This window comes from Ureibacillus sinduriensis BLB-1 = JCM 15800 (assembly GCF_000772955.1).
Classification (GTDB): Bacteria; Bacillota; Bacilli; order Bacillales_A; family Planococcaceae; genus Ureibacillus; species Ureibacillus sinduriensis.
Map to the genome: position 1 here is coordinate 576,713 of NZ_JPVO01000055.1, position 115,343 is coordinate 692,055.

Here is a 115,343-nt window from a genome sequence, read left to right on the forward strand (position 1 = left end):
GTTTGAACTTTCGAAAGATCGTTCCTTTTTTGATTCACTTGGCGATTGGATGGGGGATGTTTTATACGATGAACTCCCTGAAAAGGGGTTTGAATGCCGCGACGAACAAATCTTTATGGCCTATCAAATTGAACAGGCTTTAAAAGAAAAAAATGTTTTATTTGCTGAAGCAGGTGTAGGAACCGGAAAGACAATTGCCTATCTCTTGCCGGCCATTTCATATGCCCGTTATACAGGCCGTCCAGCACTTATTGCATGTGCAGATGAAACGTTAATCGATCAGCTCGTCAAAGAGGGCGGCGATATTTATAAATTGACGGAACATCTTGGCTTAACGATTGATGTTCGTTTAGCAAAATCAAGAAACCAATATTTATGTTTGAAACGCTTTGAAGAAACCGAAAAGGTAGTGACCGAGGAATGGATCGACGATATTGCGATGTCCATCCCTGATGGTGTCTATGCCCAAGGATCGATGCTCACAGTCAGTCCATATGGTGCTCGAAGCGATTATTCAGCTATAAGTGATGAAGATTGGCAAAGTGTGAATTACAATGCCATCATGCAATGCTCGGTTTGTGATATGCGTAACCGTTGTGGCCAAACACTGCACCGATCCCACTATCGCAGTTCCAATGACTTGATCATTTGTTCGCAAGATTTTTTGATGGAGCATTTGGCAACTAAAGAATCCCGCGAGCGGGAAGGGCAGTTGCCTTTGCTCCCTGAAGTATCCATGATCGTCCTGGATGAAGGGCATTTACTTGAATACGCAGCGCAAAATGCAATGACGGTAAAGGTCCAAAGCTATACGATTGTTAATTTATTGGAACGCTTGATGGTTGATGGTGTCCGTGAAAAAACATTGTATGCAATGGAAACATTACAGGACCACCATGAACTGTTCTTTGACCAACTACGTGATGATGTCGTCCCTTCAGAGGAAGACAGAAAAACGATCAAAAAATCTGAACGTCTTCTTGCCATCGGGAAACAGTTGATTGTCGATGTCGAGGGTTTGTTGGAAGAGTTTGTTTTTGAATCTGAATTATATATGATACCGGAATATGAATTAAATATGGCTGAAGAATTTTTGGAACAATATCAAGCTGCAATCCGCATATTTATTGCTCAAGGCGATGCAGTTGATTGGCTTGAGGAAACAGATGGCGAAGAAACATTGGTTATTATGCCTCGGTTGATTACCGACGTGTTGGAAGAAAAACTATTCTCTAAAAAGATACCAATTGTCTTCTCATCGGCTACTTTATCCGTAGGCAAAGATTTCTCTTATATTGCTTATAGTTTAGGAATTAAAAAATATCAATCATTCAGTGTGCCATCGCCTTTTGATTACGAAGAAGTGATGAAGGTGCACCTGCATGAATTGAAGCGAGATGAAAAAACTGCAGCTGCAGAGAAGTTGTTAAATGAAGGGCAGCAACAGACGTTAATCTTATTTAAATCCAAGCAATCCATGCTTCAATTTAAATCCAAATTATCCATGATGTCCAAACTAACAATGGCCTTTGAAGGGGATCGTGAGTTATCTGCGATTGTACGTGATTTCCAGGAAGGCAATGTGAAAACTCTATGTTCGTATCATTTATGGGAAGGATTAGATTTACCGGAAGAAGCGTTAACGCGTGTCATCATTTATGATTTACCGTTCCCTCCACAGGATCCTTTATTTGATGCAAAAAGAGCATTTTCTGAAAATCCATTTGAAGAAGTTGAGTTGCCATTTATGCAGTTAAGACTTCAACAAGGTATTGGAAGACTCATTCGAACTTCCAATGATTATGGGGATATTCATATCTTCCTAAATGAAAACGAGATTCAATATAAATCTGAGTTTGTTAATATATTGCCAGTTCAGCCAGTATAAAATTTGAAGCAAAAGTTCACTTTTGGACTTTTGCTTTTTATTTTTAGTAGTTTATCGGAAATTGCGCTAAAGTAGATCTTTAAAGGGCGAAGATGAACGACTGGCTATTAAGGATGCCTCTATTCCAATCAAACCTTATCCCAAAGCGTTCAAGAAGAACATGAGCTTCCGAGTAAAAAAGCCGCTCCCGCGAAAAAAGGGAGAGGCTTCAATTTTTCCCTAAATTACCATAATTTAAAGCCCTTAGAACCAGCAGGCGAATTATCAAGTATCTCAAAAATCGGGAAAGTATAAGCAATCAAAATTAAAGCAACCAAGATGACTCCCCAAACTTTAAAGTTCTCCAGGATTGCCGGTGTTTTACCGCTGCCCTCGGTTGCTTCTGCGACTGGGAACTCTTCCTCCCCTTTTGGGGCGAACCATAAAAGGTTAATGACTATACCGATAATGAACAAAATGGAAATGAATAAAATAGTGCCGCCAATTGCTTGTGCCAACTGGTAGGAAATCCATTCAGCAGCTTGCTCAGACCCTCCGTAGGTAGAGTATTCCGAGCGACGGGGTGCACCAAGCAATCCTGCGACATGCATAGCACCAGACATAATGAACATACCAACTCCCCATAGAATACCTGCTATATTTGCAAGGCTGTTCATTCTCCCGGTCAGTGTTCGGCCAGTTATATGAGGGATTAACCAGAATGCGGCACCAAAATAAGTCAAAACGACGGCAGTAGCAATTGTTAAATGGAAGTGACCAGTAACCCAAATCGTATTATGAATTAATTGATTCATCTGATAGGAAGCGTTGACAATCCCACCAGCTCCGCCCGGAATGAATGCCACCATACCGATGAACGGTACGAGGAAACGACTATCTTTCCAAGGTAATTGTTTGAACCAGCCTACAATACCTTTGCCACCTAGTTCACGTCCGCGCAATTCAAAAGTCGCAAACATGGAGAAGGCAGTCATAAGAGACGGAACAATGACAAAGAAAGTTAGTACTACTTGAAGGAATTTCCAAAATCCATCAATACCCGGTTCAGTTAGTTGGTGGTGAACACCGACAGGTATTGAGAATAACAGGAATAGCATAAATGAAAGTCTGGCCAATGAATCAGAGAAAAGCTTGCCCCCAATTACTTTAGGAACGACTACGTACCATATCATATAGGCAGGCAATAACCAGAAGTATACAAGTGCGTGACCAAAATACCAAAACAATGTACGGGATAACAACACATCAATACGGTCAACCAAGCCTAATGACCAGGGAAGCAATTGGAATAATACTTCGATTGCAACCCCTAATGAAGCAACAAACCACATCAGGTTATTCACTACAGCCATGAAGGCCAGAAGTGGTGAAGTGAGTCCTTTGTTTTGCTTGCGCCATTGTGCATAACGCATAATTTGAGCAATACCTTCAATCCAGGAGCCGACAACTACAAGAGCAAGACCGGCATAGAAGATCCAATGTGCTTGGAGCGGGGCGTAAAATGTATAAAGTACGGAAGCCTCGTTCAATAGCACCATTGAAGCTGCGGCAATTGTACCGATTGTCATAAGCCAGAACCCGATCCACCCCAATTTGCGTTGGGTACTTGAAAGGGCACCTGCTGTACGGCTCACTGCGGCTATTTGGAAGCCCATAATGAAATAAGTAGTAAGGATAAGTCCCAGTAATACACCGTGCACTGTTAAAACTTGGTAATATCCGATGCCGAAGGGCAATTCGAAGGCGCCAGAGCGTACAAATACTTGCAATAGACCGGCGAGACCACCGATCAAAAGAGCGGTGAACGCAACATAAATGTGTGCTAATGCCAATTTTGCATCTTTAGAATCGACTTTGATTAAGTTACCTTTTGTTTCATGCGAGTTTCCTTTTGGCAATAACGTTTTTTTACCAACTTCTTTATTTGCTGTTATCATCATCTTCCACCACCTTTAACGTAGAATACATCATCGCGTGTCCGACACCGCAATATTCATTACAAACGATCGTAAATTCACCGACTTTATCTACCGTTGTAACGAGTTCGGAAACATATCCGGGTTCCAGCATCATATTAATATTTGTCCCAGCAACCTCGAAGCCATGAATAACGTCTTTGGTTGTAGCTATGAACCGTACTTTTGAACCAACGGGAATTTTGATTTCCGGTGGATTGTAGCTGAATGCAGAAGCAACCAATACGACTTCATACTCCCAATCCTTACCTTCCACTTTATGGACACCTGGATTGTCAAATGGTGATATCTCATCCACTTTCTCATAGTCAATTGTCCATTTTGAATTATTTGGGTGTGCACCCGCATGAAAGGCGCTCACGCCAATGATTATTAGAAATGAAATGAGTGTAGTGGTACCAAATATCAACCACCATTTCTCATACTTGTGTATGTGCATGTATCTTACCTCCAAGTAAATATCTCGGTTTAATTAAAAACGCTCGATGAATAAGTTGAAGCAAATAGCCCAAATGACAATGATTATTATTCCGATGCCAAAAGTCGCAAGAAGCGTTCCTTTCAAATTATTGTCAGATGTTTTTTTGTTTGCCATGGTTCTCCCTCCTAAGTGAAGAAAAATATGAAGTTATTTACAAGACAAATCATATATAAATTGAAACGTTGATGATGTGATAAAAATCACACATCCTACGCTAAAATGTGAATTTAATGTGAAGGTATAAATTTGCTGTGTTTTCTAAATGATAAAGTTATGGATTGTGAAAAAGAAGAAATGACAAAGGGGATGCCTGGAAATAATGCTGGCTCCTTAAGTTAACTATGGTGCCAACATAGAATGAATTAAAGTATAGCCCTCGAGAGAAAAAAGCTCCAAACAAAAAATAATCATGTCAGCGAAGTTTGAAAAACACAAAAAAACACGCTAATCAATGCGTTAGCGCGTTACTGGGATAAATCGATAAGCCATTCTACTTTTGAAATATATGGGATTATGTATAGGTGATTATTCTTCATCTATCGTAAATAGAATTGTAAGGGTCCCGACTTCTTCGATAACTGCCGGAAGTTTGAAAGCTCTTTCAAATCCGAAAAGCTTTGTATTACCAACCATCACTGTTGGGGGAGTAATGTCTACACTCAATGCCTGTTGACCTACATGCGTACATAAGTTGCCGGCAAACATATTTCCTAACTCTCCAGTAAAGGATTCCAACATCTCTCCTTCAAGAGGCATGCCGAACATTTTTGCGCCAATGGCACTAAAGGAGGATGCTGTACTATCTATTATAATCCTTCCTTTGATGTCCCCAATCAATCCAATTAAAACGCCCATTTCCTGTTGAACGAACGGTTCTGTTAAAATGGAAGGGGATTGGATATCCATTTCCATTGGAAGAATGCTTTTTAATGAGTGGATTGATCCGTTTAGTATCGTTTGTATATGTTGTGAATTATTCATATAATCACCCCTTTTTCGACTTTTTTCCATATTACCACGTATATAGTACATTAGTACATGTAAAATAATGGCAATCTGTACCATTTTACCCTCTTCAATCACGCTTGTTGCTATCTTGAACCTGTATTATAATATATGAAAATGATTCTCATTATCTTAGGGGGAGTAAAATGATTTATCTATTTATTGGTATAACGATTGTCATTTATGTTTGCATGGGTGCGTATTTAGTGAAGAGAACGACAAAATTTTGAAAACAACATTCCTTTTCTGCTTCCAATCTTCCATGAAAGATGTTCTTTCAAAAAATCTTCCCTTATAAAATATAAAAACTTTCCCTTTCATTCTTTCTTTTTCTTCGATTTTATTATTTAATCATAATAGTATATAATTGTGACATTAATGAGGCAAAGGGGTATTTATTTGCATGAATTCTTTTGAAGGAAAAATAGAAGATTTACTGCAACAATCTTCGATACAATACATAATCTACCAAAACAATGAAGATCAAGAACGTCTGGATAAGCTACATTTATTCGCTAGAAAATTATTGCAAAAAGAATATGTGATCGGATTTGCAGGTCATTTCTCGGCAGGGAAGTCGAGCATGATTAATGCACTCTCCGGTGAAGATATCCTGGCTGCAAGTCCAATTCCCACAAGTGCCAATATCGTTAAAGTGCATAAGTCGGAAGAGGATTATGCAATCGTTTATATGCACCATGAAAAACCTGTTAAATTTGAAGCAGGATATGATTTTAAAACGGTGAAGGAATTAAGCAAAAATGGGGAGCTTGTATCCCAGATTGAAATTGGGCATAGCACATCTTCGCTTCCATTGGGTGTAACGGTAATGGATACACCTGGAGTCGACTCTACAGACGATGCGCATGCCATGTCAACTGAATCCGCGCTACATATAGCGGACATGGTTTTTTATACAATGGATTACAACCATGTACAATCTGAATTAAACTTCCAATTCACCAAGCAATTAATGAAATATAATCAGAATGTCTATTTGATTGTAAACCAGATTGATAAGCACAAGGATAATGAACTTTCTTTTGAGGAATTTAAACTATCTGTAAAGCAATCCTTTGCCGCATGGGGAGTTGAGCCGAAAGGAATCTTTTTCACTTCCTTAAGGGAATTTGACCACCCTCATAACGACTTTGATACAGTAAAGAAAATCGTCATGGATTCGATGAACGATTGGCAGGAACAGCTGGTATCAACAGCTGAAAATACACTACGCAAACTGCACAATGAACATCTTGATTATTTAGAAGAAGAAAAACAAACTTTACTAGCAGATTATGAAAATGTATTAAGTACGGATGAATGGGAAAATCGCCACGATTTAATAGAGCAATATGAGAAACTAAAGCTTCAAACTGAGCTGTTCTCCAGTGAAACGTGGAATGATACATTTAAGGATCGACGGAAAGAGCTATTAGATAATGCTGCCATTATTCCGGCGGATTTCCGGGAAAAATTGCGTGCCTACCTTGAAAGTACGCAAGAAGGCTTTAAAGTTGGCGGACTATTCTCAGCTAAAAAGAAAACAGAGGAAGAGAAAAAGCGCCGTATTGAAGAAGTATATGAGCAATATAAAGTCATTTTGCAATCTCAAATTATCGGGCATCTAAAAAGTCTGATGAAGCAATCCTTGAAAGAAGTAGGGGTTTTGACGGATGAAAGAGCTGCACAGATTGATGCACTCCAGTTTGATGTACCTTTTTCGACAATCGAAGGTCAAATTAAACAAGGTTCAATAGCTACTGGAGATGCTTTGTTAAATTTTGCAAATCGTGTGGCGGAAAGTACGAAGCGGTATTTCATCGAAGCAACGGATGAATGGAAAGACCAACAACAGGAAGTTCTGAAAGAAGCTTCACAAAATTTATCTTCTCCCGTCCAGGCAAAGATAAAAGTGCTGAAAGAAAAAGTGGATGCAATCCAATCCATCGAGCAATTAAATCAATTTAAAGCAATGGCTGAAAAAGAAATTGTTGCAGCGACAAAGGATACTCGTTCAGGAGCAAAACGGCAGTTCCAAAAATGGCATGATGATTACGAGCAAGCTCTTAAAGAAATTCGTCCTTTTGATTCTTCGATGTTAGTAAAAAAGGAGAACGAAGTTGAAGTGGCTTCCACAGAACTGCGGCAATCGGCAACTGACTCGCAAAAAGGCGAGGAAGTTATTGAGGCGGCTATCCGTACCGCAAATGCAGTTAAGAAAGTGGATGGATTCGAGGAAGTAGCCCAATTCTTGGAGAAAAAAGTAGAACGTCTGCAGCAAAAAGATTTTACAATTGCACTATTTGGAGCATTTAGTGCTGGAAAATCAAGTTTTTCCAATGCTTTGATGGGCTCCAAGGTGCTGCCAGTATCGCCTAACCCGACTACTGCTGCCATTAATAAAATCCGGCCTGTGACGAAAGATCATCTACATGAAACTGCAGATGTGCATTTAAAGACAGCGGATCAGTTATTGGAAGATATTAAGGATTCCTATGCGGAGATCGGAATTACAATTCAATCTTTACAAGAAGCATTTGAGCGTACGGAAGAGGGGCTGTCTGTACAGCTGAAAGACGAGCGATTAAATGTCCATAAATCCTTTATTCGTGCTTTCAGCCAAGGATTTAAAACCTATGAACCGAGCCTTGGGCAAACTCTACGTGTGGAGCGTGCCGAGTTCGAGCGCTTTGTGGCGGAAGAGAACCGTTCATGTTTTGTAGACAACATTGACTTTTACTATGATAGCCCGATTACAAGAATGGGTGTGACACTTGTAGATACACCGGGGGCCGACTCGATCAATGCCCGCCATACCGGGGTTGCTTTCGATTATATCCGGAATGCCGATGCAATTCTTTTTATCACTTATTATAATCATGCTTTTGCCAAGGCAGATCGGGAATTCTTGATTCAATTAGGGCGTGTGAAGGATGCTTTCGAACTGGATAAAATGTTCTTCATTGTAAACGCCATTGACTTAGCTTCAACACCGGATGAAGAAGAAGATGTTAAAAACTATGTGAAATCCGAATTGCAACGTTTCGGAATCCGTTTCCCGAAATTATTCGGTGTTTCAAGTTTGCTTGCGCTTCGTGAAAAAGTTGAAGGTGGTTCTCTCAATTCGGGTATGGCTCCATTTGAGCAATCCTTCCATCATTTCTTAAATGAAGAATTAGCCGCAATTGCAATACAGGCTTTGCATGAAGAAGTCGAGAAAACACAATCACGGTTGGCAGACTTAATTTCTCAAACAGAAGAGAATTTAAAACGAAAAGATGAACGGCTAAAAGAGCTCACTGAATTGGAACAGTATGTCAAGAAAACGTATGGCGATCCAACGGTCAACATGCTAAAGAGTGATATGAAGCAGGAATTGGATGAACTGCTTTACTATGTAATGCAGCGCGTCTACTATCGTTATCCTGATTTCTTTAGGGAAAGCTATAACCCGTCCACTTTCTCCTCCAAGCCAATTCAATCAGCTCTAGAACAGGCATTGAAGGAAACGGTTAGTGCGCTTCGATTTGACTTTGCGCAAGAGTTACGTGTGACAAATTTCCGTTTAGCACAGTTTATTCAAAAGAAAATCATCGAACGTTTTAAAGAGGAAGTACGTTCACTCAAAGAATTAAACCCAAGTTTCTCTTTCATTACAATTGAGCCAGAAGAACCGAATTTGTTGGACTTTAAAGGACCATTTGAGGATGAAAAGAAATATGCTTCCGTGAAATCATATTTTAAAAACACCAAATCATTCTTTGAGAAAAATGAAAAAGAGAATCTCAAAATGGCCTTGGAAGAATTAACTAGACCGGATGCACAACATTATGTCGATTTAGAAAAAGAAAAGATTACCGATTGGGCAAATAATCTTATTGAACAAGAATCGTTAAATTTAAATAACTATTTACTTAAACAGGCATTAAAGCAGATTGAAACCGAAAAAATGCTTCTTGAAGAGGTAAATCGTCTGGATATGTGGAAATCGATCTATCAAGATTTACAAAAATCGGAGGTAAGGTAAATGGGAAAAGTTTTCGTTTCTGCTCATGAAGTAAGGCCTGGCCGATATATTGATACACGCTTTCATTTACAGGATCGTTTATGGGGACAACAGGCATTTGAAGATGGGCATATTGAAGGCGCCCTTTATTGGGACTTGGAGCGGGATTTGTCTGATATGGCAAAGAATGAAGGCCGCCATGCAATGCCTTCAAAAAATCAGCTGCAACAATTATTCGAACGATCAGGCTTGAAGCAGGGTGATTTGATTTATATTTATGATCAAGGTGCTTCACCATTTGCTGCCCGTGCGTGGTGGATGCTAAAATATGCGAATTTCCCAAATGTCTATATTGTGAATGGCGGTTTTGAGGCATTAAGAGAAGCTGGCCATACCGTAACATCTGAGGAGGCGTATTTTGGACCGACAAAACTGGCGATACAATGGAATGAAGCTATCTACTCAAATCGGGCAGATGTGAAAAGAGTTGTTGATGGGGTCCGCAAGGCCGTATTATTGGATGCCCGTTCAGAAGAAAGGTACCGCGGGGAGTCCGAGCCTTTGGATAAAGTGGCTGGACATATACCAACGGCGAAAAACTTTGATTGGGAACAGTTAAAACAGAGGTCGGAGCTTTATGTGAATGACCAACTGATCGAAAAATTTGGCCGTGACGAAGAAATTGTCGTATATTGCGGTTCGGGTGTTACAGCTTCCCCTCTATACGCCATCCTGGCCCATTCAGGATATGAAAATTTGAAGCTTTATGTTGGAAGCTATAGCGACTGGATTACACAATATGAAGTAGAGACCGGGGAAAATAAATAACTTATTCTTGAAACGTATAATGTAAAATTTATACGTTTCTTTTTTATGTTCGGAAGGCATTTTACAATTTTTAATAGCTGAATGTGCAGATAGTCCGAAAATAATGAATCAATCTGTAACTTTTACAGAAGCAAATCGACTAATATTTCGAATAGAAAATACAAGGAGAGAGAAAATGAAAAAATATGCATCCATACTCATGGCTTCAGCCCTGATGAGCAGTGTATTTCTTCAGCCGGCTGTATTTGCTGAGCGTAGCGAAGATTCGGTAGTAGAAGAAAAACAACAAGATCATTTTATTAAAGTGACAGGAGAAATTGTTTCGATCCAACAAGAATCAAAAGGGAATTACTATGCAACAGTTAAAACAGATAAGGAGGAGTTCGGCTTTTATTTCGATAACCAGACTTTGGTTCTGGATAATGCCGGAAATAAGGTAGAACTTGCTAAAGGGCTTGAATTTATGGCTTTTGTAGATGCCCGAAAGCCAATGATTATGATTTATCCTCCAAGGTACTCGCCTGATGTCATCATTGTACAATCAAAAAATCCGGGCACTGTGGAGCTGCAGAGATTCAACAAGCAACTTTTGAATGAAAAAGGCGACTTAGTTATTCATGTAACAGACGAAACGAAAATCCATAATTTATCAGGAAAAAAAGTATCCAAGGATGCGATGGTAGATAAAGATGTTCTAATATTTTATGAAATTGTGTTGGAGAGTTACCCAGCGCAAACAGGGCCAAATAAGGTAGTAGTTTTGGAGAAGGAGAAATCCACAATAGATAAGGCAATTGATATCGCGAACAAGGATTCTTACGAAGTCGATGGCGTCACAATGGTACCGCTCAGAAGAGTGGCAGAACAGTTGGGTTACAAAGTTGAATCAAATGGAAAGGTAACCGTCATTTCTAAAGGCAATATGTCTTTCACCATTACGTTGGGTGTAAAGCATTACGGCTACAATAAAGCACTCCGTTATTTCGAAGTAGAACCGGCATTACTGGAAACAGGCAAAACTTATGTCCCGTATGAATTGTTGGAGCAGCTAATTGAATTAACCGAGATAAACTAAATCATTCCTAAATGCTACATACTTTTAAACGGGTATGTAGTTTTTTTTTTTTTGAAAAATTTGTGAAAAAATAATGCTTTTGTGAATAAATGAGCAAGAGACTTTGTGAAATGTTTCATATTACGCTCTGTAAAACAATACGTGTTTTTCTTCACAAATCGAAACTATTAATCAATAAGCAATTGAATAATAAAAACGTTTTCATATATTTTGTTGATATAATAAAATTTTCAAATTTCATCTCGCAATTAGCTTGTTATTATATAACTCAAATACAAAATACACCTCGTTTTTGCGCGTTATTAGCTACTTTAAGCGCGTTTTCTATATTGACTTTAATGCATTGAAGCGCTATGATACGAAAATATAATAGTTTTAAAAATAAAACAAACGGGGTGTGTAAAATGGATTTAATGAAAAAATCGATTGAAATGCATGAACAGTATAAGGGGAAACTGGAAATTAACTCGAAAGTCCCGGTAGTAGACTCATATGATTTGAGTTTGGCTTATTCGCCAGGAGTTGCCGCACCTTGTCTTGAGATTGAGAAAAATCGTTCACTCGTATACGACTATACCATTAAGGGCAATTTAGTTGCGGTTGTAACAGATGGGACGGCAGTACTGGGCTTAGGTGATATCGGGCCGGAAGCCGCACTCCCTGTAATGGAGGGAAAGGCTTTATTATTAAAACGATTTAGTGATGTAGATGCGGTTCCGATTTGTCTGGACACAAAAGATGTGGATGAAATCGTACGAACAGTTAAGCTCATCGCTCCAACATTCGGAGCCATCAATTTAGAAGATATTTCTGCACCACGTTGCTTCGAGATTGAAGAGCGATTACGAAAAGAGTGCAATATTCCTGTGTTTCATGACGATCAACACGGAACAGCTATTGTTGTAGGCGCGGGCTTGAAAAACGCTTTAAAAATCGTGAAAAAAAATAAGGAAGATTTAAAGATTGTCATAAATGGCGCTGGAGCAGCCGGGATTGCGATTCTTCGTATATTGCTCCATCAAGGCTATAAAAATATTGTCGTCTGTGATTCGACTGGCATCATCTATAGTGGCAGACCAAATGGAATGAATCCAATCAAAGAGAGTATTGCACATTTGACAAACCCAAGCAACTTATCAGGGAGCCTGGATGCAGCGCTAGTAGGGGCGGACGTGTTCATAGGGGTGTCTGTTGCAAACTTACTTACACAAAACCATATTCAATCGATGAATGACAATCCAATTGTGTTTGCACTTGCCAATCCGAATCCCGAAATCACTTATGAGAATGCAAAAAGCTGGGGGGTGCGGATTATTGGGACGGGCCGATCCGACTATCCGAACCAGGTGAATAATGTATTGGCTTTCCCAGGTATCTTTAAGGGCGCATTAGAAGTAAGGGCTACAGATATTAATGAAGAAATGAAACTGGCAGCAGTGGAAGCAATTGCATCTCTCGTGGCTGACGAAGAACTTTCGGAAGAATACATTATTCCAAAAGCGATGGATGAAAGGGTGGCATTGGCAGTAGCAAAAGCGGTAGGGGAGGCAGCCATTCAATCTGGTGTATCTGAATTATTCCCCGAGGTGCTTGAAGATGGCGTTGTCATCTCGTAATGTGAGAAGGTGACTTGCAATGAAATTCGATCGTTAGGCTGTTGTGGATTTATTCGCCTAATTGGATAGTTTAGTAGCAAGCAATACAATGGGTATGTATTAGCTTTGGAGCGCAAAAAGGTAGAAAGGAGGTGTCTCTAGCAAGACGAGACACCTCAGTTAATTTATGAATTATGCATTTTCAAGAGCAATTTCCTCTGAAAGTACTTCTAATTGGTCGATAAGAGAGCCGATATAAGCTATAGTATCCTTTAATGGCTTTTCTGTTGTAATATCAACACCAGCCATTTTAGCTAATTCAACCGGTGTTTTCGTTCCACCGGCTTTTAATACTTTAAGCCAGTCTTCCACAGCCGACTCGCCTTCGTTAAGAATGCGTTGGGAAACTTGTGTAGCAATCGTTAAACCTGCCGAATACGTATATGGGTATAAGCCCATGTAATAGTGAGGTTGACGCATCCAAGTTAACTCGGCACCCTCATTGATTTCGACCGAGTCACCCCAGAAATCTTCCAGAACTTCACGTTTCAACTTGTTTAAAATCGAAGCATTAACACTGCCTCCGTCATCAATGATTTCATAAACTTTACGTTGATAAGCGGCTTCGAGCAAGTGGGTTACAAAATTGTGATAGTAAGTACGTGCAACAATCGTTGAAATAACCCAGCGTTTGAAACGAGCATCATTCGAATTTGCTAAAAGATGGTTGGCCATCAGCATCTCATTCATGGTAGAAGGTGCTTCAATGAAATATAAAGATGGTCGGGAGTTAAAGATGTTTTGTTCTTTGTGAGTTAAATAGAAATGACCTGCATGGCCTAATTCATGGGCAAGAACAAATACTTCATTCATGCGGCTTGTCCAGGATATCAAAATATATGGGTGTTTTCCATAGGGACTCGAACAGAAAGCACCTGTTGATTTTCCTTCATTCTGTGCAAAATCAATCCAGCGTTCATCATAAGAACGGTCTATCATGTTTTGGTAATCTTCTCCCAAGATCGATAAACCATCGTTCATGTATTGACGGGATTGCTCAATGGAAATTTTCGGTTCGTATGTTGGGTCCAAGGAGATTTTTAAGTCAGCAAATGTCATTTTCTCCAAGCTATGTTCTTTTTGCAGCAGTTTTGCATAACGGCGCATATGAGGGGCCAATTCTGTTGTAATTAAATCTATTTGACGATTATAAAGGTCACGGTCTACTTCTTGATCAAACAGCAGGGAATCGAAAATTGTATCGTATCCACGTAAGTCGGCATCTGTTTTTTCAATTTTCAGGTGCGTATCATATGTTTTGGCTGTTGTATGCTGATAATCACGCAGTTTACTTGAAAATGCTTCAAAAGCTTTGCGGCGGATTTCTGGGTCGCTTTCGAGTTCCCAATCCCCCTCGAAGGAATTGTAACTGAGCGGGTAACTTTGCCCGTTTGCTTCAAAATTATCAAATTTCATATCTACTAATTTTGTCGTGTTGTATAGCTCATAAGGTGCGTCAAACGTTGTTCCGAATGCAGCCAGTGCTTTTTCTGCTTCCGGATGCAATTGATAAGGCTTTTTGCGAATGAGTTTGTCGATAAAACGCTCAAATTGTGGTGCCAGGCCTTTAGCCTCTGTTAAAACAGATTCTTCTAATAATAGTAGTTCACTAGTTATAAAAGAAAGCTGTGCACCAATTTTTGAATAGTGTTGGCCTACTTTTGCCGAACGCATTTGTGCGACATCATTAGTTTGATCTTCACTTAGTGAAAGGCTTGCATACGTACCAATTGGAACGAGTGCTTCATATAAATTTTGATAGGCAGCAATCACATTTACAGCATCTTGGGCGTTCGTTATTTTTCCTTTGAACTCGTTTTCAATCATATTTGCTTTTGCTAAAACAGTTTCAATAGCTTCTTCAAATAGCTGCTCTGTTTCAAAAAGGGGAGCTAAATCCCATGTTTCTTCTACTTTCACTTCGCTTCTTTTAAGCATTTCATTCCCTCCCGTAATTCCGATATACGAAATAAATTGTAACATATATAGGCTGAATTGGAAATCTATTGATAGAAAATTCTAAACTTTGTGGTTGGTATTCATAATTTGAGGAATATAGATTTATTTAGCTAGGAGAGAAGATAAAAGGAGAGCATAAGATGCCCTCCAAAAAAATTATCTATTGAACTGCTAAATTAGTAAACTCCTTCAGCAATCATGCCATCAGCAACTTTTACAAATCCTGCAATATTTGAGCCAACTACCAAATTTCCTTCACTGCCATATTTATGAGCGGCTTCCTTACTTACTGCATAAATAGATTTCATAATATCCCGTAGTTTCTCATCGACTTCTTCGAAAGTCCAATAGTTGCGTCCAGAGTTTTGCGCCATTTCTAAAGCGGAGGTTGCCACGCCACCAGCATTTGCCGCCTTTGCGGGCCCGAATAGGATACCATTTTCTAAAAAGACGTTAATTGCTTCCAGATTGGAAGGCATATTGGCGCCTTCAGCAACGACTTTTACTCCGTTCGCCGAAAGGGTACGTGCTGCATCCCCATCAATTTCATTTTGGGTAGCACAAGGTAATGCAATATCGCAAGGAATGGACCAGATGCCGCGGAAATCCTCCGTATAAATTGCATTTGGACGGTAATTTACATACGTTTTGATGCGTTCGCAATTCACTTCTTTAATTTCTTTGACTATGTTTAAATCAATACCATCAGGGTCGAAAATATAACCGTCCGAATCAGAACAAGCTACAACTTTAGCACCTAATTCCTGAGCCTTTTTTATGGCATAAATTGCAACATTTCCCGATCCGGAAACAACGACGGTTTTATTCAAAAAAGTTTCGCTTATATCCCTTAACATTTCCTCCACAAAATATACTAGCCCGTAGCCTGTTGCTTCCTTTCGGACCAGGGATCCACCGTAGCCAGGTGTTTTCCCTGTCAATACGCCTGCTTCATGAGCATTGCGGATACGTTTATATTGTCCGAATAGGAACCCAATCTCTCTTGCCCCTACGCCAATATCCCCGGCAGGAACATCGACATCCGGGCCGATATGGCGGTATAATTCTGTCATATACGCTTGACAAAATCGCATGATTTCTCCATTCGACTTTCCTTTCGGGTTGAAATCGGATCCACCCTTTGCTCCCCCGATTGGAAGGCCTGTTAGAGCGTTTTTAAAAATTTGTTCAAAGGCTAGAAATTTCATAATAGATTCATTAACGGACGGATGGAAACGCAATCCCCCTTTATAAGGACCTACTACATTATTGAATTGTACTCGGTAACCTCGATTTACCTGTACTTGGTTTTGGTCATCCTGCCAAGAAACACGGAAGGAAACAATTCTGTCAGGTTCTACAATTCGTGAAAGGATATTATGCTGGATGTATTCGGGGTGCTGTTCGAATACGGGTACCAACGATATAAATATTTCCTCAACAGCTTGTAAAAACTCAGGCTGGTGTGCGTTCTTTGCTATTAATTGCTCAAATACAGCATGAATGTAGCTTTCAGCTGGTGTCTTAGATCCCAAAGTATGTGTCGCCATTATGTCATCTCCTAAATTTGTTATTGAATGTATATTAGTATGATTTTTCAAACAATTCAATCAGTTTTTTTGTTACGTTTTCATGTTAGCTTAAAAAAATGAAGAAAAATACTTTTTTAGAATAATTAATTTGGATGTTTTTATGTAGGAGGAGAAGAATCATTTTACAATTATTAATCGATGCAGATGCGTGTCCGGTGATTGATTTGGCGCTATCTATATCATCTCGATATGAGATTAAAACCATCTTGTTTTGCGATACATCCCATCGGATAGAAAGAGAGAACGCAATAACAATTGTCGTTCCAAAGGGTGCAGATTCAGTAGATTTCAAGCTAGTCAACACGATAAAAAATCATGACATTGTCATTACTCAAGATTATGGATTGGCTGCGATGTGTTTAGCGAAAGGGGCATTTGTCGTAGATCAAAATGGAAGAGAAATGACATCGGACAATATTGACCAGTTGTTGGCATTTCGATATGAAAGTGCAAAAATTAGGCGATCGGGCGGCCGTACAAAAGGACCGAAAAAACGTACAGAAGAAAATAATATTTCCTTCGCAAATAAATTTCAACAAATTTGTGAACAAGCCATTTCGGCAAAATTAAAGGAGGGATGAAATAAGTGAAATTTGAAAAACAAAAACTAAGTAAACTTATTGAGAAATACGATTTATTAAGTGACATTAGTATGTCAAACCCAGTCCTTTGGTTGAATGATCATCCTATGAATCAGTCAACCGGAGAACAATTTAGTTTTAATGAAGTGATTGAAGCAAAAGAAAGGTTGCAACGTTTTGCACCTTACTTAAAGGCGGCCTTTCCTGAAACAGAAAATTTCGATGGCATTATTGAATCCGAAATTAAGGAAATACCATTCATGAAGAAATGGATGGAAGAAATTACTGGAGATGAATATCCCGGTAAACTCTTATTGAAATGTGATTATGCGCTGCCGATCTCGGGCTCAATAAAAGCTCGTGGGGGAATCCATGAAGTGCTGAAGGTTGCTGAGAAGCTCGCAATTGAAAATAAATTGATCAAAAGTAACGATGACTACATCAAATTTTGCGATGAGGCATTCCGTCAATTTTTTAACGGCTATAAAATTGCTGTCGGCTCCACAGGCAATCTTGGTTTAAGTATTGGTATTATGGGGGCGAAGCTGGGCTTTCAAGTTACCGTGCATATGTCCAGTGAAGCAAAAGAATGGAAAAAACGATTGCTTCGAGAAAAAGGTGTTGAAGTCATTGAATACTCCTCTGATTATAGTAAAGCGGTTGAAGAAGGAAGGAATCAGGCGGCTTTGTATCCAGGATGTCACTTTGTGGACGACGAAAATTCGAAGGACCTTTTTGCAGGATATGCAGTTGCAGCTTTACGACTGGAACAACAATTACGTGATGCGGACATAATCGTTGATGCTTCTCATCCCTTATTCGTCTATTTGCCGTGTGGGGTGGGGGGAGGTCCAGGTGGCGTCGCTTATGGATTGAAGAAAATCTATGGTGAACATATACACCTATTCTTCGGGGAACCAACCCAATCGCCATGTATGCTTCTTGGAATGATGACTGGCCTTCATGATGGCATTTCTGTAACGGATATAGGGTTAACAAATCAAACAGAAGCAGACGGATTAGCGGTAGGCAGGGCCTCGAAATTTGTCGGTAAATTGATGGAGCCAATTTTAAGTGGCTGTTATACAGTGGATGATTCTTTTTTGTTTAAAAGTCTAAAAGCGATGTGGGAATTGGAGCAAATTTTTATGGAGCCATCCGCCCATGCAGCCATTTTTGGCCCCATCTCACTTTTCAGTAAGGGCAAATCATATATGGAACAACATAAATTGCACATGGAAAATGCTACACATTTAATATGGTCAACAGGTGGTAATATGGTACCAGAAAAACAAAGACAACAATTTTTAAAAACAGATATCTGAGGAAAAAATTACTAGTCTTCGGTAGGAAATCAATTATATAATAGTAGAAAATTGATTTAATTCGTCTGGAGATAAAAAATGGGTACTGAGCTGCTGTTTTATAGACTATTAATCATCCTTGCAGGAATTTTGAGTTTATTCTTATCTCTTTTTTCATATTGGAAACTAAAAAATGCTCCTGGTGCCAGACAATATATGTTTGTTACATTTTTGTCGGCAATCTTTACTTTTTTGTATGCTCTTGAATTATCAGCAACAACACTGAGGGAAATTAAATTCTGGTTGGGGCTAGAGTATGTTGTGATGCCTTTCATACCTGCTTTTATATTATTGATGTGCCTGGACTATATCGGCATCAAACTTAGACAACGTTATTTTTTTATTCTTTTTAGCATCCCATTAGTAACAGCGTTTATGCATCATACAAACGAGCTTCATCATCTCTATTATACTTCGGTCGGACTATTAGAGAGTGCTCCTTTTCCAATCATTCAACTAGAGTACGGGCCTTTTTTCTATGTTCATTCTCTCTATCTATTCCTATGTCTTGCTATCAGTATTATCCTATTGTTATTGCAGTTGAAAAAATCGATCTTTCGGTTCCGGATTCAACTGTTGACAATGGTTGCAGGTTTATTTGTGCCGATTCTTGCCAATTCCTTTTATTTAAATGATCTGAGCCCTTACGGTATAGACTTGGGACCGGTATCTATGAGTATCTCTTTTATTCTTCATGGGGTAGCACTGTTTTCCTTTCAAATGTTCAGTGTTGTGCCTATTGCAAGGGAAAGGGTGTTTGACAACATGCTGGAAGGAGTTATCGTGTTAAATCACAAAGGAGTTATCATCGACTACAATCAGGCAATATATCGTATCCTGCCTTGGCTTAATGCTTCATCAATTGGCAAAGGAATAAATTCCGTACTATCCCATAGTGAAAGCTTGATTGAACTCATCTCGCATGGCAAGGAATGTGTATATGAGTGTGTCGAAGGAACTTTGACGGAACACTATCAGGTTCGCTTTTCAGAATTGGTAAACAAAAAGGGTTTCAAGATTGGCACGATCATCTCTTTTGTCAATATAACCGATAGGGTAGAGATGCAAAGAAGGCTTAGCGAGCTTGCGAATTATGATGGTCTAACAAAACTCTATAATAGAAGATATTTTATGGATCAAACGATAGCCGCACTGGAATCCCTCTTTGCACAAAAAGGTAATGCCGCGCTGATTATGTTTGATATTGATCATTTTAAAATGATTAATGACACCTACGGACATGTGGCAGGGGATATCGTCTTATGTGAGGTCGCAAATTTGGCAAAAAATAGTTTAGGCCCACAAGATTTAATTGCTCGTTATGGCGGAGAAGAGTTTATAATCTTATTGCGCGGAAGGACAATGGATGGGGCGGTTGAGTTGGCGGATTCGATTAGAAAAGAAATTTCGGAGAGTCTTATCCATCTTCATGATCATCGTATTCAGGTAACAGCGAGCTTCGGAATTTCACCAATAGAAGTGACAAGTTTAGACCAAACAGAGGCGTTTAAAGAAGCGCTGCGATATGCCGACCAGGCTCTTTATATGGCGAAAGATAATGGAAGAAACAATGTTCAAATCCATAAAGAACAGTTGCAAATGGCCTAGCTCACTGAGGCTAGTTATTGTAGAAAATATTGAAGAAGAGCCAGAAGAGGATACAGAAGAAGAGTTACCGGAAAAAACATTGGAAACAAATGAACCGATATTTGAAGAAAAATCGATGAAGCTGGTGATGAAGAATCAACACCAAATGAAGAGGTACCTTCAAATGAGGAATCAGTTGAGCAAAATAAACCGGTAAATGAGGTAGAAGAAGGTAGAGAGACTGTACCTTCTGAAGTGAAGAAAGTCTTGATGAAACCACGTCTATCCGAGATGTTGATGTATCTTCCATAACAGAAACTACTATCACTACTTATATTCCTAGTATAATAAAAACAGTAAGGAGCAATATATTTTCACGTTTAAATCGGGGTATTCCTTTTGGGAATTTTACAAATGCAAAGAAATGATCTCGTAGGAAACAAGAGAAAATCGAATAAATTCAGAAAAGGACGGAACGAATTTCAATCCTCAAAACAAACTAACTCTTGCTGAAATGGCTAAAATGTTATTGCGTCCTTACGCTTAACCGAATGGTAGTAAAGTTAAGTATTAGTTTTAAAGAAAAGGATATTCCATCAATTGGAATATCCCTTCTTTGCAAGAAAAAAATATAGACTCGCAAACAACTGCTGAAACAAAATACTTATATTTTAGCACTTTATTACCGAGTTGAATTCGTTGATGTCTCTTCTCTTCTTTTACTCGATAATTCTTTATTAATATATATAATCGTAAATATTAACACTAAGATAAAAGCAAGGAAACCTAGTGTTATAACTACTTTATTAAATCTTATTAAATCAAGTAAAAAACCTATTGAAACCATAGATATTTGTATTAATGTTCTATCTATCATAGACTTAAATGCAAAAAAACGTCCGTGAAACTCATTTGGAATAGTCTCTTGACTGAAAGTATTAGAAATAGGGTTAAATATTCCATAAGCAAATCCAAATAATCCGAAAGCAAGAATTGGTAATAATAATATATTAGAAAACGATAGTAAAAATAGTACTACAACAATTAAAAAGCTAGAGACTAATAAACAATAAATACGATTTATATTTTTTACTCTTTTACTTATAAATGTACTAGATAATATAAGTGAAATACCTTCAACAGCATATAAAATACCTTTTATTGAAGAGTTATTTTGTATAGAACTAATCTCAACTATAAATAAGTTAAATCCAGCAATAAATATTGTTGGTATTATAGATAAAAAAAGAATCATTTTTATATCGAATCTTTCAGAGATAACCAAAAACACTTCCCTAAATTCAACTTTTTTCTTTATCTTTCTTATAAAGCCATCATCTTTCATATCCAAAGAAAATGTTATTAGAAAAACAAATAAAAAAGCTCCAAATGATATAGCGTAAAGAGAGGAGAGTGATATAACGGTTAATAACAATCCACCAATAGTTGCTCCAAAAATCCTTGATAATGTTACGATATTAAGATTCAATGAATTAGCTATAATTAAATCTTTTTCCTCTGTGATTTCAACTATTATAGCTTGCAGTGCGGGTTCGAAAAATGAAGCTGAACAACTTACACCAATACTATAGGCCAACATCCACCAAACTGAATCTGTAGCTAAAGCAATGAACATAAAACCAACAGAAATCATTCTTAGAATTCCCACTGTTAATAAAATATTCTTTTTCGCCACACCATCAATTAATCTACCAGCATACGGAGCAATTAATACGCTAAAAACACTGCCTGAAACCAGAAAAATAGACTGTAAGAGGTGTGATTCAACATTTTTTTGTAAAAAATGAAGGTTTCCAATTAGCCCAATCCATAAAGCTAATTGAAATAGTAATTGACTAGTCAGTACTATAACTAGATTTTTGTTTTTGAGTAATTCCTTCTCAAATTTCATAATTCAATTCCTTTAAAAATCTTAAATCACGACCATATTCCAAAGAATCGTTTGATCTATAGCCAATTCCTGAAACACCCATTACAATTTCTTTGTTGGAATCTATTTTCAATTCCTCTTCAACATATTGATCATTTAAGTGACCTGAAAAAAAGGTACCTAATCCTAACCAATTTGCCACTAGAAAACAGGTTTGACTTAAATGGCCCATATCCATCATTAGAACTCTATAAGTTCTAGGACTTTGATATTTCCACATAGAACGTTCGATGCAAGCTGTATAAAAAAATAATACCGAAGCGCCTTTAACAAAGTTTTGACCTGCAGCCATATCAACAACTTTGTCGGTCATATCTTTTTTATGTATAACTTCAAGTTCGTGGTTTTCTACAGAATAGTGATAAAGCCCCTTTTCTAAACCTTCAACATTTAAGATTACTGGATATACTTCAATTGGGTGTCTACATCCTCCAGAAGGGCTCGTCTTAAAGATAATTTTGTCTATTCCAATTTCATATTTACAACTTTGTGCTCCATAAGTAAGATACAACATAGTGGATAAATCATTCAAAGAAATTGGTTTATCGTTAAAAGAGCGCACTGTTTGACGTCCCAATAACGTTTCTAAAAAGCCCTTCTTTTCCTTGTAGGAAGGAAGCGGCAACTTAATTTTTTCGCTATCATTAATATTTTTATATATATTTGGAGGTGTATCACTTTTTCTCTTACTACTCAAACGCTCATATTGTTCATCTTTATCTATATAATGATCTTTGTTTAAGAGCCGAGTATTATAGTGGAAATATTTACTCGAGGAACCCCAGGTATCCCAATGTTTTAGATTAACTTCTTGTTCATATTCTTTAGAATAATTTTCAATTAAAATTTTCGATTCTTTTAACTGGAAAAGGGCAACTTTTAAAAATTCTTCAGTAAAGGTTTCATTATGATTGAGTAAAGTGAAAATTTCATTTTCCTCTTTCCAAGTTGAAAACAAATTAAGAATAGGATAAATCGAGGAATCTATACTTCTTTGTTCGTGATGTATAAAGTCATCACAAACAAAATGTCCATCTTTCCAAAAAAATACTATATTACTGTTTATCTTTAACAACATTTATATTCTCCTAACTTATTAATATATGAAAAATGACCAATGGCTGGCATAATAAAATTATGCCAGCCATTTTAACTTTTTTAGTTTTGAGGAGATGTTTCACCATACTCTTCGTTAATGCGATTGTCATAGTCACTAGTAAATGGTTTGAAAATTGTCATGTATAACACCCCTATTGGTTTATATATACATTTTTACATTTATTTGTAAATTAGTAAACTATTTATTCTGAAAAATTTAAATATAAATACATTATACTACTATATCCTTTTATTTCCACTATATAGTACCTAAGTAAATTGTCTAGCAAGAACTTGATATGCTGCGGCCCGGCATCTCGATTCGGTCCGTCTCGGATATCGTCGCACTTTTAAAGGCAGCATGAAGGGGGAAGTGTATGTATTGCCATTCAAATAATTGTTTAAGAAAACTTTTGATGACAGAGATTTTTAGTGATAGGATAGATGGGTTGTAGGGACCATTTTTCGTCACATAATCCGAACGACTTTGTAGCCAATCCACGTATCGATCGATATGACGCTTCTGCAAGAACTTCAACACAGAAAATTCCTCATCTATATAGATTGGACGTGTATAATCAATCCCAATTTCCCCCAGCCCTTTCCCGATAATAAAAGAGATGCCCCAGACGAGTTTGGGGCATCTCTTTTTGCTGTTAGTCAGCCTGTATTTCTTCAACTGTCTTTTCGACCTCTTCGCGGGACATCTTTTCCTTGCCCTCTTTTAAAGATTTGAGTGTTTTATGTGCCAATGCAAGAGGAAGCCGGCAAAATAATAAAATGGATCGTTTATGAATATCCTTCATATAACGATCGGCTTTTTCTAGGTTCTCCTCCGCATACAGGAATAGATCATTTCGTGTCCATCCTTCAGGAACAAAACTTACACCTCGTTCACGGTAATCTTCTTCCTGATTGCGTAAAATATTGACTAATTGCAGTCCACGGCCATAGCCGATTGCAAGTTCTCTATCAGTTTTGACTCCGGCATTCCATTCCCAAAGCTCGGATAACATGACCCCTACTAATCCTGCTACATAGTATGTATATTCGTCCAAGTCTTCCTTTGTACGAACTTGGAAATCATTCTTTGCCCATTTCCCCATACCTTCTGCCATTTCACTAGTGGCATCTTTTACAATTTTTTCGGATCCGGCAGGAAGAAGATGAATCCAATCGGCAAGTCGCAATGTCACTTCAGTCAGATATTCCTGTACAGGTTTGATGATTTCAAAATACCTTTGTTCATTGAATTGTTTTTCCTTTAATAGTCCGCTTACTTCCATTAAAATCGTATGTTTTAATTCACTTGTGACATTAGGGTGTTCATTATCCTCAATTTCATCGATCGCCCGCATCATTAAATAGGCAGTTGCGACAGCTGTTTTTAATTCTTTTTGTAAAAATGTGATTGGAATATAAAACGTGCGGCTCGTTTCTTTCAATACTCTCATTGCATCTTTAAGGAGTTCTTTGTCAGACATTTTGAATTTTCCTTTCGTTCATAAAGTACATCAATCTAATGGTACATTAAATTTCTTGAAATGAACAATAGATAATCCGATATTTTGACAGGTAATAAGTATGACGTGCTGGAGATTCACTCTATATTCTATTATTTATGAATGATATAATGTGATTTGTGTCATATAAGTGCCATACTTTTTCTATTTCGTTACAATGAGGTTAATAGATTGTAAATATAAATTGCTATCGATGAATTTACATTGATTGCTTTGAGACTTCTTAGATTATACAAAAAACAGGTTGAATCCTGTTTGAACAGTTAAGGTGGAATGATGGTGCGTAAATATACTTACATATTTGTCGATGTGGAGGCTACATTGATACGTGGTAAACAAAATATTATTGAAATCGGAGCAATCAAATGGTTGCCGGATGGAACAATTGAAGAATTTTCGCAACTGACTCAACCATATAAATTTCGAAAACTAAATTTCCATATTCAAAAACTTACTGGAATTTCAACAGAACAATTATTATGCGCTCCTTCAATAAAAGAGGTAATGCCTGAGTTTATTAAATGGTGTGAGGGAAACACGATCTTTATTGCCTTTGGTGAGTTTGACCGCAAAGTGCTGGAAGACGAATTATCGCGCCATAAGATGGATTCAAGTTTCCTATATCCCTTTATCGATTTTCAGCAAAAATATATGATAGAAAACCAGCTGAAGGAGCAGCCAAGTCTTTCGAAATTATTAGAAGCATTTGAAATAACAACGACTATTCAACATCGGGCATTAGCTGACGCAATAAGTTTATTTAATATTTTTAAAGAAACCAACGGTGCTGAGTTGATTGAAAAACAGCAAACAAACGAATTTGGATTACTGCTTAGTGAGTTCAGGCAACAAGAAGAGGCGTATGATTTGTTGTTATCCTATATTGTTGGTACCATCTCCCCATCAGGGTCGGTAGAGATTGATTCGATTAGTACGATGAATAAACAACTGTCCTTTGACACCAAGGAAGAACAGCGGGAAATTGCTGAGGGTGTAACCGAGACGGTACAGAGAACGATCATTCATCCCAATGATGAAGTAGAGGAATTTTTAAATAATATTACATCCGATTTACATAATAAAGTACTAATTAGTCGAAGTGGATTAAAACAGCTGTCAAAGATAAATCGATTGCATCAAGTGGTTTTCCCTAAATTGGAAGTCATTACATTGCAACAAATCCTCTATTCCGAGGAAGCCGTCAATGAATTTTCTATAAATAGCCTCACAATCCCATTGTACGAAGAAAAACTCTATAGTTTGCTAAAAAAATATGAAACAAACATCGTGAATGAATTTGAAAAGAGACATCTCTTAACTAAGGAAGCCATCCATATCTAATGGCTATGCAAAAGAAAGCTCAGTGTTTCATTTGTATAGGTTTCCTTACTAATGATCCTCTGTGAATCTACCGAATTGTATTCTAGGATAAAATAATTGCACGATAAATCAAAGAAAGTTAAAGTTTATTGTGGGAAATGGATGGTATAACGATCAGAAGTGGGATATTCCCAATTGTACGTAAGTTGCAACAATCGGGTATTTACTAGTGAGTTCTACGATACATTCGGGATTTACTGCAAGTTAATGCGGGGTAAAAGGAGAACAGTTATGCAAAATGTAATAGGTATCGATGCAGGGGGAACTCTAACGAAAATTGCTTATACAAATGAGCAAGATGAGATGGAATTTGTCGTATTTCCTTCAAATGACTTCTCCCAAGTGAAGGCTTGGATTGAGAATCATCCACATATAGAAGAAATTGGATTGACAGGCGGCCGGACTAAACAGCTTTTAGATGTTTTAAGGACGATGAAATCGATCCAATATTTGGTTGAATTCGAAGCAACACTTAAAGGGGTAAAGTATTTACTGCACAAAAATGGCCATAAACTTGATAATGCCATTATTACAAACATAGGGACAGGTACTTCCATCCATCATATGGATGCGCAAAATCATGTTCGTGTAGGAGGAACAGGCGTCGGCGGAGGTACTTTAACCGGCCTTGCGACAATCATGACGGGTATTTCAGACTTTGCACAAATCACTTCAAATGCCGGCACGGGAAGCAGAGAGGGCATAGATTTATTTGTAAAAGATATATTCAAGGGTATGGAGCCCCCCATCGAAGGACACTTAACGGCAAGTAATTTTGGAAACGTTAACATATTGAAGAATGCTGAATACAAAACAAATGACCTATTGGCAACCATCCAAGGATTGGTTGGAGAGGTGATTACTACGCTGAGTATTCAATTTGCTGAAGAAAAGAAGTGTGAAAGCATTATCTATATTGGCTCAACTTTGACAAATAACGACCATTTGAGACAGGTTATTGCTAACTATACTATTTTGAAAAAACATAATCCGATTTTCCTGAAAGACTGTGGTTTCACAGGAGCAATTGGGGCTTTATTATATAAAGTGGAACTTTCTAAAACAACCGAATCCTAAAAAAACACTATGGAATGTCCAAAGGTTGAACTTTGAAGACATTCCTTTTCTTCGCTTATACATTTTGGTTCGATAGTGCATAACATAGAACAATCACAATCTTGCGTTCCATTTGAAAATAGCTGCTATTTACCCTTGAAAATAGCTTCTCTTGCAAGTGCATCCGCAGCTTTATTCTGGCTATCAGGAATCCATTTAATGAAAAACAGTTCCATTGTTTCGATTATTTGCAGTGCTTGTTCCAAGTATGGTTTATATTCTTCGTTTTTCACATATTGCTTCTCAATTGAAGCAACGACTATTTTTGAATCAGAGCGCATGGAGATAAGGGAAGAACCGATTTTTTTTACTTCCTCCAATGCACGGATCAAAGCGATGAACTCGGCAACATGATTATTTGTTTCACCAATAAACTCACTAATCTTAATATGTTGACCTTCACCTTTAATAAAAATACCAATTCCGCTTGGTCCCGGATTACCGGCACTTGCACCATCAATATAGACTTCTAGCAATAAGATCCCCACTTTTTCGAATGAATACTTTCATTTTAACCATATTATATCTTATTGAATAAAAAATAAGTAATTATTAGTGTAGTCACTTTGACAAATGAAAAATGTAAATAGTAAAATAGGAGAATGCTTGTGTAAAGGGGGAGTATCGTGAATAAAAATACAGTTATAAAAGATATAGATGAATTAACGGACATATATTGCAACGACTGTCCCATTAAAGGGGATTTACGCAAAAAACGAGGGAAATCGGGTGCACACAAATTTTGCATAGAACAATGTACTGTAGGGGAACAGTTACAGTTTTTAGGGCAAGAATTGCTTAAAATATATGAGAAACGATAAATTGTCCATCAGTGATTCATAAGCTGAAAACAATCCAGTGAAGATTATATAGATTATATTGAGATATTTAAAACCGCCTGGAGTAAATTAAAAGGCGGTTGTATTGTCTAATGAAGATATTTAAAATATGTTAATGCGATTTTGAAAATAATTAGGATATATATTGAGACGACTTTTTTATGGCGAGAATTTAAAGGTGATTTCTATTATTAGTTCCTTCAGAACACAATCTATTGGTATTTACAGCAAGGATAATCCTTTTAAACAATTGTATTAGTGCAAATCGAACAGCCTTTGGTATCAACCGACGCACTATTCCGCTGGAGTCGCCGCCTACACATAATTTATAAAAATGGCAAAAGGCTTTCAGAATGAAACCATTCTGAAAGCCTTTTGTCGACAATCTGAAACCTCTCATCGAAAGTCATGCGGGGTTTTTCGTGTTCATCATTATACTAGTACTGCATTGTATTCCAACAGTTCCTGGTAATACTTGTTTAAAGAAGAAGAGGAAACACCAAAGTTTTCAGCGATTTCTTTGATTGTGAAGGAAGCGCCGCTTAATAGATTTCGTTCTTGTGCAAATCGGATTGCACCGGCAGCAATCGCCGCTGGTTTTCTCGCTTTTGGCTTCTTCTCGACTAAATAGTCTTCCAGGGAAACGAGTAGTAGAGGGGCGTCGATTTCCTTCTCTTCCAGGAACTGTTTTGCAAGATCCACAACTTCTATCTCGAAGGAGGAATATTCTTCGCCACTATATCCAGAATCAACAAGGCCGACCCAAAAATCTAAATGATTGTTTTGTAAGTACTGCTCAACAGACTCGTTTGCTTCATCAAATTGAGCTGCGAAATTGCTGAATGCCTGCTTGTAATTTTCCGGGAAGAAAATCAATGTTGAAACTGCCAGAAACTGGTTGTCTACTTCAGAACCATCAGGGAGCAAGAAAGAAAAAACTTGCATACCTTCCGGAATGACTCGATTTGATTCCCGGCGAATAAAGAGTTCTTCTTTTGTCAAAGCATGGACGGCCTTAAAGTATTTTTCCTCGATGGCAACCACTTCACCGATAAACAAGAAAGGTTGATTCCAGCTATTTAATAATTCGACCATCTTAGGACGGATCATTTTTTTTATCGTCCGTTTGATATAATTTGTCCAAATATCCAAGCGTTTATGGAAGAAAAAATCGTCCAAAGCTACGGCTTCGATTAATTCGCGCTGTAAATGGGATTCCAGTTTTGGAGACCAGTCGCTTACTATATTGATATAATCTTTAATATCCTTTTTTTCGGGATAAACATTATAAAACGTTTGAAGAACATGTTCAATTTCATCTAAAAACACTTTTTCAGTTGTAATTTGCTGCTTTCCTTCACAACATTTTTTGTATTTTTTTCCGCTACCGCATAGGCAAGGGTCATTACGTCCTATCATGAACAACACTTCCTTTTCAATAATTCTAGTTGAATGTTTTAGCCACATTTCGATATTACTATCCAATTATAATAATACCGACTTTACTATCTGATGAAAAATAATAGTTTATTTAAAACTATTAGAAATATCGGACATATAGTTATTTATATGTTTTGCACATCTGAAATAGAATCAATAATGATGATTTGATAGTTTTATTTTTGATTTATTGGCCAAATGAGGTGTACTTCGCAAAGAATCTAGCATTTTGCTATTAATATCACGCACACTTTTTAATCTTTATAATAACTTTATTGGTAATTCTTAATATATAATGGTGATAATGAAAAAATCGATACCATACAAAATTAGGTGATTTTAAATGAAAACATTACGTGGCAAAAAAGTCTTAATTACAAGTGGAGGTACATTGGAGAAATGGGATAATGTACGTGGCCATACAAACTTGTCGAAAGGGGCAATGGGTTGCTTCCTTGCGGAGGCGGCACTGGCAGCAGGGGCGGAAGTGATTTATTTGCATGGATATTTTGCCAAACTTCCGGCTAGTGCATCAAAAATGCAGTTAATGATGTTCGAGGGAATAGAAGATTTAGGGGAAAAAATCCAATCGATCGTCCAAGCAAGTTTTATTGATTTCGTGATAATGGCTGCAGCCGGTTCGGATTGGATTATTGATAAAGTATACGACCAATCAGGGAATGTACTGGAGGAAAAAGGGAAGATGCCTTCGGATGTCCCCCCTATCATTCACTTTAAAAAAGCGCCAAAAGTGCTTGGGCATATTAAAGAGTGGAGCCCTGATACGACGTTGATTGGCTTTAAACTAGAAGCAACCGATAATGTTGATTACCTGATTGACAGGGCTAAATTAAGAATGGACTCTTCCAACGCGCAATTTATGGTGGCCAATAGCTCAAAATCCCTTTATGGAATGGACGAGCCGCATTTCATCGTTGCGCAAGAAGGAGAAGTGGTGAAGGTAGATGGTAAAGAAAAGACTGCCAAAAAGTTGATTGAAATTTTGGCATGCACTTCGGAAGGATAGCGACTACGAATGTAAAATACGATAAACCTATAAATGAGGGAATCATTATGTACTTACTAGATCATCTTGTTCATTTCGTGAAAAAACCCGAGCAGCTAGTAGAAACAACAAAAGAACTAGGTCTGCATACTGTTAATGGCGGAAAGCATGAAATGTGGGGAACCTATAATTCATTATGTTATTTTGACTTATCCTATATCGAATTTATCGGTATTTTTGATGAGGTTTTATTTGAGAAGGCAGCGGGGGAACCTTTTACATTACATGAAACTTATAAAAACGGGAAATTTCAAAATGGTGTAGTACGAATGGCTTTTAGAACCGAGTGTATCGAGAAGGTAGCCGAAAACCTTCGCTCCTTAAACTATGATGTGTTTGGTCCCGAAGAATTTTCAAGAAGACGGCCGGATGGTTCTATACTCAAATGGAAGTTGCTACATTTTGGGAAAAGAGATCAAATACTTGATTGGCCTTTTATTATCGAGTGGGAAGGAAATGACAGTGAACGTTATGAAGATCTATTGGGGAGAGGAACAATTAAGCCCCATCCTTTAGGGAACCTTCTAATAAAGGAAATCGAAATTGGGGTAGCGGATTTATCGATTGCCAGTGAATGGGGAAAGGTTTTTGATCTTGAGGTTCATGGTACAGATAAGTTCAAAAGGATAAAAATGGAAAACTGTGCATTGACATTTAAAAAAATTGTAGGAAAGAATAAAATACTGCAAATCATAATCTCTGGTGCCAAGGAAGTGAAGGAATTAACCTTGGAAGGTTCGAGTTATCTCATTAAAAAATAAAAGTCTGCCAGATAAAAACTAAAAATAAGAACATGTTTTGATTCATTTCATGACATGTTCTTTTTTAATTTGTCTAGAACATATACTTGCAAAAGGGAATGTGTGTTCGTATAATTGAATTGACATAAGTATTCAATCCGATCCTGAGCTAAAGGGGAAGCATAAACATGACAATGACAGGGCCTGAATTAATTTATTGCCTATCAGAGGACGAAAGGAAACAATTGGCTGCTGAAATAATTCCCATTCTAAAGAGTAGCACTGTTGAAGAAATAAAACTTGTACAGCTAATAGCTATGAAAGAGCAATCGCAGAAGTCCCGGGATGTTTGAAAAAACTCCTAGATCAGCTAAGGGCGAGCGAGAATGTTTATGTGAGCGGGAGCATTTGTCCAAAAATAAAAATGCTATCTCTTAAACTAATGAACAGTGTTGTTATGTTCTATGTACGAACCATATCGACAACGATAGTTGCAAAAAAGTATGTAATTATTGAAACAACTGCACCCATCAACCCGAACATTAAAAAGGCCAAAATGAAAATAAAGATATTTATGATAAAAATGGCTTCCCCCACGGAATAGGACGTCTTGCGAGAAATAAGGATAGCCAATACGTCAGTCCCATCCAATGCACCACCATTTCGAAGCACGATTCCGATACCCAATCCAAGTAATATGGCCCCGATGAAAATCAGTAATAGGGAACTTCCAAATAAGAACGGAGGAAATATCTCCAAGAAACCGGTTGACACCGTTAATGCAAAAATCCCTAGCATCGTGGAAAATGCAAAGCGCTTGCCTAAATGAATATAGCCCAAGAAAATAAAAGGGATATTGAGTATGAAAAGGAGCGCACTTAAAGATAAACCCAGTAAATCTGAAAGCATCATGGATATCCCTGTAATGCCGCCGTCAATTAACCCATTCGGGATAAGAATTACTTCCAAACTAATAGCTGCCATAAAAGCGCCTATGATAATCCATGGAATTTTTGATAATAAGTCCACAATATATATTTTATAGAGCTGTTTGGATCGCAAATACGTACTCCTTACTTGTATAGTAGTCAATACAATAAAAATTGAGCAAACACCTATACCATAATTATGAATTTGTTAGCGAGATGATACATACTCGCACAAAATATTTTAACTGTGACTGGTGATTGTATATTGATAGATTTTTACAATACTTTACTTATGAAAAAAGGACTTCTCTTTGCTTAAATCGAACTTAAAAGGGGGAGGGTTTAAATGTGGAAAAGAAATCTGTTTTCGAATTATTGTTTAAAATAAGTTTCATATTGATTTGTACGGCTTTTGTAACAGGTATTGCCGTGCTTTATGCATTACTGATCGGGAAGATTCATTACATAGGGTTAATAATCACTATTGGAGTTTTGCTTTTTTTACTCTATATTTTTAAGTTGTTTCAACTTTTTAAAAACAAAAAAGCTAGGGTAATATTTTTTTCAATCGCACCCCTTACACTTGGATTGGCCTCAATACAACCGATCTATCAAGGATATAAAAGCCAATTGGCCACTGTGGATTCTGAAGTGAATATCTATGAATATATGCCATTTTCAAACAATTCAAAAGTTGCGACGCTGAGTGAGGGCTCATCATTGGCCATCAAGGACGATCTACCAAAAATCGATGGTGCTACCGCACTATATCCTTTGTATTCGGCCATTGTGCAAGCTACTTATCCCCAAAAGGAATATGATCCATATGATAGTGAAGTGATAGTAACCACTACACCGACTGCCTACACAAATTTATTTCAAGGGAAAGTCGACATGATCTTTGCAGCTGCACCATCAATCTCGCAATTAAACCGTGCAAAGGGGCTTGGACTAGATCTTAAGCTTACTCCAATCGGAAGAGAAGCCTTTGTATTTTTTGTCAATCGGAAGAATAAAATAGATGGGTTATCAAGTGAGCAGGTAAAGGGTATTTATTCCGGAGAAATCACTAATTGGGAGGAAGTTGGGGGAGAGAAAGATACTATTCGTGCATTCCAACGTCCTGAAGATAGCGGTTCGCAGTCAGCATTACAGTCTTTTATGGGTGAGAAGAAAATAATGGAGGCACCGACAGAAGATATTGCTTCTGGAATGGGGGGCATTATTAACGAAGTTGCACAATATAAAAACTTTAAAAATGCAATTGGCTATACATTCCGCTTTTATTCAACCGAAATGGTACAAAATAACAAAATTAAATTACTTGAAATTGACGGGGTGGCCCCGACAAAAGAAAATATCCGCAATAATCGTTATCCAATCTCGGCGGAAATCTATATCATTACAGCCGGTACAGAAAACTCAAATGTCAAAAAACTAATCGATTGGGTTTTGTCGCCACAAGGACAGCAACTTGTTGAAAAGGCTGGCTATGTTCCAGTGGAAAAATAAGCATACGGTGATTTGAAATCGAAAATCAAACGTTGCTTCTTCGGGGAACTCAGTACTGAAGACGAACCACGCAGATGAAAAATGAAGTATCGAGTTTTCGATACCTCACTTCATTTGAGGATTATAAAATGATATTTAGACAATAAAAAAACCAGTCTTACTTGTTTGTCTGACTGGCACCAACTTATAGTTTAACAACATTTGAGGCTTGGGGACCGCGATTTCCTTCGACAATATCAAATGATACGGGTTGTCCTTCATCCAACGTTCGAAATCCTTCTTCTTGTATGCCAGTGAAGTGAACGAAAACGTCTTCACCATCATTGCATTCAATGAAACCATAGCCCTTTTCATTATTGAACCATTTCACTTTTCCTTGGTGCATAGAGGCGATCTCCTCCTATTTCGTTAGTATGGCATTTATTAATATGGAGCTATTACGAATTAAAATATACATGATTGTTTTAATAGTGTCAACATTTTGACATTTCAACAAAATGTGGGCACTTTGTTTACAATACAGATAACAGCTCTTTTGCCCTAAGGCGAAGGCTCAACAAGATTCATTGTAGTGGATAGTGATATTATATGTTATACAGGTGTAAATAAACTCAGTATAACAGTTAAATTGCAAGACAGGAGATCTATGGGGCACAACAATATGAAAAACGGTCGCGAGAACTTCTTGGAAAGTGCAAGATTATACTTACAAAAATTATGAATCAGGAGTCTTTTATAATATGGAAAAACAGAATAACAGTCTTAAACCTTTCATTAAGCTCATATTTAATATCGGCATCCCAAAAGCGGCACTTGTTTTTGGGTTGATCTTTAGTTTGATTACGACCATTGTAGGCCTTACAATCCCTATGCTGACAAGGGAATTTGTGGACGGATTTTCTCTTTCGTCCATAAGCACCACTTTGATCATTCTCATTGTAGTCGTCTTTATTTTGCAAGCCGTGATTGATGGCGTTTCTACGTATTTACTTGCTTTTGTTGGACAAAAAGTCGTAGCTAATATGCGGGAAAAAATGTGGCTGAAAATGATAAGGCTGCCGGTTTCATATTTTGATGCCCAGCAAAGCGGAGAATCCGTCAGCAGAATCGTCAACGATACTGGGATTGTAAAGGATTTAATCTCACAGCATTTCCCACAATTCATTTCGGGACTTATTTCAATAATTGGGGCAGTTATTATTCTGTTCGTCATGGATTGGAAAATGACGTTAATCATGTTGATCGCTGTACCGGTAACAGTAATTATTATGGTCCCGCTTGGTTCAAAGATGGCGAAAGTTTCAAAAGGATTGCAGGATGAAACAGCTGCGTTCTCAGGGAATATCCAACAAACTATAAGTGAAATACGCCTTATGAAATCTTCAAATGCCGAAAACTTCGAAGAGGAAAAGGGGAAAGCTGGAATACGTTCACTATTAAGTTTCGGATTGAAGGAAGCAAAAATCTTTGCATTAATCGGTCCCTTTATGTACACAGTAGTCATGTTTGTTATTGTCATGATCATCGGGTACGGAGGAATACGTGTTGCAGAAGGGACAATGTCAACAGGATCCCTGGTTGCGTTCCTTCTATATCTCTTCCAAATTATTTTCCCTATTACCTCGTTTGCCATGTTCTTTACACAGCTGCAAAAAGCACAAGGAGCGACAGAGCGGATTATTGATATTCTGGATATGACTTCCGAGGAAGGTCAGGAAGGAATCGAAATGGATATTAAGAATGAGCCAATTAAAGTCAACAATGTATCCTATGCCTATAGTGAAGATGAGCCTGTTATTAAAGATGTCTCATTTGAAGCAAATCCAGGAGAAATGATCGCCTTTGCAGGTCCGAGTGGTGGGGGAAAAACCACCCTATTTGCAATCCTGGAACGGTACTACCTTCCGACATCCGGCTATATTATGGTCGGTGATACTCCTATCAATGAAATTTCATTAGCATCCTGGAGAAGTCAAATTGGCTATGTTTCACAAGATAGCGCAATGATGTCGGGTACCATCCGAGATAACCTTTGCTACGGCTTAACAGAGAAGGCTTCGGATGAACGGCTATGGGAAGTCGCTAAAATGGCCTATGCTGACGAATTTATTCGTTCCTTTGCAGATGGACTAGACACTGAAGTCGGCGAACGGGGCGTAAAATTGTCAGGCGGTCAAAAACAGCGCATTGCAATCGCGCGTGCATTTTTGCGAGATCCCAAAATCCTGCTGATGGATGAAGCAACAGCCAGTCTGGATAGTCAGTCAGAAAGTGTTGTTCAACAAGCACTTACGAGGTTAATGGAAGGTCGTACAACGTTCGTAATCGCCCATCGCCTATCAACAATTGTAGATGCGGATAAAATTATCTTTATTGACAAAGGTCAAATCACTGGGGTGGGTACACACTCAGAGTTAACAGAAACTCATGAGCTTTATCGGAAATATGCCGAGCAGCAATTAACTTAGTATTTGTATTTAATTGTACAACAGTGAGAGGTGGGTGATTTTTGTGAAATATCTTTTCGATTTCATTTTAGCGGTATCGTTAAATGGTTTCTCTTACTATATTGCCAGTTTTCTCCTCGATAATGAGCTGGCAATATGGCAAGCCTTATTAATAGGTTTAATAGTTGTTTCATTGGGGGCTATGACTGAAGCTCTGGGAAGCCCAATGTGGTTAATTGTTCTTGTTCCTTTTCCTGTAGGGATGCTCTTACTCTACTTATTTCTTGATGCAACAGTGACGGAATGGTTTCTAAACTATTTACTTACACTAATAATCTATACAATAATGCATTTACCAATGAGTTATTTCTTTAAGTTTCATTCTTTAATCCCAGCATGGAAGCTATCTTAAGTAAATACTCATGGAAAGGGGACTTTTCTTAAGGAAGTCCCCTATTATCCATTGATAAATCATACTTATCTCCTTAATATTTGGAAAATTCAAAATAAATGTAACGTTTTGTGCTTTAATTGTGTCCAATATATAAAGGGGGATAAAACGTGAAATTAAAACTGCTAATTGGTTTTCTATTCATATTTCCTTTAGTACTCCATTTTCAATCTAATTCCAGTTCCGCTTGTTCTTGTGTAGAGCCTGGTTCAGCTGTTGAGGAATTGGTTGAAAGTGATTTCGTATTTTTAGGTGAAGTTATCAACATCAACGATCCCGACAGAAATGCAATTTTCAAGTCATCAACAAACTTGCTGGAAATAAAATTTGTAGTATTGGATATATGGAAGGGAGTAAATGAATCTGAAGTCCTTTTATATACAGAGTGGGATTCAGCTAGCTGTGGGTTTCAATTTTCCATGGATACTCAATATCTAGTTTATGGGACTTCATTAGATGGGAAAAAATCAGTTAACCTCTGCTCAAACACGGCTAATTTAGCGCAAGCGTCCGATGACTTGCTGGAGTTAGGGGAGGGGAAAAAGCCTTCAGGGGTGATGAACCTTGGGGCAGAAGATGAACCTTCGATGGACATCCTCATTTCTATATTTTCAGTAGTTGTTTTATTGATAATTATTGCCAGTTATCTGTTAGTAATTAGATTCAATAGAAGGTAAGTAAAAAAGGTAGCTACTTACTTATTTGAGCTGCCTTTCATCCCTATAATGTTACATACTGTATTCAGGATTGTTTCAATTACAAATTCATAAATTCAAATGTTTTGGATTTTTGCTTGAATGTTGCTTATAAAGAGGAGGAATTACATGTATTTTATGAAATTATGTTTGAAATTCAATTTAAGTATAGCTTAAATGATTAAAATGTGACATACTATAAAAAGTTTAATTGCTATTACTCTTTTAGCTGCGAATTTTTAAACAAATTTCATATAATAATGATGATACGAGAAAAAAACAATGCTGTTACATGATCATAAAAAGTAATACATCAACAACATTGTGGAACCGGTTACATAGAGGTTTTCTTTTTTAAACTATTGTGTAACCGATACCACATTGATAATCAAATCTTTTGAAAGCGAGAAAATGATGACAACAATCAGTGATGTTGCAAGGTTGGCAGAGGTATCCGTCGCTACAGTATCTCGGTATTTGAATGAAAGCGGATATGTTGGTGCGAAATCGCGACAGTCTATCGAAACTGCCATAAAAGAATTGAATTATGTGCCTAGCGAAGTGGCACGATCCCTCTCAACAAAACAGTCGGATATTATCGGATTAATTATTCCGGACATAAAGAACCCATTCTTTCCTGAATTGGCTAGGGCCGTGGAAGATACCGCCTTTGAATATGGTTATACTGTTATTCTTTGTAATTCAGATGAGAATCCGACGAAAGAAAAACATTACTTACAAAAGCTCACAAAAAAGTATGTTGCAGGTATTATACTAACTACGATACTTGAGCAGGAAAGTCATTGGAAAGATGTAAAGCTACCGATTGTCGCATTGGATAGACCTATTGATTCGGATGTCCCTACTGTGACGACAAATAATCAAAAAGGGGCAAAGCTTGCAACAGATTTCTTGATTGCATGCGGAGCGACAAACTTGTTATGTATCAGTGGCCCTGAAGCTTTTGTTTCTTCTCAATCAAGGGTGGAAGGTTTTCAAACGGCGTCCAGGAAAAAAAACATCACGACACATATTATTGAGAGTGCTTATGATTTCGATATAGCTGAAAAAATTATATATGACTATTTAAAAAATAACCCTTCCGTTGATGGCATTTTTGCTTGCAGTGATGCGTCGGCGATCGGTGCGTTAAAGGCTGCACACCGGCTAGGCATACGCGTTCCTGAGGACATGCAGATTGTAGGGTTTGATGGTATTCAAGTAGGCAATGTTGTCACGCCCAGTTTGACGACAGTTGCCCAAAATATTTATCAGTTAGGACAAACGGCAGCAAAGTTGCTTATCAAGCAAATTGAGGGCCAAAAATTGACGAATGAGTCCATTTGCATTGATCCGGAGCTCATTATTAGAGAAACAACAAGAAAGGAACGATTTGAATGATCACTGTTATCGGCAGTATTAATATGGATATCGCTATTCAAACAGAAATTTTCCCTAAACAAGGGGAAACCGTGCTAGGGAACTTATTTACAACCATTCCAGGCGGCAAAGGAGCAAATCAGGCTGTAGCGGCAGCAAGACTTGGAAGCCAGGTACAAATGGTTGGTGCAGTAGGGCAAGATGCTTTTGGCAAGGAATTACATGGCAACTTAATAAATGAAAATGTCCATGTAGAAGGCATTGCCAAAACAAACAGCTCTACTGGGATTGCCAACATTCTATTAAATGATAATGATAATCGAATTATTGTGGTACCTGGTGCAAACTTTGATGTAGACCGATCTTTGATTGATCAAAATATGGATTTAATAAAGAAAAGCTCATTGGTGATGCTTCAGCTGGAAATACCGGTAGACACAATCGAGTATGTTCTTGGTTTGTGCGAAAAATTATCAATACCCATTTTGTTAAATCCGGCTCCGGCAGCAAATTACAAACCGGAATGGATTGAAAAAGTGACATACTTGACGCCAAACGAAACTGAATGCGAAGTGATTTTTGGGGCTGACTATGAAACGGTTTTAAAACAATACCCAAATAAAATTATTGTGACATTGGGTGGAGATGGAGCCGCTTATTATGATGGCGCTCATATTGTAAAAGTCCCGGGTTTTAAAACAAAAGCAGTCGATACGACGGGTGCAGGGGATACATTTAACGGAGCTTTCGCCCATGCAATTACGGAAGGAAAATCCATTGAAGAATCTGTTCAATTTGCTAATATCGCAGCTTCTCTTTCTGTAGAAAAATTTGGTGCACAAGGCGGCATGCCTTCAATTGAAAAAGTGAATGAACGTTTGGAGGGAATGAAATGAAAAAACATGGAATCTTGAACCGTGAAATTGCAGGACATTTTGCCAAATTAGGCCATACCGACCGCATCGTTATTGCAGATTGCGGTTTGCCGATACCCGAAGGAGTTCCTTGCATAGATCTTGCATACAAGCTTTCTGAACCCTCTTTTCTTACAATCTTGGAAGTAGTTTTGGATGATTTGGTCGTGGAAGCTGCCGTAGCAGCAACGGAAGTTGAATCAAAGAATGAAAGAGTTGCTGCAAAATTGAAGAACAGCTTACCAGATCTTTCTTATGTATCTCACGAACAATTTAAAGAACAGACAAAACAAGCAAAGTTAATTATTCGTACCGGTGAAACGACACCATATGCGAATGTGATTTTACAATGTGGCGTTATTTTTTAGAAACTATAAAAGTAGGTGAAGTTGCATGATTCAAATGTCAGGCATAACGAAAGCATTTAATGGAAATGTCGTATTGGAAAATGTTCAGTTTGAATTAGCTAACGGCGAAATCCATGCGCTTATGGGTGAAAATGGTGCAGGGAAATCTACGATGATGAAAATCTTAAGCGGCATCTACTCTAAGGATGCCGGAGAAATAAAAGTGGATGGAGAGGCAGTTCAACTTAAATCACCCAAGGATGCAGAAAAACTTGGAATTATCGTGATTCATCAGGAACTCAATATGCTGCCTGATTTAACAGTTGCACAAAACTTATTTCTAGGCAAAGAACTTACATACGGGAAGACCGGTATTTTAAAGAACCGACAGATGGAAAAGGAAGCTGCAGAGCTTCTCTCCAAACTTGGGCTGGATATCAATCCTCGTACACGCACAGGAGATTTATCGGTAGGGAAACAGCAAATCATCGAGATTGCCAAAGCCATTGCAAGCGATGCTAAATATATCGTTATGGATGAACCGACAGCTGCCTTGACCGATCGGGAAATTGAAACATTATTTAGAACCATTCACGAACTAAAAGCAAAAGGAATTTCATTTGTTTATATTTCACACCGAATGGAAGAAATTTTTGCGATTTGCGATCGCATTACGATTTTACGCGATGGTCAATATGTGGGTGTGCGAAATATTCCGGAAACGAATTTCGATGAGATTGTGGCAATGATGGTTGGCCGTGAGCTTGGAGAACGGTTCCCGGAGAGAAATTGTGCTATTGGCAAAACGAAATTAGAAGTGCGTAACCTTACTGTAAATGGTTCATTCCAAGATATATCGTTCAAGCTGCGAAGAGGGGAAGTTCTTGGTGTAGCTGGTTTGATGGGGGCAGGACGTACTGAGGTTGCTCAAACCATTTTCGGCTATCGAAAAGCAAATAACGGTGAGATCTTCATTGATGGGCAGAAAGTTAGCATTAAATCACCAATCGATGCCATGAAGTACGGAATTGGTTTTGTTACTGAAGACCGAAAAACGGAGGGCTTGGTTCTTGATTTCTCGATAAAAGACAATATAACCTTAGCCAACCTTGAAAAGTGTTCTTCTTCCGGAATTGTCAAAAACGAAGAAGAAAACAGAATGGTTGCGAAATATATAGAGGATTTAAAAATCAGAACTTCAGGCCCGAATCAGAGTGCAAAATCTTTGAGTGGAGGTAATCAGCAAAAGGTCGTCATTGCAAAATGGCTTGGAACTGATCCAGAGGTCTTGATATTGGACGAACCTACACGCGGGGTAGATATCGGTGCCAAAAAGGAAATCTATCATATTATCAACCAACTTGCCGAAGCAGGCGTGGCCATATTGATGATTTCATCCGAATTACCAGAAGTAATTGGAATGGCGGACCGTGTCATTGTCATGAAAGAAGGCAATTTAACGGGTGAAGTAAACAAAGAAAAAATGACTCAAGAGGTCATTATGCAATATGCAACAGGAGGAGAAAAAGGTGTCCAATTATAAATCAAAGGAATTAGTCTCTAAACTTGGACCACTATTTGGTTTAATTTTATTGATTATCGTTGTTTCAATTTTAAATCCAAGCTTCTTATCAATCGCTAATATATTCAATGTTCTACGTCAAGTTTCAATTAGTGCGATCATTGCCTTCGGTATGACATTCGTTATCCTGACAGGTGGAATTGATCTGTCAGTCGGTTCAACCCTGGCCTTAACTGGTGCTATTGCAGCCAGCCTACTTTCGAGCGGGATGGATCCATTTTTGACAATGGGCATTGCATTAATCATCGGTTTGATCTTGGGTGCAATCAATGGTGTGATTATCACAAAAGGGAAGGTTGCTCCATTTATTGCAACACTGGCAACAATGACGGTTTATCGAGGTCTAACCCTCGTTTATACGGATGGTCGGCCTATTTCTAAACTGGGCGATCACTACTCGTTTCAATTATTTGGAAAAGGGTATTTTTTAGGATTCCCCGTACCGGTTGTAACGATGGTTATTGCATTCATCGTTCTTTATTTCATTTTACAAAAAACAACTTTCGGACGCCGAGTGTATGCAGTGGGTGGTAATGAAGAAGCTGCAAAACTATCAGGCATTAATGCTGACCGGGTGAAGATTGCTGTTTATGCAATCACTGGGTTGTTGGCATCACTTGCAGCGTTAATTTTAACTTCCCGCTTAAATTCAGCCCAGCCTACAGCAGGGGAATCGTATGAGCTAGATGCAATTGCGGCCGTCGTGTTGGGAGGTACAAGCCTAAATGGCGGGAAAGGCTGGATTTTTGGTACGCTAATCGGTGCTTTGATTATTGGTGTGTTAAATAACGGTATGAACTTGATAGGGGTTTCTTCTTTCTGGCAACAGGTAGTTAAAGGGATCGTTATCTTAATCGCTGTCCTAATGGATCGCAAAAAAACGGCTTAAGGAGAACAGTATATATGAAAAAATTTGCGTTATTGCTTGTTGCAATGGTGACACTGGTTCTTTCAGCGTGTTCAATGGAGTCTCCATTTTTAGAAAATGCAAAAGAGAATACAACAGATGGAAATGCTTCATTTAAAATAGGTTTCTCTATTTCAACATTAAACAACCCTTTCTTTGTTACTTTAAGCGAAGGGGCAAAAGCGAATGCACAGGAACAAGGTGCAGAAATTTCAATAGTGGATGCCCAGGATGATGCATCCAAGCAAGCATCTGACGTAGAGGATTTGATTCAACAAGGTGTGGATATGATCCTGATTAACCCGGTAGATTCTGCAGCGGTAGGATCTGCGGTAGAATCTGCCAACGCGGCAGGGATCCCGGTCATTACAGTCGATCGTTCGGCAGAAAGTGGTGAAGTAGTTTCACATATTGCCTCCGATAACGTGGCAGGCGGTGTTTTAGCTGGGGAATACTTGCTAGAATTAGTCGGTGAAGGTTCAAAGGTTGCCATGCTGGAAGGGACTGCCGGTTCGTCGGCAGCTCGCGATCGAGGGGAAGGATTCCTGACGGCAGTGGAAGGCAAAGTAGATTTAGTCTCCAGCTTGACAGCCAATTTTGATCGCGGTGAAGGCTTGACGGTAATGGAAAATATGCTTCAAGCAAATCCAGGGATACAAGCCGTCTTTGCACAAAATGACGAGATGGCATTGGGAGCTTTGGAGGCAATTGAAGCTACCGGAAAAGCGATCAAAGTAATTGGATTTGATGCAACGGACGATGCGATTGCAAAGGTAGAGGAAGGTAAACTTGCTGCAACAGTTGCCCAAAAACCGGAAGAAATCGGGAAAGCAGCGATCGAAACAGCGGTTGCCTATTTGAATGGCGAAACAGTAGAGGAATTTGTTCCAGTTGAATTAGAGTTAATAAAATAAAGCAAAAACTGCAGTTTCAATTGTGAAATACAATTAGAGCTGCAGTTTTTTATTTAGTCCCGAAATTGTATTTTTCCTTTCCCTTTTGAACTCTTGTCTTTTTCGGCAAATAACTGATCGAGTGATACTAGATTGCTACCAGCAAATAGAAGGTATAAAGCCATTGCAATCAATGCTACATTAAATTCATAGCCATTCAAAAAACCATGGTCAAACTTTACAAAGATAATCGCCCCGACCATTACCGAGCTTAGCAGAAACGAAACAAAACGAACGGAAAACCCGATGATCAAAAAGAATCCTCCAAGTAGTTCAATTCCGGCTACCCCAAATCCAGCAATTTCGGCATAAGGAATACCGTATTCATCAAACTTGGTAATAGTTTCGGAAATCCCTTCTTTGAACTTCATAAATCCATGGTATAAAAAAATCCCCCCCAATACAATTCTCAGAACAAAGCCGCCAACTTCATTTTTCCGCATTACTGAAACTCCCCTCCAACACTTCTTTTTACTATCATATTGCGGCTCGTCCCAATATAACACTGCTTAAGTAAAATAGTTTCGGAAATTGAGGCATAGCAGGAGCTAGTTATTATGAGGGAAGCGCGCTCATAGGAAGGGAGATTCGCTCCTAGCGAGGGAAGGCGCTCATAAAAAAGAGAAAAGCGCTCGTAAAATGAGAAAAGTCGCCCGAAAGGAAGAAAAATTCGCCCGTAACGAGGGAAGGCGCTCATAAAAAAGAGAAAACCGCTCGTAAAATGAGAAAAGTCGCCCGAAAGGAAGAGGGATACGCTAGTAGCGAGAGGAGGCGCTCATAAAGAAGAGAAAAGCGCTCGTAAAAAGAGAAAAGCCGCCCGAAAGGAAGAAAAATTCGCCCGTAACGAGGGAAGGAACTCATAAAAAAGAGAAAACCGCTCGTAAAAAGAGAAGAGTCGCCCGAAAGGAAGAAAAATACGCTCGTAACAAGTGAAGGGGCTCATAAAAAAGAAAAAAGCGCTCGTAAAAAGAGAAAAGCCGCCCGAAAGGAAGAGAAATTCGCCCGTAAAAAGAAAAAACCCGCTCATAGTAAATTGAACTAGTAAGTGGATCCTCACTAGTATACCGAAAAGTTCCTAGTATAGCACTTTATCTTTATTCTATTTATAATAGAAACAATAGGAGTGATAAATATGATTAATCAACTTAAAGTTGCGGTTCAAGAAATTTATGACCAATTTGATGCGAGTCATGATTTTCAACATATCGAGAGAGTTCTCCAAAATGCCGAAAGCATCCTTGAAACAGAGCCGGGAGCAAATCAAGAAATTGTCCGAATTGCTGTCCTGTTGCATGATGTGAGTGATAAGAAATATACCGATTCGAAAGAAAATGAAGATGCACTACTAAACTCGTTGAATCTTTCAGATAGTCAAAAGCAACAGATCAAGGAAATCATTGAAAGTGTTTCATTCAACGGGGGGAATGAAGTTGCTGCAAAATCAATAGAAGCTAAAATAGTAAGGGATGCAGATCGATTAGATGCAATAGGGGCAGTTGGAATCGCGCGGACATTTGCCTATGGCGGGGCAAAGGGCAGAAAACTATATGATGATGCGGAAGAAGTGCGTGTTCAGATGTCTGAAGAAGATTACCGTTCAAAAAGTACAGCTTCTGTTACCCATTTTTATGAAAAGCTTCTTTTATTAAAAGATTTAATGACTACGGAAAAAGGGAAGCAGATGGCTGAAGAACGCCACGCATTTATGGTTGCTTTCCTGCAACAGCTAAAGAATGAAAGAGACGGCATATCATAATCTATAATAATTTAGGCAATCGATAGTACCTTACTAGAAGTACTTTCAATTGCCTATTTTTCATTCTAGACATCTGGAATAATGGTGATGGCGATTGTACGGATGGGCACATTTTCTTCATGTTGCTCTGTTTGATGATGGTAATATTTTTTCATTAACTCGTTTAAATCACTTTGAAATTGAGAAAAATGTTCGTCACTAATCTTAAGCTCCACTAATGAAAAAGTAGCGCCATCTTCCTTAAGTTTTTGTTCCTCAAGTCCTTTCAAATAACTTTGATATTGTGTCAAAAGAGATAATTGATAATAGGAAACATAATTAAGCTTTTCCTCGTTAGAGATTTTTTTCCACTCATCCCCATCCAGGTTTGCTTCTACTTCATTCAAAGCATAATACTTCTCTGAAACAGATTTCACTTTTTTCTCATTAATTACGTGGATGATATGTGAGTCGACCAAAATTTGTATATGCCTATATAGGGTTGCTTGTGGTACATCTTTAATGATTTTGACCATTTCCAATGGTGTAAGGCCAGTTTCCTTATTTCGCATTAAAGCTTGGCAGATTTTCATTCTTACCGGATGCATTAAAATATCAACTTTATTCGTCATAATTTTCACCCAATTAACTAATTATTTTAATCTCATTATAAAAAATGAGAATAGACATTGCAAATATTACCCTTTTTAGTTATCATTATCAATAATGATAATGAAAAGAGGTGCAGAAATGCAATTACACTACGGTTTAGATGATTTAAAAAACATTAATTTTATGGACTTTCTTCCGGTAATACTTCCTTTTATTGCAATCGGTATGTTTTTAGTAGTCTTTGCTTTACAGGATTTATATCGGCATAGAAAATCAAGGGAAAATATTCTTTTATGGACGATTGTGATTCTATTTGTCAATACACTAGGAGCTATACTCTATTTCGTTGTAGGCAGAAAGGAAAGTGGCAGATCATGAAATTGGAAATAAAAAATGTGGCGAAAGCCTACAAAAACAAAAAAGTTGTCAATAACTTCAATATGGAGATGCGAACGGGTGAATGCGTCGGTTTAATCGGTCCGAATGGGGCAGGTAAATCAACACTCATTAAAATGATTGCGGATATCATCAAACCCGATAATGGCGAAATTATCCTCAATGGAACTAAAATAACCAATATGAAAAAAGAGATTGGATATTTGCCGCAATACCCCGCTTTTTATAATTGGATGACTGCCAAAGAAACGCTGGAATTTATGGGTCAGCTTTCTTGCGTGAAAAAAGCAGAACTAACCTTGCGTATACCGGAAATTTTAAGAAAAGTAGGGTTGCACGGTGCCCAAAATGATAAAGTGGGTACTTTTTCCGGAGGGATGAAGCAAAGACTCGGTATTGCACAGGCACTCCTGCATAAGCCATCTCTCGTCATCATGGATGAGCCGGTATCGGCATTGGATCCAATTGGCAGAAGGGAAGTTTTGAACATAATACAAGATATAAAAAAAGAAACAACCATCTTATTTTCAACCCATATCCTGAACGATGCAGAGGAAATTTGCGAACGGTTCGTGGTTATGAAAGAGGGACTGAAATTGGAGGATACTACCACATCCCAGCTCATTTATCGTCAGAATGAAGACCGGTTAAGCTTGGAACTTGCCACCAATGATCTAGTGTGGATTGACATCGTGAAAACTTTGCCTTATGTGAAAGAGGTAAAGGTCATGGGAAAGCGACTTGAAATCATGGTGGAGAATCTCTCTAACAATAAAAAACAGTTATTAAGCAATGCCATTGAACATAACGTCGACATTATGAGGTTCGAAATTCGAAGAGATACACTAGAAGAAATATTCCTGAAAATGGTGGTGAGTGAATGAATGCAGGCATCTTGCTTATAAAAAAAGAATTTGTTCAAATGGCTCGAGATTTGAGAATGGTTTGGCTGCCCATTGTTTTTATCCTTTTGGGTTGTACTCAACCGATTATCACCTACTATCTGCCAACAATATTGGAGGCACTGGGAGGTGGGCAAGGAATAACGATCGATTCGAGCGCAATCAGCCAAGAGGGCGGGGAGGTATTAGCAAGTACGCTTGGGTCCCAATTCGATCAGCTCGGTATCATCATTCTTGTAGTTGCATTGATGGGGATTATTCAGTCGGATAAATCAAATGGCATGTTGGCATTCATATTAACAAGGCCAGTTTCGATATCTTCATATTTATTTGGTAAAGTTGTATCGAATTATATAGTGGTTGTACTGAGTGTGACAATCGGGTTTTTTGTTTCTTATTTATATGTAAATAGTTTATTTACAATGGTTCCGTTTTCACATTTTTTGATAGCTCTGCTACTTTATTTATTATGGGTTCTATTTCTAGTTGCCTTCACCTTGATGATAAGTGCGATTTTTAGGAGCCAAGGAATAATCGCATTAATTTCGATCATCTTCCTTACAGGATGCAGAATAATCGTTAATTTCATTCCTGCTATTGATGTTATTAATCCGGCAAGTTTGAGTAAACATGCCTCGGAAGTACTTGCTACAGGAACTTTTAATACTAGTGTCATCATTATCGTATTCGTTGAGTTCATTTGGATTTTAGTATTATTTTCAATAACGAACTATTGGATTTCTTTGAAGAAAATTGATTACGATTGAGCTAAAATAGGTACCTCTTGAAATCCTCCATAATAATAGCCAATTTTATATAATGCTAATCAATGCACTATTTTGTAAAAATCAATTATAATGAAGGAGAAAAACTAGCCATTATAGTAGGTTTATATAAAATTGGCGTTTAACTTGTAAAGTGCAAATTTTACAAAAAGCCTAAAGGAAAGAGAAGGATTTCATGAGCCATTTAATTGTTTCAAATTTAACAAAGACCGTCGGCGATAAAACGCTATTTGAAAATATCGAGTTTACTATTTATGAGGGAGAACGTGCTGGGTTGATCGGTATTAACGGGACGGGGAAATCAACATTGCTGTCCATTTTGGCAGGACAACAGGATGCCGATACGGTGGATATGGATCACCCGAATAAATATCGTATTTCTCACCTTCCACAAGATCCTCAATTCAAAGAGGGGGAGACTGTATTACAAGCGGTTTTTTCCGGCAATTCTCCCATCCTGCAATTAAACAGGCAGTATGAGGATACTCTAACAGAGCTATCCAAAAATCCCGATTCGGTAGATTTGCAAAATCAATTGTTTCGCCTGCAACAGCAAATGGACAACGACAAAGCATGGGATGTGAATGCGCTCGCAAAACAAGCTCTGACCAAATTAGGTATTGATATGTATGATCGACAAGTAACGACTCTTTCAGGTGGGCAACAAAAACGGGTTGCATTGGCAAAAGTGCTGATTGAACCGGCTGACCTATACTTACTTGATGAACCGACGAACCATCTGGATGTGCAGTCCACGGAATGGTTGCAAGAAATGGTGATGCGCATAAAAGGTGCGGTTATTTTCATTACCCATGATCGTTACTTTTTGGATGAAATTTCAACACATATTTATGAACTTGCCAACCAAACACTGTACCGTCATACAGGAAACTATGCAGACTATCTAGAGTCGCGGGCAATACGTGAGGAAATGCATGCAGCAACCCAGGACAAATTAAGAAACCGTTATCGTTCCGAGCTGAAATGGATTCGCCGTGGTGCTAAAGCACGTACGACGAAACAAAAAGCGAGAATCCAACGCTTCGAAGAATTAGATACCAAGATTGAACGCGGTTCGAATGATGCTAACCTGGAACTATCCCTTGCAACGTCACGTCTTGGAAAAAAAGTAATTGAAGGTGAACAACTATCAAAAACTTTCGGCGAGCGTGTTATCCTAAAAGACTTTAACTTTTTATTGCAGCAAGGAGATCGTATAGGGATTATCGGTGCCAATGGCTACGGGAAATCGACATTATTGAATATACTTGCAGGCGAATTGGAGCCAGATGCAGGGGAAGTAATTGTTGGTTCCACAGTAAAAAGGGCACATTTTAAACAAGTGGTCCCTGCCATGATCGAAAATGAACGGATTATTGAATATATCCGAGAAGCTTCCAATGATATAACGGATGCCCAAGGCGTTCGATATTCCGCAGCACAAATGCTTGAACGATTTTTATTCCCGCTACATACCCATGGCACACCAATCGGAAAATTATCGGGTGGAGAACGGAAACGACTTCATTTATTACGATTACTAATGGAACAGCCAAATGTTTTATTGCTGGATGAGCCTACCAATGATTTAGATATTGAAACACTGGGCGTTCTGGAAGATTTTATTGAACATTTCCCTGGGGTTATACTGACGATTTCCCATGACCGTTTCTTCCTGGACCGAATCGCGAAAAAGCTTTGGATATTGGATGGACAAGGGAATGTAGAAGAAAGCCTGGATATATACAGTGATTATTTGGAAAAGCAACAACACACCCAAAAAGAGGAAGCAAAAGAAGTAAAGGTTGAGAAGCCAAAAACACAAAAAGTAAAAAGCGAAAAGAAAAAGCTGTCCTTCAAAGAGCAGAAAGAATGGGAAACGATTTCAGATACAATCGCCAAAGTGGAAGAAGAGATTGAAGCTGCTGAGGAAGGCATCGGTTCGGCAGGTGCTGACTATACGAAACTTCAACTACTAACGGAAAAACTGGATGAATTAAATAAAGAATATGAACGGCTAATTGAAAGATGGACGTATTTAGACGACATCGTGAATGGGTAGGAGAGGATTAGTATGAAAATCGTTACAATCGAACCGACACCAAGTCCGAATTCGATGAAAGTTGTGGTCAACGAAGAACTGCCATTTGGAAAGGCATATAATTATACAAAGGAAAACGCAGAAGGTGCCCCAGAACAAATTCAGGAGATTTTAGCCATTGAAGGAGTAAAAGGCGTTTACCACGTTGCTGACTTCTTGGCGGTAGAACGAATCGCAAAATTTCAATGGGAACCCATTTTATCAAGTGTGGGAGCGGTATTGGGCGAAAAAGGCGGGCATCATACACAAGAGGTGCAAGCAGATGACCATTTTGGTGAAGTGTTTGTTCACGTACAGATGTTTAGAGGCCTCCCGCTTCAAGTAAAAGTATTTGATTCGGCGCTTGAGCATCGGGTATCTGCAGGGGAGCGTTTTGTCGAAGCATTCCAAAAAATAGAAGTCGACAAATTCGATGACAATTATCTCCTTGAACGCAAGTGGGTGGATTTCGGTGTGCGTTATGGCGAAAAAGAAGATATTGCAAAAGAAATTATTGAAGAAATAAATGCGACATATCCAGAAGATAGAGTCGCTCAAATCATCGAAGGAGCCAGCAAAAAAAATACAGTCACACTTGAAAGAGAAAAAGTTACATTGGCACAGTACTTGGCTTCTGAAGACTGGCAAAAACGGTATCAATTATTAGACCAACTACCTGACCCGCAAAGTGACGACTTGCCATTGCTCGAAAAAGCATTGGAAGATGAGCAAATGTCAATCCGCCGTTTGGCAACTGTCTATTTAGGAATGGTTGAAGATGTAGCGGTTGTACCATATTTAGCGCGCGCGTTAAAAGACAAAAGCTCCGCAGTGCGCCGTACAGCGGGAGATTGCATGAGTGACTTGGGCTTTGTTGAATTTGAGCCTTTCATGATTGAAGCGTTAAAGGATAAAAATAAGCTTGTCCGTTGGCGCGCGGCAATGTACCTTTTTGAGACGGGAACAGAAAACTGTCTTCCTGCGTTACGTGAGGCAGAAGATGACAAAGAATTTGAAGTAAAACTTCAAATAAAAATGGCCATTGCCCGCATCGAACAAGGAGAAGAAGCGAAAGGCTCTGTCTGGAAACAAATGACTGATCGATAATCTATTCAGAAGATGAAGAAAAGAGTAATTTTTCTTCATCTTTTTTGTTCCTAAAAATGTTAAGAAGGGATTGAGGTATTGAAAAATACCCTACAAATCAATGTAGGGTGGAGAGTGTAGACAAAGTCGATCTTCGACTTTGTCTACACGTTTTTTTAGGCTATTTCCTTCAATAAAAAACTATTCAGACTGTCTTGAAAACGCTTGGCAGACAAGGCGGGCAGTCGAGTGAAGACCCGAATAGAACAAAATGTTCATGAGGGGACGAACGAGGCAACCAACGCAGGGTGAAAGCGTTTGTCAACAGTCTGTACCCTACAAATAAATGTAGGGTGGAGGCAACTCAATCGAAAAGAAAATTAACCAGCCACTTGTTTTCTTGGCCGAACTGTATAAAATATACTTCCAAAGATGAATAGAATTCCAAGTGCCTGCAATAATGTTGGACTAAATGACAAGAGTACAATATCCAGTAAAATCGCAACAACCGGATCGACAAAAGTAAGAACAGATACTAGAAATGTTGGGAGGCTGCGGATGCTATCGAAGAATAAATAATAGACAAAACCAGTATGTATCAAGCCGGTTCCAACAATATATATCCAATTGGAAGTAGATAAACCATTAAATACTGCAAAATCACAAAAAGGCAAGAGCATGATTATTCCAATTGCTGTCTGGATGAACGTCATGGAATAGGGTGATAAGTTTTGCACCGTTTTACTAGTAATCATTGTTAATGCATAACAGAGTGCAGACAAAAGAGCCCAGAAAAACCCTGAATTCATTAATTGATGAATCGATTGGAAATTCTCTATTCCGACGATTAAAACACTGCCGATGAAACAAACAACCGTTGCGAGGAGCCCTTGAATCGTCATTTTTTCCTTTAAGAAAAGCGTTCCAAATATCAATACAAAGATAGGTGCCAAATTATAGATTGAAATAGTTATGGAGATGGACATTTCTTCAAAAGCTTTAAATAAGAAGACCCAATTCAACACAAGGAAAATTCCACATAGACATGTTTGCAGAACTTCCTTCTTGCTCCAGGCTTCGGTTTTATGACCGCCAGTAAGGAACCACATCGCGCAAAGAAAAAGTGTAGCAAAAATACATCGGACAAACACAAGCTCAACTGCAGGTATGCCGGTGTGAATTGTGAAAAAACCGATGGAGCCAAAAATCGCCATTGCGATTGAAAGCTTTGTGATAGCTGCAACATTCATAAAATTTCCTACTTTCACATTATTATCTTATTAAAATATACCAAATTTTCGCATAAATATTAAGGAAATAAAAAAGTTACCTAAGATAAGCGAATGCCTCCATAGGTAACAATCTTTTAGTTTGATGCAATTAATTTTAATATACTATTGCGTTGTTCATCGCTCTGCTGCTTCCCATCTAGTAGCAACACCCCGACTGTATAGCCTTTTTGATCATCCTCAACCACAAATTGTAAATTGGCCTCTCTACTTTGGCCATTCACTTCACATGTCCCTTTGAATTCAACGACATTATGATTTTTTTGTGTTTTGAAATATACCCATTTACTATTTGTGCATGCATCAGTAAAAGCGTGTTCAAATGATGTTTCAGATTCTTCCATAGGGGATTCTTTTATGTATGTAATATATTCATTGTCCGTAATTTCCTCCTGTGGACCATAAAAGTACCAAAAAATGGCGATGATTGCGATTGGTACTATCCATAATATTGTTCGCTTCGATACATTTTGCATGACAGACCTCTCCCTTACCTTTGTAAGATTATTATAGCAATCAATGCAGTCTATTTCTACGATATGTTGGTATTTTCTGTTTAGGGGAGATTATTTATCTAATATTCTGAAAAGTGAAATAGAAAATATAAAGTTAGCTTGAAGATAGCTCGATGAATTGATCAATAATAAATGTTGCAGCTCCTATCGCGATTGCCTGTCCACGCAGCGAAGAAAATTCTACCGAAACTGTTTCAAAATGGGCGGGATATGTATTGGCTTCAATTGTTTCAAGCAAGGCCAGTTCCACATATCGCTGAGCTTTTGTCATACTATTGCCGATAATGATTTTCTCCGGATTAAATGTGTGTATCAAATTTGTTATTCCAATCCCTATATAGAATCCAATCTCTTGGAACAGTTTTCTGATTTTTTCATTGTTTTCATCTGCATATTGAACCAATTGCTCCAGGGTCAATGATGTTTCATTGATAAGATTTTCAGCTTCTTTGAGCGCAGCATGTTCAGAAGCATAAGCTTCCCAGCATCCTTTTCTGCCGCACGTACAAGTTTTTCCATTCAAATTTAATATGGTATGCCCATTTTCTCCCGAGTACCCGTTATTGCCTTGATATATTTTTCCATTTATGATGATGCCGACTCCCAATCCAATTCCTACACTTAAATAGAGCAGATTATTTGCCTCTTTATTTTGGGTAAATGTAAATTCAGCGTAAGCACCGGCATTTGCCTCATTGCTAATATAGATAGGAAACTGAAATATCTCCTCCAGCATCCTTTTTAATTCGATGTTTTTCCATTGAAGATTCGGTGCATCCAAAACATTGCCGCCTGTATCGATAATCCCTGGAATAGCCATTCCCAGACCTACAATTTGATATGGACATGGGGGTACCTTGTTCATTAATAGATGAATCAAGGAAATGATTCTCTCAAAATAAGTTTCAAAGGCTGCCGAGTGAATGGTTTGAACATCTTCGAAAATTATTTCCCCCCTCAGATTGACAACAACGCCATATATATAGTTAACACCGATATCAACACCTAAAGCAAAGCCGGCTTTCTCATTAAATTTCAGCTTTTTGGAACGTCTGCCACCTGTTGAGGCTTCCTCGCCTGATTCCAGGATCAAATTTTCATCGATCAGTTCATTAACTAGATTCGCAACAGTTGCTTTCTTTAGGCCTGTTTCTTTAATAATATCCCCACGAGAAATATCGGAATGAAGAAATATTTCCTTTAAAATCAATTCTTTATTGAATTTTTTACCGAGCTGTTGATTCCACGACATATGAACACCTCCACAGCTATCATATAAGAAATTTTAAAATGGTACAAGAAAACTTTGTTTATCCGATAGACAAATAGAATGATAGGTGTTATTATTTAGAAAAAATTACATCTATTTAGGGATGGGGGAAATAAAATGGGAAAATGTAAGGGGTTACTTTTAACTTTTTTGCTCGTTATGACAATGATTTTAGCGGCTTGCGGGGAGGATACTGGATCTTCTAGTTCAACATCCAATGAAACTGGCGGGGATAGTGCTTCGGAGTCAAAACTGAAAATAGGTTTATCTGTATCCGATTTGACGCTGGAACGCTGGCAGCACGACCGTGACTTTTTCGTAGCGAAAGCGGAAGAAATGGGAGCGGAGGTAATTGTTCAATCCGCTAATGGTGATGAGGCGGAGCAATTATCGCAAATCCAAAATATGCTTTCTCAAGATTTGGATGCATTGGTGATCATAGCAATCAATTCGGACTCACTATCTACAGTAGTAGAACAAGCAAATGCTGAAGGTGTTCCAGTTTTAGCATACGACCGATTAATCAATGGTGCTGATATCGCAGCTTATGTATCATTTGATAACGTTCGAGTGGGGGAAATGCAAGCAGAGTATTTAGTCAACCTTCAGCCAACCGGCAATTATTTCTTAATGGGTGGTTCACCAACTGACAATAACGCAAAAATGTTCCGTGAAGGACAAATGAATATCATCCAGCCATTGGTGGACAAAGGGGATATTACGATTGTCGGGGACCAATGGGCTAAAGATTGGGATGCAAATGAAGCTCTGAAAATTATGGAAAATGCGTTGACAGCAAACCAAAACAAAATCGATGTCGTTGTGGCTTCCAATGACAATACGGCAGGTGGAGCAATTCAGGCGTTAGATGCACAAGGCTTGGCAGGAAAAGTACTTATTTCTGGACAGGATGCTGATTTGGCTGGTGTGCAAAGAATTGCCGAGGGATTGCAAACAATGACGGTTTATAAACCAATCCAGGCTATTGCCGAAAAGAGTGCGGAAGTTGCTGTCCAACTTGCTAAAGGAGAGGACGTTTCTGCAGATGATACGGTCAATAATGGCCAGGTGGATGTGCCGTTCATCAAGTTGGATCCGATATCGGTGGGCAAAGACGAATTGATGACGACTGTTATTGAGGATGGCTTCCACTCTTACGAAGATGTATATAAAAATGTAGCGGAAAATGAACGTCCCCAAAAATAGAAGTAGCAATTGATTTATACCCTTCAGGGAAAAATCTGTATTATACATGATCAACAAAGAATCACGAATTACAGATTTCTCCCTGAATAAGTAACGGCGGTTCTACAATTGTTAAGGCAAGTCACTTATGAGGGTGGTGGAAAAATGAATGATTTAGTTTTAGAGATGAAGAATATTACAAAGGACTTCTCAGGCATCAAAGCATTGGACAATGTCACATTCTCTGTGAGAAAAGGTGAAATACATGCATTATGCGGGGAAAATGGTGCAGGCAAATCCACATTAATGAAAGTGCTGAGTGGGGTGTACCCTTCAGGGACGTACTCAGGGAGTATCTTTCTAAATAATAAGGAAATGAATTTTAAAAATATTAAAGAATCGCAAGATGCCGGAATAACGATTATTTACCAGGAGTTGGCATTGGTCGGGGAAATGACGGTGGCGGAAAATTTATTTATAGGGCATGATTTAATGCGCGCCCCCATTATCGATTGGAATGAAATTTATCGGCAAGCGATAGTTGCTTTAAAAAGAGTGCGCTTGGATATTGACCCACAAACGAAAGTATCCGATTTAACTGTAGGAAAGCAACAGCTAATAGAAATTGCCAAAGCCTTGACAAAACAGCCGGAAGTATTAATACTCGATGAACCGACAGCAGCTCTAACGGAAAGTGATGTTTCCATCTTGATAAAACTGTTGAATGAACTTCGGGATCAAGGTGTGTCGTGCATTTATATTTCTCACAAATTAAGTGAAGTTTTGGAATTGGCGGACTCTGTTACAATATTACGCGATGGACGGACCATTTCGACGGATGAAATTTCGGAATGTTCTGAAGAGAGCATTATTACGAAAATGGTTGGTCGTGAACTGACTGAATTATTCCCATATGAAGAACGTGAAATAGCAAATGAAGAGGTTTTGCGTGTTGAAAATTACACTTCATATGATAAGTCAGGCAAAAAAATAGTTTCTGATATTAATTTTAATGTAAAAAAGGGAGAAATAGTGGGGTTTTCGGGTTTGATGGGTGCTGGTCGTTCTGAACTATTCATAAGTTTGTTCGGCGGAATGAATGGAAAAAAAGAAGGCACTGTCAAAATTGATGGCAAGACCACGAATATTAAGTCCCCTGCAAATGCGATCTCAGAAGGCTTGGCATATGTTTCGGAAGATCGGAAACGTTACGGGCTCATTTTGGGAATGGATATTACAAAAAATACAACATTAATTGCATTGAATAAAGTAATGAAGCTGAATATTATCGACAAAGCCCTTGAAGTCAATGCAGCACAGCAGATAACGGAGCGCATGAAATTAAAGGCCGCAAATTTGGATATCGAGGTAGGGAAGCTGAGTGGAGGGAATCAGCAAAAAATAGTTTTAAGCAAATGGATCATGAATAATCCAAAACTATTAATCTTGGATGAGCCTACACGGGGCATCGATGTGGGGGCCAAGTATGAAATCTATAAAATCATAAATGAGCTTGCCCAACAGGGTGTAGGGATTGTTTTAATCTCTTCGGAGCTTCCTGAAGTTCTGGGTATGTCAGATCGTGTGATTGTGATGAGTGAAGGAAAGATTACAGGGGAGCTTTCAAGAAAAGAAGCTACACAGGAAAAAATTATGGTGTGTGCAACAGGAGGCGGAAGTCGTGGCTAATGCTAATCCAGCGATGGAAAAGGGAAGTAGATTATCTTTTAAATTAGATTTGCAATCGTATACATTAATCCTGGCCTTAATTATTATCGCAATTATTTTTAGTGTATTTACTGGTGGGGAGTTTTTATCATCCCGCAACTTATCTAATCTATTTACGCAAATGTCGGTAATAGCTGTATTGGCAATCGGGATGACTTTAGTGATTGTAGCGGGTCACATTGACTTGTCTGTAGGATCGATAGTTGGTCTTACTGGAGGGATAGCCGCTATGTTGCAAGTTTGGCAAGGTTGGAGTACTCCACTTGTTGTCCTTGCTGCGATAATTATTGGGGCACTTATTGGTCTATGGCAAGGATGGTGGGTTGCATACCGTGCTGTGCCTGCATTTATCGTCACTCTGGGCGGGATGTTGATATTTCGGGGTATATTGATCGGTTTATCGGATGGTCAAACCATCTCGTCCTTGGATCCAAGTTTCAAAAATATTGGCACAAAATACTTACCATATTTGCCGGGCTACGTTATCGTAGCAATCGCTATCGTGTTGCTCGTTGCTTTTACGATGAACAGCCGCAAAAGCAAAAAAAATATGGGACTCTTACTAATGCCGGCAATGGTTGATTACGGTAAGGTTGTCATTTATTCAGTAATATTGATCGCGATTACTTACATGCTGAATCGCTATTATGGCGTTCCCGTGCCATTTTTAATTGTCATAATCGTAGCACTGGCATTTGTTTTCATCACAAATAAAACAGCATTCGGGCGGCGTATCTATGCCATCGGCGGCAACCCGGAAGCAGCTGCTTTGTCAGGCATTAATATTAAAAAAAATACACTAAGCGTTTTCATCATCATGGGTGCTCTGGCGGGTGTGGCAGGGGTGCTGTTAACGGCAAGACTGAATGCGGCGACAGTTTCTGCGGGAGATAGCTATGAGCTTGATGCCATAGCTGCGTGTGTTATTGGCGGAACAAGTCTAATGGGCGGTAAAGGAAAAATCATAGGTGCTTTAATAGGTGCACTAATTATGGCGAGTATTGATAACGGAATGTCTATGATGAACATTGGGGCATTCTGGCAGTATATCGTGAAAGGTCTAATTTTAATATTGGCAGTATGGGTAGATATCGTATCCAAAAATAAATAATTTGGGGGAATTGTAAAAATGGTATATTTCAAGGATTTGTCCAACATTCAATATGAAGGTCCACAATCAAATAATAGTTTGGCATTCAAATATTATAACCCAGAAGAAGTAATTAACGGAAAAACAATGGAAGAAATTTTGCGTTTCAGTGTGGCGTATTGGCATACATTCACTTATGACGGAGGAGATCCATTTGGCGCTGGCAATATGCAACGTGAATGGGATAAGTTTTCCGGAATGGATTTAGCAAAAGCACGCGTGGAAGCTTCATTTGAATTTTATGAGAAACTGAATGTGCCATTCTTCTGTTTTCATGATGTTGACGTAGCGCCGGAAGGAGACACTTTAACGGAAACGAATAAAAACTTGGATGAGATTGTTAATATGATTGAGGAGTACATGGCGACTTCCAAGACGAAGCTGCTTTGGAACACGGCGAACATGTTCACAAATCCACGTTTCGTTCATGGTGCAGCGACTTCTCCAAACGCGGATGTCTTTGCCTATTCGGCGGCAAAAGTCAAAAAAGGCTTGGAAGTAGCTAAACGGCTAAATGCTGAGAACTATGTTTTCTGGGGTGGGCGTGAAGGCTATGAAACATTGCTGAATACGGATATGAAACTAGAACAAGATAACCTGGCTAAATTTTTCCACATGGCAGTTGATTATGCGAAAGAAATAGGATATGACGGTCAATTTTTAATTGAACCGAAACCAAAAGAACCGACGAAGCACCAATATGACTTTGACGTTGCAACAGGTATCGGCTTCCTGCGCACTTACGGTTTAGAGAATTCTTTCAAATTCAATATTGAAGCGAACCATGCAACGCTGGCTGGACATACATTTGAACACGAATTGCATCTAGCGCGGATTAATGGGTTGTTGGGATCGGTGGATGCCAATCAAGGGGATACTTTACTCGGCTGGGACACAGACGAATTCCCTACAGATCTTTATACAAATACATTGGCAATGTATGAAATTCTTAAAAACGGGGGACTTGGCAAAGGCGGTTTGAATTTCGATGCAAAAGTGCGTCGAGGTTCATTTGAACAAAGCGATTTATTCTATGCTCATATCGCTGGAATGGATTCCTATGCAATTGGATTGAAAGTGGCATCTAAGCTGCTTGAAGATGGAGTGCTGGAAAACTTTGTCGAGGAACGTTATGACAGTTATAAATCAGGCATCGGTCAACGAATAGCTGAAGGCAATACTAATTTCAAAGAGCTTGAAGAATATGCCTTAGGACTTGGTAAAATACAGAACACATCTGGACGTACAGAAAAACTGAAAATGATCATCAACCAATATATTTTAAATGCTTTGACTTGATAATTTGGTTAAGCAACTAAAGTCGGCTGTCCAATCAGGGCAGCCACTTTTTATAAGCGGAGGGTATGAGAATGAGATATGTGTTAGGTATTGACCTGGGAACAAGTGCAGTTAAAGCTTTGTTGATGAATGAGAAGGGTGAACTTGTTGATGAATCGGTGCGCAGCTACTCTTTGATCCATGAAAAGGTTGGCTATTCGGAGCAGCATCCACAGGATTGGATATCCAGTGTAAGAGAAGCTATTGAAGAGATTACAGCAAGATTTCAAGAAGATGTTTCCAATATAGTTGGTTTAAGCTACTCGGGACAAATGCACGGTTTGGTTTTGCTTGGTGATGGCAATGAAGTATTGCGTCCTGCAATATTATGGAATGATACACGTACAACGGAACAGTGTGCACAAATTACCGAAACTGTTGGACTGGAAAACATTTTAAGGATCACAAAAAACAGGGTCCTGGAAGGATTTACACTGCCCAAAATTTTATGGGTTCAGCAACATGAACCCGAAATTTATAGGAAAGTAAAGAAATTTTTACTCCCGAAAGACTATTTGCGTTTTGCAATGACCGGGGAACTTCATATGGATTATTCAGATGCAGCTGGAACGCTCCTTTTGGATATCGAAAAAGGGGACTGGAGCAAAGAAATTATTGCAAAACTAGGAATAGATCCGGAGATTTGTCCTGAATTGGTGCCTTCTACTTATAAAGTAGGTATGCTTACGGAATCCTTTGCATCTGCATGTGGACTATCACCAGCAACTAAAGTATACGCAGGGGGTGCAGACAATGCCTGTGGAGCCCTCGGTTCAGGTGTAATATCGAAGGGTAAAACAATGGTTAGTATTGGGACATCAGGCGTTATGTTAACCTTCGAAGAATCAAAAACAGAGGACTATCATGGAAAGGTACACTATTTTAATCATGCCATAACAGATTCGTATTATACGATGGGGGTCACGCTTTCGGCAGGTCATTCATTGAGCTGGTTCAATGATACATTTGCAAAAGAGGAATCATACGACGAGCTATTATCCGAAATCAACGATATACCTCCAGGCAGCAATGGACTTCTTTTCACTCCTTATATTGCCGGGGAGCGTACACCTTATGCGGACTCCAATATCCGCGGAAGTTTTATTGGAATCGATGCTATCCATACAAAAAAACATTTCGCAAAAGCGGTGATGGAAGGAATTGTATTCTCATTGCGCGATACTTTGGAGATTTTTAAATCATCCGGAAAGGTAATCGAGGAACTGATTTCAATCGGCGGAGGAGCAAAAAATCAACACTGGCTGCAAATGCAAGCTGATATCTTTAATGCTACAATCTATAAATTGAAAAACGAGCAGGGCCCAGGAATTGGAGCGTGCATGATTGCGGCAGTCGGCTCGGGGATTTTTAAAGACTTTGCCATGGCCCAGGAAGCATGTATCCAGATTGGCGAAAAATATGAACCAATACCGGAAAATGTAAAAAAATATGATGAACTTTATAACATTTATACACAAGTATATCGACAAACAAAAGCGTTGAATGAACAGCTTAAACAATATAGATAAAGGAGTCGATTCTTATGGATACTGTAAAGTGGGGGATTTTAAGTACGGCTGATATTGCACAGACCCAATTGATTCCGGCCATAGGCAGAGCATCAAATGCAGAGGTTATTGCCATAGCCAGCAGAGGGCCGAAAGTTCATGAAGTAGCAAAAATCCATCATATCAAACGCGCTTATGAAACCTATGAAGAGCTTCTGCAAGATAAGGACATCCAGGTGATTTATATTCCGTTGCCGAATGATATGCATAAAGAATGGGTCGTAAAAGCTGCACTAGCAGGAAAACATATTCTATGTGAAAAGCCAATTGCCCTTTCGGAGGAAGATTTGGAAGAAATGCTGACGGTTTGCATAGAAAATAATGTGTATTTAATGGAAGCTTTCATGTATCAGTTTCATCCCCAGCATCGGCGTGTGAAGGAAATCATTGAAGCAGGGGAAATTGGGGAAGTAAAATTATACAAATCCAGCCATTCATTTGACTTTACAAATCGAGAAGGCAATATCCGCATGGACGCTTCAAAAGGAGGCGGCGCTCTATGGGATGTAGGATGCTACTCGGTTCACGCGATGAATTTAATCCTAAATCTCGAACCAAAAAAAGTGACATTCAGTGCAATCACCGATCCAAAAGCTCAAGTAGACGTTTCGGCATTTGGAACGGTACAACTTGAACAAAATATTTATGGGTTAATTGATTGCAGTTTTGACATGACGGACCGTAATGAATATGAAATTATCGGAACGAAAGGCACGATAAAAGTAAAATATGCGTTCCGCCCGGATCATGTCAGTGGGAATGGCCAAATTATCATCACTAACAAATTGCTGGAGCGAAAAGAACAAGTTTCTGGCGATATTTACAAGCTGGAAGTCGAATTCTTCTCAAATATCGTGGCTAAAGGCGGCTCTTTGGAGGAGCACCACAAACATTCCAAGCGCAATGTAAAAGTTCTTTTAGCGGCACAAGCTTCTCTTAAGGAAAATAGAGAAATTGAGATTAATGGGGATAATTTATGATCACAGTACAGCCTTTTGGATCTTTAAATGGTGTACCTATTGAAGAAATTACGATGACGAATAACAAGGGAATGTCGATAAGCAGTTGTACACTGGGGTGCATCATTACGGAAATTATGACGGAAGACCGTGAAGGAAACTTTGAAAATGTTGTTTGCTCATTTGATTCAGCTAATGAATACCAGAGTAACCCTCAATATTTTGGGGCAGCAATTGGACGTTTTGCAGGCCGTTTAGAAAATGCACTCGTCGAAATTGATGGGGTCGTACACTCCATTGAACCAAATGAAGGTGGAAAACACCTTCTTCATGGAGGAAATAAAGGTTTTCATAATCAAATATGGAGGTATGAGACAGGTAGTACAGAACAGGGCCTTTTTACAAAATATTTGTCAACAGGCACCCAGGATGGCTTTCCCGGTACCCTTACAATGACAATCAACTATATATTGACAAACGATAACGAGTTAATCATTGAGTATAATGGAGAATCGGATAAAAATACGCTCCTGAATTGTACAAATCATAGCTATTTTAACTTAAGCGGGAATCTGCAGCGAACGATACATGATCATGAACTGCAATTCTGCTCCAAGCATATGCTTTATCTCGATGAAGAAGGGCTGCCATTAGGTGAACTGGTGAAAGTAGTAGGCACACCATTTGATTTCAATACAAAACGAACTTTAAATTCAATAATTGGTAGTCGTCATTCTCAAGTAAGTTTAGCAAACGGTGGTATCGACCATCCGTTTCTTTTGGAGTCAGGGGTAATCCATTTATCCGAAGAACAAAGCGGTCGGCAACTAACTATCAAAACAGATGACCCTGCAGTTGTAATTTATACGGGCAGCAAGATTGGAAATGGGTTTTCCTTTAAAAAAGCACAAGCACAAAATTACTTGGGTCTTTGTCTAGAGGTCCAAAATTTGCCGAATAGTATGAAGTATAGGCATTTTCCAAGCTCGATTTTACGAAAAGGGGAAAGATACTATAAGAAAACGACTTATAAGTTTTCCGTGGAATAGAATGCCATGAAGATTATGCTATTAGTTCGCAAAGTCCCTCTGCATGATTTATTAATAGTAATCGTCACTTAATACGATGGAATGTACTATGTTTAAAAAGAGAGTTGCAAAATAAAATACTAAATAGTAATATAATATTGAAGCTGCGTTGTACGTATAATATTAAGTTTTAACCTTTAAGCTGTAACAGGGAGTTTTAGATCAAAGATGGAATGGCGGGCATCACACCGAGGTGAATGATGATGAACAGGAAATCTTTTGCGAACACCCACTTTGAGGAGTGGTGGTTAAAAACTTTCTATAATCAATACGGCAAGGCGGCTCCTAAAATGATGAACATCAAAATATAGTTATTGCAGAATAACTACTTGAAAAAGATAATACTTTTTGTTAATATAATATTAAAGCTGCGTTGTACGTATAATATTAAGTTTTAACCTTTAAGCTGTAACAGGGAGTTTTAGATCAAAGATGGAATGGCGGGCATCACACCGAGGTGAATGATGATGAACAGGAAATCTTTTGCAAACACCCACTTTGAGGAGTGGTGGTTAAAAACTTTCTATAATCATTACGGCAAGGCGGCTCCTAAAATGATGAACATCAAAATATAGTTATTGCAGAATAACTACTTGAAAAAGATAATACTTTTTGTTAATATAATATTAAAGCTGCGTTGTACGTATAATATTAAGTTTTAACCTTTAAGCTGTAACAGGGAGTTTTAGATCAAAGATGGAATGGCGGGCATCACACCGAGGTGAATGATGATGAACAGGAAATCTTTTGCGAACACCCACTTTGAGGAGTGGTGGTTAAAAACTTTCTATAATCATTACGGCAAGGCGGCTCCTAAAATGATAAACATCAAAATATAGTTATTGCAGAATAACTACTTGAAAAAGATAATACTTTTTGTTAATATAATATTAAAGCTGCGTTGTACGTAGAATATTAAGTTTTAACCTTTAAGCTGTAACAGGGAGTTTTAGATCGAGGATGGAATGGCGGGCATCACACCGAGGTGAATGATGATAAACAGGAAATTTTTTGCGAACACCCACTTTGAGGAGTGGTGGTTAAAAACTTTCTATAATCATTACGGCAAGGCGGCTTCTCATACATAAAGCTATTAATTAATAAAGAGTGTAATCAAAATCGGCTAAGATTTTGTTTACACTCTTTTTGTTTACTCTATAAGTAAATATTCTGGAAATTTACTAAGAGTATAGTGAATTGAATTATTGTGGCAGAGTAAAAAGTGGAGAGTGTTAAAAGTTCTCAAATGAGAGGGGAATGGGTGATAATGCTAGTTTACCAAATTAAAAGGAGGGGCTTACTTGAATAAGTAAACCCCTCCATTGATCTGGTAGGTATGAATTGATATTTTTCCGATTTAATCAATCCGTTTCTCGCTCAACAGCTCGCTTACTGTCCCCAGTTTAAAGCCATTCCCTTTGATTTCTGTGATCATGGCATCCATTCCTTCAGCAACAGGCTGTGTGGGATGCATGAGTATCATCGAACCATTTTCTACTTTAGAAACAACGCGGTTAACCATCTCGGATGCTGGAGGGTTTTTCCAATCCACGGTATCGACTGTCCATAAAATGGTTTTCATATTTAATTGTTCGGCGACTTGAACTGTTGTCTCGTTGAAACTGCCACTTGGAGGCGCAAACCATTTCGGTTTTACCTCAAGTGTTTCTTCAATCACTTGATTTGTTTTGACCAATTCCTCTTTCGTTTCTTCCATCGAACGTTGTTGGAGATCCGGGTGATTATAAGCATGGTTTCCAATCTCATGACCGGCATCTTTTATTTTCTTGGCGACCTCTGGGTTCTTTTTCACCCAACTTCCATCAAAGAAAAATGTTGCTTTTGTTTGATGTTTTTCCAGAACTTCAAGAATTCCCGGGATAAATTCGTTCCCCCAGGCCACATTAATCAAGAAACCAACCATGGGCTTTTGTGGGTTCCCTCTATAAATTGGTTGGTTATCGAAATCCTTTAGATGGATTTTGGGTGGAATTTCTTTATAAACGATCTTTTTTTCATTGAATGTACCTTTGGACTTCATTTTTTTGTAGCTGGCTTTAATATCTACCGTTCGTCCATTGTAGCCGGGGATTGCTTTCCAAACAGAATCAATTTTGGCATCAATCGGTTCACGGTTGTTTTCATCACTGAACTTCTCTATTGCTCTAAATAATTCATTCTTAGTCATTTTTGCTGAACCCACCATTGGGGATGCAGCAAATGGCCCAATCAACAACACTATACTTGATAACAGTAAAAGGAATTTAAAATAGCGTCTTTTCATTTTTTCTCCTTAATCAATTTAAATGGAATTTTTGACGTTCTTATTTTTCCCCGCTCACCAAAGAATTATGTCCTGCAATGTTCAATACGGATTTCCAAATACTGGAGCGGAAAAGTCGGTAGCTGTCTCACAGTGCAATCGCTAAACTGTTAAATGGCAGGAAGAAATTTGTTATCTATGTTATATTTTAGAATATCAGTCTTATAGTATGGAAAGGGCGGGACCTATTGGAAAATATTAACCCTTCATATGAATTCAAAATAATGGTTCAAGAAGTTCTAAACTCCGAGTTATCCTATCGTATATACGTAGAATATATAGGTGACTTGGATTTCTATGAAAAGCTTATCGGGATTGCAATCAGGGACCGTGTTTTATTTACCGGAAGACCGGCACCCATTACGATGAAATGGTTATTTAAAACAAACTATCTCTATTATTTGGAGCAAAAAACGGATAAAAAAACGAACCCTAAGTACCTTTCTTGGAATTTAGAAGACATCTTAAGAAAAAAAGATAATTTATTGCTCTTTAATGACAGGGTACTGGTAATTGAATTTCAAAAGGCGCTTTTAACTTTCCTGAATGAATTTGCACAACAGATTAAGCAAGGAAAGCTCTAAGTTTTGTCTTTGAACTGTTTTGGAAACTAACTATTGTCTATTCAATGAATCCTAATTTAGATAATGCGAGGAATTTATAACTTTTTTATACATAGTGTTAGTCAGTTGTTTGAGGTAACAAAAGAAACAAGAGGTACGAAGTTGAATTTTATTTAATACATTTATAAACAAGTCATACGAAATGTATTTGCCACTTATACAATGACAGGGGCTGCGAAATCATGAATACCGATATCGAGAGGCATAAGGAAATATTAAGTCACTTTTTAGATTGGGAAGTTCAGGCAAAATCTTGACACTACACACGAAGGGGCATATCCAAAAAGGATATGCCCTTTTTGTTATAGGTTGATCGCCTGAAAGTTGCTGAATACGGCTGGCAAAATGACCTGAGCCTCTTTTAACCGGCAATAATAAAGAATTGAATAGTTTATCCAATTGGAAATGAAATGGATAAAGTTAGATAGCATTTATTGACATTTGGTGAAATGAATTATATTATTACGTAGAAAATAAGGAAAATATTATATTTTTTATATTTTCCAATGGTGAGGTGGAGAATGAAAGAAAGAATACTGGACGCTTCGCGAAGAGCATTTGAAAAAAAAGGGTTTCGATTTACTATGGGTGAATTGGCACGCCATCTTCGGGTAAGTACCAAAACACTTTACGGGTACTATCCTTCGAAGGATCAGCTAATTGGGGATATTTTAACTGACGCAATCGATAAACTAAAATTAAAGGAAAAAGAAACTTTGCATAATCCAAGTTTGGATAATATAGAAAAGCTCAGGAAGTGCCTTATCTTAGTTCCGGCAGAGTTTCAATTTGCGCAACTTAGCCATTTAGAGGAACTCCAACGTTATTATCCGAAACAATGGGAAATGCTTGATCAATTTATTAATGAACAGTGGACGGGCATAGTTGCTTTAATCAACGAAGGAATTCTATCAGGAACAATACGGCCTTTTAATACGGAAACTTTTATTGATTTATATATCGGGGGACTTTATCGATTAATGGAAAACTCATCACGAAACGAAAATAGGAGTACACTTCTCGAAACATTAAAGGAAATGGTTGATATTCTTTTAGTAGGAATTCTGGAGAAAGAAGGTTGATGGAACATGCATTGGGTGCTATTGTTATTGGCAATATTAGCGGAAGTCGCAGGTACATTATCGATGAAATTATCGGAAGGTTTTAGCAAGATCATCCCTTCTATATCGCTTATTATCTTTTATGTATTGAGCTTATCTCTCTTGAATTTTTCATTGAAAGGAATTGAAGTTAGCATAGCATATGCCATATGGTCTGGAGTTGGGACTGCTTTAGTAGTAGTAATCGGCGTTTTCTTCTTTTCGGAAAACCTAACAATTATAAAAATAATTTCAATCGTATTAATTATTCTAGGTGTTGTTGGCCTTAACCTGGGGGAACAACAAGATGATAAAAGTTCGTTTCGTGAGCAAGTTGAACATAGCGAAGATATTGGCAGGAATTAAATCATCAACATACAATCGTGATATTCCAAAAGTAATTATGCGGAGGTTCTTATATGAGAAATTCTTTGAAGATCTTATTCTTGCTTACGGATATAGGTTTTATAGTTTACTGGATTGTAACAGTATTTGGGTTAATTCCAAAGGAGTATGTATATCAAGACTATCAAAATGAATTATTAGTAATCTGGAATTGGTCGTTTTTCCCCCTGGATATTCTAATTTCCATAACGGGGTTAATAAGTCTCTATCTATCTAGAGAAAAAGATTCGAGATGGATGCCTTTTGCACTGATCTCGCTAACTTTAACCTTTACATCTGGATTGCAGGCAATTGTTTTTTGGACTATAAAGCAAGATTTTGACCTTATGTGGTGGATACCAAATCTTTATTTGTTACTCTATCCATTATATTTTATTCCATTATTACTGAAGTTACACCGTGGTACACCAAAAGAGGTGTCACTTTGACAGGATGAAAGGCTATTGAAATATTTTCAATAGCCTCTAAAAACACGATATATCTACTTTGAACAGATTTTGTCCAGTTGATTCACCAGTGACGATGACAAGTATATTCAGTAGATTTTGTTTACTTTCAATTTGATGGTTTTTTTTAAAATACCTGATTTGAAGATCTTACATATCCATTTTAACGTTCCTTCCTGGATAGAAAGCCGATTGAGGATCCAATTGATTTTCTTTAGCCGTTCGCAAGCTGGGAATTAGCTTGAAAACAACTGTATGACTCCCTAATGAGGAGCGATATCTCTCCACATGTGTTTGCGAAAGGCTATGTTCATAGTAGCCGGGTACGTATTTATCCAACATTCCCTGCATAGCCGAAGTAGCCTCATTTAAATCACTTACCGTTTCCAGTATTCCGAACAGCATCACACTCATATAAGCCGTATCTGTTTTCGCGGGTATAGGACTGACCATTGTCCCGTAATCTTCAGATATCGTGAAACAACAATTGGCGTTGGACTGAATCAAATCTATTTTTCTTCCATGAGCTGCCCCGTGAAAATATAAAGCCCCATTCATCCAGATAAAATTCAAAGGGACAACATAAGGGAGCTCACCGTCCGTTAATCCCAGGTAACCGGTCCGTGCAAGGCTTAAAAATTGATCAATGCGTTCATCATCTTTACATACTAATTTTTCTTGTCGGATATTTTGCATTTTTATCTCATCCTTCTTTATTAAGTGATACAATCATTCTAAGAAAATACTGTACATGATGAAAGTGACAGAAATTAAAAGTTTAATAGGGACAGTTGGAGGGTTGAAAGTGGAATTTACCCCTTTTTTGAACAGGGAGTTGCCAGAGCCATTATATAGTCAGTTGTATCAATGGATTAAGAAAGAAATAGAAGATGACAGGCTATTGCCAGGAATGAAAATGCCATCCATCCGCCAGCTGACAACTCATTTAAAAGTAAGTCGAAATACAGTCGAATCAGCATATCAACAGTTGCAGGCAGAAGGATATCTCGAAAGTATCGCTAAAAGCGGGATATGGGTGGCCGAGATTGAGAAGCCTTCACTCCAACCTGAAGACAAGATACATGCCGTTAAGTCAGATTGTAAGCCATCTAGCAATGTTGTTGTAGATTTTGAATATGGAAATGTGGACCTTGATAAATTTCCTGTAAAGCAATGGAAAAAATGTCTAACAGATGCTGTCGATCAAGAAAACAACTGGCTATTTGAGTACGGTGAAAAACAAGGTGAGTTTGAATTAAGGAGAGAGATTGCAAACTATTTACTGCAATCCAGGGGTGTTCGTTGTAAACCTGAACAGATTGTGATTACGTCTGGTACACAAAGTTCCATAGCGTTGATCTGCCGTCTTCTAGAACTAAGGGAAGAACACGTGGCCATGGAAGAACCAGGTTATAGTGGCGTGCGAACTGTTTTTGAAGATCAGGGATGCTATATAGAGCCAGTGCCTCTTGAAAAGGACGGCTTGTCGATGGAACATATTCAATCGAGCCGGGTAAAGGCGGTTTATGTAACACCTTCCCACCAATTTCCAATTGGGATGGTTCTGTCGATTTCGAAAAGAATACAATTATTGAAATGGGCTTATCAAACAGGGGGATACATTATTGAAGATGATTATGACAGCGAATTTCGGTACCGGGGACAGCCGATTCCTTCATTAAAATCCCTGGATGAAGAAGAAAACGTAATCTATTTGGGGACATTTTCTAAATCATTTCTTCCGTCAGTCCGATTAAGCTATATCGTACTCCCGCCTTCGCTAATGATTCAATACTCCCAAAAGTCCAAGGATTACAACCAATCTGTCTCGCCCATTATACAGAGGGCCATGTCCTTATTCATACAATCCGGTGAATTCGAAAGGCACATACGTAGAATGCGGAAGCTATATCAAAGAAAACATCAGGCTTTGCTAAAAAGTATCGAAGAACAGATGGGCACGAAAGTAGAAATTGTTGGGGAAAAGTCAGGTTTACATATCTTATTAAAAGTGAAAGGGGTAAAAGGGTCCGAGCTGATCGAGAATGGCCTGGAGAAGGGGGTGAAAGTATATTCCCCATCAAGGTTTTGGATGAATCCAAACGCCAAACGCAATTCCTATATTATGTTAGGATTCGGGGGATTATCAATTGAAGACATTGAGAAAGGAGTCGGAATACTCGCTAGCTGCCTCCCATGAATACAATGAATACTATAAATTTCTCAACACAGAACACACGAATAATTGATCTCCTGCATGTTTTTTTTTGACTATAGGCAACTACTTATGCAATATGGTTGAAAAAAACTGTTCTGGAGGATAATGTATATTATATGGTAAAATAAACCATGTTTCGAGCAAAGTAGGATGGTTGGATTTGATGGGAGGTTGAATAGATGAGTGATAAGAAGAAGGGGAAATTTCAACTCGCGATAATAGTGATCCTGCTATTGTTGATGGTAGCGGCGTTTGTTACATTTTTCTTAGGTCATTATACTGCGGCATTTATTTTACTGGGAATTTTGATCGCGATTATGGGCTTTGTTGGTAATTCAGCAGCAACGGATAATGCAGTTTACATTCATAAGCGAATTCACAAAAATAATGAAAGATGGTAATCTTGATAGGTTCTCGTAAGCATGAAGAATTATTAAGGAACCGTAATATGCTTTTGCTAACGTTGCTTTTGTGTTAAAAAGTTTAACAGCTATTATTTCCACCCAATTTGTGTTTTTCCAGTACAAGCAACGGGTCTGAATCCACAAAATCGGACACTTTCCTTCCTTGAAAAGGAGAGTGTCCTTTATTGCGATTATGGCCATGTTGTGGTGAAAGTAGCAGAACATATATGCAATTGTAAAACAATAATACAACAATAAATATAAAAAATTAAACCGAGCTGTGAGTTTTTCGCACACCCCATTTGATGATCTAAATAGCGTTATCAGATGAATCTCCCAGCTTGGCTACATAATCTATTAGGAAATGTAAAACAATCAAAGGTAGAATCGAACCCAACCCCAAATACACAGCAGCAAAAAGGAACCCCACCACCGTTGTTCTCACAACTCCTGCAAGTCCTTGATAGGTATGGGCAAGTCCAAACAAAAAGGAAGAAAATATGAGAACTAACCAAATTGACAACTCAGGAAACAGGTAAGAGAATGCAAATATTAAGAAACCTCTATAAATAATTTCTTCTGTAATGCCTGCTGTCAAAGATACGTAGTTCCATATATGCTTCTCCTTACTGGAAACAGGCATAATCTCTGAAAAACTGGCAGTATTGGATTGATTTTCTTTTGCTTGTATAAACTTCGTTCTAATTTTGTGGCTGAAATGGTAGCCTACACAGTAATACAAAACAATTAATAAGTATAGAAACGCTATCATCAAGAGGGAAAATGTCATCACTGTTCCTAAAGGCTCTGTATTGATAGTTGGAAAAGTGATCCCGATATCTTTTAAATTTAATTCTGTGAAACTCGCCAATAATAATATGAAAATGGTAGGAATCCAAAGACCGATAATCAGTTTCATATAGTATTTTGACCTTACATTTGCATGATCTTTCACAATACTCCTAAACTTTTGATATTCAAAATACCCGATAATCGGTTCATAGAATATAGTGAATAAAATGATTAACCATAGACCGAATACGATAAAATTCACCCCTTTGTTACAGTAATAGACCTTCCATATATAGTATATTGTGTGAAGCACCTTAAAAGAAGATAATTTATAAAAAAAGAAAATACATCCCCAATAGCTTAGCTTCTAATCTCCAAGACTCCAATTATCAAGCATGAAATATTTAATTTTGTCTATTAATAGATTTCCCTTAATAAATGGCTCTATTTTATATTATTATTAAATGAGAAGGGGGATAAGCTAATGAAAGCATTGCTAATCGCAGAAAAGCCGTCTCTCATGCGCGATATTCAAAAAGTCTATAAAAAGATGCAACTACCATATGAAATTGATTTCACCTCATTTGTCGGCCATGTTGTGGAACTAAAAGAACCACATGAATACAAGCCAGAATGGAAAAAGTGGGACTTGAATCTATTGCCGATGATTCCTGAACGTTATGAATTCCGGGTAAAAAAAACTGCCTATAAAGTTTATAAGGAAATCGAACAACTATTAAAGACGAGTCGCTATGACTTTATTATAAATGCCTGTGATGCTGGTATGGAAGGAGAGAATATTTTTTATTCTTTCTATAAACGTGCAGGGTGCAAGCTGCCTGTGAAACGTTTTTGGACTTCTCAAACAACAGACAGTGCCATTTCCAAAGCGCTATTAAATTTGATAGATGAACAAGACCTACTGATACGCAACTTGCGTAATGCAGCGATGTACCGGACGATTTTCGATTGGCTGATCGGTCTTAATTTAACAAGGGCAGCTACAGTCAAGGGCGGCCGTATCATTAAAGTTGGAAGAGTGATGACACCGACGCTCGCGATTGTTGTCAGAAGGGAAATAGAGATCCGGCATTTTAAACCAGAGCCATACTTTCAAGTCGAGTTGGACCTAGGTCAATTTAAAGCTCTATGGTTTAATGAGCAAAACAATGAAAATAAATTAAGAACTTTGGAAGAAGCCCGAAGCATCCTTTCGAACATTGGACGGACAGCCGTTGTGGAGGATATTAAAACGGAACGGAAAACGATGAGTGCACCGCCATTACATTCACTTCTTGAATTGCAGAAGGAGGCGAATAAGTTTTATGGCTTCACTTCCTCGGAAACTTTAAAAATAGCTCAAAGTTTATATGAGAAAAAGCTCATAACTTATCCTAGAACAGAGTCCAAGCATTTGCCGACAGGCTTTGCCCAAAACATCAAAGTTCAACTGCAAACGCTGGCATCATTGGAAGAATATGGTTCGATTGTACAAGAGGTCCTCAACCGTCCCGAAAGAATACAAAGAACAATTCATTCAAAAAAATATGTGGATGACAAGAAATTAACCGATCACCATGCCATCACGGTGACAGAAGTGCCGATTGGAAGGAAAAAGTTAACACCTCAGGAATCCAAAATCTATCATCTTATTGCACGTAGGCTGTTGGCTATTTTTATGCCTGCTTATGTAATTGATAAAACTGCTGTTGTATTAAAAACAAATGAAGAGTTCTTTAAAGCAAGCGGCAATATGGTTATTGAAAAAGGGTACACCGTTCTTTATGATGCATTCAAAAAAAAGCAGGAACTACCATTGCCGCAGCTCCAGTTCAATATGGAAATACCTATCAAGGATGCAAAAGTTTTATCTAAGGTAACAGAGCCACCTGCGCGCTATACAGATAGCACGTTACTGGATGCGATGTTCCATGCCGGCCGTTTTGTGGAAGATCAAGAGCTTCAGAAAATCTTGAAAGATGCCGAAGGAATTGGCACGTCTGCTACACGTGCCGAAATAATAGAAAAGCTAATTTCCATCGGCATGATTACCCGCGAAGGAAAATCGTTTAAGGCAACACAGTTTGGAATCGATGTCATCCAAAGTATCGGTGAACACGACATCGTTTCGCCCGAATTAACGGCCATCTGGAGTAAAAAGCTGAAGGATATTGTCGATGGACATCTAAGTTCAAGCCAATTTTACAAAGAAATGTTGGCATATGTAAAACAAACGACAGACGGTTTTGTTTCCTTGAATATGAATGTAGCTGAAAAGCAAATTGTCGTTATAGGTAAGTGTCTGAAATGCGGGCAAGCGGTTGTGGAAGGATTTAAAGGCTACTCTTGTTCCAATAAATCTTGTAAGTTTTTTATCAGCAAATCTATTATGAGAGGGAAAATCACCCCAACAGATGCAAAAAAATTATTGAATGGTAAAGAAACACGTGAAATCCGGTTTACATGGAAAAGCGGGAAAAAGGGGAAAGCAAAATTAAAACTGGTCAATGAGAAACTAGAATTTGTTTTCACTACTTCCACGAAAGAAAAGAGTTGAATCATATGTTTATGCCTCCCTTGGTCTAAAAGGATTTGCATATATTAGATGCAGATTCTAAATTAGAAGGGAGGTATTTTTGATGAATAGGAAATCGACGCTCAGAAGAAACCGTGCTAAACGCAATCAACAAAGAATTAATGATCACGACTTTTTTGATAGAGACGATTTTAACTATATGAGCCATGGACATGGACACCATCATAACTGCGGATGCGGTCATCATCATGATCGTCATCACGACTGTGGATGTAGTCACCATCATGGCCGTCATCACGATTGTGGATGTGGACACCATCATGATCACCACCATGACTGTGGATGCGGTCATCATGAAGATTGCCACCATGACTGTGAGTGTGGTCATCGAACAAAACACGACAACCATGACTGTGAATGTGATCACCATGATAACCATGACTGTGACTGCGATCACCGTGGGCATCACGATGACTGCCATTGCCGTCGCCATGGTAGAAAAAATCATTATGTTTTGTTCGGGTGTGATAGTTGCAATAGGCATCACGACTATTCTCATTCCCACAAAGGGTGTGATTGCAGATGTCACTTATGCCTTAACTTGGCACGCTTAAACGATAATTTGAATTTTAAATTGATGAAAAACCAGCATCGTCCATTGGAAATGGTAACTGATGGCAATAGGCGTTTTAGAGGTAGAACGAAGCATGTTGGCATCGACTATGTAGATCTTAAGGGGAACAACGGAAGAGTCACAACAATATTAAAGGATAAAATCGAGTATATTGATTGGAAGAAACAAAGAAATAACGAAGATAAAAGTTGGTAACCCCGAAGAGGAACTTTAATTCGTAAAAAATCGATTCCAAAAATGAAGGCAATGAATAACATAGATGGTAGAAAAGGAGATAAGGAAGATGTTTCTGAAAATTCCCCGATTTATCATCTATTGTTTATTCATTGCTTTTCTTTTTATTTCGATGAGCAAGCCGGTGGATGCGCATGTCTTTGTTGAACAAGAATCACCATCGTCCAACAGTGTATCGGAAGAGTCGCCGAGTGAAGTTTCAATTCAGTTCAGCGGGGAGGTAGATAAAAGCTTCTCATTGAAAGTATTCGACCAAAATAACCAAGAAATCAACACAAGTTCATCTTCCATTAGTGAGGATCGGAAAACAATATCCATTCAAATTCCCACACTGCCGAATGGACATTACAAGGTAAAGTACTATGTCATTTCATCGAATGATGGACATACGATTGAAGGTTCATACTTATTTCAGGTGAACTGGAAAAAAGGGCCACTAGTTAATGAGGATTATATGAAAGAGGAAACCACTGGTGGAACCATTAACAAAGAAGGGTTAGGACTAGAACAAAACACGTTAATTACCGAAGAAGAAGAAGGACTAGTCAGTCTTACTGAAGTTTTTAATTATAGTGCAAAAGCGATCTATTATTTCGGAATGCTATTGCTCCTAGGCTGGTTAATCATTTGGCAAATCGTAAAATCCTATTCATATGAACTTAGGAAGAAGTTTTTATTCTATGGGATGATTTTCCAATTCCTTCATTTGATCGGTCTTGTAGCTTTTTTATTAGTCCAAATGAATATTTTCACCGCTCACGGCATCAGTTTCGAGTTCGATTTTCCCTTAGATACAAATTTTGGGAAGTTATGGATTGTTTCTCTCGTCTTATCATTGATCGGTTTTTTAACATTGTTTAAAAATCAATGGTTTGATTATCTGTGGATTGTACTGATAGGCGTAGCGAAAAGTGTTAGTGGACACACACAAGAGTTTGAACCTTCTTCACTTTTAGTAGGATTGAATAGTGTCCACATTTTTGCAGCGGCTTTTTGGGTGGCGGGCTTAGTGTTTATTCTGTTATTTTGGCGAAAACAGCAGCTCTATGTAAAATCCTTTTTACCGACTTTTTCAAAGGGTGCCTTGATGAGCATTCTTTTATTAAGCATATCCGGAAGCATGATTGCTTACTTCTATTTACCGGATCGGGAGTCGCTGTTAACCGATTGGGGAATCGTTTTATTATCGAAAATCGCCATCGTATTAGGGGTCCTTCTTATGGGGGGAATCATTCGCAAGAGAATGAAAAGAGGGAAAATAGCGGATTTAAGATCACCGATTGTGCTCGATTTTATTTTTATGATTATGCTGATTATCATCGTTGCGATTTTGACTTCTTTAAACCCGCTACCTTGAACTAAGATCTAATGGAAAAACAGAGTAATCCAAACATCGCATACACAAGCAACGAACAAAATGTAACAAGGGTCAAATCCGCTACAACCCCGATCATAGGTCCCATAATACCTGCCATGAGGCCACTTGTTACTCCTGAAAGCAGCGTTTGGTAATCGACGAGCGCTCCAAAAATGGCACCAATGATGATTGCCAGCAAGGTTGCGATGATCGTGATCAGTGAATAATGTGATGGGAATGCATACCCAAGAAGTGTTCCAACGGCAATTCCCATCACCCCACTGCTCGTCATGGCTAGGTTCATTCCTAAATGATAGCTGATTAAATACTGCAATTTCTTTAAGTATAAATAAGTGAAGCTACATACAAACAAATAACTGACCAAAACAAAAAGCACTAACAAACTCATGATCTATCTCCTCCTCGAAGTTAGTATATGAAAAAGACAAGAGAGCTGGTTACTTGTAAAACAGCGAAGGGAGGATTGCTTGTATGTACGAAAATGATTACCCGGAATTAAAAAAAGAGGATAGATATACTTCACCGGCAAGTCCCAAGCCGTTACATGAATTGAAAATGCTGCAGGAGTATATTCATAGTGTAAATTTGCAAAATTTAGGTACCATATTGCCTCATTACAAACAACAAATGATTTTACTGAAATTTTTTAAATCGAAAAAAAATCAATTGGTTGAAATCTACTCCAGAAATGGGGATGAGGTCATTCATACCATCGGGAAAGTATCGGTTGTTGGGAGGGATTTCGTCATGGTGCGGACACTGTTAACGAGAATCTGGATTCCGTACAGGGCGATCCATTCCGCAAAATCGCCTTTTGGTCTGCCTGATATGCCTGGTTCGCATCAAAATGTATTGATAGATGAGGAATTAAGACGGAAGTTATTAACGAATTTTGCTGTAACCGTCGCGGAGAAACAAACGCTTAGACAGCAATTTTTCGAGGAATTACTGCAGACCAACTTGAAAAGCTGGATTGGCACCAAGTTGACCATCCACACTAGTACTATCTTTAACGGAAAACTACGCGGAGTAGGGAAGGGCAAGCTGAAATTTAAAGAAAAAGAGGTTGCTGTCAGCAAGATTAATTATATGAAGCAAGGAAGAATTCTTTCTTTCTTTGAAAAGATATTCAGAAAACGGAAATAGACAGTGCCAAACGAAAGTTAGCAAACACGTCCCAAGGGTCGATCATTCAACTTTTGGGACATTTACTTTTGGAATGCCATTGAATCTGATGATGATTGTGCTTTTGCTTAAACGGCTAGCTTTTTTTTCCATACAATGGGTTTATAGAAATAGGAGGAGGAAGTTTGATGAAAGAATGCAAAGATGTATTTGGTGATCAGTTGTTTCAGGAAGTGCTCGGAAAGTCCATTTTGCTCGTAACGGAAAGTAAACAGTTGAATATTTTGGGTCAAACATTTCGGCCGATTTTTACAGGGGTCGTAACCACGGTGGATAATGGCTTCATTACTTTAGATCCAGTCATCATTAAGATGCATAATGCACCGTTCTACCGATTTCCTACACCACTAAGCTTTCCTATCGAGCATATCGCACTGTTTACGGAATTTGATATGGATAGAAGGATTCCATTAATCTAGTAGATAAAGAGTATAAGAGAGGGTGTATAAGAGTGGAAAAAAATCGTGGGTTTGGGTTTGGAAATAATATATTTGATATCAACGCTGTACGCGAAGCAGGCGTAACACAGGAATTTCGGGAACATATCGGAATGCGGGCTTTGATTTTGATCGCTCCATTTCCATTTTTAATAATTGGCACAATCGAAGATGTGGTAACCGATTATCTGATCCTTTGTGCTGAGGTGACGAATATCAATGAGCTGGATGGGGAAGAATTCCGAATCCATATTGATGAGATTGAAGTGTTTTATATAGAAAAAGATCACAAGCGGCCGATACCCGACATAAGGAATGGTATGCATGCTTAGAAAGTACCACGTTGTCGCAATCCCGATTCGTATTGTGGTCAACCGTTTTGGAGATCATGATCCAGATGGCATGATGTATGTGTTGAAAGAGAATGAAAGTCTTGTAAGGAAACAAGTAGATTTAAATCCTTTTTCAACAGTAGATTTAGTTGAACCATTAGTCATTCGTGCAAACGTCGGAGATGAAATTGAAGTTCTGTTTGAAAACCAACTCCCGTTTAACACAGGGATGCATATTCAAAATGCGGAATATGATGTCTTTACGTCCGACGGGGCATTTGTCGGTATAAATCCGGATACTACCGTTCCTAAAGGGAAGGCCATTCTCTATAAATGGAAAGTGGATCATGAAGGAGTTCATTTCTTCTCGGATTTAGGAAATCCCTTATCAAGCGAAAAAGGGAGCAATGTACATGGATTGTTTGGTGCACTATTTGTGGAACCGAGGGGCTCGTGGTGGACAGATCCAACGACAGGCAAACCGTTAAGAAGTGGATTATACGCCGATATCCACAATCCCTTATTGCCTTCTTTCCGGGAATATGGTTGGTTTTTCCATGATGAGATGGAAGTTGACGATTTGACAGGGCAGGCGCCGATCAGTCCACATACACTTCAGCCGGAAGCAACACACTTAGTAAACTATCGTTCTGAACCAATGAGGAATCGGTTGCGCCTCATTCAAGAAGGCGTAGTATGCCCGGATTGTGAAGGGGAAGAGGTACACCATGATTCTTGGGTATTTGGAGACCCGGATACACCGATTCTGCGCAGCTATATAGGCGATCCCGTTAAGATCCGTCTTGTACACGGAGGAGTGCAAGAAACCCATTCATTCCACTATCATGTTCACCAATGGTTGTTTGATCAAAATGACATGGATTCGGCTGTTCTTGATGTGCAGGCAATTTCACCACAGGCACAATATACAGTTTCCCCGGCATATGGCTCCGGAAGTTATCAAGGTGCCTTTGGAGATGCCATCATTCACTGCCACCTTTACCCACACTTTGGGGAGGGGATGTGGGGCATGCAGAGGATTTTCGATACATTGCAGGATGGCAGTATGTGTTATCCGAACGGTGTGGAAATAAAGGCGCTTCAGCCTCTGCCGGATAGACCATGTCCACCAAAACCGACCCCTGAAAAACCAGGTTTTCCGAACTTCATCCCCGGTATCCCCGGTTTCAAGGCACCAAGACCGCCACTTGGAATCGAGGGTGGCAGAATGTCGACTAAACTGGAAGAAAATCATTTTGCCAAAAACGCTGTTCCTGGCGCGGTTTTCGTAAATCCTGCAAGTCCGAACACGCCAATCCGGGAATTCAATGTTGCTTTGATTCAAATGCCGATTGTATATAACAAGGAAGGCTGGTATGACCCGGAAGGCAGGCTTTATGTTTTGGAAGAAGATGAAGAAGATATCAGATGTGGCAATAAGAAACCTGAACCGCTTGTAATTAGGGCCAATGCAGGTGAAGTGATCCGTTTCAGGTTCACCAATAAATTACCGGAAACAATCGGGGGAAATGCTTTCCAATTGGTTAATCGAACGTATGAAGCCGGTATGCATGTCCATTTCGTAAAATTCGATGTCCTTGTATCCGATGGGGCAAACGTTGGTTGGAACTATGATTCTTCCGTTTTGCCTGGAGAGACAATCGAATACCAATGGTTTGCAGATGTCGAGTTGAAATCCGCCTTCTGGCATGACCATCTTTTCGCAAACGAACATCAACAGCACGGTGTATTTGCAAGCATCAATATAGAGCCTAGGGGGTCCGTATACCTCGATCCATTTACGGGTGAATTAATGAATGCCGGCACCCAAAGCATGATTGTTAACCCACTCATCCCGGACTTCAGGGAAATTAACCTATTTGTTCACGACTTTGCCCTGTTGTTTGATAAGAACGGAAATCCACTGAACCCACCACCATTCCCTGGTTCACCCGATGATCCCGGTGTCATGGGAATCAATTATCGGAATGAACCTTTGCAGTTCCGGCTAAAAGAGCCTGATTGCGACCCAGCCTATGTTTTTAGCTCGTGGATGCATGGTGATCCGGTAACACCTTTATTGGAAACCTATAATGGTGATCCCGTCCGTGTCCGTTTGCTGCAAGGTTCTCACGAGGAGTCGCATAGTTTCAATCTGCATAGACAAAGATGGCATCGGGAACGTGGCGATCTAGATTCCGAGCTTGATCAGCAACGGCATCTTGTCATTGCCGAATCCTTCACCCTTGAATTTAGTATTGAAGGGAAAGGGGACTTCGATATGCTCTACCATTATGGATCCATTGATGATCTTTGGCTCGGCAACTGGGGAATTTTCCGTACCTTTGGGAGTCGGGTAAAACATTTGAAACCTTTACCCGACCGCCCGGAAATCCCATGGAGGGAAGAGCCTTTGCCGGAAAAAACGGGCAAAAGGCCACTGCCAGCCATAGTGGATAGGGTGGGCTATCCAAAAGGCTCAAAAGTCAGGAAATACGATGTCGTTGCACTCAACTCCAACATCTTTTATAACGATGATGGTGATCATGATCCATTTGGTATCATATTCGCCTTCAAGGAGGATGTGGAAGATATTTTATGTGGAAAGTTAAATCCGGAACCGCTAATCCTTCGGGCAAATGTCGGGGAGTACGTGGAGGTGACGGTAACAAACCTGCTGACGGGAATAGATCATCACAATGGCAGACATGGCTATCCAGATGTGCCCGTGGATGCATTCTTCCCGCCATCATGCCGCATCTCTTTGCATGCACAGCTGGCACAGTATGATGTAAGGCATTCGGATGGCGCAACGGTTGGCTTTAATTATGACCAAACCATCGGCCAAGGGGAGTGCAGAACCTATTATTGGTATATCGATCAACTTTTTGGTGCTGCAAATCTTTGGGATATGGCCGATATCCGAAATCATCGACATCATGGAGCATTCGGCATGTTAATAGCCGAACCGCTTGGAGCAAGTTATCTAGATGCCAAAACAAGAGAAGAAGTCGTTAAAGGAGAACAATTGATAGTCTCCGTTCCGATTTTGCCCGAGTTTCGGGAGTTTTGCCTTCTAATGCATGATGGTGTTAGATTACTAGATAAGAATGACAATTTGATCATCGATCCTCAAGTGCTATTTGAAGATGAGGATGAAGAAGAACGTCCTGATTTCGAAGATCAAGGATCTAGGGGATTCAACTACCGAAATGAAAGATTTAGCAATCGAATCAAAAAATTCAAGGATGTTCACAAAGTGTTCAGTTCGAAGAAATTTGGAGATCCAAGCACCCCAATTTTTTTGGCATACCCTGGAGACCCAATTACGATGAGGTTGACGTTCCCTGCCGATCGTGCGAGAGCCCATTCCTTTGCAATCCATGGCCATAAATTCCTTAACAGTGAAAGGGATATAAATTCAGCTGTTGTTTCAGTAGTGGATCATAATACAGTCGGATCGAATGATAATCTCCAACTATTTTATGGTGCAGGTGGATTCTTAAACAGACCTGGTGATTACATGTATCGTTCGGGCAACATTCGTTGGGATGTTGAGCTCGGCTTATGGGGTATAATGCGTGTGCTGAAAAGAAGGCATAAAGATTTGGCCCCATTAAAGAAAATCAAAGTAAGAGCAGGTAAAACACTTAGAGTTGATGCAATTCCGCAAAACAACAAGGACAATAATGAGTCCAGACGCACGATCAAAGCAAGGGTGAAAAGAAATATACAAGAAGAAAGAAAACTCGGGAATGAAGGTACAGCGTTATGGAAAGATGTATAAATTGCGGAAGTAATCCATGCAGATGCCATCAGCCTAAGGATTTGTTCGGTTCGCCCTTTCTTTGCCAAGGGCGCATACGAACAAGAAAATTTGCATCACCAAACAGCCCTTTAGATCAACAAGCATTGGATGACTTACAATCTTGTATCGATGGGGCAAATGACTTACTGCGTTCATTAGGTTCCAGGCCAGATGAAGAAAATAAGAGACAACTACAGCTTTATTTCCTCGAACTGAGGGGGGAGGTTGTAACCGTCGAAATTATATGCGAATTTGAAAGGTTCGATGTCGAGGAATCTTCCAATCTTCCGAATGACGATATGACAATCAAAAAAACAATTTGTCTGGATGGGAAAATTGCTACGGCCGGAAGAGATTTTTTGCAAGTGAATCAAAATGGCTCATCGGTTTTTATCCTCTACAAAAATCTCCTTTCTATAAGTAGGAAAGATTGTAAAGATGAGTTTGAGCTGGAGCCCGAGTTTATTGATGCAGAAAAAAATCTCAGAAGAAAGTTGGCTTTCAACTTTGGTGAATTTGTTGCAAAGAATCCAAACTTTCTCAATTTGTTTTTCGGAATTCCGTTATTCTATATGCTAAAGCAGTACTGTGGTAAAGAAGCAATTGCTTTTACAACGATGGGAATGGTCAAAGGGACAATAAGCGGGGTTGATATGGATCAAATCGTCCTTATAAATAATAGAGGGGAGATAATTATCAATCTTGGGGAGATTTGTTATATAAAAGTTATCAATCTAAAATAATTTGTATACAAATTACAATTATTGTGTCTTGCGAAACAGTCAAGATATTATATAATAAATTGACGTATTAAATTACTGATACCGGTAAACGTATTAATAATCGATCGTGTGCATCGTATGCAAACGATGTACACGGTTTTCTTTTCCTGTGGATTTCTTTGGTTTTAGGCAATTATGCTTTCTTGAAATTAGATGTTACATATTATATATTGACTCAATTAAAGAACATGCATCCTTCAACACAAATTGATAGCGCCTATCTTTTTTCGGGTCCGCTATATGATGCAAATATTATCAATATCTATAAATAGTCTTGACGTCTTAGTGTAAAATTTGTACACTGTGAACAATCAATTGTTTTTTCGGGAAATACAATTTTAATAGTAAGGATTTGGTGAAATGATTGTATGTAAATTTGGTGGTACATCCGTTGCTAACGCAGAACAAATTAAAAAAGTAGCAAATATAGTAAAATCCAATCCTGCAAGAAAGATCATTGCAGTATCAGCTCCAGGTAAACGTTTCGGCGACGATATTAAAGTAACGGATCTGTTAATCGAATTGGCTGATGCAGCACTTCATAATGGTAATGTAGTGCAAAAACTACAGGTTGTTGTGAACCGCTTTAAAGAAATTGCGGATGACCTTGGTCTCGACAATACAATCTGCGAAGTGATTGCAAAAGATATGCAAGAACGTATCGCATACGATAAATCAGATGAATTTGTATTCATAGATAATATTAAAGCCAGCGGGGAAGACAACAACGCGAAACTGATTGCCGAGTATTTCAATTCTATTGGAATGCCTGCAAAGTATGTAAGTCCGAAAGATGGTTTAGTATTGAATGATCCTCCGGAGCGTACGTATGCACTCCCTGAAACATACGATAATCTGAAAGATTTGGCGAATGGGGAAGAAATCGTTGTATATCCCGGATTCTTCGGCTATACAAAAGATGGCACTTTACGTACATTCGACCGTGGCGGCTCTGATATTACGGGGTCTATTTTGGCGGCAAGCGTTAGGGCGGATCTCTATGAAAACTTTACCGATGTTGACTGTGTGTTTTCGGCAAATCCTAAAGTTGTGAATGATCCTGTAGGCATTTCGGAAATCACTTACCGTGAGATGCGCGAATTATCATATTCAGGGTTTTCGGTATTCCATGATGAAGCATTGATGCCCGTATATAAACTGGGGATACCTGTTAATGTGAAAAATACAAATAACCCTGCTGCACCAGGAACGAAAATACTTCCAACACGTACCCTGACAGGACGACCGGTGACTGGAATTTCTGCAGATAGCAATTTTTCAATCCTATATGTTTCAAAATACCTCATGAACCGTGAAATTGGTTTCGGTCGTAAACTTCTTCAAATTATTGAAGAGGAGCGAATTTCATACGAGCATACACCTTCCGGACTGGATGATATATCTATTATTATTCGTTCAAATCAACTGACGGAAGAAAAAGAAAAAAGAATTGTATCACGTGTTAAAGAAGAATTGCATGCGGATGATGTTTACTTCCGTCATGGAATTTCGATGATTGTCATCGTTGGCGAGGGTATGCGCAACAATACTGGGCTTGCTGCTCGTGCAGCAGCGGCGATTTCCAGAACTGGTGCAAATATCGAGATGATTAACCAAGGATCTTCTGAAGTAAGTTTGGTATTTGGTGTTCTTTCCCAAACAGAAAATCAAATTCTTCGTGCACTATACGATGAGTTTTTCGCTCCCATTACAGTAGGCTAGGAAAACCCTGGCGCTGTCGGTAGGTTCTACAGTTTATGAGCTGTAGAACCTTTTTTTAATGTAAATCACATGTTTAAGGCTAATTTTCGAGTTATTTTAAATTAAGGGTTGTTGAAGCTTTAAAAAAGTTGAAATATCTACTACTATTATGAATGATAATGATGGATTGGGTGGGGATAGAATGAAAACATATACATATTGCCATCCGGAAGCAATCGAATATACGGGGGATATCCCGATTTTAAATGAAACTGGCGAGGTTGTTGCTTATTCCAGACGCATCTATGATAACTTTTTAAAAAAGCGATTTGATGAAATTTTTGATTTTCGATATTTTTTAAAATATGATGTGCTCGATTATGATGGTGAAAAGCTTTTTACGGTGAAAAAAATCAGTAGAAGAGGAAAGCTATGGTTCGAAGGAATTGAAGCTGAGACCAAGAAAAAATATATCATATCATACGAGAATTGGCGCATAGGGCTTCCGACACTTTATATTACAGACCACAAGATGAAAATCCAGCTTGAAAAAGAATTGGAAGATTGGTCAAAATTTCTGCTTAATCAAGAAGAGATAGCGCGATGGAAAGCTGAATATTGCGAAACTGAAGGGGAATTTCATATGACATTGCAAATCAATGACAACAGCCCAATTCAACAACCGCAGTTTTTTATAGCAATATGCCAGGCGACGTTATTTGTCGGGGCATAAGGAAGGGGATGTAGATATGAAGGTGATCTTTGTCATAACGGCAACCGGAGAAGAAGTGCTGGAAATGGTTTCAAATGATGTGGCTGGTTTGCTCGCTGCAGTCCAAGGGGAGAATGTGACATTCCCTTTTGGGAGCTTTAAATATGATTTTCATACTTTGGACCACTATTTAGAAGATTCTGTGTATCGACAGGAACTAGTCGTATATTTAAAGGGAGATAGCAATGTCGCAACCACGCTGTAAATTTGATTTGCAACGGCATTGATAGAGAGGTTTTTTGAAAGTGAGAGGGAATCGGTGATTCAGCTTTTTTTCATTGGCATTATACTTTATGCCATTTTGTTTTTATTGGCAAAAATGAATGTATTTAATGGGGTAACCCGTTTGCTTGCAGTGGTAAATTCTATAGTAATAATTGTTTGTGTTATTTTTATACTTGTAAAAACAGGGCTAATCCGAATGCTGGCAACGGCGATTAGCTTCCTGTTGATTAGATTGTCCGAGTGGATCAATTCGTTGATTTAATTAAATGAAAACCGTTTCCTTATGTATGGGACGGTTTTTTCTTGTTGACTGACTTTTTTCGGTACCGCTAAACATCAAGAAACCAAATGTGGTTTCAATGAGGAAATTGCTGTAAGATGGTAAAAAAGAAAAGGGTGTGAAAGAAAATGAAGATTTTATTTACTCGTTTAATTCAATCTCCTCTATTGGAGCAAATTTCTAAACAATATGAAGTAGTCATGTGGAATGAAGAAAATAGTGTCATGCCAAGAAATGAATTGTTGAAAGAAGTAGCGGATGCCGATGCTATTTTTACTAATTTGACGGACCGATTGGATGCTGAATTTTTTGAACATGCCAAGAGGTTGAAAGTTGTCAGTACGATGGCCGTTGGTTTCGATAACATTGATTTGCAGGAGGCAACAAAGCGCGGAATACCAGTTGGCCATACACCGGATGTATTGTCGGAAGCTGTGGCGGAACTTGCGTTGACACTGATGTTTGCTTGTGCCAGACGCGTCGTTGAAAGCATGCAATTTATTAAAGAGAACAAATGGGAAAGCTGGGGGCCTTATTTATTTGCAGGTCAAAAAATCTCGGGGGCCAAGTTGGGGATCATTGGAATGGGGCGTATCGGAAAAATACTTGCTAAGCAGGCAAAAGCACTAAATATGGATGTCATTTATACGAATCGACGTAGGGATGAGAAAGCCGAAAAGGAACTGAACGTTGAGTATCGTGAATTGGATAGCCTTTTAAAGGAGTCCGATTATGTAGTCATGCTCACTCCAGCTTCAAATGAGACCTACCACATGATGGGATATCGGGAATTCTCCCTGATGAAAGCGACAAGTATTTTTGTTAACGTTTCAAGAGGATCTACAGTAGATGAGGCTGGTCTATACCAAATTTTGAGAGAGAATAAAATTTTTGCGGCTGGTCTGGATGTTTTCGAAGTAGAACCAATTCAGCAGGATCACCCTTTGCTCTCATTGGATAATGTCATTGCGTTGCCGCACATTGGCAGTGCCACTAAGGAAACAAGGGATAAGATGGTTGAAATTGCATTAAAAAATATCTTGAATGGCCTAAACAATGAGCGATTATTGCATACAGTAAACAAAGAAGTGTACTAATAGTAGAGCTTCATCTTTGCGCATGTTGCCAATTCAGAATATTGGCAATAGCGAATAAAGTTATTTGGATTCTTTCAAATCGAAGTTATTTACTTAAGACTAAGAGTGTCTTAGAATAAAGACAGACTAGAAAAGTCCGTAAAAGGGGGAAAAGTAAGATGAAATTGAATGATTGGCTGAATAGTGAAATACCCAATATTTCAAAATCACTTGAGGATATACATAAAGATTATTTTTCGATTGATAAGACAATCGGTTTTGAAGGACAAGAGACAATTTATAGAATATTGCGGAATTTCCGTTCTGCGCTTTTCCCATGCTTGTGTGATAAAATCACATTTGATGAAACAAGGTTGAACATTACAATCGGCAACAATTTAAGAATGTCCGCTTTGAATCTTAAAGATCTAATTGAAAAGGTACTTCTGAATGATAGCGATACTCCATTGAATCAAATAACGTCAAGGGCTGAAGAGATTGTCATGAACTTGATCAATAAGTTCCCGGAACTTCGGAGAATGCTTCAAACAGATATCCAAGCAGCATATAACGGGGATCCGGCAACTACTTCAACGGAAGAAATCTTACTCAGCTATCCATCGATCCAAACAATGTCCATACACCGAATTGCGCATGAACTGTACAAAGAAGGTGTGCCAGTGATTCCAAGGATTATGTCGGAATATGCACATCAATTAACAGGCATTGATATTCACCCTGGTGCATCCATCGGGGAATATTTCTTCATTGACCACGGAACTGGGGTTGTTATCGGGGAAACGTGTACAATTGGTAAAAACGTAAAGATATATCAAGGCGTTACTCTAGGGGCAAAAAGCTTCCCGCTCGATGAAAACGGAAATCCTATCAAAGGGATCAAGCGCCATCCGAATATTGAAGATAATGTAGTTATCTATGCCGGTGCAACGATTCTTGGTGGAGATACAACCATTGGCCAAAATTCGGTTATTGGAGGGAATATCTGGTTGACGCAATCCGTACCAGAAAATTCACGAGTGTACCAATCTCAACCTTTACCCAATATTAAAAGTTAAATAACTTTACTAAAAGCCTGTTGGAAAATCCATTCCTGACAGGCTTTTTTTATAGCAATCCCATAGAGTTAAGAATTTTCTATGCCATGCCACCTTGATTATTGTCCATATTTTTAATTACATCTTTCATCGATAGCTTTTTAGAGTTGTTTTTTCCCGGATGCTCAACTGTAATAAGACCAAATTCCTCATCTTTACTGAAACGAACTTCTTCATTGGAAACATCTATTGGGCTTTTGCTTTTCGTGTTGAATTCGCCATTTTCTTGATTGTTTGTCATACATTCAGCTCCCTTCATTGACTAATATGAGTATTTTATATCAGCTTTATGTACTAAGTAACTTATATTAAGTAAAAAACTTCTTTATTTTATATCGGTTAATACGATATAATCTGTTTAGACGATATAAAAAGAGGTGTCTTATGGAGCTGAACAATTACTTTACAGATATTTATTACTATCTTCACCCAACACACGAACAGACAATTTCCCACCAAAGCATTCGGATATTGCAAATGATCCAGAAAGAACAGGAAGTTACTGTTCGCTTTGTGTCAGATGCGCTAAACATATCCCACAATACCGCGTCCGAACACGTGAAAAAGCTAGTGAAAAATGGATGGATCATTAAAAAACGGTGTAATGTGGATCAACGAAAAGTGATCTTGGAGTTATCGTCCAATGGGTTACTAATAGTAAAACAAAACACAGAATTAGATGAACTAAAATTACAAGCTGCTTTGAACAAGTTAAGTGAAACGGAAAAAAAGCAGGTGATGGATGCTTTTCGTTTACTAAGCGGGGCAGCAAAATGATGGTTTGGATGAAACTCTTAACCTCTGCTCTCATTATTGCAACTGTCACTGAATTAGCCAAAAAATTCCCTCTTTATGGGGGAGTGATTGCGGCACTGCCATTAATTAGCCTGTTAAGCATCTTTTGGTTAACAATCCAAGGAGAAACAGCCAAGCAAATTCAAACGTTCACTATGGGTGTCATTATCGGGCTGCCAGCCACAATTGTCTTATTGCTGGTAGTTTATATCATGATAAAACATTCATACTCCATTGTTTTGGCGCTGGTAGCTGGAATCATTGCCTGGAGTGTTTTTCTGGGGATTCAAAAATTGCTGTTCGAGCATTTCAATATTCACTTTTAGCGTGGAGGAAATAGACCCTCCAATTGAATAGTGTGGAATCCAACCCAAATAGATGATTGGATTCAAGCCTGCTAATTCATATGGGGGTGAATCGTTTATTGTTTGCTTTTCCATTGAGAAGCCAGCAGGGATACAGCTTCTTCAATTACGGCATATGGGATAGCTCCGTAGCCGATCATGACGCAATTATCCACCGGATTAAGCTGATAGGAGCTTGAAATGGGATCAAGAGCAATACCGACATCTTGGGCAAGTTTTATGGCATTCCATTCATTCAAAGATTTGGGTAACCTCAAGACGATATGAAGACCTGCATCATCTCCTATGATTTCATAATCCTCTCCTAGATGTGACAGAATACTTTCGATTAGCTTTTGTCTTTTTTTGCGATATAATGTCCTCATTTTGGCAATATGCTTTGTATACAAGCCATTTTCCATAAACTCCGCGATCACAGATTGATCAATTTTGGAGACGGTTGTTTTGTGATTGCTATAAAACGAATTAAACCCATCAACAAGAGATGTGGGTAAAATCATATAGCTGACTCTGATTGAGGGCATCAATGTTTTCGAAAATGTTCCAAAATAGATGACTCTTTGTAGTTGATCAATTTGTGCTAAAGGGGGAATGGGACTTCCTTTATAACGGAATTCAGAATCATAGTCATCCTCGATTAGAAAAGCATCGTTTTCTGTCGCCCATTTGAGTAAATCAATTCTTCTTTCAAATGGCATCACGCCCCCCAAAGGAAATTGATGGGCAGGGGTAATGTAGTAATACTGGCAGGCATTTTCCGGAATAGCCGCCCCTTTTTCATCAATGGGCACATATTGGATATTGAGTTGATTTTGTTGAAAAATTGCAGAGGCCCTCCTGAACCCAGGTTCTTCAATAGCTACATTCACGTCTCCGAAATACCTGCACAATTCATTTAGTTGATGTTGGGTACCGCTATACAGATAGATTTGCTCGACGTCGCAAGTGAAGCCTTTTGATTTTTTTATGTATAAGGCAATTTGCTCCCGCAATGACCATTCACCTTGCCATGATCCATTAGGTACAATGTCGGAGTTCAAATGTTTTTTATATAATTTTAACCAATCCTTTAAAGGGAACGCTTGCTGATCGACTTGCCCATTTTTAAAATTGTAAAGAATTTCTTGGACTGGTTGCTCCCTCTTTTTTTCCTCTTCATAAATCGGCTGCTCCCATTCCGAATCATAAGGGGATATGTAATAGCCAGACCGCTCTACGCTATAAATATATCCCTCACTTGCCAACTGCTCGTAAGATTCTTTTATCGTATGGATACTTACACTTAGATTTGTGGCGAGTCTTCTTTTGGAAGGTAGTTTTTGATGTGCGGCTAATGTTTGATTGATAATCCTCTGTTTGATCTGTTCATAAATATCCAGGTACTTTGGCTGTTTGTTTGAAAAGATAATGGGAATGTCCATATTTTGCCTCCTTTTTGGTATGGTTGAATGCTTCGTTTTTGGTACTTTTTATCGTATCAAATTTACGGTTAACTTGAAATAGGGAGGGAATAAAATGAAACCAATAATTCATCTAGAAAATGAAATAGTTCGCTTAAGACCTATACAGGAAGAAGATGTGGAAGGTATCCTGAATGCTGCAAACGATCCCGGGATCTGGGAGCATATGTCGGTGTCGTTATTAACAAAGGAAGCTGTTCAAAACTATGTTGAGAAGGCTATTAAAGAAAGGACGGCAAATCAATCCTATACATTTGTCATTGTGAAAAGTGAAACGAATGAAATTATAGGGAGTACATCCTTTTTGGATATAGCCGAAAACCATAAGAGGGTCGAAATAGGATCGACGTGGCTTGCTCCAAAATATTGGCGAACAGATATAAACACGAATTGCAAATATCTTTTATTAAAATATTGTTTTGAGGAGTTGGAGCTTAATCGAGTCCAAATCAAGACAGGGCACGAGAATATTCGCTCCCAGAAAGCAATCGAACGACTTGGGGCAACAAAAGAGGGTATCCTGCGCAATCATATGATCCGCAAAGAAGGAAAAATTCGGCATACGGTGATGTATAGCATCATTAAGGAAGAGTGGCCAGAAATTAAGGAGCGGTTTTTACAAAAGCTGCTGCAGTCAAATTAAAAATGGACTATTAGAGTACGTATAAGATAGTACACTCTTACCAAATCCAATCTGACTTCGAAATCTTATTCATCTGGAATGCTTCACAGGCCATGCGCCAGCTTTTACAAGGAGGGGGCGATAGAACAAAATTCACTAGTTTTCCCCTCCATGTAAAGTGGTACATACCAATCGATTATAAAAGACGGATATCCTTAACCAAGCTTGTGGTTTTTATGAGGTATTTTTGGGGCAGAACTTTTAGGTTGCCATAATTATTTGGAATTTATTAATAGCCATTACTCATTCTCCAATGGATTGGCTTCTTCTTTCTAATAGCAAGTTATCTTTCCAGATGCCATTTAGTTTACCGATTTTTTCACGGATGCCTACAATTCTAAAACCGTTTTTCATATGTAATTGAATACTTGCTTCATTGTCCGGAAAAATTTTGGCCTCCAAAGTCCAGAATCCTTCAGCTTCCGATTTTCGAATCAAATTAGTAAGCAGTAAATTGCCAATACCTTTCCCTTTTGCACCTGGGTGCACATAAATGCTCAACTCTCCAACGCCTGAATATACTTTTCTCGAAGATGCTGGAGTGAGCTTGCACCATCCCAGTACGAATGAGTCTTCTTCGGCAACCAAGGAGCATGAAGGATTTGCATTACCTAACCATAGTTCAAATGAAGCGGGGGATTGTGTTTCAAAAGTGGCCAACCCTGTCGCAATTCCTGCTTCGTAAATGACTTTTACTTGTTCCCAATCATTCTTTGTAACTTCCCGTATCCTGATTGACATAATACCTCCAAATGAATAATTAATATAATATATACTTGCATTATACAACTAAAATGTGTATAAATAAACCAAGAGGTGAAAAAATGGAAAACAAACGTGAAATTTTCCATGTGCTAACGAGAAGATTGGGTTTATTGGATAAAAATTGTTGTGCTGTAGGGAACTTTGAAATTTCGATAGTTCAGAGCCACATCCTTTATGAAATCGATAAACACTTTGAACCATCCATGCAACAAATAGCAGAAATACTGGCAATCGATATAACGACATTTAGCAGGCAAATTCAAACACTCGTTAAGATGGATCTTGTGAAGAAAACACCGTCAACGATTGACAAACGGGTATCAATTTTAAGCTTAACAGTGCAAGGGAAATTTGTGGCAACGAATATTGACCATTCGATGAATGCATATTTAGACGAGGTTTTTTCGCATTTGAACGAGTTTGAGAGAGAAACTGTTCTTCGTTCACTACAATTATTAAATGAAGCCATGTCTAAATCCTCTGTTTGTTGTAAACCGTTGTATTAAGCAAGAGAAATCTTGCTTTAATTTTTATCTAATAGTTGCAGTATGCAAGTAAAAATAACTGGGGGTTGTATAATGAACAATTTTGGAAAAAACAATGAGAAAGCAAGATATTATAGTACATCAAATTTAGAGGTTAGTTCTTCTGTGGTGAAACATGAAGACGGCAACAATCATTTGCCTGTGGCCGTCATAGGTGCGGGTCCCGTTGGATTGGCTGCAGCGGCTCATTTAGCCTATAGTGGCCAGAATTTTATCCTCTTGGAGTCCGGTTCTGGTGTCGGAAGCAACATAATCGAGTGGGGACATGTGCGTCTCTTTTCACCTTGGAAGTACAATATCGATAAAGTTGCCAAAAAGATGCTGCAAAAGATAGGGTGGCAAGTACCGTTGGAGGAGGAACTTCCAACCGGGAATGAGCTGGTGCAAAAATATTTAATTCCTTTATCAAATTTACCTCAAATTCAAAGGAATCTTCAATTGAATACTAAAGTCATCTCCGTAAGCAAAAAAGGTTTCGATAAAATGAAAAGTTCTGGTAGAGAGCAAACTTCTTTTATTCTCTATATTGTACAGGAAGGAAGCATCAGAAGAATCGAGGCAAAGGCCGTGATTGATGCTACAGGCACTTGGAAGCATCCGAACCCTGTGAATGCCGATAGCATTTGGACAACAGAAGAAAGAGAATTTGAAGATCGAATCTTCTATGGTATACCCAATATTCAAGGTCAACACCGTGAACGCTATATTGGCAAAAAAGTTGCCGTGGTGGGTGGTGGTCATTCAGCAATCAATACAATACTGGAGCTTGCGCAATTAGGTGACAATATCGAGATATACTGGGTGATGAGAAAGAAAAATGTTGAGCTTGCTTATGGTGGGGAAGAAAAAGACGAACTCAAAGCTAGGGGAGAATTAGGAAGTCGTATCCACCAACTAGTTGATAGTGGCCAGGTAAAAGTGTATACGCCGTTCATGATTCATAAGTTAGACCGAAAAAACAATGGCATTGAACTAAGGGGAGAATATAAAGGCAAAGATTTTACTCTTTCAAAAATTGATGAAATCATTACGAATACTGGGAGCAGACCGGATTTCTCATTTTTGAGGGAAATTCGATTGAATGTGGATTCAATTACCGAAAGTGTCGGGGCACTATCCGCTTTAATCGATCCTAATCTTCATAGTTGTGGCACAGTTCGCCCTCATGGCGAAGAAATACTAAGACAGCCAGAGAAAAACTTTTATATTGCAGGAATGAAAAGCTACGGCCGTGCGCCAACATTTTTAATGGCTACAGGTTACGAGCAAATCCGCTCAATTGTTTCTTATCTTTCAGGCGATATCGAAGCTTCAAGGAAAATAGAACTTGAATTGCCAGAAACGGGTGTTTGCAGTATCAACTTGGAAAATAAATTCAACTCGACTTGTTGCAGTTGATTGGGAGGCAACTATCATGGTTGTTAATAATGGAGGCAACTTATCGAAGGAATATTTCATTGCTTATCTCAAACTTATCATGATTGCAAAGAACTGTTCATTCGACGAAGCGCAAAAATTTATTGTGGAACATTTCTTTAATGGTGACTTAAATTCATTAGGAGAATATAGCTGTTCCAATTATTTGAATGCTGCTCGTGAATTGCAATCGATAAGGAGATGTTTCTTAGCCCCGGGTAAATGATAATGGGTTTTAGAAGCTATAGAAAGCAGTTCAGTTCCTGTGAATACAAGGTTTAATTGCCGATAGAATCTGGCCAGAAATAATAAAAACCCGGAATAAATTCCGGGTTTGATTACACTTACATCATGTTATCCACGACACACTGCCTCGCTTTCGCATAGAATCTTAAGATAAACCTAAGAAAACCGTGCTTTAGCTATTCAGTTCAATGTTCTTTAGTAAAAACAATGAATCCCAGTCATCGGGTTAACCCTCCTAATCATTGGAGTTGAAGTGAAATCATTTATAGTATAGGCCGATTGAAAATTTCTATACATTTTTTTATCACAATTAAAATAGGTGAAAATGGACATGATATTTATGGTAATCTACTTGTATTATGCAGTACCATTTCAAATTAATGCTGTCTTGAATCCAAAACATGAGGTGTAGTGAATGATATTAGGTGTACATGCTTATATTCGGCTGAATGGCAACGCGAACGAAGCGATACGATTTTATGAAAACGCACTAGAAGCCGAAAATTACGGGGTTCAAACATATGGTGAGTTGCCTGAAAATCCACATTTCCCTCTGACGCAGGAAGCAAAAAATCGTGTTATTCATGCACAATTAAAAATCAATAACTCCTTTCTGATGCTGTCTGATATTTTGCCTAACCAACCATACCAACCCGGTTCACAGGTGGAGGTGGCAATTATTCTGGAGGATATTGAAAAGTCGAAAGAGGTTTATGGAAAGCTTCTAGAAGGCGGCGAAGAAATCATGCCCATTCAGGAAACTTCCTGGAGCCCCGCATATGGACAATTAAAAGATAAGTATGGTGTGACATGGCAAATTTCCACAATTATAATTAGCTAATTAACTATCGAAAATGGGCTTCTTTTTTTGAGTGGCCTTTATTTAGGAAGGAAGTGCAGATAGATTGGATGCAAAAACAATTTTGGCGGAATTAGAAACTCTGGGCAAGGAAAGAACGAAAAAAACTTACATAAGTAATGGGGCACATGAACCTCTATTCGGTGTGGCAACAGGTGCAATGAAACCACTTGCCAAAAAGGTCAAAAATGAACAGGATTTAGCCGAACAGTTATACGCCTCGGGAAACTATGATGCCATGTATTTTGCGGGTATGATTGCCGACCCAAAAATCATGACTGAAAACGATTTTGAGCGATGGATCGATGGTGCTTATTTTTATATGCTGTCAGATTATGTAGTGGCAGTCACATTGGCTGAGACCAATATAGCACAAAAGGTGTCGGATCATTGGATAGAAAGCGGGGAAGAGCTTCGAATGTCGGCAGGCTGGAGTTGTTATTGCTGGTTATTTGGAAATCGTTCGGACTCTGAATTCGATCCAATCAAAATCACCAACATGTTGGAGCAAATCGAAAAAACAATCCACAACTCTCCCGAACGCACAAAAGCTTCGATGTGTAATTTTGTATATACTGCCGCAATTTCATACGTACCTGTCCATGAAAAGGCGGTTGAAATCGCAAAATCAATTGGAATTGTTGAAATCAAAAGGGAAAACAAAAAGAATAGTTTGATTGATACTTCCGCAAATATTCAAAAGGATCTTGATCGCGGAGCACTTGGCTTTAAAAGAAAGTATGTCCGCTGCTAGGTTGGCATAATAATATTATGTAAACAAAAAGTCGGTACAAAAATTAAGCATTCAAGAAGAGTATGAGATTCTTGAATGCTTTTTTAGTTCTATTTAGAATGTATTATTTGCACGCGACCAATTTGTCCGTCCGTTAGCCTCACTTTAATTCCGTGTGGATGGTTGGGTGAATTGGTTAGAATGTCTTTCACAATACCCCTTGTGAGAGTTCCGGTTCTTTGATCCTTTTTAAGAACGATATCCACGGCGGTACCAGGTTGTATATCTTTACGATTTTGCCCGTTCATTAAACACCCATTTTTCTACGGGTATTGCTGGCTTTTTTAGTTTGCTGACTTTTCATTTTTTGGCTAGATAAGTCGGTTTTCATTTTACCCTTACCACTGTTGGAGTTGTTCTTTTTATTCTCAAGCTGCTGCTTTACAAGCTCCTGCAAACTTTTCTTCTTCGGCGCTTCATTTTGATTATTTTCTGACATAGGTTTTCCTCCTTTTGGTAGCTAGTCAGTCAAGTATAATCTATTTTCACGCCTTTGGAAAGAAAGGACACAAGCTAAATCTTCAATGTAAAAAAGAAGATTGTCCAAAAGAAGGGACTTATTCGAAAAATCATGAAGAGGAGCATTGTCTAATAGAAGAGAGCTAATGGACAAATCTTCAATGTAAAAAAGAAAATTGTCCAAAAAAAAGTGTCTATTAGACAAATCGAGAAGAGAAGCAAGGAAATTGTCTAATAGAAGAGAGCTAATGGACAAATTTTCAATGTAAAAGAGAAAATTGTCCAAAAGAAAGTGTCTATTAGACAAATCGAGAAGAGGAGCAAGAAACTTGTCTAATAGAAGAGAGCTAATGGACAAATTTTCAATGTAAAAGAGAAAATTGTCCAAAAGAGGTGTCTATTAGACAAATCGAGAAGAGAAGCAAGAAACTTGTCTAATAGAAGAGAGCTAATGGACAAATTTTCAATGTAAAAGAGAAAATTGTCCAAAAGAAAGTGTCTATTAGACAAATCGAGAAGAGGAGCAAGAAACTTGTCTAATAGAAGAGAGCTAATGGACAAATTTTCAATGTAAAAGAGAAAATTGTCCAAAAGAGGTGTCTATTAGACAAATCGAGAAGAGAAGCAAGAAACTTGTCTAATAGAAGAGAGCTAATGGACAAATTTTCAATGTGAAAAAGAAAATTGTCTAATAGAAAAGCTTTGCAATTTCGCAACCAGCGATTAAAAAGCACTTAAAGATCTTAATGGAAGAAGGACTTATTAAAGAAAGAAAAAATGGAAAATATCGAGTTTACTCGTTGAATCGAACCTCGCTTCAATCTGCCTACAATGAAATGCTGCAATACATCGGTGATTTATTGGATGATCAACTTGTAAGTTTAAAAAATTATGTGGAAAAAGGGGAGTTTCCGGATGAACAACAGTAAGAAATCCGTAATGAGACAGATTGTAGTTGATGCACCTTTGGAAAAAGTATGGGATGCATTGACAAAGCCCGAGCATTTAAATCGGTGGTACACAAAAAATGCCGAAATTGATTTTCGCATAGGTGGCAGAGGGTACATGAATCATGGATGGGGAGCCACAACAGAAGGAATATTTACAGAAATCGATCCAATGAAATTTTTTATTCTTCAAAATGTTGATGGAGATTTTACTACCATTACTTCTTTGCAGAAAGTTGAACATGGCATTCAAGTAACGATTGAATATAAAGCTTCTTTTATTGGCGAGATGGAGCTATCGGATATCGAGAATATGTTGTTTGGTACAGGTCAATTTTTGCAAAACTTGAAAAGTGTTTATGAAACAGGCATCGATCACCGAGCGAACTACTGGAAAGCGTGGATTGGCATTATTCACACAACTGATCATGCCATTGAAGGGACTAAAGTTGTGGAAGTGAGGGAAGGATCGGCTGCCGCCATTGCAGGAATTGTTGAAAATGATATAGTTGTTGGAATTGATGGGGTGGCGATTTGGGACCATGCATCTTTTGAAAGAGCCGTAAATGAAAAAGCGCCTGATAGCACGGCAATTCTAACAATCCGGAGAAATAAGGAGAAACTACAGGTAGGATGTAGGGTTGAGGCGTACCCAGTCACTTACTGATTTTTACTATGTAAATAAGCAGCAAGTAAAAACAATGATGTGGCTATATTGCAAAACAGTGGAAACCTGAAAAAGGTTTCTTTTTTAGGAATACTCGCATGTAACTTTATTCCATATCATTCGTTTATAAATATAACGAATCAGAGTACAATTCAGCTAATTGAAAACATTGCTTTCCTGATTTTTCCCTGACACTGGTTTGTGATTTTTGAATGAAGTCTATGTAAGAGCTTCAGAGATAGACTGAGTTTTTGGAGGTACTATGAATCTTGTATTAAACGTAATTGGCTTTCTCATATTCATCGCTACAGGATTGTTGTATCTAATTTTAATCTTAAAGCTAATTCTGTTCTTTTTTAAGAAGCGGGATTTTCCCAAAAAGATGTTACTGGCTTCATTAAGCGGGACCGTCGTGTTTTTTTGCATTTTTGTCTATACAAATTACTTCTTCACTTTTGGCAATCTAAAAGGAGAACCGTTTTGGTTCCCCGTGGCTTCGCCGACGGGGCAATATACAGCCAATGCTTTTGCCAAGCCATATGGCGGAGCAACTGGGGGGGTAAAGATATGGGTTAACGTCATCCATCATGAAGAAAATGATCGCGTCCAAACGGTCTATTATAGTGAAGCAAAAGGTCATTTTTCAATGAGTTGGAAAGGGGAGGAGGTCCTTTCAATCAGCCATGGAGGGCAAAATTATCCGGATTCCGATAGGAGCATTGAATTGAAAATTGGCAAAGAAATTTACCATGAAAATGGATTGGCATGTACGAGTCTAATAATGGAAGATGAATATGAGGAATGCTATCAAAATCAATAAAAGGGTACTAAAAGCAACAAGTAATATAGGTTACTTGGAAAAATATATTGACTTACCCCATTATTTTCTATATTATTATGTAGAATAAAATGCCCGAACGAATCGGGAGAGGTTCATAGCTGATACCCTCTATAAAAAACTATGGAAACATGACATTATGCCATGTCCATAACAGGACGTGGCTTTTTTTCGTTTGTTGCCTATTTTTTTATAACGTTGGTTGTAACCTCTCTTGCTAATTGTTGGGAAACATTATCAAGGAGGTTTTTTTATGTCAGGCCGAAAAGATACAGAAGGCTTAAATGATTTAACATTATTGGGGAACCAAAAGACTCAATATGCGACTGATTATGCACCGGAAGTTTTGGAGGCTGTGGAAAGTCTGCATTCGAACCGTGATTATTTTGTGAAATTCAACTGCCCGGAATTTACTAGTCTTTGCCCGATTACAGGGCAGCCTGATTTTGCCACGATGTACATTTCATACATTCCCGATCAAAAAATCGTGGAAAGCAAATCATTGAAACTGTATTTATTCAGTTTCAGAAACCACGGCGACTTCCATGAAGACTGCGTAAATATCATTATGAATGATTTAATTAAACTGTTGGATCCAAGGTACATTGAAGTTTGGGGTAAATTTACACCACGTGGAGGAATCTCTATCGATCCATGGTGCAACTATGGAAAGCCTGGGACGAAGTATGAAGAAATGGCGGATTACCGATTGATGAATCATGATCTGTATCCGGAAAAAATCGACAATCGTTAATTAAATAGTCCTTCTTACAAGAAGGAAGAGGTTTTAGCTACCCTCTTAAAAAAACTAAGAAGAAACAGCATTTCTCTTAGAATGCTGTTTTTTTCATGAAAAAGGAGTTTTATAGGATGAAGCAAGAAAAAGCCGTCGTTGTATTTAGCGGTGGCCAGGACAGTACGACGTGTCTGTTTTGGGCAAAAGAACGTTTTTCAGAAGTAGAAGCAGTGACTTTTGATTATGGCCAAAGACATCGACTTGAAATCGAATGTGCAAAAGAAATTGCGAAGGAACTAGGTGTGAAGCATCATATTCTGGACATGTCCCTTTTAAGTCAACTGGCACCAAATGCGTTGACGAGAAATGACATTTCCGTGGCTGATGGAGAGAATGGGGAGCTGCCGTCTACTTTTGTCCCTGGTCGAAATTTACTTTTCATGTCATTTGCAGGAGTTTTGGCGAGTCAAGTAGGAGCAAAACACATCGTTACCGGAGTATGCGAAACAGACTTCAGCGGATATCCAGACTGTCGCGACATTTTTATAAAATCCTTGAATGTGACGCTCAATCTATCAATGGACGAAACCTTTGTGATCGAGACGCCACTAATGTGGCTGAACAAAACCGAAACATGGGGTCTCGCTGATGAATTGGGTGCACTCGATTTTGTACGTGAAAGAACATTAACTTGCTATAACGGTGTAATAGCAGACGGATGTGGACATTGTGCTTCTTGTAAATTACGTCAAAAAGGTCTAGAAACGTATTTAAGCACTCAAAAGGAGTTAAGTAATGGGTGAATTTCGAATTGTCGATCAACTGCTGAAAATAGATGTTGATATAGAACGTAGTCAATTAAAATATCACTCTGAAGCAAGACGGGGAATGGATGGGCTTTGAGTAAAAATCCCGTAATCGAGATTTTGGACCGGCCATTCAAAGTGAGGAAATGGGCGTGGGACAGAAGGCGATACATCTCGGATACCCAACACTTCCTTTTTACCTTCAAATTGGAAATGACAACATTGCAAACATTGACACCGAGCATTTGATCAATCACTTGTTGAAAAAATACGAATTACTGGTGGACAAAGTAGTGACTAGTGAGTACTTAAAAAATGTTAGAGTTTTGCCACAGCTGCATACGCTTATTTGCGGAAATCAAAGAGGCGTCTAAATAATATGTAAATTATGTAAGGAGAGACATATGAGAATTTTATTTTATTTATTATCAATTGTGATTGCCAACGTAGTCACTGCACGATTTGCTCCTTTGGAATTTGGCATGTTTATCGTTCCTATGGGGACATTATTTGTTGGAGCAACTTTCATTTTCCGAGATCTTGTGCAAAATAAATATGGCCGCGGTAAAACCTATGTATTTATTTTTACTGCTTTATTACTATCGGCCTTAGTTTCCTATTTCTTGGGGGACACTTTAATGATTGTTGCGGCATCGGCACTATCATTTTTAATTGCGGAAACGGCTGATACAGAAATTTATACTCGACTAAAACTGCCAATGGCATGGCGAGTATTTTATAGCGGTATTGTGGGAGGGCTATTGGATTCGGTTGTTTTCGTTATTGTCGGATTAAGTCCGCTTGGCGCAGGGTTCCTGCCATGGGAAGCCGTTCCAGCAGCTATTGTAGGGCAAGTAATCGTAAAAACGGTTATTCAAATGTTTGGTGCATTAATGTTGAATCAAATTCATGGGATGAAGAAGAAAGATATAATTACAGGGTAAAATAAATTAAATAGAACAACCTCCTGTCTTTCCTGAAGGAGGTTGTTCTATTTAATTTGTATTTTTCCTTCAAAGTAAATAGAACTGTAACTTATTCACAAAAAATACCAAGCTTTTAAATTATTATTTCCACTAAGTTTATATCCAATGTAGATAATTCTAGTATTATACAACTTCATTTATCGGACATTTTTCGTACATTTAGATAATAAGGGACATTGTATGTTTCGTTCATTTACACTGATTCAAAATTTTTAGATGGATAATTTATCCTTGATAAACCGTAATCATTACTATATAATACAAAACGTAATAATTACGATTTGTAAATACTTAATAGAATATGAGGAGGTTTCTATGAAATCTATTAATGGGAAGAAAGGGTACAAATTTTCTAATTTAGCGAGTTTCCCTAAATTATGTGTAAATCAATTACTTAAAGTTGGGTTTTTTCTGGTAAGTATTTGCATATTAAGTGCATGTACTGGTTCTTCTGAAGGTGCAATGGAAGAAAATTCTACAGAGAAGCATATTAATTTTCTCTATAATTTTGCTACAAATTCTTTGGATCCACATGTAGATTCAAGCTATGTTCCACTAAGAGCTGGGATAACGGAAACCTTAGTACGATTAGATGAAGAAAATTTAACTGTTGCCCCTTGGCTTGCCCAAAGTTGGGAAGGTGAGGATGGTCTAAATTGGACAATCAAACTTCGTGAAGATGTTACATTCCACAACGGTAAAAAAATGGATGCAGAAGCGGTAAAAGCTTCACTTGAACGGGCACTAAAAGAGAGTGTAGCGATTCAAAATGCTCTTAAAATAGATAAAATCGAAGCGGACGGGTATACATTACATATTTCTACGAAGGAACCTTTTCCTGAATTCATATCTGAGCTAGTAAACCCAAATGTTGCAATTATTGATGTGACAGAACCGGATATTATCAATAAACCAATCGGTACCGGACCTTTTGTATTAAAGTCATTTTCACCAGGCAGCAAGCTGGAGCTTGATCGATATGATGATTATTGGGACGGAGCTTCCAACCTCGATTCAGTCACGTTTTCTTTTAATGAGGATGCAAATGCTCGTTCCCTTGCTTTGAAGTCAGGCCAAGTCGATATTGTTTACCGTCCAGAACTTGAGAGTTTGGAATCGTTAGAAACACTAGATGGAGTTAAAGTGGAATCAACTGCCACGTTCCGTGTTCATCAAATGACAATGAATATGGAGAGAAAAAGCATACAAGATATAAATGTTCGTCGTGCTATTGATGCCTTGATTGACCGCCAAAAAATTGTAGATAATATTCTGTTAGGTTATGCTGAACCTGCCGTTAGCCCGTTTTTACCTTCCTTGCCATTTGCTCCTTCCCATGAGCAAAGAGAAACTGGAGCAGACATTGCGATAAGGTTTCTAGAGAAAGCAGGTTATTCGCTTGAAAATGGAAAAATGCAAAAAGATGGGGAACAGCTGAAATTTACCCTATTAACATATAGTGCCAGAGCAGATTTGCCATTAATCGCTCAAGTGTTTCAATCCGATGCGAAACAAATCGGGATTGATGTAGAAATTCGTCAAATTGATATTCCCGAAGAATATATGGCGAGTAACCGGGATTGGGATTTAGCAACCTATAGTAATTTAACAGCTCCACGAGGGGATGCAGGTTATTATCTAAATGCAACCTATCATCCAACGGGTGCGCTTAACTTTAGTGGTGCTCATGAGCCTGAACTTACAACAATCATCGACAAACTTAACCAAACCGTAGGCCAGGAACAACGAGCGGTACTTGCAGAGCAGGCGGCAGATTATGTTCATGAAAACGTGATTAATACATTTGTATTGCACCCATCTACTATTGTTGCCTATAACGAAAAGAAAGTTAAGAATTGGGTGACAACAAGAAGCGAATATTACATGATTACAAATCTATTGGATGTGAAGTAGATGTTGCGAGTGCTTACTCGAAAATTTCTTGAAATTTTAATTTTCATGTTATTTATTACATTTGTTAGTTTTTTAATTGTTCGACTGGCTCCGGGAGATCCTGTTTTGACTATTTTGAATGTTGATGAGCTATCTGTTAATCAAGAGCAAGTTGAGGCTTTAAGGGAAGAAATGGGATTCAATGAACCAATGCTCGTCCAATATGGAATTTGGCTGCAAAAATTTATTCAACTGGATTTCGGAGTATCTTATGTAACAGGTCAGCCTGTAATGGAAATGATTTTAACCGGCTTGCCCGCTACGATGGAATTAGCAATTGGAGCATTGCTTGTAATGCTAGTTATATCGATACCTCTTGGGTCCCTATCCGCCTTATACCGCAATAGCTGGATTGATCAATTTGGGAGGACGCTGTCAGTTCTTGGGGCAGCCATCCCAAGTTTTTGGCTTGGACTTATTCTTATTGAACTATTTGGTGTCCGTATAAACTGGCTGCCGACTATGGGAAGAGATGGGTTCACTTCTTTAATTTTACCGTCATTGACACTTGGCCTGGCTATTTCAAGCGTATATGTCCGTTTGATTCGTTCTAGCCTGCTAGATTCGCTCAGTCAGGAATTTATCCGTGCAGCAAGAGCACGAGGCATATCGGAAAAGCGTATTTTTGTATTGCATGCATTTCGGCATAGCCTCCCACCGGTCATCACTGTTTTTGGGGTTAGTCTAGGCAGTCTGATCGGCGGGGTTGTAGTAGTTGAAGTATTGTTTGCATATCCAGGCTTAGGAAAACTCGTCGTTGATGCCATACGTCAACGCGATTACCCGGTTATACAAGGATATATTTTAATCATGGCCATTATTGTTTTTGTTGTAAATGCATCTGTGGATTTATCCTACAGATATTTAAATCCCGAAATGAAGCTGAAAGAAAGGGGGGACTAGATGATGAATGGATTAACTTTGCGATTACCTAAATTGAAAAGGTTGAGTTGGCGGGGAATCGCGGCATTAATAGGCTTAATCATTATCTTAATAGTTGTCATCTATACTTTTGTCTTTTTGCGACATGATCCAAATTTAACAAACCTCGATGAACGCCTCCAAAATATGAGCATCCAGCACCCATTTGGCACAGATCAGCTTGGAAGAGATGTCCTGACTAGGCTATTGCTTGGTGCTCAGCAAACGATTGGTTATAGTTTATTAGCGCTCTTTGCCGCCATAATTATTGGGGTCCCCTTTGGTCTTATTGCGGGATATAAACGAGGGGTGATCGATCGTGTATTTATGCGTGTTGGAGATGGCTTTTTAGCCTTCCCAGATACGATTGTTGCAATCGTTCTAAGTGGATTGCTTGGGCCAGGTATCGGTAATTTAGTGCTTGCTATTATTATGATTAAATGGGTGAGTTATGCGCGACTTGTACGCAGTACGGTTTTATCTGAATCCCAAAAGGAATATGTACTAGTTGCTCGTACTAATGGCTTATCTCCCTCAAAGATTATACGCAAGCATATACTGCCCCATATCGTGGGACATGTGCTTGTCCTTGCAAGTCTTGATCTTGGTAAAATTATTCTGCTTATTTCAGCTTTTTCATACATAGGTCTTGGTGTACAGCCCCCAACACCTGAGTGGGGAGCAATGTTAAATGAATCACGACCGTACTTTCAGTCGAGACCTGAACTTATGATATACCCGGGATTAGCTATTGTGGCGGTAGTGTTATTAACGAATATGGCAGGCGATTATCTACGTGATCATTTTGATGTAAAAAAAGAGGTGCAGTAGTGATTTTATCGATAGAGCAAGTTTCAATAAGTAGTAGAGAAAATAAAATAGTGGATAACGTATCACTTTCTGTAGGTGAAGGTGAATGGTTTGCGATAGTGGGACAAAGCGGCAGCGGAAAAAGCTTGCTGTCACAGGCGATTGGGCAGATGCTTCCTACAAACTTGAAGGTAGAAGGAAAGATCCATTTTAAAGGGTCGGAGTTGCTTTCATTATCAAGAAAGCAATTTCAAACGATTCGCGGGAAAAAAATAGCCTATATTTTTCAAGACTATCAAAGTTCTTTTACACCATTCAGAACGATTGGCCAGCATTTTGATGAATACTTAAGGACCCATGGCGTATCCGATGCTAAAAGAAGAAGGATTGAATCGATTTATGCATTGGGTTCTGTTGGATTAGATGAGAATCTATATAAAAAGTATCCATTTCAGTTAAGTGGGGGTCAGCTTCAGCGAGCATCAATCGCAATAGCACTCACGTTATCACCGGACCTATTAATTGCTGATGAAATAACAACCGCACTTGATAGTGTATCCGGACATCGAGTCTTAGAGTTGCTTGCCAAAAAACAAAAAGAAACAGGCTGTGCAATTTTATTTATCACACACGATTGGCGTCATGTCAGACGATATGCGAACCGTTTAGCTGTCATGAAGGATGGGGAAATTGTTGAGTCTGGCGGAAAACACCGTATTCTTGATCATCCTAAGCATGAGTATACAAAACAGTTAATCGAAGCTGCACCTATACTGGGTCAAGGTCTTCCATCAGGTTTGCAGGAGGTGGAAAAAAGATGAGTTTACTTACTATAAAAGAACTAACCAAATTTTATCAAGCTGATAAAGTAGCGGTCGACCATGTGTCATTTCACCTTAACAAGGGAGAGTGTCTTGGTCTTGTTGGGGAGAGTGGTTGCGGCAAAAGCACATTGGCTCGTTGCTTATTGCGGATTGAACCCATTGATAGCGGGTCAATTTTTTTTGAAAATGAAGCAATTGAAAACCTGCATGCTCGGAATTTATTTCCCTATCGTAAAAAAATGCAAATTGTGTTTCAGAACCCAACGGCCGCGTTAAATCCAAAATTAAAAGTGAAAGATTCATTGATTGATCCATTTATCCAGTTTAAGAAGGAACTTAGCCTTAGCCATTTCTCCTACACATCCACTGATGCTTTTGTAAAACAACTTCTGGAAGCTGTTGAGTTGCCTGCTGATTTAGCACATAAATACCCGCATGAATTAAGTGGTGGACAAAGGCAGCGCGTAACGATTGCTCGTGCTATCAGTATTGAACCGGAACTTATTGTTTTAGATGAGCCAACTGCAAGCCTCGATGTAATTTCACAAAAGGCAGTGCTTACATTATTGACGGAGCTTCGTGAAACTTTAAATCTCTCTTATTTGTTTATCTCCCATGACCTTGCTGCTGTGAGTCAAATGTGTCAACGTATACTTGTGATGAAAGAATGTCGACTGGTAGATCAATTTAATACTGACCGATTATTCGATAATGAGCGTCATTCATATACAAAAGAACTTATTTCAATCTTTTAGGTTAAGAAAAAATGTTTTCAGAAAACGAATAAGCAAAAAGTGGAACAATTAAAATATCTCCACTAATCTATTTGTTAGTTATATTAGTTAAAGGTTAAGAGGGAAACGACAGATGAAAAAAGTTATGGAGGTGTTCTGATGAAACACCGTACCTACCTTGCCCTAGCAATCCCACTTACCATCTCGACGATTACCACACCATTGCTTGGTGTCGTGGACATGGCTGTAGTAGGCCAGCTAGCCAATCCGGCTTATATCGGAGGCGTAGCTGTCGGAACAGTCATTTTTAATACACTCTATTGGTTGTTTGGATTTTTAAGAGTTAGTACATCCGGTTTTGCTGCTCAAGCGGAAGGGGCAAATGACGTAAAACAACAGATATTAGCGCTCATTAGGCCTTTATATATTGCTCTGATAGTAGGAATGGTTTTTCTAATTCTTCAGTTGCCAATTCTAAAAGCAACTCTTGCTTTAATGAGTCTTGATTCTAATGTACTTCAATTCGCAACAGAGTATTATTCAATTAGGATTTGGGGAGCACCATTTGCATTGGCAAATTATGTCGTGATGGGCTGGCTGGTTGGAAAAGCTCGTATAAAACTAACGGTATCACTTCAGATCCTTATGAATCTAATAAACATTATACTTGCTATTGTGTTTGTGAAAGTCTTCTCTTGGGGAGTATCCGGAGTAGCTGCTGCCACTCTTATAGCAGAAATAGCAACGGTTATATTAAGTATGTTAATAGTAATCAGGTTGCTTCCTCAATCTTTTCGCTTTCCTTCCTATAAAGAGATCCTGGATCCAAAACCCTTTAAAAAAATGGTGGCAATGAACCGGGACTTGATGATGAGAACTTTCTGCTTGCTTGTCGTCTTTAATCTATTTACAGCCAAAGGAGCCGAATTTGGGACAGAGGTGTTAGCTGCAAATGCTGTACTGATACAAATTCATTACATGATGGCATACACTTTTGATGGTTTCGCCAACGCCTCGAGTATATATGTTGGTAAAGCAATTGGATCGCAGGATGAAAATTTGTATAAAAAAACAGTGTCATTGTCTATCCAGTGGGCCTTCATTTCCTCCCTTTTCATTACATTTGTATTTTATTTATGTAAAGGGTTTATCATGCCGCTTTTTTCCAAGACGCAGAGTGTCCTTGAGCTGACGGCCACCTATGAGTTATGGATATTATTATTCCCCATAACTGCCTGCTTGGGCCTCGTACTTTATGGTGTGTTTACCGGTGCCACAGAAGCAAAACCTATTAGGAATTCAATGATTTATGCTTTAGGTGTTTTTCTATTAATTTTGCTCGTATCGTTACCGACGCTTCATAATCATGGGCTCTGGTTGTCCTTCATAGTATTTAGTTTAGGTCGATCCATCTTTCTAACTATGTACCTGCCAGCATTGAATTACAAACTCTTTCCTTCTGTGCAGGAGCAGAAGAAAGCATCCAAGACATTTTAAATATGTAATTTCATCGTGAAGGAAATTGAAGTCTTATCTAGAATCTATTATTACATAGCGATTGACCATCCAGAGAAGTCCGCAGAAGCTAGCAAATAAAGAAAAAGATACGGAGGATTTAAATTGATCTCTACAGTTGACGGAAATGTAATTGTATTCGAACGTGAATTTGATGCTTCAAAGGCTCTTCTTTTTCAAGCATTTTCAGAAGAGCAACATCTGAAAAATTGGTGGGGACCTCGTGGTTGGATACTATCACATTGTCATATCGATTTTCGAGTGGATGGCATCTGGCATTACTGTATGAAGTGTGTTGACGAGAATTTAGGTGACTTTTATGGCTTCGAATCTTGGGGAAAGGGAGTCTACCAAGAAATTGTGCAAGATGAAAGAATCGTTTATATCGACTATTTTTCGGATGCCGATGGAAATGAAGTTGAGGGAATGCCCTCAACATTGAGCACTTTAATATTTCAAGAGATTGACGGAAAAACGAAACTGATTAACCGTGCGGAATACCATTCTGCAGAAGCGCTCAAAACCGTTTTGGATATGGGCATGGAACAAGGTATCATTGAAACGTGGAACCGTTTAGGTGAATATATATCTTCAATAAAATAATCGATGAAAAGCAATCCATCTAGTAGGGTTGCTTTTTTATCGTTACGTAAATTGTTGAATAGTGAGACGATAACCAATTACATGAAAAAATAAGAGCATATATTATAAAGATTCTTTATGGAGGTTATTATGGAGCAGTCATATAAAATAGCGATTATTGGCGGGACGGGGAAGGTGGGACGTCATATTGCCAAAAGAGCGCTGGAAAATGGCCATCATGTACGTATGTTTGTTAGGAATCCGGATAAATTAACTTTTAAGGATGCCAGGGTCGAAATTGTAAGAGGGAATGTTGAAAATCAGGAGGATATTAAAAACCTGCTGCACGATTGCCAAGTGGTCATTAATACTTTCGGTCAGCCCCTCAAAGAAAAGCAGATTTATAGCAGTGTAACGAAAAGTATACTTGAGGTCATGGCTGATTTGAAAATCCCGCGATATATCGGCGTCACGGGCGGATCACTAACAATTGAAGGTGATCGAAAAAGCTTTATAAACAGGATTGGGGCAAAGCTGTTTGAAATCCTTTATTGCGGTATGATGAAGGATAAAAAAGCCGAATGGGATACTCTTAATCGTTCGAAAGATATTGATTGGACACTTATCAGGCTTCCGTTTATAGCGGAAGGCCCCGAAATAGGCACCATCAAAGAAAGTCTTACAAACATGCCCGGAACAAAAATAACAAACCAAGATATAGCCACCTTTCTCATTAATCAAATTGGAACTAAAAAGTATGTACACAAAGCGCCGTTTATAGCAAATTAGTGATAAGTTTGAGATTTTAAGAGTTTCGTACTTGGATGATGGATTCGAATGTTACCAACTATCACAAGATTGTTTTTAAAACACAAGACTAGAAAAATTTAATTGACAAAATGTAATAAAGGGATAAAATAAATAACAATTAATAGTTGCATAACGAAGATTTGTATTACACATTTCGGAGTATAAGAACAAAGGCAATGATAAGAACAAGTAGCAATCATGTAGACAAACAGAAAGTTACCGGTTGTTGAGAGGTGCATGTTGAACGGTTGCGAATACATCTTGGAGCTGTGTACCGAACATTTCGATTAGTAGGCTGCACCGGTTTGGCACCCGTAATCATGTGCTGTAAGTATCGTCTGATGACTGTACTTGCAAAGGCAGGTAATGTGAATTACTTGCGAATTAAGGTGGTAACACGAGATGAATCGTCCTTTTGGTTAATCCAAAGGGGCGTTTTTTTTTATCTTTCATGCCTAGTTCTTATAGAACTTGCAATATTAGAAATAATATTTCAAGGAGATGTTAGTATGTTTATAAAACCCGAAGAACAGTTGAAAATTATTAGGAAAGGTACGCACCAAATTGTAGACCAGGAAGAATTGCTTGCAAAGTTGGAAAAATCCTATAATGCCAAAAAGCCATTAACAATAAAATTAGGGCTTGATCCATCTGCTCCGGATATACACTTAGGTCATGCTGTCGTATTGAGAAAAATTAAACAAATGCAAGATCTAGGCCATCATGTTGTCATTATCATTGGTGATTTTACGGGCCGGATTGGTGATCCAACCGGAAAAGCCAAGGGACGTGTTGCTCTAAGTGATGAACAGGTCAAGGCAAATGCAAAAACGTACTGTGAACAAATCTTTAAAGTGTTGGATGCAGACAAAACAATTGTACGGTTTAACAGTGAATGGCTATCAAGGCTGACTTTTGAAGAAGTAATAAAGCTTGCTGCAACTACATCGGTTGCAAGAATATTGGAACGGGATGACTTCCAAAATCGTTACGAAAACCAGGTACCAATCGGGATTCATGAGTTTTTCTACCCACTGATGCAAGCATACGATTCAGTGGAAATCAAGGCAGATATAGAATTAGGTGGCACCGATCAAACCTTTAACGTACTGATGGGGCGGACTCTTCAAAAACATGGGGGCTTAGAGAAACAGGTGGCGATTTTTATGCCATTGCTTGAAGGGCTTGATGGTACGGAAAAAATGAGCAAGAGCCTTGGAAATTACATTGGAGTCGATGAACCTTCGCAAATCATGTTTAAAAAGGTGATGGAAGTGCCGGATCAATTAATTATCAAATACTTTGAATTAGCAACGGATGAACATCCTGATAAAGTTGACAACATAAAGCACCAACTTAATACAGGCATAAATCCACGGGATATTAAATTGAAATTGGCAAAAATCATTACAAGTTTGTACTGGGGAGAAGAAGAGACAAAAAAGGCGATGACATATTTCGAAACTGCTTTTCGTAACAAAGGAATCCCGGAAGATATCCCGGAATTATTAATTGAAATCGGGTCGGAAACAATAATGGATATCATTCCCCATCTTATTGAAAGAAAATTTGTAAAAAGTAAAAGCGAGTTTATACGTCTACTTATGCAAAACGGTGTGCAAATCAATAAAGAGAGAATAAGCGAGGATGATTTGGATCGTGTAGTAATGAATGGTGAAGTTCTGCAAATCGGTAAAAAGAGATTTATACGATTTATTAAATAGTAAATATTAAGAGACGATAATTTTTTAATTATCGTCCCAGACTGTTGACAAACGCTTTCATCCTACGTTGGTTGTCTCGTTCGTCCCCTCATTAACGTTTTGTTCTATTCGGGTCTTCACTCGACTACCCGCCTTGTCTGCCAAGCGTTTTCAAGACAGTATGGGTAATTTTTCACTGAAGGAAATAGCCTAAAAAACGTGTAGACAAAGTCGAAGATCGACTTTGTCTACACTCTGAGACGATAATTTGTTAATTATCGTCCTTTTTGATATTATATCGAAATATCAGTAAGATGGAACGTTTTCCAGGAATATGCGTGACTGCTAGTTATACATTATTCTATTATACTCTATTAAGGGAAGGGTATGAAAAAGCATCAACTTTGATTGATCCGTTCTAGAGAAAACCGGTCACCAAGCAAAATAAATAGTCGTTGCAATTTATTAGTCATATCCGACAGATAGATTATATAGTTAGCGGAGATTTTGAGGAAGCGACTATTCAAGAACTCCATCAATGTCTGCTTCCGATAGATCCGATTAGCTTTAAAAGAAGCGAAGCCATCCTTGCTAAATTAAAAGGCGATACCGAGGGAGCCTCTCGAAAATTATCGGAAGTTTTGAAAGAAATAGAAAAGAATAAAGAATTATTTGGCTTTTATGAAGCTGAGGAGTGTCTAACTAGCATATTAAAGGACGCGTTGATTGGGTTAGAAAAATAAATTAATTACATACAGTCTGTAAGTTGGCTTGTTGCAAGTTACTTCAATTACGCATTAATATTGGAAAAAATTGAAAATATGGAACCTTTTCGAATTCGGAAACGTAGTTCTATATGGGAGGCACTTTGTAATTTAATGTATAGCCTATAGTTAAGCTTCAAAAGAATTGAGGAGTAAATATGTTGAAAATACTGGCGTTCTTATCGGTTATTTTTCTTGTTGCTTTTCTCTTGTTAATTTGGTTTTTGCAATATGAAAATAAAAAAGACGATAAAAAAGATAATCTTCTGACCTTGATCGTAATGGCAATAATATTCTCATTGGTCATCACCATGGTCATTGCACTTTTCCTTTTTCTTATTATAGGTTCCACAAATGTTATCGAAATACTGTTTTCATTTGATATAAGTACCAACCAAATCATTGTGATAGCCATTTCTTTTCTTGTTTACTGGCTAACAGTTGATAATATTTTAGAAAAGGTATTTAAATTTCTGATGGGTGAGAACATTTATGCCATTCTCTCTTTATCATTGACAAGAGTGACAGCCTTTTACATGATTGGAATAATGATTAAATTAAATGCTATGATAAACTTGTCGATTTCAGCAGGTGTAGGAACTGTTTTGCTAGCAATGGATGTGCTCTATTTCTTAAAATATAATAAATTATAAACTATTGATCCATCTTGCTGTAGTTGCCTATTTTCATAGACAGTTCCAGATACTTAGGTATACTAGTATTTTCAAAGGATAGTTTGAACGTTTATTCCCCTACATTTCATTAGCAGGACAATCCTCAAATAATGGATTGTCTCCTTTATCCCCTCGGTATAAAATACAATAGCTATTGTGTATGAGGCAGAAAGAGAATATCATGAAACTGCTATTTTGGATAAAGGGCGCGTTAGCCGCAACAACATAAATATTAGGTGAAAGGTAGGCATATGAAAAGATTATCATACATACTTGGCGGGTTAATTTCTGTTTTTTTGCTAGTTCTTCTTGGAATGCAACTCAACTCAAACCTTAAAAAGAATGAGCAAGAAAAAGCTCAAGTAAAAACAGAACAATATTTAGCTGAAAACTTTCAAGGAGAGAAATTTGAAATACGTGATATTTCATCTTCCACTGACTTTAAACATTATGGTTATTTTGAACATGAGGCCACAGTAAGAAACAAGGAAATTGGGGAAACTTTTACCTTATATTACGATAAAAACATGGATTGAATGGAAGATTCCAACAATATAGAAAGACAAGAAAAACTGTTAACTAGTGATCTGCAACCTAAAATAGAGGAGTATATCAAAAAACAGTTTGGTGAACCAAGATATATAGATACTAGTTACGATTTAGTGACTGGAAAGCCAATGATTGTTGTGACATTCAATGCCAACGATAAAGAAATAGCAGCTACTGATTTTGATGCATTTATTGCATTTTTAAAAGAGAATGCAGGGGTTGAACATGCCAATGTCATAGTGGATTATTGGACAAAAGAGTTATCTATCAATAAAGAATATTAAAATTCGTGCCATGAGCTAAACTTTGATGATGTTGCTGCTTGAATCTTTCAAAAGTGGCGAAATTTCAAATTTCAATTGACAAACAAAAATTAAACGATAGAATTGTAAATAATCAATATTTGCATTACGAAAGATTTGTTTTGAACATTTCGTATTATAAGAATAAAAGCTATGAAAAGAAATAGTAGCAATCATGTAAACATAACAGAAAGTTACCGGTTGATGAGAGGTGCATGTTGAACGATAGCGAATTCATCTTGGAGCTGTGTACTGAATAGGGAATCCTTAGTAGGCTACACCGGTCAAGCACCCGTCATCTTGTGCTAAAGTATCGTCATTTGACTGTACTTGCTAAGGTAAGTAATGGAAGTTGCTTATGAATATAAGGTGGTAACACGAGTTGAATCGTCCTTTTGGTTAATCCAAAAGGGCGTTTTTTTTTAACTTTTTTTCTTATAGAGTTGAGATTTGAGAAACAGATTTTGAAGGGAGAAAAACACAAATGGAAGATAAAAGCAAAAAGCTTCAGCGGGGGCTCGATAACCGGCATATACAGTTGATAGCTCTCGGAGGTTCGATTGGAGTCGGGCTGTTTTATGGCTCCAGTGCAACCATTCAAATGGCGGGCCCATCTATTTTATTATCATATTTAATTGGAGGATTGGTCATCTTTACCATTATGAGGGCGCTTGGAGAGATGGCAGTAGAAGAACCGGTGTCAGGTTCATTTAGTACATATGCAAATCGATATTTGGGACCGTTTGCCGGATACTTAACCGGATGGACCTATTGGTTTATGTGGATTGTCGTTGGAATGGCTGAGATAACGGTGGTTGGCGTCTATGTGAATTATTGGTACCCCGAAATTCCCGGTTGGTTGACTGCGCTTGTTGTCCTCATTGTAATGACTTTGATAAATTTAGCAAATGTCAAAGCTTTCGGCGAGTTTGAATTTTGGTTTGCCATGATAAAAGTGGTAGCTATAATCGGAATGATTCTTCTTGGATTGGGAATCATCTTTCTTGGTATAGGAAATGGCGGTCAGCCAATTGGGCTGGATAATCTATGGATTCATGGTGGTTTCATACCGAATGGCATGGAAGGAATATTATTATCTTTGGTACTAGTCATGTTTTCATTTGGAGGAGTGGAATTAGTCGGAATTACAGCCGGAGAGGCGAAAAATCCGCAAAAATCAATACCGTCTGCCATCAATAATGTTGTATGGAGAATCTTGATTTTCTACATTGGTGCATTGGGGATAATGATGATTTTATATCCTTGGAATGAAGTCGGGATGGATGGCAGTCCGTTTGTAATGATCTTTGACAATGTCGGCATTCCTGGTGCTTCGCATATTATTAACTTTGTTGTGATCACGGCGGCATTATCGGCCTTCAATAGCGGACTATTCAGTTCGGGAAGGATGCTATACAATCTATCGCTTCAAAAAAATGGCCCGAAGTACTTCGGAAAACTATACAAAAATGGCAGTCCAAGACGTGGAATCCTATTTTCATCTCTAGTTTTGCTAGTGGCCGTCGCGCTGAACTATATCGTTCCTGAAAAGGTTTTTCTATATATTTCCGCAGTCGCAACGGTTGCTGTTATTACGAGCTGGACCATCATCCTGCTTACCCAATTAAAATTCAGGAAATCTAAAACGGAAAAAGAAGTCGAACAATTAAAATTTAAAGTTCCCTTATTTCCGGCTACGACCTATTTAGCACTAATCTTCCTGGCTTTTGTCATTGTCTTGATGGCGTTTATAGAAGATATGCGGATCGCACTGATTGTGGCGCCTATTTGGTTTATCATTCTTTACATTGGATATAAAATGAAAATAAAGTAATATGAAGGCATCACCTTTAAAAGTTATTCGGTAATAGGTTAGAAAAGAGTCGTTCTGATTTAGCTACAAAGGAACTTGGTTGATACTTGAATCGGGGGAAACTATGGAAAACAATGTGTTTGAACAAATGGCAAAAAGGTATGATACAGATCAAAGGATTGATTTGGCGAAAGTAATAGTGAAGGAAGTTAGACAAAAATTACAAAATAGCAGACTCGGTTCTTTAATTGACTATGGAAGTGGC

The 115,343-nt window shown here is 38.4% G+C and carries 117 protein-coding genes, 4 other RNA genes, 1 pseudogene, 1 riboswitch and 2 other annotated features (2 of these 125 running past the window's edge); of the genes and pseudogenes, 93 read left to right on the forward strand and 29 right to left on the reverse strand.

The window, feature by feature from the left end:
- A protein-coding gene (locus tag CD33_RS18680; RefSeq protein WP_036203743.1) for an ATP-dependent DNA helicase crosses the window boundary here: on the forward strand, nt 1-1,888 show its 3' portion. 17 nt of this gene lie to the left of the window's left edge; only the last 1,888 of its 1,905 coding nucleotides appear in the window; its start codon lies beyond the left edge, outside the window; its stop codon occupies nt 1,886-1,888.
- Nucleotides 1,889-2,112: 224 nt separating this feature from the next.
- Here CD33_RS18680 and CD33_RS18685 read toward each other — a convergent pair whose 3' ends face one another.
- From CD33_RS18685 to CD33_RS18695, 4 genes are all read right to left on the reverse strand, one after another.
- On the reverse strand, nt 2,113-3,825 hold the full coding sequence (locus tag CD33_RS18685) for a b(o/a)3-type cytochrome-c oxidase subunit 1 (RefSeq protein WP_084591434.1): 1,713 nt from the start codon (nt 3,823-3,825) through the stop codon (nt 2,113-2,115).
- Nucleotides 3,809-4,303 (reverse strand): cytochrome c oxidase subunit II, encoded by a 495-nt coding sequence (locus CD33_RS18690; RefSeq protein ID WP_036203746.1) that lies wholly within the window; start codon nt 4,301-4,303, stop codon nt 3,809-3,811. The genes CD33_RS18685 and CD33_RS18690 overlap by 17 nt, the downstream gene beginning before the upstream one ends.
- A 33-nt stretch (nt 4,304-4,336) precedes the next feature.
- Nucleotides 4,337-4,459 carry a hypothetical protein gene (locus CD33_RS20780; protein ID WP_258517060.1) on the reverse strand — a complete coding sequence of 41 codons (123 nt, stop codon included), beginning with the start codon at nt 4,457-4,459 and terminating at the stop codon, nt 4,337-4,339.
- 411 nt (nt 4,460-4,870) lie between these two features.
- A complete protein-coding gene (locus CD33_RS18695) occupies nt 4,871-5,326 on the reverse strand; it encodes a chemotaxis protein CheX (RefSeq protein ID WP_036204206.1) in 456 nt (151 codons plus the stop codon).
- A gap of 427 nt (nt 5,327-5,753) precedes the next feature.
- Between CD33_RS18695 and CD33_RS18700 the strand changes: the two genes are divergently transcribed.
- From CD33_RS18700 to CD33_RS18715, 4 genes are all read left to right on the forward strand, one after another.
- Nucleotides 5,754-9,377 carry a dynamin family protein gene (locus CD33_RS18700; protein ID WP_036203750.1) on the forward strand — a complete coding sequence of 1,208 codons (3,624 nt, stop codon included), beginning with the start codon at nt 5,754-5,756 and terminating at the stop codon, nt 9,375-9,377.
- Nucleotides 9,378-10,184 carry a sulfurtransferase gene (locus CD33_RS18705; protein ID WP_036203753.1) on the forward strand — a complete coding sequence of 269 codons (807 nt, stop codon included), beginning with the start codon at nt 9,378-9,380 and terminating at the stop codon, nt 10,182-10,184. It begins immediately after the preceding gene.
- A 175-nt stretch (nt 10,185-10,359) separates the two neighbouring features.
- Nucleotides 10,360-11,259, forward strand: a complete 900-nt coding sequence (locus CD33_RS18710; protein WP_036203756.1) for a stalk domain-containing protein — start codon at nt 10,360-10,362, stop codon at nt 11,257-11,259.
- 404 nt (nt 11,260-11,663) lie between these two features.
- Nucleotides 11,664-12,875 carry an NAD(P)-dependent malic enzyme gene (locus tag CD33_RS18715; protein WP_036203759.1) on the forward strand — a complete coding sequence of 404 codons (1,212 nt, stop codon included), beginning with the start codon at nt 11,664-11,666 and terminating at the stop codon, nt 12,873-12,875.
- A gap of 171 nt (nt 12,876-13,046) precedes the next feature.
- On the opposite strand, the gene pepF is transcribed toward CD33_RS18715, so the two are convergent.
- Together pepF and gdhA are read right to left on the reverse strand one after the other, a co-directional pair.
- Nucleotides 13,047-14,852 (reverse strand): oligoendopeptidase F, encoded by a 1,806-nt coding sequence (gene pepF, locus CD33_RS18720; RefSeq protein ID WP_036203761.1) that lies wholly within the window; start codon nt 14,850-14,852, stop codon nt 13,047-13,049.
- Nucleotides 14,853-15,049: 197 nt separating this feature from the next.
- On the reverse strand, nt 15,050-16,423 hold the full coding sequence (gene gdhA, locus CD33_RS18725; protein ID WP_036203764.1) for an NADP-specific glutamate dehydrogenase: 1,374 nt from the start codon (nt 16,421-16,423) through the stop codon (nt 15,050-15,052).
- A 134-nt stretch (nt 16,424-16,557) separates the two neighbouring features.
- On the opposite strand from gdhA, the gene CD33_RS18730 reads away from it, so the two are divergent.
- From CD33_RS18730 to CD33_RS18745, 4 genes are all read left to right on the forward strand, one after another.
- Entirely contained in the window at nt 16,558-17,046 is a 489-nt protein-coding gene (locus CD33_RS18730) for a YaiI/YqxD family protein (RefSeq protein WP_036203766.1), read from the forward strand.
- 5 nt (nt 17,047-17,051) lie between these two features.
- On the forward strand, nt 17,052-18,371 hold the full coding sequence (dsdA, locus tag CD33_RS18735) for a D-serine ammonia-lyase (RefSeq protein ID WP_036203768.1): 1,320 nt from the start codon (nt 17,052-17,054) through the stop codon (nt 18,369-18,371).
- Nucleotides 18,372-18,449: 78 nt separating this feature from the next.
- A complete protein-coding gene (locus tag CD33_RS18740; protein ID WP_036203771.1) occupies nt 18,450-20,018 on the forward strand; it encodes a histidine kinase N-terminal 7TM domain-containing diguanylate cyclase in 1,569 nt (522 codons plus the stop codon).
- Complete coding sequence (locus tag CD33_RS18745) at nt 19,981-20,214, forward strand: hypothetical protein (RefSeq protein WP_036203772.1); 234 nt, start codon at nt 19,981-19,983, stop codon at nt 20,212-20,214. Before CD33_RS18740 ends, CD33_RS18745 begins: the two co-directional genes overlap by 38 nt.
- 465 nt (nt 20,215-20,679) lie before the next feature.
- On the opposite strand, the gene CD33_RS18750 is transcribed toward CD33_RS18745, so the two are convergent.
- The 4 genes from CD33_RS18750 to CD33_RS18765 form a co-directional block, all read right to left on the reverse strand.
- Nucleotides 20,680-21,909 carry an MFS transporter gene (locus CD33_RS18750; RefSeq protein ID WP_036203774.1) on the reverse strand — a complete coding sequence of 410 codons (1,230 nt, stop codon included), beginning with the start codon at nt 21,907-21,909 and terminating at the stop codon, nt 20,680-20,682.
- Nucleotides 21,899-23,026: a SagB/ThcOx family dehydrogenase gene (locus tag CD33_RS18755; RefSeq protein ID WP_036203777.1), complete on the reverse strand. Its 1,128-nt coding sequence runs from the start codon at nt 23,024-23,026 to the stop codon at nt 21,899-21,901. The genes CD33_RS18750 and CD33_RS18755 overlap by 11 nt, the downstream gene beginning before the upstream one ends.
- A 303-nt stretch (nt 23,027-23,329) precedes the next feature.
- Complete coding sequence (locus CD33_RS19630) at nt 23,330-23,725, reverse strand: hypothetical protein (protein WP_052130337.1); 396 nt, start codon at nt 23,723-23,725, stop codon at nt 23,330-23,332.
- Nucleotides 23,703-24,530 carry a squalene/phytoene synthase family protein gene (locus CD33_RS18765; RefSeq protein ID WP_036203779.1) on the reverse strand — a complete coding sequence of 276 codons (828 nt, stop codon included), beginning with the start codon at nt 24,528-24,530 and terminating at the stop codon, nt 23,703-23,705. The genes CD33_RS19630 and CD33_RS18765 overlap by 23 nt, the downstream gene beginning before the upstream one ends.
- Nucleotides 24,531-24,845: 315 nt before the next feature.
- Between CD33_RS18765 and CD33_RS18770 the strand changes: the two genes are divergently transcribed.
- Nucleotides 24,846-25,910, forward strand: coding sequence for a 3'-5' exonuclease (locus tag CD33_RS18770; protein ID WP_036203782.1), 1,065 nt, complete (start codon nt 24,846-24,848; stop codon nt 25,908-25,910).
- 270 nt (nt 25,911-26,180) lie between these two features.
- Nucleotides 26,181-27,026 carry a type II pantothenate kinase gene (coaW, locus tag CD33_RS18775; protein WP_036203785.1) on the forward strand — a complete coding sequence of 282 codons (846 nt, stop codon included), beginning with the start codon at nt 26,181-26,183 and terminating at the stop codon, nt 27,024-27,026.
- Nucleotides 27,027-27,151: 125 nt separating this feature from the next.
- On the opposite strand, the gene CD33_RS18780 is transcribed toward coaW, so the two are convergent.
- Nucleotides 27,152-27,541, reverse strand: a complete 390-nt coding sequence (locus CD33_RS18780) for a reverse transcriptase-like protein (RefSeq protein ID WP_036203786.1) — start codon at nt 27,539-27,541, stop codon at nt 27,152-27,154.
- Between the two features lie 150 nt (nt 27,542-27,691).
- Here CD33_RS18780 and CD33_RS18785 point away from each other — a divergent pair, with 150 nt between their 5' ends.
- Nucleotides 27,692-27,886 (forward strand): zinc-finger domain-containing protein, encoded by a 195-nt coding sequence (locus CD33_RS18785; protein ID WP_036203788.1) that lies wholly within the window; start codon nt 27,692-27,694, stop codon nt 27,884-27,886.
- A gap of 450 nt (nt 27,887-28,336) precedes the next feature.
- On the opposite strand, the gene CD33_RS18790 is transcribed toward CD33_RS18785, so the two are convergent.
- Nucleotides 28,337-29,323: a YecA family protein gene (locus tag CD33_RS18790; protein ID WP_036203790.1), complete on the reverse strand. Its 987-nt coding sequence runs from the start codon at nt 29,321-29,323 to the stop codon at nt 28,337-28,339.
- A 364-nt stretch (nt 29,324-29,687) separates the two neighbouring features.
- Here CD33_RS18790 and CD33_RS18795 point away from each other — a divergent pair, with 364 nt between their 5' ends.
- The 3 genes from CD33_RS18795 (at nt 29,688) to CD33_RS20315 (ending at nt 31,503) form a co-directional block, all read left to right on the forward strand.
- A complete protein-coding gene (locus CD33_RS18795) occupies nt 29,688-30,371 on the forward strand; it encodes a phosphopantothenoylcysteine decarboxylase domain-containing protein (RefSeq protein WP_036203792.1) in 684 nt (227 codons plus the stop codon).
- A gap of 47 nt (nt 30,372-30,418) precedes the next feature.
- Nucleotides 30,419-31,171 (forward strand): VOC family protein, encoded by a 753-nt coding sequence (locus tag CD33_RS18800; protein WP_052130338.1) that lies wholly within the window; start codon nt 30,419-30,421, stop codon nt 31,169-31,171.
- Between the two features lie 167 nt (nt 31,172-31,338).
- Complete coding sequence (locus CD33_RS20315) at nt 31,339-31,503, forward strand: hypothetical protein (protein ID WP_156967328.1); 165 nt, start codon at nt 31,339-31,341, stop codon at nt 31,501-31,503.
- Nucleotides 31,504-31,612: 109 nt separating this feature from the next.
- On the opposite strand, the gene CD33_RS18805 is transcribed toward CD33_RS20315, so the two are convergent.
- On the reverse strand, nt 31,613-32,212 hold the full coding sequence (locus tag CD33_RS18805; RefSeq protein ID WP_052130339.1) for a YitT family protein: 600 nt from the start codon (nt 32,210-32,212) through the stop codon (nt 31,613-31,615).
- A gap of 215 nt (nt 32,213-32,427) precedes the next feature.
- Between CD33_RS18805 and CD33_RS18810 the strand changes: the two genes are divergently transcribed.
- Nucleotides 32,428-33,591 (forward strand): PstS family phosphate ABC transporter substrate-binding protein, encoded by a 1,164-nt coding sequence (locus CD33_RS18810; RefSeq protein WP_052130340.1) that lies wholly within the window; start codon nt 32,428-32,430, stop codon nt 33,589-33,591.
- Nucleotides 33,592-33,775: 184 nt separating this feature from the next.
- Here the strand turns inward: CD33_RS18810 and CD33_RS18815 are convergent, their stop codons facing one another.
- Nucleotides 33,776-33,976 (reverse strand): cold-shock protein, encoded by a 201-nt coding sequence (locus CD33_RS18815; protein ID WP_036203795.1) that lies wholly within the window; start codon nt 33,974-33,976, stop codon nt 33,776-33,778.
- Nucleotides 33,977-34,331: 355 nt separating this feature from the next.
- Between CD33_RS18815 and CD33_RS18820 the strand changes: the two genes are divergently transcribed.
- The 9 genes from CD33_RS18820 (at nt 34,332) to rbsB (ending at nt 43,228) form a co-directional block, all read left to right on the forward strand.
- A complete protein-coding gene (locus tag CD33_RS18820) occupies nt 34,332-36,059 on the forward strand; it encodes an ABC transporter ATP-binding protein (RefSeq protein ID WP_036203798.1) in 1,728 nt (575 codons plus the stop codon).
- Nucleotides 36,060-36,102: 43 nt separating this feature from the next.
- Nucleotides 36,103-36,450: a hypothetical protein gene (locus CD33_RS18825; RefSeq protein ID WP_036203802.1), complete on the forward strand. Its 348-nt coding sequence runs from the start codon at nt 36,103-36,105 to the stop codon at nt 36,448-36,450.
- Nucleotides 36,451-36,599: 149 nt separating this feature from the next.
- The gene (locus tag CD33_RS18830) at nt 36,600-37,166 is read left to right on the forward strand and encodes a hypothetical protein (protein WP_036203806.1); all 567 of its coding nucleotides are present in this window, start codon (nt 36,600-36,602) and stop codon (nt 37,164-37,166) included.
- Nucleotides 37,167-37,598: 432 nt separating this feature from the next.
- Nucleotides 37,599-38,585: a LacI family DNA-binding transcriptional regulator gene (locus tag CD33_RS18835; protein ID WP_036203809.1), complete on the forward strand. Its 987-nt coding sequence runs from the start codon at nt 37,599-37,601 to the stop codon at nt 38,583-38,585.
- A complete protein-coding gene (rbsK, locus tag CD33_RS18840; protein WP_036203813.1) occupies nt 38,582-39,460 on the forward strand; it encodes a ribokinase in 879 nt (292 codons plus the stop codon). The genes CD33_RS18835 and rbsK overlap by 4 nt, the downstream gene beginning before the upstream one ends.
- A complete protein-coding gene (rbsD, locus tag CD33_RS18845; protein ID WP_036203816.1) occupies nt 39,457-39,846 on the forward strand; it encodes a D-ribose pyranase in 390 nt (129 codons plus the stop codon). Before rbsK ends, rbsD begins: the two co-directional genes overlap by 4 nt.
- Nucleotides 39,847-39,871: 25 nt before the next feature.
- Complete coding sequence (locus tag CD33_RS18850; protein WP_036203818.1) at nt 39,872-41,368, forward strand: sugar ABC transporter ATP-binding protein; 1,497 nt, start codon at nt 39,872-39,874, stop codon at nt 41,366-41,368.
- Nucleotides 41,334-42,296, forward strand: coding sequence for a ribose ABC transporter permease (gene rbsC, locus CD33_RS18855; RefSeq protein WP_052130341.1), 963 nt, complete (start codon nt 41,334-41,336; stop codon nt 42,294-42,296). The genes CD33_RS18850 and rbsC overlap by 35 nt, the downstream gene beginning before the upstream one ends.
- Before the next feature lie 14 nt (nt 42,297-42,310).
- Nucleotides 42,311-43,228, forward strand: a complete 918-nt coding sequence (gene rbsB, locus CD33_RS18860) for a ribose ABC transporter substrate-binding protein RbsB (protein ID WP_036203823.1) — start codon at nt 42,311-42,313, stop codon at nt 43,226-43,228.
- Nucleotides 43,229-43,281: 53 nt separating this feature from the next.
- Here the strand turns inward: rbsB and CD33_RS18865 are convergent, their stop codons facing one another.
- A complete protein-coding gene (locus CD33_RS18865; protein ID WP_036203827.1) occupies nt 43,282-43,710 on the reverse strand; it encodes a DoxX family protein in 429 nt (142 codons plus the stop codon).
- Between the two features lie 689 nt (nt 43,711-44,399).
- On the opposite strand from CD33_RS18865, the gene CD33_RS18870 reads away from it, so the two are divergent.
- The gene (locus CD33_RS18870) at nt 44,400-45,023 is read left to right on the forward strand and encodes an HD domain-containing protein (protein ID WP_036203829.1); all 624 of its coding nucleotides are present in this window, start codon (nt 44,400-44,402) and stop codon (nt 45,021-45,023) included.
- A gap of 65 nt (nt 45,024-45,088) precedes the next feature.
- On the opposite strand, the gene CD33_RS18875 is transcribed toward CD33_RS18870, so the two are convergent.
- On the reverse strand, nt 45,089-45,634 hold the full coding sequence (locus CD33_RS18875) for a transcriptional regulator (protein ID WP_036203831.1): 546 nt from the start codon (nt 45,632-45,634) through the stop codon (nt 45,089-45,091).
- A 118-nt stretch (nt 45,635-45,752) separates the two neighbouring features.
- Between CD33_RS18875 and CD33_RS18880 the strand changes: the two genes are divergently transcribed.
- The 5 genes from CD33_RS18880 (at nt 45,753) to CD33_RS18900 (ending at nt 50,884) form a co-directional block, all read left to right on the forward strand.
- Nucleotides 45,753-45,992: a PLD nuclease N-terminal domain-containing protein gene (locus CD33_RS18880; RefSeq protein ID WP_036203833.1), complete on the forward strand. Its 240-nt coding sequence runs from the start codon at nt 45,753-45,755 to the stop codon at nt 45,990-45,992.
- Nucleotides 45,989-46,894: an ABC transporter ATP-binding protein gene (locus tag CD33_RS18885; RefSeq protein ID WP_036203837.1), complete on the forward strand. Its 906-nt coding sequence runs from the start codon at nt 45,989-45,991 to the stop codon at nt 46,892-46,894. Before CD33_RS18880 ends, CD33_RS18885 begins: the two co-directional genes overlap by 4 nt.
- Entirely contained in the window at nt 46,891-47,679 is a 789-nt protein-coding gene (locus CD33_RS18890; protein WP_036203840.1) for a DUF2705 family protein, read from the forward strand. The genes CD33_RS18885 and CD33_RS18890 overlap by 4 nt, the downstream gene beginning before the upstream one ends.
- A 193-nt stretch (nt 47,680-47,872) precedes the next feature.
- Nucleotides 47,873-49,759: an ABC-F family ATP-binding cassette domain-containing protein gene (locus tag CD33_RS18895; protein WP_036203844.1), complete on the forward strand. Its 1,887-nt coding sequence runs from the start codon at nt 47,873-47,875 to the stop codon at nt 49,757-49,759.
- 12 nt (nt 49,760-49,771) lie between these two features.
- Nucleotides 49,772-50,884 (forward strand): conserved virulence factor C family protein, encoded by a 1,113-nt coding sequence (locus tag CD33_RS18900; protein ID WP_036203847.1) that lies wholly within the window; start codon nt 49,772-49,774, stop codon nt 50,882-50,884.
- Nucleotides 50,885-51,243: 359 nt separating this feature from the next.
- On the opposite strand, the gene CD33_RS18905 is transcribed toward CD33_RS18900, so the two are convergent.
- The 3 genes from CD33_RS18905 to CD33_RS18915 all read right to left on the reverse strand — a co-directional run bounded on the left by CD33_RS18905 (nt 51,244) and on the right by CD33_RS18915 (nt 53,919).
- Nucleotides 51,244-52,113, reverse strand: coding sequence for a DMT family transporter (locus CD33_RS18905; RefSeq protein ID WP_036203850.1), 870 nt, complete (start codon nt 52,111-52,113; stop codon nt 51,244-51,246).
- A 116-nt stretch (nt 52,114-52,229) separates the two neighbouring features.
- Nucleotides 52,230-52,628 (reverse strand): hypothetical protein, encoded by a 399-nt coding sequence (locus CD33_RS18910; protein ID WP_036203853.1) that lies wholly within the window; start codon nt 52,626-52,628, stop codon nt 52,230-52,232.
- 133 nt (nt 52,629-52,761) lie between these two features.
- The gene (locus CD33_RS18915) at nt 52,762-53,919 is read right to left on the reverse strand and encodes an ROK family protein (RefSeq protein ID WP_036203855.1); all 1,158 of its coding nucleotides are present in this window, start codon (nt 53,917-53,919) and stop codon (nt 52,762-52,764) included.
- Nucleotides 53,920-54,054: 135 nt separating this feature from the next.
- On the opposite strand from CD33_RS18915, the gene xylF reads away from it, so the two are divergent.
- The 11 genes from xylF (at nt 54,055) to ssrS (CD33_RS20045) (ending at nt 64,034) form a co-directional block, all read left to right on the forward strand.
- Nucleotides 54,055-55,143: a D-xylose ABC transporter substrate-binding protein gene (gene xylF, locus CD33_RS18920; protein WP_036203859.1), complete on the forward strand. Its 1,089-nt coding sequence runs from the start codon at nt 54,055-54,057 to the stop codon at nt 55,141-55,143.
- A gap of 144 nt (nt 55,144-55,287) precedes the next feature.
- Nucleotides 55,288-56,811, forward strand: coding sequence for a xylose ABC transporter ATP-binding protein (locus CD33_RS18925; protein ID WP_036203862.1), 1,524 nt, complete (start codon nt 55,288-55,290; stop codon nt 56,809-56,811).
- Between the two features lie 13 nt (nt 56,812-56,824).
- Nucleotides 56,825-57,961 (forward strand): sugar ABC transporter permease, encoded by a 1,137-nt coding sequence (locus tag CD33_RS18930; protein ID WP_052130360.1) that lies wholly within the window; start codon nt 56,825-56,827, stop codon nt 57,959-57,961.
- Between the two features lie 18 nt (nt 57,962-57,979).
- Nucleotides 57,980-59,299, forward strand: a complete 1,320-nt coding sequence (xylA, locus tag CD33_RS18935) for a xylose isomerase (protein ID WP_036203868.1) — start codon at nt 57,980-57,982, stop codon at nt 59,297-59,299.
- 71 nt (nt 59,300-59,370) lie between these two features.
- Nucleotides 59,371-60,867: a xylulokinase gene (gene xylB, locus CD33_RS18940; protein ID WP_036203871.1), complete on the forward strand. Its 1,497-nt coding sequence runs from the start codon at nt 59,371-59,373 to the stop codon at nt 60,865-60,867.
- A gap of 14 nt (nt 60,868-60,881) precedes the next feature.
- Nucleotides 60,882-61,886, forward strand: a complete 1,005-nt coding sequence (locus CD33_RS18945) for a Gfo/Idh/MocA family protein (protein ID WP_036203873.1) — start codon at nt 60,882-60,884, stop codon at nt 61,884-61,886.
- Nucleotides 61,883-62,914 (forward strand): aldose epimerase family protein, encoded by a 1,032-nt coding sequence (locus CD33_RS18950; RefSeq protein WP_036203874.1) that lies wholly within the window; start codon nt 61,883-61,885, stop codon nt 62,912-62,914. The genes CD33_RS18945 and CD33_RS18950 overlap by 4 nt, the downstream gene beginning before the upstream one ends.
- 137 nt (nt 62,915-63,051) lie before the next feature.
- Nucleotides 63,052-63,242, forward strand: a non-coding RNA gene (ssrS, locus tag CD33_RS20030) — 6S RNA.
- A 73-nt stretch (nt 63,243-63,315) separates the two neighbouring features.
- A non-coding RNA gene (gene ssrS / locus CD33_RS20035) (6S RNA) lies at nt 63,316-63,506 on the forward strand.
- 73 nt (nt 63,507-63,579) lie between these two features.
- Nucleotides 63,580-63,770, forward strand: a non-coding RNA gene (ssrS, locus tag CD33_RS20040) — 6S RNA.
- Nucleotides 63,771-63,843: 73 nt separating this feature from the next.
- Nucleotides 63,844-64,034, forward strand: a non-coding RNA gene (gene ssrS / locus CD33_RS20045) — 6S RNA.
- Nucleotides 64,035-64,310: 276 nt separating this feature from the next.
- On the opposite strand, the gene CD33_RS18955 is transcribed toward ssrS (CD33_RS20045), so the two are convergent.
- Nucleotides 64,311-65,237, reverse strand: coding sequence for a polysaccharide deacetylase family protein (locus CD33_RS18955; RefSeq protein ID WP_036203875.1), 927 nt, complete (start codon nt 65,235-65,237; stop codon nt 64,311-64,313).
- A 227-nt stretch (nt 65,238-65,464) separates the two neighbouring features.
- On the opposite strand from CD33_RS18955, the gene CD33_RS18960 reads away from it, so the two are divergent.
- The 5 genes from CD33_RS18960 to CD33_RS18975 all read left to right on the forward strand — a co-directional run bounded on the left by CD33_RS18960 (nt 65,465) and on the right by CD33_RS18975 (nt 67,832).
- Nucleotides 65,465-65,860, forward strand: coding sequence for a hypothetical protein (locus tag CD33_RS18960; RefSeq protein ID WP_036203877.1), 396 nt, complete (start codon nt 65,465-65,467; stop codon nt 65,858-65,860).
- A gap of 185 nt (nt 65,861-66,045) precedes the next feature.
- On the forward strand, nt 66,046-66,156 hold the full coding sequence (locus CD33_RS20975; RefSeq protein ID WP_140422934.1) for a DUF3885 domain-containing protein: 111 nt from the start codon (nt 66,046-66,048) through the stop codon (nt 66,154-66,156).
- Between the two features lie 264 nt (nt 66,157-66,420).
- Nucleotides 66,421-66,981: a TetR/AcrR family transcriptional regulator gene (locus tag CD33_RS18965; RefSeq protein ID WP_036203880.1), complete on the forward strand. Its 561-nt coding sequence runs from the start codon at nt 66,421-66,423 to the stop codon at nt 66,979-66,981.
- Nucleotides 66,982-66,987: 6 nt separating this feature from the next.
- Nucleotides 66,988-67,365: a DMT family transporter gene (locus tag CD33_RS18970; protein WP_036203883.1), complete on the forward strand. Its 378-nt coding sequence runs from the start codon at nt 66,988-66,990 to the stop codon at nt 67,363-67,365.
- Nucleotides 67,366-67,418: 53 nt separating this feature from the next.
- On the forward strand, nt 67,419-67,832 hold the full coding sequence (locus tag CD33_RS18975; RefSeq protein ID WP_036203887.1) for a DUF5360 family protein: 414 nt from the start codon (nt 67,419-67,421) through the stop codon (nt 67,830-67,832).
- Nucleotides 67,833-68,000: 168 nt separating this feature from the next.
- On the opposite strand, the gene CD33_RS18980 is transcribed toward CD33_RS18975, so the two are convergent.
- Complete coding sequence (locus tag CD33_RS18980) at nt 68,001-68,546, reverse strand: pyridoxamine 5'-phosphate oxidase family protein (RefSeq protein WP_176400047.1); 546 nt, start codon at nt 68,544-68,546, stop codon at nt 68,001-68,003.
- Between the two features lie 55 nt (nt 68,547-68,601).
- Between CD33_RS18980 and pdxR (CD33_RS18985) the strand changes: the two genes are divergently transcribed.
- Nucleotides 68,602-70,050 (forward strand): MocR-like pyridoxine biosynthesis transcription factor PdxR, encoded by a 1,449-nt coding sequence (gene pdxR / locus CD33_RS18985; RefSeq protein ID WP_052130342.1) that lies wholly within the window; start codon nt 68,602-68,604, stop codon nt 70,048-70,050.
- Between the two features lie 197 nt (nt 70,051-70,247).
- Nucleotides 70,248-70,469, forward strand: a complete 222-nt coding sequence (locus tag CD33_RS18990) for a hypothetical protein (protein WP_036203890.1) — start codon at nt 70,248-70,250, stop codon at nt 70,467-70,469.
- 313 nt (nt 70,470-70,782) lie between these two features.
- Here CD33_RS18990 and CD33_RS18995 read toward each other — a convergent pair whose 3' ends face one another.
- On the reverse strand, nt 70,783-71,427 hold the full coding sequence (locus CD33_RS18995; RefSeq protein WP_258517061.1) for a CPBP family intramembrane glutamic endopeptidase: 645 nt from the start codon (nt 71,425-71,427) through the stop codon (nt 70,783-70,785).
- Between the two features lie 321 nt (nt 71,428-71,748).
- Between CD33_RS18995 and CD33_RS19000 the strand changes: the two genes are divergently transcribed.
- The gene (locus CD33_RS19000) at nt 71,749-73,821 is read left to right on the forward strand and encodes a DNA topoisomerase (RefSeq protein WP_052130343.1); all 2,073 of its coding nucleotides are present in this window, start codon (nt 71,749-71,751) and stop codon (nt 73,819-73,821) included.
- Between the two features lie 25 nt (nt 73,822-73,846).
- On the opposite strand, the gene CD33_RS20325 is transcribed toward CD33_RS19000, so the two are convergent.
- Nucleotides 73,847-74,344, reverse strand: a complete 498-nt coding sequence (locus tag CD33_RS20325; RefSeq protein WP_156967329.1) for a hypothetical protein — start codon at nt 74,342-74,344, stop codon at nt 73,847-73,849.
- A gap of 93 nt (nt 74,345-74,437) precedes the next feature.
- Between CD33_RS20325 and CD33_RS20330 the strand changes: the two genes are divergently transcribed.
- Complete coding sequence (locus tag CD33_RS20330; protein WP_156967330.1) at nt 74,438-74,629, forward strand: hypothetical protein; 192 nt, start codon at nt 74,438-74,440, stop codon at nt 74,627-74,629.
- Between the two features lie 88 nt (nt 74,630-74,717).
- Entirely contained in the window at nt 74,718-76,025 is a 1,308-nt protein-coding gene (locus CD33_RS19015; protein ID WP_036203899.1) for a copper resistance CopC/CopD family protein, read from the forward strand.
- Between the two features lies 1 nt (nt 76,026).
- On the opposite strand, the gene CD33_RS19020 is transcribed toward CD33_RS19015, so the two are convergent.
- Nucleotides 76,027-76,434 carry a hypothetical protein gene (locus CD33_RS19020; protein ID WP_052130344.1) on the reverse strand — a complete coding sequence of 136 codons (408 nt, stop codon included), beginning with the start codon at nt 76,432-76,434 and terminating at the stop codon, nt 76,027-76,029.
- 83 nt (nt 76,435-76,517) lie between these two features.
- On the opposite strand from CD33_RS19020, the gene CD33_RS19025 reads away from it, so the two are divergent.
- The 11 genes from CD33_RS19025 (at nt 76,518) to epsC (ending at nt 87,720) form a co-directional block, all read left to right on the forward strand.
- Nucleotides 76,518-77,192, forward strand: coding sequence for a hypothetical protein (locus tag CD33_RS19025; RefSeq protein ID WP_052130345.1), 675 nt, complete (start codon nt 76,518-76,520; stop codon nt 77,190-77,192).
- A gap of 167 nt (nt 77,193-77,359) precedes the next feature.
- Nucleotides 77,360-77,650: a hypothetical protein gene (locus CD33_RS19030; RefSeq protein ID WP_036203902.1), complete on the forward strand. Its 291-nt coding sequence runs from the start codon at nt 77,360-77,362 to the stop codon at nt 77,648-77,650.
- A gap of 32 nt (nt 77,651-77,682) precedes the next feature.
- Nucleotides 77,683-78,000 carry a hypothetical protein gene (locus CD33_RS19035; protein ID WP_052130346.1) on the forward strand — a complete coding sequence of 106 codons (318 nt, stop codon included), beginning with the start codon at nt 77,683-77,685 and terminating at the stop codon, nt 77,998-78,000.
- Complete coding sequence (locus CD33_RS19040) at nt 77,993-81,787, forward strand: multicopper oxidase domain-containing protein (RefSeq protein WP_084591417.1); 3,795 nt, start codon at nt 77,993-77,995, stop codon at nt 81,785-81,787. Before CD33_RS19035 ends, CD33_RS19040 begins: the two co-directional genes overlap by 8 nt.
- Complete coding sequence (locus tag CD33_RS19045) at nt 81,772-82,551, forward strand: hypothetical protein (RefSeq protein ID WP_036203905.1); 780 nt, start codon at nt 81,772-81,774, stop codon at nt 82,549-82,551. Before CD33_RS19040 ends, CD33_RS19045 begins: the two co-directional genes overlap by 16 nt.
- Nucleotides 82,552-82,950: 399 nt before the next feature.
- Nucleotides 82,951-84,312 carry an aspartate kinase gene (locus CD33_RS19050; RefSeq protein WP_036203908.1) on the forward strand — a complete coding sequence of 454 codons (1,362 nt, stop codon included), beginning with the start codon at nt 82,951-82,953 and terminating at the stop codon, nt 84,310-84,312.
- A gap of 181 nt (nt 84,313-84,493) precedes the next feature.
- Nucleotides 84,494-85,024 carry a tubby C-terminal domain-like protein gene (locus tag CD33_RS19055; RefSeq protein ID WP_036203911.1) on the forward strand — a complete coding sequence of 177 codons (531 nt, stop codon included), beginning with the start codon at nt 84,494-84,496 and terminating at the stop codon, nt 85,022-85,024.
- 16 nt (nt 85,025-85,040) lie between these two features.
- Nucleotides 85,041-85,268, forward strand: coding sequence for a hypothetical protein (locus tag CD33_RS19060; RefSeq protein ID WP_036203913.1), 228 nt, complete (start codon nt 85,041-85,043; stop codon nt 85,266-85,268).
- A 54-nt stretch (nt 85,269-85,322) separates the two neighbouring features.
- On the forward strand, nt 85,323-85,550 hold the full coding sequence (locus CD33_RS19065; RefSeq protein ID WP_036203916.1) for a hypothetical protein: 228 nt from the start codon (nt 85,323-85,325) through the stop codon (nt 85,548-85,550).
- Between the two features lie 146 nt (nt 85,551-85,696).
- On the forward strand, nt 85,697-86,665 hold the full coding sequence (locus CD33_RS19070) for a 2-hydroxyacid dehydrogenase (protein WP_036203918.1): 969 nt from the start codon (nt 85,697-85,699) through the stop codon (nt 86,663-86,665).
- Between the two features lie 158 nt (nt 86,666-86,823).
- Nucleotides 86,824-87,720, forward strand: a complete 897-nt coding sequence (epsC, locus tag CD33_RS19075) for a serine O-acetyltransferase EpsC (protein ID WP_036203921.1) — start codon at nt 86,824-86,826, stop codon at nt 87,718-87,720.
- A gap of 79 nt (nt 87,721-87,799) precedes the next feature.
- Here epsC and CD33_RS19080 read toward each other — a convergent pair whose 3' ends face one another.
- Nucleotides 87,800-88,000 carry a hypothetical protein gene (locus tag CD33_RS19080; protein WP_036203924.1) on the reverse strand — a complete coding sequence of 67 codons (201 nt, stop codon included), beginning with the start codon at nt 87,998-88,000 and terminating at the stop codon, nt 87,800-87,802.
- 143 nt (nt 88,001-88,143) lie between these two features.
- Between CD33_RS19080 and CD33_RS19085 the strand changes: the two genes are divergently transcribed.
- Both CD33_RS19085 and CD33_RS19090 read left to right on the forward strand, forming a co-directional pair.
- Nucleotides 88,144-88,536 (forward strand): MarR family winged helix-turn-helix transcriptional regulator, encoded by a 393-nt coding sequence (locus CD33_RS19085; protein ID WP_036203927.1) that lies wholly within the window; start codon nt 88,144-88,146, stop codon nt 88,534-88,536.
- Entirely contained in the window at nt 88,533-88,880 is a 348-nt protein-coding gene (locus CD33_RS19090; RefSeq protein ID WP_036203932.1) for a DUF3147 family protein, read from the forward strand. Before CD33_RS19085 ends, CD33_RS19090 begins: the two co-directional genes overlap by 4 nt.
- Before the next feature lie 95 nt (nt 88,881-88,975).
- Here CD33_RS19090 and pdxR (CD33_RS19095) read toward each other — a convergent pair whose 3' ends face one another.
- Nucleotides 88,976-90,340, reverse strand: a complete 1,365-nt coding sequence (gene pdxR / locus CD33_RS19095) for a MocR-like pyridoxine biosynthesis transcription factor PdxR (protein WP_036203936.1) — start codon at nt 90,338-90,340, stop codon at nt 88,976-88,978.
- 94 nt (nt 90,341-90,434) lie between these two features.
- Here pdxR (CD33_RS19095) and CD33_RS19100 point away from each other — a divergent pair, with 94 nt between their 5' ends.
- Nucleotides 90,435-91,022 (forward strand): GNAT family N-acetyltransferase, encoded by a 588-nt coding sequence (locus tag CD33_RS19100; RefSeq protein WP_036203938.1) that lies wholly within the window; start codon nt 90,435-90,437, stop codon nt 91,020-91,022.
- 282 nt (nt 91,023-91,304) lie between these two features.
- On the opposite strand, the gene CD33_RS19105 is transcribed toward CD33_RS19100, so the two are convergent.
- Nucleotides 91,305-91,802, reverse strand: a complete 498-nt coding sequence (locus CD33_RS19105; RefSeq protein WP_036203942.1) for a GNAT family N-acetyltransferase — start codon at nt 91,800-91,802, stop codon at nt 91,305-91,307.
- A gap of 83 nt (nt 91,803-91,885) precedes the next feature.
- Between CD33_RS19105 and CD33_RS19110 the strand changes: the two genes are divergently transcribed.
- From CD33_RS19110 to CD33_RS19130, 5 genes are all read left to right on the forward strand, one after another.
- The gene (locus CD33_RS19110) at nt 91,886-92,332 is read left to right on the forward strand and encodes a MarR family winged helix-turn-helix transcriptional regulator (RefSeq protein ID WP_036203945.1); all 447 of its coding nucleotides are present in this window, start codon (nt 91,886-91,888) and stop codon (nt 92,330-92,332) included.
- Nucleotides 92,333-92,404: 72 nt separating this feature from the next.
- Nucleotides 92,405-93,769, forward strand: a complete 1,365-nt coding sequence (locus CD33_RS19115) for an NAD(P)-binding domain-containing protein (protein ID WP_052130347.1) — start codon at nt 92,405-92,407, stop codon at nt 93,767-93,769.
- Nucleotides 93,770-93,785: 16 nt separating this feature from the next.
- Entirely contained in the window at nt 93,786-94,013 is a 228-nt protein-coding gene (locus tag CD33_RS19120; protein ID WP_036203947.1) for a hypothetical protein, read from the forward strand.
- Between the two features lie 435 nt (nt 94,014-94,448).
- Entirely contained in the window at nt 94,449-94,874 is a 426-nt protein-coding gene (locus CD33_RS19125) for a VOC family protein (protein WP_036203952.1), read from the forward strand.
- Between the two features lie 64 nt (nt 94,875-94,938).
- Nucleotides 94,939-95,646, forward strand: coding sequence for a DNA alkylation repair protein (locus tag CD33_RS19130; protein ID WP_036203955.1), 708 nt, complete (start codon nt 94,939-94,941; stop codon nt 95,644-95,646).
- Nucleotides 95,647-95,735: 89 nt separating this feature from the next.
- Here the strand turns inward: CD33_RS19130 and CD33_RS19135 are convergent, their stop codons facing one another.
- Together CD33_RS19135 and CD33_RS19140 are read right to left on the reverse strand one after the other, a co-directional pair.
- Entirely contained in the window at nt 95,736-95,933 is a 198-nt protein-coding gene (locus CD33_RS19135) for a YwbE family protein (RefSeq protein WP_036203958.1), read from the reverse strand.
- Nucleotides 95,933-96,124 (reverse strand): hypothetical protein, encoded by a 192-nt coding sequence (locus tag CD33_RS19140; RefSeq protein WP_036203960.1) that lies wholly within the window; start codon nt 96,122-96,124, stop codon nt 95,933-95,935. The genes CD33_RS19135 and CD33_RS19140 overlap by 1 nt, the downstream gene beginning before the upstream one ends.
- Nucleotides 96,125-96,851: 727 nt before the next feature.
- Here CD33_RS19140 and CD33_RS20985 point away from each other — a divergent pair.
- From CD33_RS20985 to CD33_RS19250, 22 genes and pseudogenes are all read left to right on the forward strand, one after another.
- A complete protein-coding gene (locus CD33_RS20985; RefSeq protein ID WP_140422927.1) occupies nt 96,852-97,073 on the forward strand; it encodes an ArsR/SmtB family transcription factor in 222 nt (73 codons plus the stop codon).
- Complete coding sequence (locus CD33_RS19150) at nt 97,060-97,758, forward strand: SRPBCC domain-containing protein (protein WP_036203966.1); 699 nt, start codon at nt 97,060-97,062, stop codon at nt 97,756-97,758. Before CD33_RS20985 ends, CD33_RS19150 begins: the two co-directional genes overlap by 14 nt.
- A gap of 262 nt (nt 97,759-98,020) precedes the next feature.
- The gene (locus CD33_RS19155; protein WP_036203969.1) at nt 98,021-98,578 is read left to right on the forward strand and encodes a DUF5412 family protein; all 558 of its coding nucleotides are present in this window, start codon (nt 98,021-98,023) and stop codon (nt 98,576-98,578) included.
- A gap of 102 nt (nt 98,579-98,680) precedes the next feature.
- Nucleotides 98,681-98,727, forward strand: a riboswitch (PreQ1 riboswitch).
- Nucleotides 98,728-98,849: 122 nt separating this feature from the next.
- Entirely contained in the window at nt 98,850-99,350 is a 501-nt protein-coding gene (gene queF, locus CD33_RS19160) for a preQ(1) synthase (protein WP_036203972.1), read from the forward strand.
- A gap of 95 nt (nt 99,351-99,445) precedes the next feature.
- Entirely contained in the window at nt 99,446-100,135 is a 690-nt protein-coding gene (gene queC, locus CD33_RS19165; RefSeq protein WP_140422928.1) for a 7-cyano-7-deazaguanine synthase QueC, read from the forward strand.
- A 164-nt stretch (nt 100,136-100,299) separates the two neighbouring features.
- Nucleotides 100,300-100,512: pseudogene (locus CD33_RS20845) on the forward strand (7-carboxy-7-deazaguanine synthase QueE); the annotation flags it as partial.
- Nucleotides 100,513-100,542: 30 nt separating this feature from the next.
- Nucleotides 100,543-101,082 carry a VUT family protein gene (locus tag CD33_RS19175; RefSeq protein ID WP_036203979.1) on the forward strand — a complete coding sequence of 180 codons (540 nt, stop codon included), beginning with the start codon at nt 100,543-100,545 and terminating at the stop codon, nt 101,080-101,082.
- A gap of 357 nt (nt 101,083-101,439) precedes the next feature.
- Nucleotides 101,440-103,038: a nickel ABC transporter substrate-binding protein gene (nikA, locus tag CD33_RS19180; protein ID WP_084591420.1), complete on the forward strand. Its 1,599-nt coding sequence runs from the start codon at nt 101,440-101,442 to the stop codon at nt 103,036-103,038.
- Nucleotides 103,039-103,980: a nickel ABC transporter permease gene (nikB, locus tag CD33_RS19185; protein WP_036203982.1), complete on the forward strand. Its 942-nt coding sequence runs from the start codon at nt 103,039-103,041 to the stop codon at nt 103,978-103,980.
- Between the two features lie 3 nt (nt 103,981-103,983).
- Complete coding sequence (gene nikC / locus CD33_RS19190) at nt 103,984-104,829, forward strand: nickel transporter permease (protein WP_036204239.1); 846 nt, start codon at nt 103,984-103,986, stop codon at nt 104,827-104,829.
- Nucleotides 104,829-105,629: an ABC transporter ATP-binding protein gene (locus CD33_RS19195; protein WP_036203985.1), complete on the forward strand. Its 801-nt coding sequence runs from the start codon at nt 104,829-104,831 to the stop codon at nt 105,627-105,629. Before nikC ends, CD33_RS19195 begins: the two co-directional genes overlap by 1 nt.
- Nucleotides 105,626-106,387: an ABC transporter ATP-binding protein gene (locus tag CD33_RS19200; RefSeq protein ID WP_036203989.1), complete on the forward strand. Its 762-nt coding sequence runs from the start codon at nt 105,626-105,628 to the stop codon at nt 106,385-106,387. The genes CD33_RS19195 and CD33_RS19200 overlap by 4 nt, the downstream gene beginning before the upstream one ends.
- Before the next feature lie 138 nt (nt 106,388-106,525).
- The gene (locus CD33_RS19205; RefSeq protein WP_036203992.1) at nt 106,526-107,863 is read left to right on the forward strand and encodes an MATE family efflux transporter; all 1,338 of its coding nucleotides are present in this window, start codon (nt 106,526-106,528) and stop codon (nt 107,861-107,863) included.
- 123 nt (nt 107,864-107,986) lie between these two features.
- On the forward strand, nt 107,987-108,484 hold the full coding sequence (locus CD33_RS19210; RefSeq protein WP_036203994.1) for an SRPBCC domain-containing protein: 498 nt from the start codon (nt 107,987-107,989) through the stop codon (nt 108,482-108,484).
- A 129-nt stretch (nt 108,485-108,613) separates the two neighbouring features.
- Complete coding sequence (locus CD33_RS19215) at nt 108,614-109,252, forward strand: NAD(P)-dependent oxidoreductase (RefSeq protein WP_036203997.1); 639 nt, start codon at nt 108,614-108,616, stop codon at nt 109,250-109,252.
- 188 nt (nt 109,253-109,440) lie between these two features.
- Nucleotides 109,441-109,691: a binding site (T-box leader), on the forward strand.
- Between the two features lie 91 nt (nt 109,692-109,782).
- Nucleotides 109,783-110,997 carry a tyrosine--tRNA ligase gene (gene tyrS / locus CD33_RS19220; RefSeq protein WP_036204000.1) on the forward strand — a complete coding sequence of 405 codons (1,215 nt, stop codon included), beginning with the start codon at nt 109,783-109,785 and terminating at the stop codon, nt 110,995-110,997.
- 434 nt (nt 110,998-111,431) lie between these two features.
- Entirely contained in the window at nt 111,432-111,719 is a 288-nt protein-coding gene (locus CD33_RS19225) for a hypothetical protein (RefSeq protein WP_052130348.1), read from the forward strand.
- A gap of 182 nt (nt 111,720-111,901) precedes the next feature.
- A complete protein-coding gene (locus CD33_RS19230; protein WP_140422929.1) occupies nt 111,902-112,393 on the forward strand; it encodes a hypothetical protein in 492 nt (163 codons plus the stop codon).
- A gap of 272 nt (nt 112,394-112,665) precedes the next feature.
- A complete protein-coding gene (locus tag CD33_RS19235; protein WP_036204004.1) occupies nt 112,666-112,950 on the forward strand; it encodes a hypothetical protein in 285 nt (94 codons plus the stop codon).
- Nucleotides 112,951-113,247 carry a hypothetical protein gene (locus CD33_RS19240; RefSeq protein WP_036204007.1) on the forward strand — a complete coding sequence of 99 codons (297 nt, stop codon included), beginning with the start codon at nt 112,951-112,953 and terminating at the stop codon, nt 113,245-113,247.
- Between the two features lie 162 nt (nt 113,248-113,409).
- Nucleotides 113,410-113,663 (forward strand) — a binding site (T-box leader).
- 86 nt (nt 113,664-113,749) lie between these two features.
- Nucleotides 113,750-115,099 (forward strand): amino acid permease, encoded by a 1,350-nt coding sequence (locus CD33_RS19245; RefSeq protein WP_036204008.1) that lies wholly within the window; start codon nt 113,750-113,752, stop codon nt 115,097-115,099.
- A gap of 103 nt (nt 115,100-115,202) precedes the next feature.
- Nucleotides 115,203-115,343 carry the beginning of a class I SAM-dependent DNA methyltransferase gene (locus tag CD33_RS19250; protein WP_036204011.1) on the forward strand. Its footprint extends 456 nt past the window's final position, so the window shows 141 of its 597 coding nt (coding positions 1-141); the start codon lies at nt 115,203-115,205; its stop codon lies off the right edge, out of view.

Coding starts and splice junctions, on each gene's coding strand:
- CD33_RS18685 (WP_084591434.1), bottom strand. CDS start 3,825: ATGATAACAGCAAATAAAGAAGTTGGTAAAAAAACGTTATTGCCAAAA.
- CD33_RS18690 (WP_036203746.1), bottom strand. CDS start 4,303: ATGCACATACACAAGTATGAGAAATGGTGGTTGATATTTGGTACCACT.
- CD33_RS20780 (WP_258517060.1), bottom strand. CDS start 4,459: ATGGCAAACAAAAAAACATCTGACAATAATTTGAAAGGAACGCTTCTT.
- CD33_RS18695 (WP_036204206.1), bottom strand. CDS start 5,326: ATGAATAATTCACAACATATACAAACGATACTAAACGGATCAATCCAC.
- CD33_RS18700 (WP_036203750.1), top strand. CDS start 5,754: ATGAATTCTTTTGAAGGAAAAATAGAAGATTTACTGCAACAATCTTCG.
- CD33_RS18705 (WP_036203753.1), top strand. CDS start 9,378: ATGGGAAAAGTTTTCGTTTCTGCTCATGAAGTAAGGCCTGGCCGATAT.
- CD33_RS18710 (WP_036203756.1), top strand. CDS start 10,360: ATGAAAAAATATGCATCCATACTCATGGCTTCAGCCCTGATGAGCAGT.
- CD33_RS18715 (WP_036203759.1), top strand. CDS start 11,664: ATGGATTTAATGAAAAAATCGATTGAAATGCATGAACAGTATAAGGGG.
- pepF (WP_036203761.1), bottom strand. CDS start 14,852: ATGCTTAAAAGAAGCGAAGTGAAAGTAGAAGAAACATGGGATTTAGCT.
- gdhA (WP_036203764.1), bottom strand. CDS start 16,423: ATGGCGACACATACTTTGGGATCTAAGACACCAGCTGAAAGCTACATT.
- CD33_RS18730 (WP_036203766.1), top strand. CDS start 16,558: ATGTTTTTATGTAGGAGGAGAAGAATCATTTTACAATTATTAATCGAT.
- CD33_RS18740 (WP_036203771.1), top strand. CDS start 18,450: ATGGGTACTGAGCTGCTGTTTTATAGACTATTAATCATCCTTGCAGGA.
- CD33_RS18745 (WP_036203772.1), top strand. CDS start 19,981: ATGTTCAAATCCATAAAGAACAGTTGCAAATGGCCTAGCTCACTGAGG.
- CD33_RS18750 (WP_036203774.1), bottom strand. CDS start 21,909: ATGAAATTTGAGAAGGAATTACTCAAAAACAAAAATCTAGTTATAGTA.
- CD33_RS18755 (WP_036203777.1), bottom strand. CDS start 23,026: ATGTTGTTAAAGATAAACAGTAATATAGTATTTTTTTGGAAAGATGGA.
- CD33_RS18765 (WP_036203779.1), bottom strand. CDS start 24,530: ATGTCTGACAAAGAACTCCTTAAAGATGCAATGAGAGTATTGAAAGAA.
- CD33_RS18770 (WP_036203782.1), top strand. CDS start 24,846: ATGGTGCGTAAATATACTTACATATTTGTCGATGTGGAGGCTACATTG.
- coaW (WP_036203785.1), top strand. CDS start 26,181: ATGCAAAATGTAATAGGTATCGATGCAGGGGGAACTCTAACGAAAATT.
- CD33_RS18790 (WP_036203790.1), bottom strand. CDS start 29,323: ATGATAGGACGTAATGACCCTTGCCTATGCGGTAGCGGAAAAAAATAC.
- CD33_RS18795 (WP_036203792.1), top strand. CDS start 29,688: ATGAAAACATTACGTGGCAAAAAAGTCTTAATTACAAGTGGAGGTACA.
- CD33_RS18800 (WP_052130338.1), top strand. CDS start 30,419: ATGTACTTACTAGATCATCTTGTTCATTTCGTGAAAAAACCCGAGCAG.
- CD33_RS20315 (WP_156967328.1), top strand. CDS start 31,339: ATGACAATGACAGGGCCTGAATTAATTTATTGCCTATCAGAGGACGAA.
- CD33_RS18815 (WP_036203795.1), bottom strand. CDS start 33,976: ATGCACCAAGGAAAAGTGAAATGGTTCAATAATGAAAAGGGCTATGGT.
- CD33_RS18820 (WP_036203798.1), top strand. CDS start 34,332: ATGGAAAAACAGAATAACAGTCTTAAACCTTTCATTAAGCTCATATTT.
- CD33_RS18835 (WP_036203809.1), top strand. CDS start 37,599: ATGACAACAATCAGTGATGTTGCAAGGTTGGCAGAGGTATCCGTCGCT.
- rbsK (WP_036203813.1), top strand. CDS start 38,582: ATGATCACTGTTATCGGCAGTATTAATATGGATATCGCTATTCAAACA.
- rbsD (WP_036203816.1), top strand. CDS start 39,457: ATGAAAAAACATGGAATCTTGAACCGTGAAATTGCAGGACATTTTGCC.
- CD33_RS18850 (WP_036203818.1), top strand. CDS start 39,872: ATGATTCAAATGTCAGGCATAACGAAAGCATTTAATGGAAATGTCGTA.
- rbsC (WP_052130341.1), top strand. CDS start 41,334: ATGCAACAGGAGGAGAAAAAGGTGTCCAATTATAAATCAAAGGAATTA.
- rbsB (WP_036203823.1), top strand. CDS start 42,311: ATGAAAAAATTTGCGTTATTGCTTGTTGCAATGGTGACACTGGTTCTT.
- CD33_RS18865 (WP_036203827.1), bottom strand. CDS start 43,710: ATGCGGAAAAATGAAGTTGGCGGCTTTGTTCTGAGAATTGTATTGGGG.
- CD33_RS18870 (WP_036203829.1), top strand. CDS start 44,400: ATGATTAATCAACTTAAAGTTGCGGTTCAAGAAATTTATGACCAATTT.
- CD33_RS18875 (WP_036203831.1), bottom strand. CDS start 45,634: ATGACGAATAAAGTTGATATTTTAATGCATCCGGTAAGAATGAAAATC.
- CD33_RS18880 (WP_036203833.1), top strand. CDS start 45,753: ATGCAATTACACTACGGTTTAGATGATTTAAAAAACATTAATTTTATG.
- CD33_RS18885 (WP_036203837.1), top strand. CDS start 45,989: ATGAAATTGGAAATAAAAAATGTGGCGAAAGCCTACAAAAACAAAAAA.
- CD33_RS18890 (WP_036203840.1), top strand. CDS start 46,891: ATGAATGCAGGCATCTTGCTTATAAAAAAAGAATTTGTTCAAATGGCT.
- CD33_RS18895 (WP_036203844.1), top strand. CDS start 47,873: ATGAGCCATTTAATTGTTTCAAATTTAACAAAGACCGTCGGCGATAAA.
- CD33_RS18900 (WP_036203847.1), top strand. CDS start 49,772: ATGAAAATCGTTACAATCGAACCGACACCAAGTCCGAATTCGATGAAA.
- CD33_RS18905 (WP_036203850.1), bottom strand. CDS start 52,113: ATGAATGTTGCAGCTATCACAAAGCTTTCAATCGCAATGGCGATTTTT.
- CD33_RS18910 (WP_036203853.1), bottom strand. CDS start 52,628: ATGCAAAATGTATCGAAGCGAACAATATTATGGATAGTACCAATCGCA.
- CD33_RS18915 (WP_036203855.1), bottom strand. CDS start 53,919: ATGTCGTGGAATCAACAGCTCGGTAAAAAATTCAATAAAGAATTGATT.
- xylF (WP_036203859.1), top strand. CDS start 54,055: ATGGGAAAATGTAAGGGGTTACTTTTAACTTTTTTGCTCGTTATGACA.
- CD33_RS18925 (WP_036203862.1), top strand. CDS start 55,288: ATGAATGATTTAGTTTTAGAGATGAAGAATATTACAAAGGACTTCTCA.
- CD33_RS18930 (WP_052130360.1), top strand. CDS start 56,825: ATGGAAAAGGGAAGTAGATTATCTTTTAAATTAGATTTGCAATCGTAT.
- xylA (WP_036203868.1), top strand. CDS start 57,980: ATGGTATATTTCAAGGATTTGTCCAACATTCAATATGAAGGTCCACAA.
- xylB (WP_036203871.1), top strand. CDS start 59,371: ATGAGATATGTGTTAGGTATTGACCTGGGAACAAGTGCAGTTAAAGCT.
- CD33_RS18945 (WP_036203873.1), top strand. CDS start 60,882: ATGGATACTGTAAAGTGGGGGATTTTAAGTACGGCTGATATTGCACAG.
- CD33_RS18950 (WP_036203874.1), top strand. CDS start 61,883: ATGATCACAGTACAGCCTTTTGGATCTTTAAATGGTGTACCTATTGAA.
- CD33_RS18955 (WP_036203875.1), bottom strand. CDS start 65,237: ATGAAAAGACGCTATTTTAAATTCCTTTTACTGTTATCAAGTATAGTG.
- CD33_RS18965 (WP_036203880.1), top strand. CDS start 66,421: ATGAAAGAAAGAATACTGGACGCTTCGCGAAGAGCATTTGAAAAAAAA.
- CD33_RS18970 (WP_036203883.1), top strand. CDS start 66,988: ATGCATTGGGTGCTATTGTTATTGGCAATATTAGCGGAAGTCGCAGGT.
- CD33_RS18975 (WP_036203887.1), top strand. CDS start 67,419: ATGAGAAATTCTTTGAAGATCTTATTCTTGCTTACGGATATAGGTTTT.
- CD33_RS18980 (WP_176400047.1), bottom strand. CDS start 68,546: ATGCAAAATATCCGACAAGAAAAATTAGTATGTAAAGATGATGAACGC.
- pdxR (WP_052130342.1), top strand. CDS start 68,602: ATGATGAAAGTGACAGAAATTAAAAGTTTAATAGGGACAGTTGGAGGG.
- CD33_RS18990 (WP_036203890.1), top strand. CDS start 70,248: ATGAGTGATAAGAAGAAGGGGAAATTTCAACTCGCGATAATAGTGATC.
- CD33_RS19000 (WP_052130343.1), top strand. CDS start 71,749: ATGAAAGCATTGCTAATCGCAGAAAAGCCGTCTCTCATGCGCGATATT.
- CD33_RS20325 (WP_156967329.1), bottom strand. CDS start 74,344: ATGCCTATTGCAACTATCACACCCGAACAAAACATAATGATTTTTTCT.
- CD33_RS20330 (WP_156967330.1), top strand. CDS start 74,438: ATGAAAAACCAGCATCGTCCATTGGAAATGGTAACTGATGGCAATAGG.
- CD33_RS19015 (WP_036203899.1), top strand. CDS start 74,718: ATGTTTCTGAAAATTCCCCGATTTATCATCTATTGTTTATTCATTGCT.
- CD33_RS19020 (WP_052130344.1), bottom strand. CDS start 76,434: ATGAGTTTGTTAGTGCTTTTTGTTTTGGTCAGTTATTTGTTTGTATGT.
- CD33_RS19025 (WP_052130345.1), top strand. CDS start 76,518: ATGTACGAAAATGATTACCCGGAATTAAAAAAAGAGGATAGATATACT.
- CD33_RS19030 (WP_036203902.1), top strand. CDS start 77,360: ATGAAAGAATGCAAAGATGTATTTGGTGATCAGTTGTTTCAGGAAGTG.
- CD33_RS19040 (WP_084591417.1), top strand. CDS start 77,993: ATGCTTAGAAAGTACCACGTTGTCGCAATCCCGATTCGTATTGTGGTC.
- CD33_RS19045 (WP_036203905.1), top strand. CDS start 81,772: ATGGAAAGATGTATAAATTGCGGAAGTAATCCATGCAGATGCCATCAG.
- CD33_RS19050 (WP_036203908.1), top strand. CDS start 82,951: ATGATTGTATGTAAATTTGGTGGTACATCCGTTGCTAACGCAGAACAA.
- CD33_RS19055 (WP_036203911.1), top strand. CDS start 84,494: ATGAAAACATATACATATTGCCATCCGGAAGCAATCGAATATACGGGG.
- CD33_RS19060 (WP_036203913.1), top strand. CDS start 85,041: ATGAAGGTGATCTTTGTCATAACGGCAACCGGAGAAGAAGTGCTGGAA.
- CD33_RS19070 (WP_036203918.1), top strand. CDS start 85,697: ATGAAGATTTTATTTACTCGTTTAATTCAATCTCCTCTATTGGAGCAA.
- epsC (WP_036203921.1), top strand. CDS start 86,824: ATGAAATTGAATGATTGGCTGAATAGTGAAATACCCAATATTTCAAAA.
- CD33_RS19080 (WP_036203924.1), bottom strand. CDS start 88,000: ATGACAAACAATCAAGAAAATGGCGAATTCAACACGAAAAGCAAAAGC.
- CD33_RS19085 (WP_036203927.1), top strand. CDS start 88,144: ATGGAGCTGAACAATTACTTTACAGATATTTATTACTATCTTCACCCA.
- CD33_RS19090 (WP_036203932.1), top strand. CDS start 88,533: ATGATGGTTTGGATGAAACTCTTAACCTCTGCTCTCATTATTGCAACT.
- pdxR (WP_036203936.1), bottom strand. CDS start 90,340: ATGGACATTCCCATTATCTTTTCAAACAAACAGCCAAAGTACCTGGAT.
- CD33_RS19100 (WP_036203938.1), top strand. CDS start 90,435: ATGAAACCAATAATTCATCTAGAAAATGAAATAGTTCGCTTAAGACCT.
- CD33_RS19105 (WP_036203942.1), bottom strand. CDS start 91,802: ATGTCAATCAGGATACGGGAAGTTACAAAGAATGATTGGGAACAAGTA.
- CD33_RS19110 (WP_036203945.1), top strand. CDS start 91,886: ATGGAAAACAAACGTGAAATTTTCCATGTGCTAACGAGAAGATTGGGT.
- CD33_RS19115 (WP_052130347.1), top strand. CDS start 92,405: ATGAACAATTTTGGAAAAAACAATGAGAAAGCAAGATATTATAGTACA.
- CD33_RS19120 (WP_036203947.1), top strand. CDS start 93,786: ATGGTTGTTAATAATGGAGGCAACTTATCGAAGGAATATTTCATTGCT.
- CD33_RS19125 (WP_036203952.1), top strand. CDS start 94,449: ATGATATTAGGTGTACATGCTTATATTCGGCTGAATGGCAACGCGAAC.
- CD33_RS19135 (WP_036203958.1), bottom strand. CDS start 95,933: ATGAACGGGCAAAATCGTAAAGATATACAACCTGGTACCGCCGTGGAT.
- CD33_RS19140 (WP_036203960.1), bottom strand. CDS start 96,124: ATGTCAGAAAATAATCAAAATGAAGCGCCGAAGAAGAAAAGTTTGCAG.
- CD33_RS19150 (WP_036203966.1), top strand. CDS start 97,060: ATGAACAACAGTAAGAAATCCGTAATGAGACAGATTGTAGTTGATGCA.
- CD33_RS19155 (WP_036203969.1), top strand. CDS start 98,021: ATGAATCTTGTATTAAACGTAATTGGCTTTCTCATATTCATCGCTACA.
- queF (WP_036203972.1), top strand. CDS start 98,850: ATGTCAGGCCGAAAAGATACAGAAGGCTTAAATGATTTAACATTATTG.
- queC (WP_140422928.1), top strand. CDS start 99,446: ATGAAAAAGGAGTTTTATAGGATGAAGCAAGAAAAAGCCGTCGTTGTA.
- CD33_RS19175 (WP_036203979.1), top strand. CDS start 100,543: ATGAGAATTTTATTTTATTTATTATCAATTGTGATTGCCAACGTAGTC.
- nikA (WP_084591420.1), top strand. CDS start 101,440: ATGAAATCTATTAATGGGAAGAAAGGGTACAAATTTTCTAATTTAGCG.
- nikB (WP_036203982.1), top strand. CDS start 103,039: ATGTTGCGAGTGCTTACTCGAAAATTTCTTGAAATTTTAATTTTCATG.
- nikC (WP_036204239.1), top strand. CDS start 103,984: ATGAATGGATTAACTTTGCGATTACCTAAATTGAAAAGGTTGAGTTGG.
- CD33_RS19200 (WP_036203989.1), top strand. CDS start 105,626: ATGAGTTTACTTACTATAAAAGAACTAACCAAATTTTATCAAGCTGAT.
- CD33_RS19205 (WP_036203992.1), top strand. CDS start 106,526: ATGAAACACCGTACCTACCTTGCCCTAGCAATCCCACTTACCATCTCG.
- CD33_RS19215 (WP_036203997.1), top strand. CDS start 108,614: ATGGAGCAGTCATATAAAATAGCGATTATTGGCGGGACGGGGAAGGTG.
- tyrS (WP_036204000.1), top strand. CDS start 109,783: ATGTTTATAAAACCCGAAGAACAGTTGAAAATTATTAGGAAAGGTACG.
- CD33_RS19235 (WP_036204004.1), top strand. CDS start 112,666: ATGAAAAGATTATCATACATACTTGGCGGGTTAATTTCTGTTTTTTTG.
- CD33_RS19240 (WP_036204007.1), top strand. CDS start 112,951: ATGGAAGATTCCAACAATATAGAAAGACAAGAAAAACTGTTAACTAGT.
- CD33_RS19245 (WP_036204008.1), top strand. CDS start 113,750: ATGGAAGATAAAAGCAAAAAGCTTCAGCGGGGGCTCGATAACCGGCAT.